The 113919-nt window shown below is 64.3% G+C and carries 106 protein-coding genes, 2 tRNA genes and 3 pseudogenes (1 of these 111 running past the window's edge); 37 read left to right on the forward strand and 74 right to left on the reverse strand.

What is annotated here, in order from left to right; translation table 11 throughout:
- The 3 genes in view from P6U27_RS34465 to P6U27_RS34475 are tightly spaced (at most 25 nt apart) and all read right to left on the reverse strand, a layout consistent with a single transcriptional unit that may run on beyond the window.
- Positions 1–111: the beginning of a Rieske (2Fe-2S) protein gene (locus P6U27_RS34465; RefSeq protein WP_122405848.1), read on the reverse strand. Its footprint begins 303 nt before the window's first position; 111 of the gene's 414 nt are visible here — the first part of the coding sequence; its start codon is at positions 109–111; its stop codon lies beyond the left edge, outside the window.
- Positions 111–1220: an amidohydrolase family protein gene (locus P6U27_RS34470; RefSeq protein ID WP_122405849.1), complete on the reverse strand. Its 1110-nt coding sequence runs from the start codon at positions 1218–1220 to the stop codon at positions 111–113. Before P6U27_RS34470 ends, P6U27_RS34465 begins: the two co-directional genes overlap by 1 nt.
- Before the next feature lie 25 nt (positions 1221–1245).
- Complete coding sequence (locus P6U27_RS34475) at positions 1246–2304, reverse strand: amidohydrolase family protein (RefSeq protein WP_122405850.1); 1059 nt, start codon at positions 2302–2304, stop codon at positions 1246–1248.
- A 144-nt stretch (positions 2305–2448) separates the two neighbouring features.
- Between P6U27_RS34475 and P6U27_RS34480 the strand changes: the two genes are divergently transcribed.
- Positions 2449–2931, forward strand: a complete 483-nt coding sequence (locus tag P6U27_RS34480; RefSeq protein ID WP_209295518.1) for a CinA family protein — start codon at positions 2449–2451, stop codon at positions 2929–2931.
- 275 nt (positions 2932–3206) lie between these two features.
- On the opposite strand, the gene P6U27_RS34485 is transcribed toward P6U27_RS34480, so the two are convergent.
- The 12 genes from P6U27_RS34485 to P6U27_RS34540 all read right to left on the reverse strand — a co-directional run bounded on the left by P6U27_RS34485 (position 3207) and on the right by P6U27_RS34540 (position 16609).
- Positions 3207–3482: a DUF1488 family protein gene (locus P6U27_RS34485; RefSeq protein ID WP_209295517.1), complete on the reverse strand. Its 276-nt coding sequence runs from the start codon at positions 3480–3482 to the stop codon at positions 3207–3209.
- A gap of 80 nt (positions 3483–3562) precedes the next feature.
- Positions 3563–5032 (reverse strand): AMP nucleosidase, encoded by a 1470-nt coding sequence (locus P6U27_RS34490; RefSeq protein ID WP_164936780.1) that lies wholly within the window; start codon positions 5030–5032, stop codon positions 3563–3565.
- 164 nt (positions 5033–5196) lie between these two features.
- Positions 5197–6531 carry an HlyD family type I secretion periplasmic adaptor subunit gene (locus P6U27_RS34495; RefSeq protein ID WP_209295516.1) on the reverse strand — a complete coding sequence of 445 codons (1335 nt, stop codon included), beginning with the start codon at positions 6529–6531 and terminating at the stop codon, positions 5197–5199.
- 10 nt (positions 6532–6541) lie between these two features.
- Positions 6542–8290 carry a type I secretion system permease/ATPase gene (locus P6U27_RS34500; RefSeq protein WP_122405853.1) on the reverse strand — a complete coding sequence of 583 codons (1749 nt, stop codon included), beginning with the start codon at positions 8288–8290 and terminating at the stop codon, positions 6542–6544.
- A 361-nt stretch (positions 8291–8651) separates the two neighbouring features.
- Positions 8652–8921: a GlsB/YeaQ/YmgE family stress response membrane protein gene (locus P6U27_RS34505; RefSeq protein ID WP_122405854.1), complete on the reverse strand. Its 270-nt coding sequence runs from the start codon at positions 8919–8921 to the stop codon at positions 8652–8654.
- A 93-nt stretch (positions 8922–9014) separates the two neighbouring features.
- Positions 9015–9989 carry an ABC transporter ATP-binding protein gene (locus tag P6U27_RS34510; RefSeq protein WP_407193422.1) on the reverse strand — a complete coding sequence of 325 codons (975 nt, stop codon included), beginning with the start codon at positions 9987–9989 and terminating at the stop codon, positions 9015–9017.
- The gene (locus tag P6U27_RS34515) at positions 9986–11401 is read right to left on the reverse strand and encodes an amidase (RefSeq protein WP_407193423.1); all 1416 of its coding nucleotides are present in this window, start codon (positions 11399–11401) and stop codon (positions 9986–9988) included. Before P6U27_RS34515 ends, P6U27_RS34510 begins: the two co-directional genes overlap by 4 nt.
- Positions 11398–11595 (reverse strand): hypothetical protein, encoded by a 198-nt coding sequence (locus tag P6U27_RS34520; RefSeq protein ID WP_407193424.1) that lies wholly within the window; start codon positions 11593–11595, stop codon positions 11398–11400. Before P6U27_RS34520 ends, P6U27_RS34515 begins: the two co-directional genes overlap by 4 nt.
- On the reverse strand, positions 11592–12653 hold the full coding sequence (locus tag P6U27_RS34525; RefSeq protein WP_162500470.1) for an ABC transporter ATP-binding protein: 1062 nt from the start codon (positions 12651–12653) through the stop codon (positions 11592–11594). The genes P6U27_RS34520 and P6U27_RS34525 overlap by 4 nt, the downstream gene beginning before the upstream one ends.
- A gap of 188 nt (positions 12654–12841) precedes the next feature.
- Positions 12842–13744 (reverse strand): ABC transporter permease, encoded by a 903-nt coding sequence (locus P6U27_RS34530; RefSeq protein ID WP_407193425.1) that lies wholly within the window; start codon positions 13742–13744, stop codon positions 12842–12844.
- 4 nt (positions 13745–13748) lie between these two features.
- The gene (locus P6U27_RS34535; RefSeq protein WP_407193426.1) at positions 13749–14702 is read right to left on the reverse strand and encodes an ABC transporter permease; all 954 of its coding nucleotides are present in this window, start codon (positions 14700–14702) and stop codon (positions 13749–13751) included.
- 248 nt (positions 14703–14950) lie between these two features.
- Positions 14951–16609: an ABC transporter substrate-binding protein gene (locus tag P6U27_RS34540; RefSeq protein ID WP_407193427.1), complete on the reverse strand. Its 1659-nt coding sequence runs from the start codon at positions 16607–16609 to the stop codon at positions 14951–14953.
- Between the two features lie 199 nt (positions 16610–16808).
- Between P6U27_RS34540 and P6U27_RS34545 the strand changes: the two genes are divergently transcribed.
- Positions 16809–18404: an ABC transporter substrate-binding protein gene (locus P6U27_RS34545; RefSeq protein ID WP_122405861.1), complete on the forward strand. Its 1596-nt coding sequence runs from the start codon at positions 16809–16811 to the stop codon at positions 18402–18404.
- 209 nt (positions 18405–18613) lie between these two features.
- Here the strand turns inward: P6U27_RS34545 and P6U27_RS34550 are convergent, their stop codons facing one another.
- Together P6U27_RS34550 and P6U27_RS34555 are read right to left on the reverse strand one after the other, a co-directional pair.
- Positions 18614–20845, reverse strand: coding sequence for a CHASE2 domain-containing protein (locus P6U27_RS34550; RefSeq protein ID WP_129142755.1), 2232 nt, complete (start codon positions 20843–20845; stop codon positions 18614–18616).
- Positions 20846–20918: 73 nt separating this feature from the next.
- Positions 20919–26777 (reverse strand): VCBS domain-containing protein, encoded by a 5859-nt coding sequence (locus tag P6U27_RS34555; RefSeq protein WP_407193428.1) that lies wholly within the window; start codon positions 26775–26777, stop codon positions 20919–20921.
- Between the two features lie 618 nt (positions 26778–27395).
- Between P6U27_RS34555 and P6U27_RS34560 the strand changes: the two genes are divergently transcribed.
- Both P6U27_RS34560 and P6U27_RS34565 read left to right on the forward strand, forming a co-directional pair.
- A complete protein-coding gene (locus P6U27_RS34560; protein WP_407193429.1) occupies positions 27396–28127 on the forward strand; it encodes a transglutaminase-like cysteine peptidase in 732 nt (243 codons plus the stop codon).
- 87 nt (positions 28128–28214) lie between these two features.
- Positions 28215–29330 carry a lysozyme inhibitor LprI family protein gene (locus P6U27_RS34565; protein ID WP_407193430.1) on the forward strand — a complete coding sequence of 372 codons (1116 nt, stop codon included), beginning with the start codon at positions 28215–28217 and terminating at the stop codon, positions 29328–29330.
- A gap of 237 nt (positions 29331–29567) precedes the next feature.
- On the opposite strand, the gene P6U27_RS34570 is transcribed toward P6U27_RS34565, so the two are convergent.
- The 6 genes from P6U27_RS34570 to P6U27_RS34595 form a co-directional block, all read right to left on the reverse strand.
- Positions 29568–30767 (reverse strand): ABC transporter substrate-binding protein, encoded by a 1200-nt coding sequence (locus P6U27_RS34570; protein WP_122405866.1) that lies wholly within the window; start codon positions 30765–30767, stop codon positions 29568–29570.
- A gap of 80 nt (positions 30768–30847) precedes the next feature.
- Positions 30848–32686 (reverse strand): long-chain fatty acid--CoA ligase, encoded by a 1839-nt coding sequence (locus tag P6U27_RS34575; RefSeq protein ID WP_209295515.1) that lies wholly within the window; start codon positions 32684–32686, stop codon positions 30848–30850.
- A gap of 91 nt (positions 32687–32777) precedes the next feature.
- Positions 32778–33566, reverse strand: coding sequence for an ABC transporter ATP-binding protein (locus tag P6U27_RS34580; protein ID WP_129142760.1), 789 nt, complete (start codon positions 33564–33566; stop codon positions 32778–32780).
- A 3-nt stretch (positions 33567–33569) separates the two neighbouring features.
- Positions 33570–34328 carry an ABC transporter ATP-binding protein gene (locus P6U27_RS34585; protein ID WP_129142761.1) on the reverse strand — a complete coding sequence of 253 codons (759 nt, stop codon included), beginning with the start codon at positions 34326–34328 and terminating at the stop codon, positions 33570–33572.
- Positions 34325–35476 carry a branched-chain amino acid ABC transporter permease gene (locus tag P6U27_RS34590; protein ID WP_122405870.1) on the reverse strand — a complete coding sequence of 384 codons (1152 nt, stop codon included), beginning with the start codon at positions 35474–35476 and terminating at the stop codon, positions 34325–34327. Before P6U27_RS34590 ends, P6U27_RS34585 begins: the two co-directional genes overlap by 4 nt.
- A 5-nt stretch (positions 35477–35481) precedes the next feature.
- The gene (locus P6U27_RS34595; protein ID WP_122405871.1) at positions 35482–36357 is read right to left on the reverse strand and encodes a branched-chain amino acid ABC transporter permease; all 876 of its coding nucleotides are present in this window, start codon (positions 36355–36357) and stop codon (positions 35482–35484) included.
- A gap of 262 nt (positions 36358–36619) precedes the next feature.
- On the opposite strand from P6U27_RS34595, the gene P6U27_RS34600 reads away from it, so the two are divergent.
- The 4 genes from P6U27_RS34600 (at position 36620) to P6U27_RS34615 (ending at position 39617) form a co-directional block, all read left to right on the forward strand.
- On the forward strand, positions 36620–37369 hold the full coding sequence (locus P6U27_RS34600) for an ABC transporter ATP-binding protein (RefSeq protein ID WP_162500655.1): 750 nt from the start codon (positions 36620–36622) through the stop codon (positions 37367–37369).
- Positions 37366–38892 carry a permease gene (locus P6U27_RS34605; RefSeq protein WP_122405873.1) on the forward strand — a complete coding sequence of 509 codons (1527 nt, stop codon included), beginning with the start codon at positions 37366–37368 and terminating at the stop codon, positions 38890–38892. The genes P6U27_RS34600 and P6U27_RS34605 overlap by 4 nt, the downstream gene beginning before the upstream one ends.
- Before the next feature lie 78 nt (positions 38893–38970).
- Entirely contained in the window at positions 38971–39225 is a 255-nt protein-coding gene (locus P6U27_RS34610) for an AbrB/MazE/SpoVT family DNA-binding domain-containing protein (RefSeq protein WP_122405874.1), read from the forward strand.
- Positions 39222–39617, forward strand: coding sequence for a type II toxin-antitoxin system VapC family toxin (locus P6U27_RS34615; RefSeq protein ID WP_122405875.1), 396 nt, complete (start codon positions 39222–39224; stop codon positions 39615–39617). Before P6U27_RS34610 ends, P6U27_RS34615 begins: the two co-directional genes overlap by 4 nt.
- A gap of 17 nt (positions 39618–39634) precedes the next feature.
- On the opposite strand, the gene P6U27_RS34620 is transcribed toward P6U27_RS34615, so the two are convergent.
- Entirely contained in the window at positions 39635–40801 is a 1167-nt protein-coding gene (locus tag P6U27_RS34620; protein ID WP_122405876.1) for an acyltransferase, read from the reverse strand.
- Between the two features lie 223 nt (positions 40802–41024).
- On the opposite strand from P6U27_RS34620, the gene P6U27_RS34625 reads away from it, so the two are divergent.
- From P6U27_RS34625 to P6U27_RS34645, 5 genes are all read left to right on the forward strand, one after another.
- The gene (locus P6U27_RS34625) at positions 41025–41429 is read left to right on the forward strand and encodes a glycosyl hydrolase family 28-related protein (RefSeq protein ID WP_129142764.1); all 405 of its coding nucleotides are present in this window, start codon (positions 41025–41027) and stop codon (positions 41427–41429) included.
- A gap of 5 nt (positions 41430–41434) precedes the next feature.
- Positions 41435–42013, forward strand: coding sequence for a hypothetical protein (locus P6U27_RS34630; RefSeq protein WP_407193431.1), 579 nt, complete (start codon positions 41435–41437; stop codon positions 42011–42013).
- Positions 42013–42825: an MBL fold metallo-hydrolase gene (locus P6U27_RS34635; protein WP_122405879.1), complete on the forward strand. Its 813-nt coding sequence runs from the start codon at positions 42013–42015 to the stop codon at positions 42823–42825. Before P6U27_RS34630 ends, P6U27_RS34635 begins: the two co-directional genes overlap by 1 nt.
- Before the next feature lie 70 nt (positions 42826–42895).
- Positions 42896–43165, forward strand: a complete 270-nt coding sequence (locus P6U27_RS34640) for an EamA family transporter (protein ID WP_244607827.1) — start codon at positions 42896–42898, stop codon at positions 43163–43165.
- Between the two features lie 67 nt (positions 43166–43232).
- The gene (locus tag P6U27_RS34645; protein WP_162500471.1) at positions 43233–43772 is read left to right on the forward strand and encodes a hypothetical protein; all 540 of its coding nucleotides are present in this window, start codon (positions 43233–43235) and stop codon (positions 43770–43772) included.
- 86 nt (positions 43773–43858) lie between these two features.
- Here P6U27_RS34645 and P6U27_RS34650 read toward each other — a convergent pair whose 3' ends face one another.
- Entirely contained in the window at positions 43859–44314 is a 456-nt protein-coding gene (locus tag P6U27_RS34650) for a cupin domain-containing protein (RefSeq protein ID WP_164936783.1), read from the reverse strand.
- Between the two features lie 235 nt (positions 44315–44549).
- Here P6U27_RS34650 and P6U27_RS34655 point away from each other — a divergent pair, with 235 nt between their 5' ends.
- Positions 44550–44687 carry a hypothetical protein gene (locus P6U27_RS34655; RefSeq protein ID WP_244607828.1) on the forward strand — a complete coding sequence of 46 codons (138 nt, stop codon included), beginning with the start codon at positions 44550–44552 and terminating at the stop codon, positions 44685–44687.
- A 347-nt stretch (positions 44688–45034) separates the two neighbouring features.
- Here P6U27_RS34655 and P6U27_RS34660 read toward each other — a convergent pair whose 3' ends face one another.
- Together P6U27_RS34660 and pcaB are read right to left on the reverse strand one after the other, a co-directional pair.
- Complete coding sequence (locus P6U27_RS34660; RefSeq protein ID WP_122405882.1) at positions 45035–46291, reverse strand: aminopeptidase; 1257 nt, start codon at positions 46289–46291, stop codon at positions 45035–45037.
- A 113-nt stretch (positions 46292–46404) separates the two neighbouring features.
- Positions 46405–47766, reverse strand: a complete 1362-nt coding sequence (gene pcaB, locus P6U27_RS34665; RefSeq protein WP_122405883.1) for a 3-carboxy-cis,cis-muconate cycloisomerase — start codon at positions 47764–47766, stop codon at positions 46405–46407.
- Positions 47767–48135: 369 nt separating this feature from the next.
- Between pcaB and P6U27_RS34670 the strand changes: the two genes are divergently transcribed.
- On the forward strand, positions 48136–49692 hold the full coding sequence (locus P6U27_RS34670; RefSeq protein ID WP_122405884.1) for a winged helix-turn-helix domain-containing protein: 1557 nt from the start codon (positions 48136–48138) through the stop codon (positions 49690–49692).
- 99 nt (positions 49693–49791) lie between these two features.
- Positions 49792–50637 carry a GMC oxidoreductase gene (locus tag P6U27_RS34675; protein ID WP_407193432.1) on the forward strand — a complete coding sequence of 282 codons (846 nt, stop codon included), beginning with the start codon at positions 49792–49794 and terminating at the stop codon, positions 50635–50637.
- A gap of 7 nt (positions 50638–50644) precedes the next feature.
- Here P6U27_RS34675 and P6U27_RS34680 read toward each other — a convergent pair whose 3' ends face one another.
- The 4 genes from P6U27_RS34680 to P6U27_RS34695 form a co-directional block, all read right to left on the reverse strand.
- Positions 50645–51328: a hypothetical protein gene (locus P6U27_RS34680; protein WP_122405885.1), complete on the reverse strand. Its 684-nt coding sequence runs from the start codon at positions 51326–51328 to the stop codon at positions 50645–50647.
- Positions 51329–51416: 88 nt separating this feature from the next.
- Positions 51417–52130, reverse strand: a complete 714-nt coding sequence (locus tag P6U27_RS34685) for a hypothetical protein (RefSeq protein ID WP_162500473.1) — start codon at positions 52128–52130, stop codon at positions 51417–51419.
- 182 nt (positions 52131–52312) lie between these two features.
- Positions 52313–52561: a hypothetical protein gene (locus tag P6U27_RS34690; RefSeq protein WP_122405886.1), complete on the reverse strand. Its 249-nt coding sequence runs from the start codon at positions 52559–52561 to the stop codon at positions 52313–52315.
- 241 nt (positions 52562–52802) lie between these two features.
- Positions 52803–53768 carry a nitronate monooxygenase family protein gene (locus P6U27_RS34695; protein WP_162500474.1) on the reverse strand — a complete coding sequence of 322 codons (966 nt, stop codon included), beginning with the start codon at positions 53766–53768 and terminating at the stop codon, positions 52803–52805.
- Between the two features lie 108 nt (positions 53769–53876).
- Between P6U27_RS34695 and P6U27_RS34700 the strand changes: the two are divergent.
- Positions 53877–55438 (forward strand): annotated as a pseudogene (locus tag P6U27_RS34700) (AMP-binding protein).
- Between the two features lie 477 nt (positions 55439–55915).
- Here the strand turns inward: P6U27_RS34700 and P6U27_RS34705 are convergent.
- From P6U27_RS34705 to P6U27_RS34735, 7 genes are all read right to left on the reverse strand, one after another.
- Positions 55916–56689 carry a thioesterase family protein gene (locus tag P6U27_RS34705; protein WP_122405889.1) on the reverse strand — a complete coding sequence of 258 codons (774 nt, stop codon included), beginning with the start codon at positions 56687–56689 and terminating at the stop codon, positions 55916–55918.
- A 144-nt stretch (positions 56690–56833) separates the two neighbouring features.
- Complete coding sequence (locus P6U27_RS34710) at positions 56834–57802, reverse strand: nitronate monooxygenase family protein (RefSeq protein ID WP_122405890.1); 969 nt, start codon at positions 57800–57802, stop codon at positions 56834–56836.
- A gap of 264 nt (positions 57803–58066) precedes the next feature.
- Positions 58067–59467: an aspartate ammonia-lyase gene (locus P6U27_RS34715; RefSeq protein ID WP_122405891.1), complete on the reverse strand. Its 1401-nt coding sequence runs from the start codon at positions 59465–59467 to the stop codon at positions 58067–58069.
- 36 nt (positions 59468–59503) lie between these two features.
- On the reverse strand, positions 59504–60022 hold the full coding sequence (locus P6U27_RS34720) for a hypothetical protein (RefSeq protein ID WP_209295512.1): 519 nt from the start codon (positions 60020–60022) through the stop codon (positions 59504–59506).
- A 46-nt stretch (positions 60023–60068) separates the two neighbouring features.
- A complete protein-coding gene (locus P6U27_RS34725; protein ID WP_208738470.1) occupies positions 60069–60671 on the reverse strand; it encodes a YqaA family protein in 603 nt (200 codons plus the stop codon).
- Positions 60672–60716: 45 nt separating this feature from the next.
- Complete coding sequence (hisE, locus tag P6U27_RS34730) at positions 60717–61121, reverse strand: phosphoribosyl-ATP diphosphatase (RefSeq protein WP_129142772.1); 405 nt, start codon at positions 61119–61121, stop codon at positions 60717–60719.
- Positions 61122–61230: 109 nt separating this feature from the next.
- Entirely contained in the window at positions 61231–61596 is a 366-nt protein-coding gene (locus tag P6U27_RS34735) for a hypothetical protein (RefSeq protein WP_122405894.1), read from the reverse strand.
- 229 nt (positions 61597–61825) lie between these two features.
- On the opposite strand from P6U27_RS34735, the gene P6U27_RS34740 reads away from it, so the two are divergent.
- The 6 genes from P6U27_RS34740 to P6U27_RS34765 all read left to right on the forward strand — a co-directional run bounded on the left by P6U27_RS34740 (position 61826) and on the right by P6U27_RS34765 (position 69561).
- Positions 61826–62875, forward strand: a complete 1050-nt coding sequence (locus P6U27_RS34740) for an ABC transporter substrate-binding protein (RefSeq protein WP_407193433.1) — start codon at positions 61826–61828, stop codon at positions 62873–62875.
- A gap of 85 nt (positions 62876–62960) precedes the next feature.
- Complete coding sequence (locus tag P6U27_RS34745) at positions 62961–64757, forward strand: glucan ABC transporter ATP-binding protein/ permease (RefSeq protein ID WP_209295511.1); 1797 nt, start codon at positions 62961–62963, stop codon at positions 64755–64757.
- Between the two features lie 289 nt (positions 64758–65046).
- Complete coding sequence (locus P6U27_RS34750; protein ID WP_209295510.1) at positions 65047–66519, forward strand: D-alanyl-D-alanine carboxypeptidase family protein; 1473 nt, start codon at positions 65047–65049, stop codon at positions 66517–66519.
- A 193-nt stretch (positions 66520–66712) separates the two neighbouring features.
- Positions 66713–68395, forward strand: a complete 1683-nt coding sequence (locus P6U27_RS34755) for a long-chain fatty acid--CoA ligase (protein ID WP_209295509.1) — start codon at positions 66713–66715, stop codon at positions 68393–68395.
- Between the two features lie 17 nt (positions 68396–68412).
- Positions 68413–68967 carry a DUF924 family protein gene (locus P6U27_RS34760; RefSeq protein WP_129142777.1) on the forward strand — a complete coding sequence of 185 codons (555 nt, stop codon included), beginning with the start codon at positions 68413–68415 and terminating at the stop codon, positions 68965–68967.
- A gap of 108 nt (positions 68968–69075) precedes the next feature.
- Positions 69076–69561: a peroxiredoxin gene (locus tag P6U27_RS34765; RefSeq protein ID WP_407193434.1), complete on the forward strand. Its 486-nt coding sequence runs from the start codon at positions 69076–69078 to the stop codon at positions 69559–69561.
- A 172-nt stretch (positions 69562–69733) separates the two neighbouring features.
- On the opposite strand, the gene rnhA is transcribed toward P6U27_RS34765, so the two are convergent.
- From rnhA to ispH, 3 genes are read right to left on the reverse strand one after another with little or no spacing between them, the layout of a single operon-like run.
- On the reverse strand, positions 69734–70198 hold the full coding sequence (rnhA, locus tag P6U27_RS34770; protein ID WP_122405901.1) for a ribonuclease HI: 465 nt from the start codon (positions 70196–70198) through the stop codon (positions 69734–69736).
- A complete protein-coding gene (locus P6U27_RS34775) occupies positions 70195–71178 on the reverse strand; it encodes a homoserine kinase (RefSeq protein ID WP_129142778.1) in 984 nt (327 codons plus the stop codon). Before P6U27_RS34775 ends, rnhA begins: the two co-directional genes overlap by 4 nt.
- A gap of 6 nt (positions 71179–71184) precedes the next feature.
- Positions 71185–72153 carry a 4-hydroxy-3-methylbut-2-enyl diphosphate reductase gene (gene ispH / locus P6U27_RS34780; protein WP_122405903.1) on the reverse strand — a complete coding sequence of 323 codons (969 nt, stop codon included), beginning with the start codon at positions 72151–72153 and terminating at the stop codon, positions 71185–71187.
- 265 nt (positions 72154–72418) lie between these two features.
- On the opposite strand from ispH, the gene P6U27_RS34785 reads away from it, so the two are divergent.
- Complete coding sequence (locus tag P6U27_RS34785) at positions 72419–73111, forward strand: DUF1013 domain-containing protein (protein WP_164936786.1); 693 nt, start codon at positions 72419–72421, stop codon at positions 73109–73111.
- Positions 73112–73247: 136 nt separating this feature from the next.
- On the opposite strand, the gene P6U27_RS34790 is transcribed toward P6U27_RS34785, so the two are convergent.
- The 5 genes from P6U27_RS34790 to P6U27_RS34810 form a co-directional block, all read right to left on the reverse strand.
- Entirely contained in the window at positions 73248–73454 is a 207-nt protein-coding gene (locus P6U27_RS34790; RefSeq protein WP_027575415.1) for a DUF6494 family protein, read from the reverse strand.
- A gap of 24 nt (positions 73455–73478) precedes the next feature.
- Positions 73479–73748, reverse strand: a complete 270-nt coding sequence (locus P6U27_RS34795) for a hypothetical protein (RefSeq protein ID WP_122405905.1) — start codon at positions 73746–73748, stop codon at positions 73479–73481.
- A 226-nt stretch (positions 73749–73974) separates the two neighbouring features.
- Entirely contained in the window at positions 73975–75885 is a 1911-nt protein-coding gene (locus tag P6U27_RS34800; protein WP_407120678.1) for a propionyl-CoA synthetase, read from the reverse strand.
- A gap of 413 nt (positions 75886–76298) precedes the next feature.
- Positions 76299–77681 carry a tetratricopeptide repeat protein gene (locus tag P6U27_RS34805; RefSeq protein ID WP_209295505.1) on the reverse strand — a complete coding sequence of 461 codons (1383 nt, stop codon included), beginning with the start codon at positions 77679–77681 and terminating at the stop codon, positions 76299–76301.
- A 109-nt stretch (positions 77682–77790) separates the two neighbouring features.
- Positions 77791–78555, reverse strand: a complete 765-nt coding sequence (locus P6U27_RS34810; protein WP_164936787.1) for a tetratricopeptide repeat protein — start codon at positions 78553–78555, stop codon at positions 77791–77793.
- 81 nt (positions 78556–78636) lie between these two features.
- Here P6U27_RS34810 and P6U27_RS34815 point away from each other — a divergent pair, with 81 nt between their 5' ends.
- Positions 78637–80214: a sodium:proton antiporter gene (locus tag P6U27_RS34815; protein WP_129142784.1), complete on the forward strand. Its 1578-nt coding sequence runs from the start codon at positions 78637–78639 to the stop codon at positions 80212–80214.
- Between the two features lie 223 nt (positions 80215–80437).
- Entirely contained in the window at positions 80438–81208 is a 771-nt protein-coding gene (locus tag P6U27_RS34820; protein ID WP_407193435.1) for a hypothetical protein, read from the forward strand.
- Positions 81209–81378: 170 nt separating this feature from the next.
- On the opposite strand, the gene P6U27_RS34825 is transcribed toward P6U27_RS34820, so the two are convergent.
- The 5 genes from P6U27_RS34825 to P6U27_RS34845 all read right to left on the reverse strand — a co-directional run bounded on the left by P6U27_RS34825 (position 81379) and on the right by P6U27_RS34845 (position 86529).
- The gene (locus P6U27_RS34825; protein WP_122405911.1) at positions 81379–82185 is read right to left on the reverse strand and encodes an SDR family NAD(P)-dependent oxidoreductase; all 807 of its coding nucleotides are present in this window, start codon (positions 82183–82185) and stop codon (positions 81379–81381) included.
- A 61-nt stretch (positions 82186–82246) separates the two neighbouring features.
- The gene (locus tag P6U27_RS34830; protein WP_122405912.1) at positions 82247–82660 is read right to left on the reverse strand and encodes a DUF1850 domain-containing protein; all 414 of its coding nucleotides are present in this window, start codon (positions 82658–82660) and stop codon (positions 82247–82249) included.
- Positions 82621–84732, reverse strand: a complete 2112-nt coding sequence (locus P6U27_RS34835) for a TRAP transporter permease (protein ID WP_407193436.1) — start codon at positions 84730–84732, stop codon at positions 82621–82623. The genes P6U27_RS34830 and P6U27_RS34835 overlap by 40 nt, the downstream gene beginning before the upstream one ends.
- 189 nt (positions 84733–84921) lie before the next feature.
- On the reverse strand, positions 84922–85869 hold the full coding sequence (locus P6U27_RS34840; RefSeq protein ID WP_407193437.1) for a TAXI family TRAP transporter solute-binding subunit: 948 nt from the start codon (positions 85867–85869) through the stop codon (positions 84922–84924).
- Positions 85870–86049: 180 nt separating this feature from the next.
- Positions 86050–86529 carry a hypothetical protein gene (locus P6U27_RS34845; RefSeq protein ID WP_162500481.1) on the reverse strand — a complete coding sequence of 160 codons (480 nt, stop codon included), beginning with the start codon at positions 86527–86529 and terminating at the stop codon, positions 86050–86052.
- Positions 86530–86721: 192 nt separating this feature from the next.
- On the opposite strand from P6U27_RS34845, the gene P6U27_RS34850 reads away from it, so the two are divergent.
- On the forward strand, positions 86722–87027 hold the full coding sequence (locus P6U27_RS34850) for a hypothetical protein (RefSeq protein WP_129142788.1): 306 nt from the start codon (positions 86722–86724) through the stop codon (positions 87025–87027).
- A 167-nt stretch (positions 87028–87194) separates the two neighbouring features.
- Here P6U27_RS34850 and P6U27_RS34855 read toward each other — a convergent pair whose 3' ends face one another.
- Complete coding sequence (locus tag P6U27_RS34855) at positions 87195–88412, reverse strand: hypothetical protein (RefSeq protein ID WP_407193438.1); 1218 nt, start codon at positions 88410–88412, stop codon at positions 87195–87197.
- A 56-nt stretch (positions 88413–88468) separates the two neighbouring features.
- A pseudogene (locus tag P6U27_RS34860) lies at positions 88469–89087 on the reverse strand (NUDIX hydrolase).
- A 67-nt stretch (positions 89088–89154) separates the two neighbouring features.
- On the opposite strand from P6U27_RS34860, the gene P6U27_RS34865 reads away from it, so the two are divergent.
- The 4 genes and pseudogenes from P6U27_RS34865 to P6U27_RS34880 all read left to right on the forward strand — a co-directional run bounded on the left by P6U27_RS34865 (position 89155) and on the right by P6U27_RS34880 (position 92887).
- On the forward strand, positions 89155–89580 hold the full coding sequence (locus P6U27_RS34865) for a PaaI family thioesterase (protein ID WP_122406958.1): 426 nt from the start codon (positions 89155–89157) through the stop codon (positions 89578–89580).
- 182 nt (positions 89581–89762) lie between these two features.
- The gene (locus P6U27_RS34870; protein ID WP_129142791.1) at positions 89763–90785 is read left to right on the forward strand and encodes an aldo/keto reductase; all 1023 of its coding nucleotides are present in this window, start codon (positions 89763–89765) and stop codon (positions 90783–90785) included.
- Positions 90786–90800: 15 nt separating this feature from the next.
- Positions 90801–92106, forward strand: a pseudogene (locus P6U27_RS34875) (tetratricopeptide repeat protein).
- Between the two features lie 202 nt (positions 92107–92308).
- Complete coding sequence (locus tag P6U27_RS34880; RefSeq protein WP_407193439.1) at positions 92309–92887, forward strand: hypothetical protein; 579 nt, start codon at positions 92309–92311, stop codon at positions 92885–92887.
- A gap of 1 nt (position 92888) precedes the next feature.
- On the opposite strand, the gene P6U27_RS34885 is transcribed toward P6U27_RS34880, so the two are convergent.
- Positions 92889–93155: an oleate hydratase gene (locus P6U27_RS34885; RefSeq protein ID WP_407193440.1), complete on the reverse strand. Its 267-nt coding sequence runs from the start codon at positions 93153–93155 to the stop codon at positions 92889–92891.
- A complete protein-coding gene (locus P6U27_RS34890) occupies positions 93121–93219 on the reverse strand; it encodes an oleate hydratase (protein ID WP_407193441.1) in 99 nt (32 codons plus the stop codon). Before P6U27_RS34890 ends, P6U27_RS34885 begins: the two co-directional genes overlap by 35 nt.
- A gap of 197 nt (positions 93220–93416) precedes the next feature.
- On the opposite strand from P6U27_RS34890, the gene P6U27_RS34895 reads away from it, so the two are divergent.
- Both P6U27_RS34895 and P6U27_RS34900 read left to right on the forward strand, forming a co-directional pair.
- Complete coding sequence (locus P6U27_RS34895) at positions 93417–93758, forward strand: DUF3088 domain-containing protein (RefSeq protein WP_407193442.1); 342 nt, start codon at positions 93417–93419, stop codon at positions 93756–93758.
- Between the two features lie 337 nt (positions 93759–94095).
- Positions 94096–94407: a hypothetical protein gene (locus tag P6U27_RS34900; protein WP_164936791.1), complete on the forward strand. Its 312-nt coding sequence runs from the start codon at positions 94096–94098 to the stop codon at positions 94405–94407.
- A 36-nt stretch (positions 94408–94443) separates the two neighbouring features.
- Here the strand turns inward: P6U27_RS34900 and P6U27_RS34905 are convergent, their stop codons facing one another.
- The 7 genes from P6U27_RS34905 to P6U27_RS34935 form a co-directional block, all read right to left on the reverse strand.
- Positions 94444–95715 carry a flavin monoamine oxidase family protein gene (locus P6U27_RS34905; RefSeq protein ID WP_407193443.1) on the reverse strand — a complete coding sequence of 424 codons (1272 nt, stop codon included), beginning with the start codon at positions 95713–95715 and terminating at the stop codon, positions 94444–94446.
- Positions 95716–95724: 9 nt separating this feature from the next.
- Positions 95725–96432, reverse strand: a complete 708-nt coding sequence (locus P6U27_RS34910; RefSeq protein ID WP_209295498.1) for a RibD family protein — start codon at positions 96430–96432, stop codon at positions 95725–95727.
- A 19-nt stretch (positions 96433–96451) separates the two neighbouring features.
- Entirely contained in the window at positions 96452–97126 is a 675-nt protein-coding gene (locus P6U27_RS34915; protein WP_122405921.1) for an FABP family protein, read from the reverse strand.
- Between the two features lie 184 nt (positions 97127–97310).
- The gene (locus tag P6U27_RS34920) at positions 97311–97559 is read right to left on the reverse strand and encodes a hypothetical protein (protein ID WP_122405922.1); all 249 of its coding nucleotides are present in this window, start codon (positions 97557–97559) and stop codon (positions 97311–97313) included.
- A gap of 292 nt (positions 97560–97851) precedes the next feature.
- Positions 97852–100545, reverse strand: a complete 2694-nt coding sequence (locus P6U27_RS34925) for an EAL domain-containing protein (RefSeq protein ID WP_129142795.1) — start codon at positions 100543–100545, stop codon at positions 97852–97854.
- A 227-nt stretch (positions 100546–100772) separates the two neighbouring features.
- Positions 100773–101537, reverse strand: a complete 765-nt coding sequence (locus P6U27_RS34930; protein ID WP_407193444.1) for a DUF2182 domain-containing protein — start codon at positions 101535–101537, stop codon at positions 100773–100775.
- A gap of 78 nt (positions 101538–101615) precedes the next feature.
- On the reverse strand, positions 101616–102248 hold the full coding sequence (locus P6U27_RS34935; RefSeq protein ID WP_407193445.1) for a DUF1326 domain-containing protein: 633 nt from the start codon (positions 102246–102248) through the stop codon (positions 101616–101618).
- A gap of 495 nt (positions 102249–102743) precedes the next feature.
- Between P6U27_RS34935 and P6U27_RS34940 the strand changes: the two genes are divergently transcribed.
- Both P6U27_RS34940 and P6U27_RS34945 read left to right on the forward strand, forming a co-directional pair.
- Positions 102744–103214, forward strand: a complete 471-nt coding sequence (locus P6U27_RS34940) for an aminoacyl-tRNA deacylase (protein WP_174221614.1) — start codon at positions 102744–102746, stop codon at positions 103212–103214.
- Between the two features lie 115 nt (positions 103215–103329).
- Entirely contained in the window at positions 103330–103749 is a 420-nt protein-coding gene (locus P6U27_RS34945) for a CBS domain-containing protein (protein ID WP_122405926.1), read from the forward strand.
- A 276-nt stretch (positions 103750–104025) separates the two neighbouring features.
- Here P6U27_RS34945 and P6U27_RS34950 read toward each other — a convergent pair.
- From P6U27_RS34950 to P6U27_RS35005, 12 genes are all read right to left on the reverse strand, one after another.
- Positions 104026–104101, reverse strand: a tRNA-Phe gene (locus P6U27_RS34950).
- A 186-nt stretch (positions 104102–104287) separates the two neighbouring features.
- On the reverse strand, positions 104288–104470 hold the full coding sequence (yacG, locus tag P6U27_RS34955) for a DNA gyrase inhibitor YacG (RefSeq protein WP_122405927.1): 183 nt from the start codon (positions 104468–104470) through the stop codon (positions 104288–104290).
- 121 nt (positions 104471–104591) lie between these two features.
- Entirely contained in the window at positions 104592–105221 is a 630-nt protein-coding gene (locus tag P6U27_RS34960; protein WP_122405928.1) for a Maf-like protein, read from the reverse strand.
- Positions 105222–105378: 157 nt separating this feature from the next.
- The gene (locus P6U27_RS34965) at positions 105379–105846 is read right to left on the reverse strand and encodes an arsenate reductase ArsC (protein WP_122405929.1); all 468 of its coding nucleotides are present in this window, start codon (positions 105844–105846) and stop codon (positions 105379–105381) included.
- Positions 105847–105918: 72 nt separating this feature from the next.
- The gene (locus P6U27_RS34970) at positions 105919–106416 is read right to left on the reverse strand and encodes a UPF0262 family protein (protein ID WP_122405930.1); all 498 of its coding nucleotides are present in this window, start codon (positions 106414–106416) and stop codon (positions 105919–105921) included.
- A complete protein-coding gene (gene hisD, locus P6U27_RS34975) occupies positions 106413–107708 on the reverse strand; it encodes a histidinol dehydrogenase (RefSeq protein WP_209295495.1) in 1296 nt (431 codons plus the stop codon). The genes P6U27_RS34970 and hisD overlap by 4 nt, the downstream gene beginning before the upstream one ends.
- Positions 107709–107850: 142 nt before the next feature.
- Positions 107851–108294, reverse strand: a complete 444-nt coding sequence (locus P6U27_RS34980) for a DUF2948 family protein (protein WP_162500484.1) — start codon at positions 108292–108294, stop codon at positions 107851–107853.
- A gap of 525 nt (positions 108295–108819) precedes the next feature.
- Positions 108820–109641, reverse strand: a complete 822-nt coding sequence (locus tag P6U27_RS34985) for an alpha/beta fold hydrolase (protein ID WP_209295494.1) — start codon at positions 109639–109641, stop codon at positions 108820–108822.
- A gap of 123 nt (positions 109642–109764) precedes the next feature.
- Positions 109765–110274 (reverse strand): hypothetical protein, encoded by a 510-nt coding sequence (locus tag P6U27_RS34990; protein WP_122405933.1) that lies wholly within the window; start codon positions 110272–110274, stop codon positions 109765–109767.
- A gap of 299 nt (positions 110275–110573) precedes the next feature.
- Complete coding sequence (locus P6U27_RS34995) at positions 110574–110882, reverse strand: EthD family reductase (protein WP_122405934.1); 309 nt, start codon at positions 110880–110882, stop codon at positions 110574–110576.
- A gap of 209 nt (positions 110883–111091) precedes the next feature.
- The gene (locus P6U27_RS35000; protein ID WP_129142830.1) at positions 111092–112798 is read right to left on the reverse strand and encodes an FAD-dependent oxidoreductase; all 1707 of its coding nucleotides are present in this window, start codon (positions 112796–112798) and stop codon (positions 111092–111094) included.
- A 24-nt stretch (positions 112799–112822) separates the two neighbouring features.
- The gene (locus tag P6U27_RS35005) at positions 112823–113014 is read right to left on the reverse strand and encodes a hypothetical protein (protein ID WP_122405936.1); all 192 of its coding nucleotides are present in this window, start codon (positions 113012–113014) and stop codon (positions 112823–112825) included.
- Between the two features lie 314 nt (positions 113015–113328).
- Between P6U27_RS35005 and P6U27_RS35010 the strand changes: the two genes are divergently transcribed.
- Both P6U27_RS35010 and P6U27_RS35015 read left to right on the forward strand, forming a co-directional pair.
- Positions 113329–113403: transfer RNA gene (locus P6U27_RS35010), tRNA-Thr, on the forward strand.
- A 60-nt stretch (positions 113404–113463) separates the two neighbouring features.
- A complete protein-coding gene (locus tag P6U27_RS35015; protein ID WP_209295493.1) occupies positions 113464–113814 on the forward strand; it encodes a RidA family protein in 351 nt (116 codons plus the stop codon).
- Positions 113815–113919 lie beyond the last annotated feature (105 nt).

The following is a 113919-nucleotide window of genomic DNA, read 5'->3' on the forward strand; positions in this document are numbered from 1 at the left end:
GAAATATTCGCCCTTGATGTTGAAGACCGCGATCGGCCGTCCGTCGATCTCCAGGAATTTTCGCGTGCCGGGCGGAAGCTCGTCCACCGGCGCAATGACGTGTCTTGCCATCAGGAAATGCCGTAGAGCTTCTTCGCATTGCCGAGATAGAACGCCTCTCGATTGGCCTCGCTGACGCCGGCCGGCAAGACGCGCGACGGCTCGTCGTAGTCCCAATGCGGATAGTCGGTTGCGAACAGCAACTTGTCCCAGCCGATCCATTTGATGAGGTCGAACAGATCCTCGCGCCGCTCCGGATCCTCCATCGGCTGCGTCGTCCACCACACCTGCTCGCGGATATATTCCGACGGCGGCCGCTTCACATGCGGCACCTCGCTGCGCAGGCGCTGCCAAGCCTTATCGAGGCGCCAGCAAAGCGACGGCGCCCAGCCGAAGCCGGCCTCGATCATCACCATCTTCAGTTTCGGGAAGCGCTCGAACACGCCTTCGAGCACGATACTCGCCAGCGCCGATTGCTGGCATTGCGAGTGGCCGACCATCTCCTCGATATAATACGACGGCCAGCCCGACGGCGTGATGGGATTGCCGCCAAAGCCGAAGGCGTGCACGCCGACGGGAAGGCCCGCCTCTTCCGCGGCCTGATAGATCGGCCAGTAACGGCGCTGGCCGAGCGGCTCGACGTTGCGGCTGAGCAGCAGCACCTGCACGAAGTTCTTGTCGCCGGCGCGCTCGCGGATTTCGGCGGCGGCCGACAGCCCATCCTCATTACCGACGACGATGGATGCCTTCAGCCGCTTGTCCTTGCTGGTCCATTTATCGATCTGCCAGTCATTGATCGCCGAGCACAACGCTGCCGAGAGCTCGTGATTGCGGATGCCCTGTCCGGTGTTGAGCGGATTGAGCACCCCAAGCTGCACATTGTTGGGATCGAGCAATTGCTTCTGCATGAAGGACAGCGAGGAGCCCTGCGGACCGCCTTCCGGCGGATAGGCATCGCGGCGCGAGGCGTTGGGCTGGGCCTTGGGATAGGGCGGGCCTTCCATCATGCCCTGATAGGCGTGGACGCCGTAGACTTCGAGGTGATGCTGCCAGCGTTTGGCGAGGTAGGGATAGAGCTCGGTGCGGGTGGCGCGTGCCGGATGGATGTCGCAGTCCGCGATCGCGGTTCTTACGGTCAGTGGGGAAGCGGCTTCTTGGCTCTCGCGGAACTGGATATTCATCGCCTTGCCTCCTTTGGCAGCGGGCTCACGTCAGGCGGGGGTAGGTTGCATGGGGATTGTCGATCATGATCTTGCGCACGAGATCGGGGGACAGACCTTCGGGCAGCGCGTCCTGGCCGTCGAACTGCCAGTGCGGATAGTCCGTGGAGAATAGGACCAATTCGTCGGACTGCATATGCTCAAACAGGCGAATTAATGTCTCAGGTTCCGGCGGCGCATCAAATGGCTGTAACGAGAAGCGGATGTTGCTGCGCACAATCTCCAGCGGCGCACGATCGACCCACGGTGTCTCCATCCGCACCCCGCGCCAGAACTTGTGCAGGCGCCAGAGATAGGGCGCGATCCAGGAGACGCCGGACTCCAGCATCACCATTTTCAGCCGCGCATATTTGGCGAACACGCCCTCGACGATCAGGCTGGTGAGCTGGGTCTGAAACGCCTGGGCCTGCCCGACATAATCCTCGATGTGATAGGAGCCCCAGCCCACGGCGGTCGGCGGATTGTGATAGGCGGAACCGGCGTGGATGCCGACGGCAAGTTCCAGTCGTTCCGCAGCCTCATAGATCGGCCACAGCGCTCGCTTGCCCAGCGGCGTGTCGCCCATCACCAGCATGAGCACTTGCACGAAGCGTTTGTCCTGGGCGCAGCGCTCGATCTCGGCGACCGCCTTCTCGACGCTTTGCGTGGGAATCACGATGGAGCCGCGCAGCCGCGCGTCGCGATCGAGCCATTCCTTCGCCAGCCAATCGTTCAGCGCGCGGCAGAAGGCGGCCTGCATGTCCTCGGAGAACACCATCTGCACGCCGTACAGTGGATTGCAGATGGCGTAGCTGAGCTGGAAGGGATCGAGCACATGGCGCTGCATGGTCTCCAGACTCTCGCCGGGTTTGCCGGTCTCCGGCCGCCAGTCCGGCCGCGCCGTGATCGGCGAGTTCTGCGGATAGGATTGCGAGACGAGGTCGACCATGCCGCGCGTCGTCACCTGATCGCGCCAATAATCGTTCAGGTATGGCAGCAGGCTGGTCAGATGCGGCACGGCCGGATGCACGTCGCAATCGATGCCGCCGGCAATCAGGGACGCCATCACGTCTCCCTTCTCACGTTTCCTTGCATGTCGCTTCTTGCACCCGCCATTCAAGCAGGCCTGCCCGTCGCCCGCAACTCGGCCAATCATCCTGTCATATGCTAGGAAGGCTGAGCTCGGTTGCGAAGGAATGGGGTACCAGAGATGAAAGAACTCGTCGGCATCGCGGAACAGGTCGCGGCCCAACTGATGGCGCGCAAACAGACCATTGCGGTTGCGGAATCGTCAGCCGGCGGCCTGATCTCGGCCAGCCTGCTCGCGGTGCCCGGCGCCTCCGCCTATTACCTCGGCGGCGCCGTGGTCTACACGCGCGATGCCAGGCGCGTGCTGATGGATATTTCGGACGAAGGAATGAAGGGCTTTCGCTCCTCATCGGAGCCCTACGCCAAACTCCTCGCCGAACAGATGCGGAGCCGCTTTGGCTGCGACTGGGGCCTGTCTGAGACAGGCGCCGCCGGGCCCACCGGCAACCGCTACGGCGATGCCGCCGGCCATAGCTGCATGGCGGTTGCGGGCCCTGCGTCAGAGGTGATGACGCTGGAAACTGATAGCAATGACCGGTTCGCGAACATGCAGGTGTTTGCGGCGACGGCGCTGAAGCTGTTGCTGCGGAAGCTCGAGGGGTGAGTTGCTGTGCGGATGAAATGAGCCGGGATAGCCTCGCCACCAACACTACGGTCATCGCCCGGCTTGTTGTTCAGCCCGGGCGGTCCAGTACTCCGAGGCGGTTGTGATTGAATTGGTGGGCCGCGGCGTACTGGATGCCCCGGTCCCGGCTCCGCCAAGGCTACGTCGGGGCCACAAGAGTGCTCGGCCGCCGAAGCTTTAGCTAAGGCGGCAAGCCGGGGCATGACACCGAGAGTGAGGAGCGATGACAGCCGACCATGGAGCGATAGCAGCAGCTACCGCCCCAAATGCCGCGTGAAGATCCGCACCACGTGCCCCCTCACCCGCGGCGCCTCGTCGTAGAGATCCGACGCGAGCCGCTCGATGGTCTCGCGCAGCGACAGGAATTGCGCCTGCCGCGCACTGCTTTCGGTGCCCTGCATGCACGCGAGCTCGTCCATCGCGGCGTCGCTGATCTGGCACTGCACCACATCGCCGTCATTGAGCATGGTGAAGCGAAAGGCCAGCCGTTCAAGGTCATGGCCGATGATCTTGTCGCGCGTCAGCGGCATCAAGTCTTCCCGGTCGAGCCCCACCACCGGACAATGCGGAAAATCGCTCCGATTGTCAGCAGCAAAGTGCAGCTTCGCTCCTACTGGAACGCGACTTCGGCAAAACTGCGAAGCTTGCGCGAATGCAGTCGCTCGGATTCCTGCTGCTTCAGTCGCTCCAGCGCCTTCAGGCCGATCTCGAGGTGCTGACCGACACGGCGGCGGTAGAACTCGCTGGCCATGCCGGCGAGCTTGATCTCGCCGTGCAGCGGCTTGTCGGAGACGCATAGCAGCGTGCCGTAGGGAACACGGAAGCGGTAACCGTTGGCGGCGATGGCAGCCGATTCCATGTCGAGCGCGACCGCGCGCGATTGCGACAGGCGGCGGATCACGTCGGGCCCGGATATCTCCCAGTTGCGGTTGTCGACGCTCGCCACCGTGCCGGTGCGCATCAGGCGCTTGAGCTCGAAGCCTTCGAGCCCCGTGACATCCTCGACCGCCTCCTCGAGCGCGACCTGCATTTCGGCCAGCGCTGGGATCGGCACCCAAAGCGGCAACTCGCGATCGAGCACGTGATCCTCGCGCACATAGCCGTGCGCGAGCACGTAGTCGCCGAGGCGCTGCGTGTTGCGCAGGCCCGCGCAATGGCCGAGCATCAACCAGGCGTGCGGCCTCAGCACCGCGACGTGGTCAGTGACGTTGCGCGCATTGGATGGACCGGTGCCGATATTGATCAAGGTAATGCCGCGATAGCCGGGCGCGATCAGATGGAAAGCCGGCATCTGCGGCGCGCGCTCCGGCGCCGTCCCACTGGTGACGCCGCCACTGCATGTGATCACATTGCCGGGCGCGACGAAGCCATCGAGACCAGCCTCGCCGGACTGAAGCCGCTGCTGGCAGAGTTGTACGAAGGCCTCGACATAGAACTGGTAGTTGGTGAAGATCACGAAGTTCTGGAAATACTCAGGGTCCGTGCCGGTGTAGTGATAGAGCCGGCGCAGCGAGTAATCGACCCGGGCGGCGCGGAACAGGGACAGCGGCTCGGGCGCGCCCGGCTGGAGCTCGAAAGTGCCGTCGGCGATCGAATCGTCCATCGTCGCGAGATCGGGCACATCGAACGCATCGCGCAGCGAGCGCGTGACGGCGGAGCTCTCGCCGGTGGTGATGGCGGCCTCGATGTTGATGTCGCGGCGATAGGCGAAGTGGATCGGGATCGGCTCGGCGGACTCGCCGATCTCGACCGGCACCGCGTGGTTCTGGAGCAGCAATCCGATCTGCTCGGTGAGGTAGGCGCGGAACAGATCCGGCCGCGTGACGCTGGTCTCGTGCACGCCGGGACCATGGACGAAGCCATAAGCGAGACGCGAATCCAGCCGCGCATGCGTCGCCGTGGTGAGACGGACGAAGGGATAATAGGCCCGGACCCGCGACGTGATCGCCTCGCCATTGACGTAAGCTTCGAAACGATCGCGTAGGAACCTGGTATTGCGCTCGTAGATCTCTTCGAGCCGCGCGACGGCCGCGGACGCATCGGAGAAGGATTCGGTGGCGATGGAGGGTGGGGATTGCATTGTTCGACCGCCGGGTTTGCTGTTTGCAATCGCAGTATAGCAAACTGACAGCCAAGTCATCATTGCGAGCGCATCGAAGCAAATCCAGAAATCTGTCCGCGGAGACAGGCTGGATTGCTTCGCTGCGCTCGCAATGGCGAGGGAAGATGACGCGCTGTCGCGCGTCACTTCTCGCGGAAGGCGCGCATCAGCTGATCGTGCAGCGGCTTCATCAGATAGGACAACATGGTGCGGTCGCCGGTCTGGACGAAGGCTTCCACGGGCATGCCGGGAATCAGCTTGACGTCACCGAGCCGGGCGACCTCCTCGGGCGGCATCGAGACGCGGATGGTGTAGTAGCCTTGACCGGTGCGCTGGTCGGTGGTGACGTCGGGCGAGACGCGGCTGACGACGCCGTTGAGCTCGGGCGTGGTGCGCTGGTTGAACGCGGAGAGGCGCAGCAGTGTCTTCTGACCGATCTGGAGCTTGTCGATGTCGACCGGATTGACCTTGGCCTCGACCTGAAGATCATCGGCCTGCGGCACGATCAGCATCAGGGTATCGCCCGCGGTGACGACGCCGCCGACCGTGTGCACGGTCGATTGCAGCACCATGCCATCCTGCGGGGCGCGGATATCGACGCGGCGGAGCTGGTCTTCGGCAGCGACCTTGCGCTCGATCAGCTCGCCGATCTTGTCGTTGGTCTCGCGCAGGTCCTTGGAGACCTCGCTGACCACGTCCTTGTCGATCTGGATGATCTGGAGCTCGGTCTCGGTAATCTTGCCCTTGGCCTGGGCGCGTGAGGCGATGTACTGCGCGCGCTCGCCATTGAGCCGGGCCGAATCGCGCTCGAGCTGGGTTAGGCGCGAAATCTGCACCAGACGCTTGTCGTAGAGCTCGCGCACGCCGGTGAGCTCGTTCTGCACCAGCGCGATCTCCTGATCCTTGGCCTTCTCCTGGGCGCTGAGACCGGCGATTTCCTCGTTGAGCTGCGTGATGCGCTCGCGCAGCTGGGCTTTCTGCCCGGTGCGGCCGTTGACGCGGACGTCGAACAGCTTGGTTTCGGCGGCGAGCAGCGCCTTGACGTCGGGATCGTCGGCGCGCTCGAGGAGGCTTTGCGGGAATTCGATCTTGTCGAGACCGCGCTGCTCGGCCTGCAATCGGGCCGCACGCGCCTGCGCGGCGTCGAGATTCTTGGTGACGATGGCAAGATTGGCCTTGGTGACGGTGTCGTCGAGCCGCACCACGATGTCGCCGGCCTTGACCAGGTCGCCGTCGCGGGCGCGCACCTCGCCGACCACACCGCCGGTCGGATGCTGCACCTTCTTGACGTTGGATTCGACCACGATCTGACCCGGCGCGATCAGCGCGCCCGAGATCAGCACCGTCGAGGCCCAGCCGCCGAGGCCGACGACGAGGACCAGCACGATCCCAAGACCGAGCGTCAGGTGGAACTTGATCGACTCGCGCACGGTCTTCTTCGCGGCAGGCTTCGAGCCGCCGATGGCCATCGTGCTCATGACTTTGTGCTCATGGTTTGGCCACTCCGCCTTCGCTGACGATCTTGATCGGTGCCGGCGGCGTCACGCGCGGCTGCAGCACCTGGGCGAGGACCTGTTCCTTCGGTCCGAAGGCCTGCATGCGGCCGTCACGCAGCACCAGGATCTGGTCGACCGCCTCGACGCCGATGGGACGGTGCGCCACCACGACGACGATCGCGCCGCGCTCGCGCGCTGAGCGGATGGCGCGGGTCAGCGCCTCATCGCCCTCGGTGTCGAGATTGGAGTTGGGCTCGTCGAGCACGATCAGGAAGGGGTTGCCGTAGAGCGCGCGCGCCAGCGCCACGCGCTGCGCCTGGCCTGCCGATAGCGCGGCGCCCTGCTCGCCGACTTGCGTGTTGTAGCCCTCGCGCATCTTGATGATCATCTCATGCACGCCGGCTTCTTTCGCAGCCGCGATGATGCCTTCAGAGGTCGCCGCCGGATCGAACCGGCTGATGTTCTGCGCGATGGTGCCGCCGAACAATTCGACGTCCTGCGGCAGATAGCCGATATGGCGGCCGAGCACGTCGCTTGACCACTGATCGAGCGCCGCGCCGTCGAGCCGCACCTTGCCGCGCACCGGCTGCCAGACCCCGACCAGCGCGCGGATCAATGACGACTTGCCGGAGCCGCTCGGGCCGATCACGCCGAGGCCGTTGCCCGCGGCGAGCGCGAAGGTGATGTCCTGCACCACGAGACGCTGGTCGCCCGGCGGCACCATGGCGATGCCTTCGACCGAGAGCCGGCTGGTCGGCGCTTGCAGCTGGGTGGGCATCGTCTGCGCCGGCATCTGCTCCAGCAGACGCGTGAGGCGCTGCCAGCTCTGACGCGCGGCGACGAAGGATTTCCAGTGCGCAATCGCAAGATCGACCGGCGCCAGCGCGCGGGCGGAGAGGATCGAGCCGGCGATGATGATGCCGGCGGTCGCCTCCTGGTGGATGACGAGATAGGCGCCGACCGCGAGCACGGCCGATTGCAGCATCATGCGCAACACTTTTGCGACCGCGCCGAGACCGCCGGCGACGTCGCTCGCACGCTGATTGCCCGTAAGATATTTTTCGTTGGCCTCGCTCCAGCGCTGATTCATCCGGCCGGCCATGCCCATCGCAACCATCACTTCGGCGTTGCGGCGGCTGGACTGGGCGAGATCGTTGCGCTGGGCGGCGAGACCCATCGCCTCTTTCGCCGGCTGGCGGGACATGAACTCGGTGACCAGTGTCAGCCCGACGAGGATGATGGCGCCGACCAAAGCGGTGACGCCGATCAGGACGTGGAAGGCGAAGCAGATGGCGAGATAGAGCGGCAGCCAGGGCAGGTCGAAGAACGCGCTCGGGCCCATGCCGCCGAGGAAGGAGCGGACATTGTCGAGATCGCGCAGCGGCTGCAGGCCTTCGTTGCGGCTGCCGACCAGGAGCGGCAGGCGCACGATGGTGTCGAACACGCGCTTGTTGAGGGCCTCGTCGAGCGAGGTACCGATCCGCCCCAGGATGCGGTTGCGAATCATGTCGAGCACGCCCTGCGCCATATAGAGGAAGCTGGCGAGGATGATGAGGCCGACCAGGGTCGGAATGCTGCGGCTCGGCAGCACCCGGTCGTAGACCTCCAGCATGAAGATCGACCCGGTCAGGTAGAGCAGGTTGATCATGCAGCTCATCAGGCCGACGCCGATGAATGCCGTACGACAAGCGCGCAAGGCATCACCGAGCTCCGAACGGCGGACGCCAGGGATGGCTGCCATCAGTCTGATCTCTTTCAGGTGGGGGCCACAGCCCCTGATTTCACGGGCATTCAGGGTACACGCCCCGGATTAACATCACGTTCGCTCTGCGTCCAACGCAGCCGAGTTCATCCAGAACCCTGACGGACCACATCTACCCCTGACGGCCCCACACGCAAGTCCGGTATTTCACAGGCTTTGCGGCTTTTTGGTGCAGAGGCAGCCGTCCTCCCCAACTCTGGCGAGGCGACAAGTTCCGACCGATCGAACCGAGCGGCGGGCTAAAGCGCGATGAGATTTGGATGAATCGTCATCGCGCTTTAGCTTGTTGTTTACGCATGATCTTTCCGGAAAACCGCTTCGCACTTTTCCGGATCATGCTTTAGAGCCGGCCGCCGCCACGCACCAGCCGCACCACCAGCAGCAGGATGACCGCGCCGATCGCGGAATAAACGATCTCGGAGACCAGGCCGGTGCCGAGCCGAATGCCGAGCTTCGGAAACAGCAAGCTCGCCACCAGCGCGCCGGCGACGCCGACCACGATGTCGCCGATGATGCCGAACCCGGCGCCCCGCACCACCTTGCCGGCAAGCCAGCCGGCGACCAGGCCAACGAACAGGATGACGAGCAGGCCTTCGTTCGAAATGTACATAAGTAAGGTCCCTCTCCGTGAACGGAGCCATGGAACGGGAACCGCGATGAATGGGGTGTGAATGCTGTTCGCGGCTCGCCGGTTGGGCGGTGGCTACGCTGCAACCACCGGCCCTGCCAGCGCACACCTTGCCGCTCGTCCTGCCCCCACCTCGACACTCGCAGGCAATTGCTCCAGGCAGCGCGGCTGGGCCACGGCGCAGCGGGGAGCGAAGGAGCAATTGTGCGGCTTCTCGGCGAGCGAGGGTGGCGTGCCGGGGATGGTCTCCAGGCGGGCGCCGCGCTTGGCGCCGTGGATGGTGGAGGCGAGCAGGCCCTTGGCGTAGGGATGCACGGGCGAACGCACGATGTCGCGAAGCGTCCCCTGCTCCACGATCTGGCCGGCATACATCACCGCGACGCGATCGCAGATCTCGATCGCAACACCGATGTCGTGGGTAACGAAGATGACGGACATGCCGAACTCGCGCTGCAGCTCGCGCAGCAGCAAAAGGATCTGGATCTGCACGGTGGCATCGAGCGCGGTGGTCGGCTCGTCGGCCAGCAGGATTTTTGGCCGGCAGGCGAGCGCCAAGGCAATCATCGCGCGCTGGCGCATGCCGCCGGACATTTCATGCGGATAGGCATCGAGCCGCCGCTTGGCGGAGGGAATGCGCACGACCTCGAGCATCTCCAGCGCACGTGCCCTGCCCTCTGCAAAACTCTTGCCTTCATGGCGGACCACGCTTTCGGCGATCTGCGCGCCGATGGTGTAGACCGGATCGAGCGCGAGCGCGGGCTCCTGGAAGATCATCGAGACGGTCTGGCCGCGGAAGGACGATAGCTGCTCGTCGTTCATCGCGAGCACGTCCTGTCCCATCACATTGACAGTGCCGGAGATCTGCGTGCGCTTCTTCGGCAATAGCCGCATCAGCGCACGTAGCGTCACACTCTTGCCCGAACCGGATTCGCCGAGCAGGCCCAGCACCTCGCTATTGCCGAGCGACAGGCTGAGGTCGTTCACGGCATAGACCGTGCGCTCGCCGGTGAAGCGGATGTTGAGGCCTGAGATCTCGACGAGTTTTGTCATGACGGCAGTTTCGGTATCCGGTCGTGATAGTCGGTGGCGCGCTGGAACGCGGCGCCGATGGTGAGCAGGGTTGCTTCATCGAAGGAGCGGCCGATCAGCTGCATGCCGACCGGCAAGCCGCTTCTGGTGAAGCCGGAGGGCACGGTGAGCGACGGCAGGCCGAGGAAATTCACCGGGCGGGTGAACAGCGTCAGCCGCTGCAACAGCGCCGGCGCGTTCGAGCCGCCGCCGACATCGCTCTCCTCGATCGTCGGCGCCGGCACCGGGGAGGCCGGGGCGATCACCGCATCGACGCCGGCGGTTGCGGCGTTGTGGGCGGCGAGCGCAGGCCCGCGCCAGCGCATGGCCTCGAGATAGGTGATGGCGGGAACGGCAAGACCGTTCTGGAGCCGCATCAGGACCTGCGCGCCGTAATCCTGCGGACGCTCGATCATCCAGCGCTTGTGGAAGGCGGCAGCTTCGGCGGCGAGCACGAGCTGGCTGGCCGACGACAATTGCCGCTGGTCCGGCAGCTCGACCTTGACGATGTCGGCACCTTCGCGCTTGAGCACCGCGATGGTCTCGTCGAGCACGCGCGCAACCTCGCTGTCGAGATCGTCGACGTAGAAAGACGCAGGGACGCCGATCTTGAGACCCTTCAGCGAGCCTTTCGTCGCCGCGACATAGTCCGACAGCGGCTCGTGGCTGCAGGTCGGATCGGCGGGATCGGGGCCGGCCATCAGCGCCAGCAACAGCGCGCAGTCCTCGGCGGTGCGGGCGAGCGGGCCGACGGTGTCGAGTGATTGCGACAGCGGCATTGCACCGGCGCGGCTGACGCGGCCCACGGTCGTCTTCAGACCGGTGACGCCGCAGAAATGCGCGGGCATGCGTATCGAGCCGCCGGTGTCGGAGCCGAGCGCGGCATAGGTCAGCCGCGCGGCGACCGCCGAGCCGGAGCCCGAAGACGAGCCGCCGGTAATATGCGCGACGTTCCAGGGATTGCGCACCGGGCCGTAATGGGCGTTGTGCCCGGTCGGACCATAGGCGAATTCGGCGAGGTGCAGCGTGCCGAGGCGAACCTGGCCGGCGTCCTTCAGCCGCTGCAGGGCGGTGGACGTGACGGTCGGCACGAAATCGCGGCGGATCAGGGAGCCGCAGGTCGAGACGTGGCCCGCGTCATAATACATATCCTTGTGCGCGAGCGGCACGCCGTGCAGCGGACCACGGACATTGCCCTTGGCCAGCTCGCCATCGGCGGCATCCGCCGCCTTCAGCGCCGCTTCCGCTTCGATCGACATGAAGGCGTTGAGATGCGGCTGCCATTGCGCGATGCGGTGCAGCAGCGCACGCGTGACCTCATGGGAGGACAGCTGCTTCATCGCGATTGCACGCGCGACCTCGGTAAGCGTCATGAAGGCAGGCTCGGTGCTCATTTCGACACCTTCTGCGTCTGCGCGAGCACATGGCCGGCGGGCTCGAGATCGAATGGCAGCGTGCCGGCGATGGCGGCGAAGCCTTCGAAGGCAGGTCCGATGGCATTGGAGATGCGGGTTGCGATCTCGTCGTCCACGGGCACGCCGGCAATTTGCGCGATCGGCTTGATCTCTTTCGGTGTCGGTCTCGTCATTCGGTCTTCTCCCTGGGCGCGCGGCTATGGCCTGAACCCGGTATAGCCATGTAGCACGCGGCCTCATGGCCCATATTATCCAGCGCCGTGAGCTTTGGTGTCGCATTTGCGCAGAGCGGCTCCGCAAACGGACAACGGGTGTGGAAGCGGCAGCCCGAGGGCGGATCGATCGGATTGGGCGGATCGCCCGTGATCGGCGGCGTCTCGGTGCGCCTATCGGGGTCCGATGACGGCATCGCCGCGAGAAGGGCGCGCGTGTAGGGATGCGCCGGCTGATCCCAGACCTGGTCGACCGGGCCGAGCTCGACGACTTCGCCGAGATACATCACCAACACGCGGTCAGAGATGTAACGGACGACGTTGAGGTCGTGGCTGATGAAGACGTAGGTCAGGCCGAACTCGCGCTTGAGGTCGGCCAGCAAATTGAGCACCTGCGCTTCGACGGATTTGTCGAGCGCCGAGACGGCTTCGTCCAGGATCACCAGCCGCGGCGACAGCGCCAGTGCGCGGGCGATGTTGACGCGCTGGCGCTGACCGCCGGAGATTTCGTGCGGATAGCGGTTGGCGAAGTTTTCGGGGCGCAAGCCGACCTTGCCGAGCAGCTCGCGCGCCAGCGCCCGGGCCGTGCCGTCCGCCATGCCGTGGACCTTGGGGCCGAACGCGATGGATTCCTCGATTGTCAGGCGCGGATTGAGCGAAGCGTAGGAATCCTGGAACACCATCTGCATGCCGCGGCGCAGCTCGCGTAAGCTCAACGACTGCCCGACGGTCATCCCGTCATAGATGATATCGCCGTGATCGCACGGCATCAGATGCATCAAGAGGCGCGCGGTGGTGGACTTGCCGCAGCCGGACTCGCCGACGATGCCGACCGTTTCGCCCTTGGCGACGGAGAACGAGACATTGTCGACCGCACGCACGGTGCGCTTGGCAGCGAACAGCCCGCCGCGCACGGGGAAATGCTTGGTCAGGCCGTTGACCTGGAGCAGCGGCTGCGCGACGCCGCCAACGTCCTCGACCTGCTCCAGCATGGCGACGGAGGTGTTGGTTTCGCTCATGGCCGTTGTCCCTCACCTCTCCACATCGGGGAGAGGTCGGCGCGCAGCGCCGGGTGAGGGGGCACGGCAAACTCGATCGAGCGTAACCCCTCACCCGGATTGCATCTTGCGATGCAATCCGACCCCTCCCTTCGGGAGAGGTGTAGCACCTCCAGCACCGCAACTGTGTGCGTCACTCTCATCATTCGCTAATTCCTGATGTCCATGGCGCTGCGCAGGCCATCCGAGAGCAGATTGAAGCAGATCGAGACCGCGAAGATCATCGCACCCGGCAGGGCTGCGACCCATGGATTGACATAGATCGCGGTGCGCAGCGTGTTCAGCATCAGGCCCCATTCCGGCTCCGGCGGTTTCGTGCCGAGGCCGAGGAAGGAGAGACCGGCCGCCAAAATCATCGAGACCGAGATCAGGCTCGTCGCATAGACGAAGATCGCGCCCAGCACGTTGCCGAGGATGTGCACGCGCATGATGGTGAAGGCGCCGGCGCCCGAGGCGCGCGCGGCCTCGACGAAGTCCATGTTGCGCACGCCTGTGGTGACGCTTTCGGCGACGCGCGTGATTTGCGGCACGAACACGATGGTCAGCGCCACGATGGAGTTGAGAATGCCGGCCCCGAGCGCAGCGGAGATCGCGATCGCCAGCAGCACGGACGGGAAGGCGTAGAACACGTCCACCGTGCGCATGATCGCGGTGTTGAGCTTGCCGCCGACATAGCCGGCGACGATACCGAGCGAGGTGCCGATGCAGAAGGCCAGAATCACCGGCAGGATGCCGATCACCAGCGACAACCGCCCGCCATAGATCAGCCGCGCCAGCATGTCGCGGCCGAGTTCATCGGTGCCGAGCGGATAGCCTGTCGTGCCGATGTGGCGCAAGCGGCGGATCATCGAGCCTTTGTAGGGGTCTTCGAGACCGAGCCACGGTGCAAGGATCGCGGAGAGGAAGATCAGCAGCAGCACCAGCGCGCAGGCCATGCTGACCCTATCGCGCATGATGCGCCGTCCGACCGTCGCCCAATAGCCGCGCGCCTTGGTGGCAGGCGCGGCCTGCAGCGCGGCGTCGGCGGTGGCTGACAAGGGAAGCTCGCTCATCCCGCTAGCCCCGCTTGATGCGCGGGTCGATCGCGGCTTGGGCGATGTCGACCAGCAGGTTGAGGAAGACGAAGAACAGCGCCAGGATCAGGATCGTGCCCTGCAGCAGCGGCAGGTCGCGCTGGAAGATCGCGGAGTTGAGCAGGAAGCCCGAGCCTGGCCAGGAGAATACGGTCTCGATCAGGATCGAGCCGCCGAGCATGTAGCCGAGTTGAAGCCCCATCACCGCGAGCGCGGTGGGCGCGGCGTTCTTGATGACGTGGCGGAACACGCCGGTTTCGCGCAGGCCCTTGGCTCGCAAGGCTTCGACGAAATCCTGCGAGAGGATGTCGCCGGTCAGCGCACGCACGGTGCGGGTGACGATGCCCATTGGGATCACCGAGGTCGTGATCGCCGGCAACACCAGATATTTCAGGTGCGCCCAGTCCCAGGCCCAGGAATTGGAGCCGCTGGGGCCGGCGCCGACCGCGGGCAGCCAGTTCAGCTGCACCGAGAAGATGATGACGAGCAGCATGCCGAGCCAGTAATGGGGCACCGATACGCCGGCGATGGCAAAGGAGGTCGCGACCTTGTCGATCCAGGTCTCGCGGAAATAGCCGGCGATCAGGCCGAGCAGGATGCCCATGGTGAAGCCGATGATGGCGGCGGCGATCGCGAGCGTGACGGTGTTGCCGACTGCGCGAATGACTTCGGCCAGCACCGGGCGCCCGGTCGCGATGGAATTGCCGAGGTCGCCATGAAGGGCACGGAGCAGCCACAGCCCGAACTGCACCGGCAGCGGGCGGTCGAAGCCGTAGGCGGCGCGCAGCTGCGCGGCGAGCTCCTGCGACGCGTCGGCCGGCAGCACGGCGACCAGCGGATCGCCCGGCGTGATGTGCACGAGCAGGAAGCAAACCAGCGCCACGCTGATGACGATGGGGACGACATAGACAATGCGTCTGGCGGTATAGGCGAGCACTGGTCTTCTTTCTTCCTTCTCCCCTTGGGAGAAGGTGGCATAGGCCGCCTCCGGCGGCCGTTTCTTAAGTCGACGCCGAAGCGAAGCTTCGGCTGCGGCGCCGGATGAGGGGTTCTATCCGCGGATACAGTCGTTACGAACGCGAAAGGGGTGTCCGCGGAAAGAGACCCCTCACCCGGCTTCGCTGTCGCGAAGCCACCCTCTCCCACAAGGGGAGAGGGTACACCGAGTACCTTGCTAGCGCCTCACTACTGCATCGACACCAGCGAGAAGTCGATGAACCAGCTCTTCGGCTGCACGACGCCTGTCACTTTCGGGCTCATCGCGCGCGGGCCGACGTCGTGGGCGACGTAGAGGAAGGCCGCATCGTCGACGGAGGCCGCGTGCAACTCGGCGAGCGCGGCGTCACGTGCGGCGGGATCAAAGGTCTGACGCGCCTTCTTCACCAGCTCGTCGAATTTGGGGTTGTTGATGAAGCCCCAATTGTTCGAGACCGGCGGCGCCATGCCCGATTGCAGGAAGCGCACCAGCGCGAAGAACGGGTCCATCGCTGCATAGGTCACGTTGGTCGCGTGTGAGCCGTTGGCGCTGGGATCCTTGGCGCCGCGGCGCCAATTGGTGAACAGCGTATTCCATTCGATGACGTCGAGCTGCACATCGAAATAGCATTCGGCCAGCGCCTGCTGGAGGTACTCGTTCATCGGCAAGGGCTGCATCTGGCCCGAGCCGGACGCAGACGTCTGCGTCTTCACGGTCAGCTTCTTGTTGGGACCATAGCCGGCCTCCTGCATCAGCTTTTGCGCAGCCGCCTTGTCATACTTGATCTGGAAGGTGGGATTGCCGCGCCAGGGATGGCCGGGCTCGAAGGTGCCGGTTGCCGGCACCATCAGGCCGGCGAGCAGGCCGTCCCTGAGGCCTTCGCGATCGACGCAGAGGTTCGCCGCCTTGCGCACGCGGATGTCGTTCCAGGGCGAGCCCTCGACGCGCGAGAACTGCCAGGGCCAGACATGCGGCTGCTCGTTGGCGTAGAGCTTGAAGCCGCGCTGCTTGAGTTCGGGCAGCGCGTCCGGTGCCGGCGCCTCGACCCAATCGACCTGCCCGGAGAGCAGCGCGGCGGTGCGCGCATTCGCTTCCGGCATCGGCAAGAGCACCATCTTGTCGATCTTGGGCACGCGCGCCTTGTCCCAATAGTTCGCATTCTTGACGAGCTCGAGCCGTTCGCGCGGGGTGAAGCTTGCCATCTTCCACGGGCCGGTGCCCGAGGCGTCCTTGGCGAACGCGGTCCACGCGGCCTGCGACTTCGCCTTGGCATCGGCACCTTCCGCCTTGTCGTAGAAGGCCTGCCACTTCGCCGGGCTCGCCATGAACAAATTGGTGAGGTTGATCGGCAGGAAGCTGTCGGGCTCCTTGGTGGTGAGCTCGACCGTCATGTCGTCGATCTTCTTCGCGGAGGCCAACGTCGGCATGCGCGAGGCCGTGACGCCGACCTGGCTGGCGTCGAATTGCGGCGCGTCTTGCTTCAGCACTTTCTCGACGTTCCACACCACCGCATCCGCGTTGAACGGCGAGCCGTCATGGAAGCTGACGCCGGGGCGCAGCTTGAAGATCCATTTTGTCTTGTCGGCATCGTCGACCTTCCACTCGGTGGCAAGGCCGGGGATGACCACGCTCGCCTTGTCGGCGGAGGACAGATCCCAGCCGGTCAGCGCGTCATACATGGTGAGGCCGGTGAAGCGGTTGCCTTCAAAACCCTGATCGGGCTGGCCCAGGGTGCGCGGAATATCGGCAGCGGTCATGCCGATGCGCAGCACAGTTTCCGCAGCTACCGCGCGTGGCCATGCGGCCGCGCTGCCGAGCGCCAAGAGCGCAATCAGCGCCGCGCGGGTCTTGTTGTTCTTGATTAGCATCGCCTCAGTCCTCTTCCGGCTTTCGATGATTAATTTTGATGCAATCGTATGCAATGGCTATGCCAGGGAGAAACTTATTCTGCAAATTGCCCATGCGGCGACAAGTCCTTGTGATGACGCACCGGCGGAAACGGCGCGCTGCCTATTCTGGCATCAAGATTGCACGTTTGGCTTCGACGTCTCCTGGGAGCTTTGGGCCATGCGTATTCGTCTGTCGACCTGTCTCGCCGTGCTTGCGCTGGCGTTGTCCGCGATCTCAGCGGGCGCCGAAACGGTGGTGCGCTATGGCATCTCGATGGCGGACATTCCGCTGACGACGGGCCAGCCCGATCGCGGCGCCGGCGCCTATCAGTTCACCGCCTACACGATCTACGATCCGCTGGTGGCCTGGGAAATGGATGTCGCCGATCGACCCGGCAAGCTGGTGCCGGGCCTCGCCACCGAATGGAAGGTCGACGATGCCGACAAGACCAAATGGCGCTTTACCCTCCGCAAGGGCGTGAAGTTTCACGACGGCAGCGAGTTCAACGCCGACGCGGTGATCTGGAATCTGGACAAGGTGCTCAACGATAAAGCGCCGCAATTCGACAAGCGGCAGAGCGCGCAGGTGAAGACCCGCCTGCCCTCCGTCGCCAGCTACGCCAAGATCGACGACTTCACGGTGGAGATCACCACCAAGACGGTCGATTCCTTCTTCCCCTATCAGATGCTTTGGTTCCTGGTGTCGAGCCCGGCGCAGTACGAAAAGCTCGGTAAGGACTGGGACAAGTTCGCAAGCCAGCCCTCCGGCACCGGCCCGTTCAAGCTGACGAAGCTGGTGCCGCGCGAGCTCGCCGAGCTCAGCAAGAATCCGGACTACTGGAACAAGAAGCGGATTCCCAAGGCCGACAAGATCGTGCTGGTGCCGATGCCGGAAGCGCTGACGCGCACCAATGCGCTGCTCGCCGGACAAGTGGACCTGATCGAGACGCCGGCGCCGGATGCGGTGCCGCAGCTGAAGGCGGCCGGCATGAAGCTCGTCGACAACGTCACGCCGCATGTGTGGAATTATCATCTCAGCGTACTGCCGGGTTCGCCCTGGACCGACATCCGCTTGCGCAAGGCGCTGAACCTCGCGATCGACCGGGAGGCGGTTGTCGGCCTGATGAACGGTCTCGCCAAGCCCGCCAAGGGGCAGGTCGATCCGTCGAGTCCATGGTTCGGTAAACCCAGCTTCGAACTGAAATATGACCTGGCTGCAGCGAAGACGCTCGTCGAGGAGGCCGGCTACTCCAAGGCAAAACCGCTGAAGACCACCTTCATCATCGCGCAAGGAGGCACGGGGCAGATGCTGTCGCTGCCGATGAACGAATTCCTGCAGCAGAGCTTCAAGGAGATCGGCATCGAGATCGACTTCAAGGTCGTGGAGCTCGAGACGCTCTATACGCATTGGCGCAAGGGCGCGGCCGACGAGATGAACGCCGGCATCACCGCCAACAACATCGCCTATGTCACCTCGGACCCGCTCTACGCCATCGTCCGCTTCTTCCATTCGGGGCAGATCGCGCCTGTCGGCGTCAACTGGGGCGGCTACAAGAACCCGAAAGTCGACGCGCTGATCGACGAGGCCAAGCAGACCTTCGATAGCGCGAAGCAGGATGAATTGCTGGCGCGAGCGCATGCGCTGATCGTGGATGATGCCACGCTGGTCTGGGTCGTCCATGACACCAACCCGCATGCACTGTCGCCGAAGATCAAGCACTTCGTGCAGGCGCAGCACTGGTTCCAGGATCTGACGACGATCGGGGTGGAGTGAGGGGCGCCCGAGCACGCGCCTCAATGAACGTGGTCGTCGCGGCCTTCGTTGGGGCGACCGCCCGGGGTTATTGCGCACAATCGCCCCAGCAGACTCGTCATTGCGAGCGTAGCGAAGCAATCCAGGATCTTTCCGCAGCGGCAGTCTGGATTGCTTCGCTTCGCTCGCAATGACGGAGTGTGGGCGACTGCGAAGCCCACCCCACATCCCTACTTCGTCAGCAGCGCATATGCCCCGGTCCAGCCCTCCGCCGGCGGATTGACCTGGAAATCCCTGATCCTCGCCTCGTAAAGCCTGAACAGCTTCTCCAGCGTGTCGGCGTCCTCGCTCTTGCGGCCCCGTTCGATCGCATCCAGTGCGCCCTGCCAGTCGCGGCTGCGGTAGCAGCCGAGCATCTCGATGGTGATGTTGCGCAGGCGCTGGAACGCGCCCGAATGCATCACGTCCTCGCGGCCCGCGATGGCGTAGATCACTTCCGGCTCGGTCTTGCCCTTGACCATGATGAAGTCGAGCTCGAGGATCGCGAACTTCTCCTTGGCGGCGAGTGCGGTCCTGGAGCCGACAATGATGGGAAAGCCGTACTCCTTCGACTGGCCTTCCAAGCGCGAGGCCAGGTTCACGCTGTCGCCGAGCACCGAATAATTCTTCTTCAGGTCGGAGCCCATGTTGCCGACCACGCCGATGCCGGTGTTGAGACCGATTCCGACGTTGAGCGGGATGTAGACATGGCCGCCGTCGGCCGCTTCCTGCTCGCGCTCCCTGTTGACGGCATCGATCTTCTCGAGCATCTGGATCGCCGCCTCGCAGGCGTTGACCTCGTGCTCGGCATCGTCGAGCGGCGCGTTCCAGAACGCCATGATGGCGTCACCCATGTATTTGTCGATGTAACCCTTCCGCTCGATGATGACGTCGGTCAACGGCGTCAGGAAGCGGTTCATCAGCGCGATCAGCCCTTGCGGATCATGCTTGTAGCTCTCCGAGATCGTGGTGAAGCCGCGCACGTCGGAGAACATGATCGTCATCTCGCGCTCCTCGCCGCCGAGCACGAGCTTGTCCGGCGACTGCGCCAGCTGCTCGACCAGCACCGGCGACATGTATTGCGCGAACATGCCGCGGATCTGCACGCGCTGGCGCTGCTCGCGGACGAAGCTGGCAAAGATCAGCGTCAGATAGATCGCGGTGGTCGAGAGCAGCGGATAGGTGAAGTCGATGAGATAGCGGTACCGCGCGTAGAAGAACCAGGACACCCCGATGAGGATCGCCGCGAACATCGCGCCGGCAAGCACCAGACGGACGGGGCCGAGATTCGGGGTGAAGATGATGACCAGAATGCCGATGATCATCGCGGTGAGCAATTCGACGCCAAGCGCGTAATTCGGGCGAGAGATCGCTGCGCCGGTCAGCACGCTTTCGAGCACCTGGGCATGAATCTCGACGCCCGGCATGGCCCGCGACACCGGCGTGGTCTTGATGTCGTTCAGACCGACCGCGGAGGTGCCGACCAGCACCAGCTTGCCGGCAAGCTTGCTCGGCGGCACCATGTTGTCGAGGACATCGGCCGCCGAGACGTAGATCGATGGATCTTGCCGGGCATAGTGCACCCAGAGCTGACCGTTCTCGTCGGTCGGAATCTCGACGCCTTTGATGCGGATCGCGCGGATGCCGGTCTTGTCGGTGCGCACCAGCAGGGTTGGTGTTCCCGTGACGACCCGCAGGATTTCGAGGCTGAGCGAGGGCATGATGTTGCCCTGCGCGCGCATGATCATCGGCACGCGCCGGATCAAGCCGTCGCGCTCGATTGGAATACTGAACAGGCCGCGCCCCGCCGCGACCTTCTCGATGACAGGGACGTTGCGGAGCAGACCGGGGAACTCGAACAGGAAACGCTCGGCGTTCTCTTCTCCGACCGTGGCAACGCCGGTGAAGGGCAGCGTCTTGTCGATTTCCGACGTGACCTTCTGCTGCCCCGTCTCGCCCAGCACCACGCGCGAGTGCTTGATCGCGTCGGACAGGATCTGGTCGTTGGACGGCAGCTCGCGCAGCTTGCCGCGGGTGGCGTCATCGAGATAGCGCATCTGACCCGCGACCAAATCCGGATTGAGCCGGTCGGCTTCCGAGAACACCACGTCGAAACCGATCGCCACCGCGCCGTTGTTGGTGAGGTTCTGGATCATGTCGGCGATGCGCGTGCGCGGCCATGGCCACTGGCCAAGCTTGGCGAGGCTCTTGTCGTCGATGTCGACGATGGTGACCGGCCGCGCCGTCTTGTGGCGCGGATCGATCAACTGGAACATGTCGAAGACGCGCAGCCGCAATTCCTGGATCGGCGGCGGATCCCAGAGGCGGGCGCCGGCAAACAGAACCAGCAGCGCAAGGCACATCAGCCGCGCAAAGCCGAACTTCTGGGCAAACCACCGCCGCAGGATATTGAGACGCTTCATAGGGCCTGGATATCACGCTTTTGCGGCGAACGGCAGCGCGGATCGCGTGTGCAGACGCGCGGCGCGCCGGCAATCAGGCATTGAAGATAAAATCGCCGGCCTTGAGGTTCGCGGCAATGACGTTATGCAGCAGCAGGGACTCGTGCTCGATGACAGGCGCCCCCTCGCGCCGAGTGATCTGCTGTTGCCACGTCACCATCGCATCGCCGGACTGCTGGACGATGGTGAGATCGTTGATGGAGCTCACGTCCGAGAACTGGCGCAGGTCGATCTTGTCCACGCCAGTCGTGAAATCGATAATGGTGTGCGTGAAATCGGTGATCGGCTGAGGGCCATAGCCGATTGAGCCCGGCGAGAACACGAACTGGTCCTTGCCGGCGCCTCCAGTCAGCGTGTCCCCCGTCTCGGTCGCGAAAATGACATCCTTGCCGTCGGTGCCTTCCAGAGTGACGCCTTGGCCGGTGTCGCCCGCCTCGTTGAAGATGAAGTGGACGGTATCGAACAGGCCGGTGGTCTTGTCCGTAACCGTAAGCGTGATCTGATCGGTATTCGGCGGCGTCTCGCCCGGATAACAAGTGACGCCATCCGTGAGGACCGAGTTGATGTCATCGAGGGATCCCCACGCTGCGCCCGGATCGACATTGCTGTCCGGATCATGGGCGGTGACCGCCGTGATCTTGAAGTCATGCGTCGCGGCGTCGGGATCGGTATCGAGGACCGCTAGATGGGTAATGAGATCAGTGCCGCCCTCGTTGTCGTGCCAGACGTAGAAGTGCGTGGTATCGATGACGGGGCCGCTGTCGTCGTTGGCTCCAGTCAGGTCTACCGTGAGCGTTGCAGTGCCGGTCGCGCCATGCACGTCCGTGGTCTGCACCGTGAAAACATCCGAGTAGGAGCCTTCCGGCAGCGCGTTGATGGCGGCGGCGTTCGGAACGTAGCTGTAGCTGCCGTCCGGGTTGACCGTCAGCGAGCCGTACAGTCCCGTCGCCGTCCCATGACAATCCGCATTGAGGACCGCATAGGTCAGCGTCGCCGTCTCACCGCTGTCGGCGTCGGTCCCGGCGAGGTGGCCGGTGAGGCTAGGGAAGGTGTCGGTCGCAGCCGTGTCCGTGAGCGGGCCGATGTGGAGATCGGCAAGCTTCGGCGCATCGTTGGTGCCGGTGATATTGACGGTGACGACTGCGCCCGCGCCAGCACCATGGGCATCCGACGGAACGATCGTGTATTGCAGCGACAGCGTCTGGCCGGCGGCGAGGAAGTCGAAGGCCTGTCCCTGCGAGTTGAAGGACCAGCTGAACTGTGCGTGAGTGGCGGTGCCGTTCAGGATATCGCCGGACGGAACGGCGAGATAGTTCAACAGCGCCTCATGGGACAGCCCGCCGACATTGCCGGTTTGCGCTATGCCGTCGAGAGAGACCTGCAGCTGGCTGACCGATACCGTGACGTGATCGATCGCGTCGACGTCGGAGACCGCCAGCACACCGTGCGCAAGCTGGCCGGCATTGGTTTCCATGAGATCGGCGATGGTCCCACCCGGGCCGGAGGTGCCGCTCGTCCAGTCCGCATCACCCTCGATTGCGAGGCTCTTGGCAGGGTTGACGGCATTGGAAGCCGTGGTCCCACTGCCGTCGCTGAGCTGATAATACGCTGCAAGGTCCGTCTCACTGCCCGTGAGCGCGGTGAAATCGATCGACTGGATCTGCGCCTGCGTGAGCGCGGTGGTCCAAACGCTGACATCGGCGATCGCGCCGTAGAAGCCTTCCGCCCCGAAGCCCGCTGCGCCCGAGTCGCTCGCGGCACCAATCATCATGTAGGACGCAGACGGATTCGACGGACTGCCGTCGATCGGGTTGACCGTCCATGAGTGCGAATATTCGAGGTGCCCATCGAGATAGAGTTTGAAGGTGTCATTCTCGCGGGTCAGCGCAATGTTGTGCCACTGCGACGCCGTGAGTGCCACGCCGGTATCGGCGATCTGGCGGCCGCCCGCTAGAATCTGCAGCTCCATCGTGCCATCAGTGTTGACGGTGCCGAGGAGACCGAAACCGGTGGTCGAGGTGTTGCCGTTGTAGAACAGGATCTGGCCGTGACCGGCATCTGCTGCGCCGTTCCAGTTGACCCAGCCGTCCAGCGTCACGTCATCGGTGGCCGCAGTCGGCACCTCGCCGACGGCGATCGTCTGGCCGTCGAAATTCATGTAGTCCGACGTCACATAGGAAACCGCCGGCGCATCATTGGTGCCGGTGATCGTGACGGTCACGTCCTGGCTAACCTTGCCGCCATGGTGGTCGTCGAAGGTGACGGTGTAGACCTGAGTGATGGTCTGCCCTTCCGCCAGCGACTGCAGCACGGGATCGTCATTGTCCAAAGTGAAATGCCAGCCCAGCGTCGCGCCGTTGCTGGCTTCGGTCACCGACGAATCGATCGAGAACGTGCCGATATGCGAACCGGTCCCGAAGCCCGGCAGATCCGTGCTGACGGACGACGACTTGAACGACCACTCCGCCGTGTGGGTGTCGATCAGGTCGAGGTCCTGGATCGCCAGCGTGCCGCCGGTCGTCAGCGACGCGCCCTCGTCCTCGGTGACCGCGCCCCTCGCCGCGTCGGCATCACTCGTGATCGTCGGCGCGTCGTTGGCACCGTTGATCGTGACGGTGACGTCCTGCGAGACCTGCGCGCCGTGATCGTCGATGAAGGTGACGGTGTAGACCTGGGTGATGGTCTGGCCCTCGGCCAGCGATTGCAGCACCGTATTGCTGTTGTCGAGACTGAAGTGCCAGCCCAGGGTCGCACCATTGTCGGTGTCGGTGTTGAATTCGTGCACCGACGGATCAATCGTGAAAGTGCCGAGCGGCGTGTCATCGTCGAAGCCCGGCAGATGCGCACTTGACGTCGACGACTTGAACACGGCCTGCGCCGTGTGGGTGTCGATCAAATCGAGATCCTGGATTGCCAGCGTGCCGTCGATCGACAGAGTGGCGCAGGTATCCTCGGTGACGCTCCCCGAGGCCGCTGCTGCATCGCTGGTGATCGTGGGCGCGTCATTGGTACCGACGATCGTGACCGTGACGTCCTGGGATACCTGCGCACCGTTGTTGTCGGTGAAGGTGACGGTATAGACCTGCGTGATGGTCTGCCCCTCAGCCAGCGACTGCAGCACCGGATTGCCGTTGCCGAGCGTGAAGTGCCAGCCCAGCGTAGCACCGTTGCTGGTGTCGCTGTTGGATTCGGTCACCGACGGATCGATCGTGAAGGTCCCGAGCTGCGTGTTGCCGTCGAAACCCGGCAAATGCGCGCTCGACGTCGCCGACTTGAACACGGCCTGCGCGGTGTGCGTGTCGACTAGGTCGAGATCCTGGATCGCCAGCGTCCCGCCGGTCGACAGCGTCGCGCCGGCGTCCTCGGTGACGGTCCCCGTGGCCGCGCTTGCATCGCTCGTGATGGTCGGGGCGTCGTTGGTGCCGGTAATCGTGACCGTGACGTCCTTGGTCACCGTCCCGCCGTGATGGTCGTCGATCGTAACGGTATAAATCTGCGTGATGGTCTGGCCCTTGGCCAGCGACTGCAGCACCGGATCGTTGTCGTCGATCGTGAAGGTCCAGCCGACCGACCCGCGGGAGCTGACGCCTGGGCTCTCGCTCACCGGTTCAAGCGCGAACGTGCCGATATGCGAGGTGCCGTCGTTGAATCCGGGCAGATGCACGGTCGAATTCGTCGACTTCAGGACGAAGCTCGCGGTGTGCGTGTCCGTGAGATCAGGATCGCTGAAGGTGATGGTGCCGTTCGCGGTGAGCGTGGCCGCCGCATCCTCGGTCACCGCACCGGTCGAGGTGGTGGAGTCCTCGACGATCGTGGGCACGTCGTTGGTGCCCTCGACGTTGACGTCCGCACCGTTGATGGACACCGTGATCGGCGTGCTGACCACGCCGCCATGTCCGTCATCGACCTGCACCACATAGTTGAGGGTCAGCGTCTCGCCTTCGGCGAGGAAATCGAACAAGTGGTCGGGGACGCTGTAGGTCCAGGTCGCCGAGCCATTGTTGGCGTTCCCCGCGCCCTGCACCACCGTCAGCGGCACCTCGACGGCTGCGATCGCGGCGAGTTGCTGCGGCGTCAGCGTCGCGGTGACGTCGTGGCCTTGCGCATCGAGATATTTGAACGGCTGACTCGACGAGAGCGCCGCGCTGACGATCGGCCGGTCCGTCAGATCGACGTCGGCGAAGGTGACCGTGCCCGTGATGGTGTCGAGGGCCTCGTTGCCGCTCCCGACCTTCTCAATGACGGTTCCGCCCGACGTCGCGACGGTCGGCTTGTCGTTGGTCCCCGTGATCGTGATGGTGATCGGGATGAACGCGGACTCGGGGCTGACTACGAAATTGGTATCGACGCGGACCATGTAGGTCAGCGTCAGGGTTTCGCCGGCGGCCAGGAAGTCGAAGACCTTGTCCGGGATCGTGTAGGTCCAGACCGCCGAGCCGTTGTTGTTGTTGGCTGGGTCGGCAACGACACTGATGTGGATTTGCGTCGCCGCGATATCCTGCTTCTGCAGCGCGGTGAGCGAGCTGGTGACGTCCTGCTGGCCGGCGTTCTTGTAGACATAGTTCGGCGCCTCGGCGAGGCTCATGCTCACCGACGGCCGATCGCCGAGATTTTGATCGACGAATCTGATCAGACCGGAAACCGTGTCGGCATGCGTGTCGCCGGTGGTGTCCGCGCGTTCGGTCAGCGCGAACGCCGTCTTCACATTGCCGCCGAGATCGAAGCTTTGCGCAATCGGCTGGCCGGGAATGCGGACGACGGGCGGCGTGGACGTGCCAGGATTGTCATGTCCCTGCGGATTGAGGTTGACGAACGTCGCGATGACGACTGGGCCGGATCCCGACTTGAACACCAGGTCCTGGCCGAACGGTGTGATCGTGTCGGTGAAGTTCGTGGTCAGCTTGGTGTTGGTGTTGTTGTCGGTGAACTTCAGCGTGAACACGTCCGTGATCAGCTTCTGCACCTCCGGCGACATCAGCGCATTGGAGATCGAGACGTTGCCGCCGCTGATCTGGATCATCTGGCCGGCCTGGTTGACCGTCGCGATCGGCAGCAGTGTGATCTTGTCGAACAGGATGTAGGAGCCCGTCGTGCCATTCGGCTCGACCAGCACCTGGAAGCTCGCCTGCGGCTGCGGATCGCCGCCGCCGGCGGGAACGACGAAGTTGATCTGGGTCAGCACCGCGGTGCCGCGGATGCCCATGGTCGCGACCGGCGTGTCGACCTTCATGTCGCCGTGCTTGGCGGTCTCGCCGGCGACGAAGGTGATGGTGCCCGCAACCAGGCTGAGTAGCGAGGAGTTGCTCGACCCGTTGGGGTCATAGACCATCTCGTTCAGCACCATCCGCGCATTGGAGGACAGGCCGAACACGGTGCCGTCGATGAAGGTGATGCCGAGCGTCGAGTCGGCGCCGGTCGAGACCACGTCGCCCTTCTCGACATTGTCACCGTTGTTCAGGATGACCGAGACGCCGTTGCGGATCGCGGTCGCGCTGCCCACGAGCTTCGTGACATGACCGATGACCTGAGCCGCGGCGGCGCCGGGCGCAGCCTGGGCGATCTGGACGTGGCCGGTGAGGGCGTTGACGATGTCGCCGGTGAGGTGGGCGCCGTCGGGCGAGGCGATCGCGGCGCGCTTGTCGCCCCTGAAATAGTCGTGAACCACGAACTCATGCCCTTCATGGGACAGCACGAGATCGAGGCCGGCGCGCTTGAACTCGCCGTTGAAGATCAGGTTGGGGTCGGGAACAATGAACGCGCCATCAGGCACATGACCATGCGCCTTTGCGATGAAGGGCTTGGCCACAGAGGGATCGGCATGGACATAGGCGGACGCGCTGGAACCCTCGCCGTTCAAGGAGGTCGCGGCGTCAAATTTGCCAGCGTAATTCAACCGGGCACCGTAAAGAGGTTAAAATCTAAGTAAGTATCGACTGCTTAAGCTTGCTTAGCATTACCAAGTCCTTAGCGAAACCGTCTACTGCTTGTGTGATTTCGCGTCACTTGGCCATAACAGCCGCCCCAGGGCGGCGCTTTCCCAGAAAAGGCAAAGTAATATTTCAAGCATTCTGAAGTCGAAACAAGCTTAGATGCACGCATTTCCCGTCACCCCAAGTCATCTATCGTACAGTTGGTTGAACAGATACTTGCGTCATCTTTCCTTCGTGGTGCCCTGCAACATCCTGCGGCAAATACGGGGCCAAATCTGTGAGCTAACTAACAGAACCCGTGAAATAGCGGGCTCTTAGCCATAAGAGGCGGAATCGGCAGCCCCGCAACTTCTGCCTGCAACTGGCTCGATTTCGCGGCAATGAGGCCCTCCTTGCCCTCGAATCGTAAAATTTTACGCAATTCGGGCATGTCCGTTTCAGCCTGTCACCCGGTTTTAGGGCCCGTGCTGGGCGCGTTAAGCAGAACAAAACGGCCCGCCTCACACTATCTCCGCGAAAGCAACAAAGCCCGGCACGTCGAGATCGAGGATATCTCGCGAAGCCCGGGAAGGGGATGTCAGATGGAGACCGCTGCTCGCTCGCGCGCCTGGCGCGCAATCCTTGTCTTGTGCGGCTTGGTCCTGCTCGGATCGGCCGCCGAGCTACGCGCCGGCACGCTGCTGTCGCCGGGCGCCGGCGTCCTCGTGCGCAAATCCGCCGAACCGTTCGGCGTATTCGCCTTCGCCATCTCGTCCGGCAGCCTGCAGCAGAAATGGTCCGCACTGAGAGACAAGTTCGACGACGACATGGTGCAGCTCGCACTCTGCGACGGCGACCGCGACAATTGCGCGTCCCCGGCGGCCTTGAAACTGCTCGCCATCGTTGACCAGGCCCGCGCCCGCGACGGCCGCGCGCGCCTTGGCGAGACCAACCGCGCCATCAACCTCGCCATCCACGCCGCCAATGACGGCACCGACGACGTCTGGACCTCGCCGCTTGCGACCTTCGCGCGTGGCGCCGGCGATTGCGAGGATTATGCCATCGCCAAGCTGGCCGCGCTGCGACTGGCGGGCGTTGCCGCTGAAGACCTCCGCATCGTCGTGGTGCGCGACGTCAGGGCCGGCGAGGAGCACGCGATTGCCGCAGCGAAGCTCGACGGCCAGTGGCTGATGCTCGACAATCGCCGCATGACGATGGTCCGGGACGACGCGACGCGGAGCTATCAGCCGCTGTTCGTGCTCTACCGGTCGGCGGTGATGAAGTATGTCGACGAACCGGTGCAGGTCTCGATGGCGGCCGGCGAGGCGCGCTGATCACCTCGGCTGCACTCCCAACACAAACCCATTTCGCCGCGCGATCCCAGACGCTAGCATGGCGCCTTCCATGCGGGGGCGACTGGAATGCGATTCATCGTGCTGTCTGTGCTTGCGCTGCTGGCGTTCTCGGCGGCGCCCGCGTCCGCGCAATCCGACCGCTCGGTCACCGAGAGGCTGCCGCTGTTTGCCAAGAACAACTGCCAGCAGATTCGCGATCCCGGCAACCAATTATTCTGCGCTGACGCCGAGCTTGCCGCCGCCGCCGAGAATCTGAGCATCGCGATCGAGGCGCGGCTCGCCCGCCTGCCCGATCGCCTGCCCGCAATCGAGGAGAATGCGATCTGGATCCGCCAGCGCAACCTCAGCTGCGGCATCGTCGGCCAGACCGCGATCCGCGCCGACGAATTCGACCGGGTGAAGGGGTGCCTGCTCAAGGTCACCGAAGAGCGCGCCGCTATCGTGCGCGACCCTGATTTCGACTGCCTCGCGGCCAACACCGCGGCGGGCGCGCTGATCTGCGCCGAGCCGTCGCTGGCGCTTGCCGAAACCGAGCTCAACGGCCAGGTGCTCGGTCTGATCGGCAAGCTGGACCCGACCGCCGCGCGCTTTGCCTTCGCCGAATATGGAAGGTGGACGCGAGAGCGCGACCGCAAATGCAATCTGGTCGGCAAGGAGAACGTGCCGCTGCAAGAGCTGGAATCCGCGGAGGACTGCCTCGCCGACCATTTGAAGCGCAAGAGCGACGAAATCCGCGCGGCGAAGGGCGATCCCAAAAAGGTGTTCGGCCGGCAGGTCGCGGCCCGTTCGCCCGACACCGACGCCGTCGATTTCTGCGCCGCGCGAATCCATGCGGCCAATTCCTGCGGCAACTTCCTGCGCATCAACCGCGTCTATGCGCTCGACAGCCAGGTGACCGAGCAGGAGGCGCAGGTCACGGGCGAGATCGAGATGGCCGTGCTGGCGCCCTTCACCATGTGCAGCAAGGTCGCCTCCACCTGCACCGGGACCTGCTGGGACGCGAGGACGGGTCGTCCGCAGCCGGGAGCCGGCAACAAGGAGCGCTCCGCAGAAGCCTTCAACGTCACGCGCCGCCTGCGGATCCAGCGAACTTTCGCCTTCGTGAAAGCCGCCGACGGCTGGCGCTGCCGTGAGGACGAGCTGGCCCCGGTGAATTCGGGGACGGCAGGCGGGGGGTCGTAGCAGGGCTATCGCATTTGAGCGCTTTTCTCTGCGGCCATCCTTCGAGACGCCCGCTTAAGGCGGGCTGCTCAGGATGAGGACGGAGTGCGCGGCGCCAGATTCAACGGCACTGACGCCGATTGGCCTCATCCTGAGGAGGCGCGTAAGCGCCGTCTCGAAGGACGAGGTGTGCGCGCAGGCCGCCGCAACGAGTCATATGCGATAGGCCTGCCGCAGGCGGGGAGAGGCGAAGAAGCATCAAAACATCAGATTGTCCTTCACCAGCACCCAACGGCCGCCCTTGACCTGCTGCACCTGGGTGATGGTGTTGGCAAGATGGTCGGTCTTGGAGAACTTGGTCGGCGGCGAGTTGAAGATGTCGAGGAATTTCTCGCCCGACTCGAGCGCGTCCAGCATCTTCTGGCCAGTGAGATCCTTGCCGGCCTTGCTCGCGTAGAACGCAAACGTCATCATCGCATTGTAGCCGATGATGGCCTGCGTGTTTGCGTCCGTGCCGAACATCTTCTTGTAGTTGACGAGCCAATCCTTCACTTTGCCCTTGGCCGTGTCCTCATAGGGAATCTCGAAGCCGCTGGCGGCATAGAGACCCTCGACGGCGTCCTTGCCCAGCGCCGGAACCTCCATCACGTTGGTGGGGGTGGCGCCGAGGAAAGTGACGTCCCAGCCGAGCTTCTTGGCTTCGGTCATCGCCCCGATGGTCTCGCGCAGCACGGTGCCGAGCACGACGAGGTCGCAGCCATCGGATTTCATCTTGGCGACCTGGGCGCTGAAATCGGAGGCGCCGCGCTTGTAGCTCGTGATCGAGGCCGGCTGCACCTTCATGGCCGTGAGCTGCTGGTTGAAGCCGTCGAGCACGTTCTTACCGTACTCATCATCCTGATGCATGATGCAGGGCTTCCTGAAATTCTTCCACTCCATCATGTATTTCAGCGCGGCCCGCGTGCTCTCGACGTAGGGCAGCAGATTGTTGAACTTCAATCGCTCCTGCGGCTTGGCCGGATCGAATTTGAAGGTGAACTCGGCCGCCGTCAGCGGGAAGAGCTGCAGGACGCCGGCGTCGAAGAGGATGTCCTGCGCGGCGAGCACTGTCGGCGACCCCATCGGCCCCACCATCGCGAAGATCTTGTCGCGCTCGATCAGTTTCTGCGAAGCCAGCACGGCCTTTTTCGGATCATAGCCGCTGTCCTCGACGACCAGTCGAATCTTGCGGCCGTTGATTCCGCCGGATGCGTTGATCTCCTCGGTCGCCATCTTCATGCCGTTTGCGACCGGCACGCCCCACCCCTTGATCGGACCCGACAAATCCTGGTGAGTGCCGATGACGATCTCGGTCGCCGAGATGCCCTCGTTGGTGACCTTGGTTTGCGCTCCGGCCGGCAGACAGGTGAGCACCACGGCACTCACAGCAAGGCCGAATGCGCTGAACGATTTCGACATCGACGTCTCCTCTCCTAAAGGCCCGTGTTGGACGAAGGGCGAGGGCCACAGCCCCTTCGCTTCTCGACTAGGCAGACGCGTCACGCCACCTCACGCTCGCGATACATCGCTTCGATCTCGGCGGCGTAGCGCTTGTTCACGAAGCCGCGCTTCAGCTTCATGGTCGGCGTCAGCTCCTCGTCCTCCGGGGTGAGCTGGCGCTCGATCAGATAAAACTTCTTGATCGTCTCGACACGGGCGAAGTTGCCGTTGACCTGCTCGATCTCGCGCCCGATCAGGTCGTGAATCTCCCTCGCGCGGCACAGGCTCGCATAGTTGGTGAAGGGAATGTCGTGATCCTGGGCGAACTTTTCGACGTTCTCCTGGTCGATCATCACGAGGCAGGTGAGATAGGGCCGCTTGTCGCCGACCACGACCGCGTCCGAGATATAGGGTGAGAATTTGAGCTGGTTCTCGATCTCGGACGGCGTGACGTTCTTGCCACCGGAGGTGATGATGATGTCCTTCATCCGGTCTGTGACGCGGACGAAGCCCTCATTGTCGATGGTGCCGACGTCGCCGGTGTGCAGCCAGCCGCGCGAATCGATGGTTTCCGCGGTCTTCTCCGGCTGGTTCAAATAGCCCATGAACAGGAACTCGCCCTTGATCAGGATCTCGCCGTCGGGCGACAGTGCGACCTCGCCCCAGGGCACGGCGGTGCCGACCGAGCCGAGCTTGATTCTGTCCGCGGGCATCATGGTGGCGACCCCGCAATTCTCGGTCTGGCCGTAGACCTCGTGCATGTCGATGCCGAGCGCGAGATACCAGCGGATCAGCTCGGGCGCGATCGGCGCTGCGCCAGTGAACGCAATGCGACAGCGGTCGAGCCCGATCATGCGGCGAATGTTGCGGAAGGCGACCAGGTAAGCGATGCGGTTGGCGATGCGTAGCGATAGCGGCGGCGCTCGGCCCTCGAGCCTGTAGTCGACCATGCGATAGCCGATGCCGATGGCGCGGCGATAGACCCATTGCTGCAACGGCGTCGCATCCTTCAGCGCGATGGTGATGGCGGAGTAGAATTTTTCCCAGATCCGCGGCACCGCGAGGAAGGCGGTCGGCTGCACCTCGCGCAGATTGTCCGGCACGGTTTCCGGGCTCTCGGCGAAATTCATCACCGAGCCGAGCGCGACCGAGATGTAATAGCCACCGACGCGCTCGGCGACGTGGCAGAGCGGCAGGAAGACCAGCCGGTCCTCGTCCTCTCGCGCCGGGATGAAGTCGTTGGCGTGCCGCATCTGGTGGGTGACGCCGCGGTTGGCGTGCATCGCGCCCTTGGGCGGACCGGTCGTGCCGGACGTATAGACGAGGATCGCGAGATCGCCGGCGCTGCGGCTGTCGATCATCTCCTGCCACAGCGCTTCGCGGCCGACCATGTGGTTGCGGCCGAGCGCGCGAAACTCGTCGAGCGACATCACCATGTCGTCGGAGAAGCCGCTGAGCCCCTCCATGTCGAACACGATGATCTTCTGCAGGGACGGACACCGCGCGCGGCAGGTGAGGATCTTGTCGAGCTGCTCCTCGTCCTCGGCGAAGATCACCTTGGTGCGGGAATCGTTGACGAGATACTCGACCTGGGATGGGGAATCGGTCGGATAGATTCCTGAGGAGACACCGCCGGCGCACAATATCCCCATATCGGCGTAGACCCATTCGGGCACGGCATTGGCGATGATGGAGGCGACGTCGCCGGGCAGGAAGCCGATGGCGCGAAGCGCGTAGGCGACCTCCTTCGATATCGCGAGCCATTCGCGCCAGCTGGTCGGCTGCCAGATGCCGAACTTCTTCTCGCGGATCGCAGGCCGATCGCCCCGCGTCTCGGCGGCGCGCAGAAAGCTCTTTGCGATCGTATCAGCGACCGTCAGCACCGCCGGTCGGACCATGCGCCTCTCCTCCCTGTCGCCTGCCTCCGCTGCCTGCCTTGCCGGCGGTCTATGTTGCGGATGACGAGCTCATCTTACTGCCAGCTCTTCCTCACCGCCATGTCTTCTTCTTTTTCCAGCGCCGCTCGCCGCGTGCGCCCGCTTCCTTGGCGCCAAGGTAGAATTCCTGGATGTCCTGGGAATGCATCAAGCGGTCGCAGGTGTCGTTCATCACGATGCGGCCGATCTCCAGGACATAGCCGTAATGCGCCGTCTCCAGCGCGACTTTGGCGTTCTGCTCGACCAAAAGGATCGACATGCCCTGCTCCTCGTTGACCCGGCGGATGATGGTGAAGATCTCCCTCACCAGTAGCGGCGACAGACCGAGCGAGGGCTCGTCAAGCAGCAGCAGCGTCGGCCGGTTCATCAGCGCGCGTCCGATCGCCAGCATCTGCTGCTCGCCGCCGGAGAGCTGACCGGCCGGCTGGTCGATGCGCTCCTTCAGTCGCGGGAAATAGCCGTAGACGCGCTCCAGATCCTCCACGACGCCATCGCGGTCCTTGCGCGGATAGGCGCCCATCATCAGGTTCTCGCGCACGGAGAGGAACGGAAACACCTCGCGTCCTTCCGGCACATGGCTGAGGCCGAGCCGCACGATCCGGTCAGCCTCCATGCGCTGGATCGGCTTGCCCATGAACTCGATCGTCCCCTTCTGCGGATCGAGGATGCCCGAGATCGTCTTCAGCACCGTGGTCTTGCCGGCGCCGTTGGCGCCCAGCAGCGTGACGATGCGTCCGCGCGGCACCTCCAGCGAGATGCCGCGGATCGCCATGATCGGCCCGTAATAGCTCTCGATGTTGGAGAGCTTCAGGATGATGTCCGGGGTCACCGCGGCTTCCATGCGTCAGGCTCCCAGATACGCCGCGACGACGTCGGGGTGCTCTTGCACCTCGGCGGGCGAGCCCATGGCGAGCACCCTTCCATAGTTCAGCGCGATGACGCGATCGGAGACGCGGTTCACCAGCGACATGTCATGCTCGACCATCAACACGGTGACGCCGAGCTCGCTCTTCATGTCGCGGATCCAGAACGACATGTCGTCGGTCTCCTCGACGTTGAGGCCGGAGGACGGCTCGTCGAGCAGGATCAGCTTCGGCTCGGAGCACAGGGCGCGCGCCAGCTCGATCACCTTGCGCACGCCGTAAGGCAGGCCCGAGATCAGCTTGTCGCGATAGGGTTCCAGATCGAGGAATTCGATCACCTGCTCGACCCTGCGGCGATGCACCTTCTCGTTGGCACGTACGCTCGGCAGGAACAGCAGCTCCTGCCAGAGCTGCGTGGTGGAATGGCGGTGACGCCCGACCAGCAAATTCGACAGCACGGTCGCGTTCTCGAACAGCTCGATATTCTGGAAGGTGCGGGCGATGCCGAGCTTGGCGATGTCGTAGGGCGGCTGCTCGGTGATGTCCTGGTCCTCGAAGAAGATGCGGCCCGAGGTCGGCCGGTAGATCCGCGAGATCAGGTTGAAGATCGAGCTCTTGCCGGCGCCGTTCGGCCCGATGATCGAGAGGATCTCGCCCTTCTCCACCGCGAACGAGACCGCATCGACCGCCTTGAGGCCGCCGAAATGCAGCGACAGGTTCTCGGCGCGAAAATAGCTCATCGGTTGCGCTCCGACTTCACGTAGATCTTCTGCCGCTTGAAGGTGGCGCGCTTGTAGAGCGGAAACAGCTGGAAGAAGAGCTTGATCTTCAGCCAGCGGCCGTAGAGCCCGAGCGGCTCGAACAGTACGAACAGCACGATGATGATGCCGTAGATCGCTCCCTTCAAACCATTGAGCGAAGCGAAAGCCGCGGCGTTCGACTGGATATTTCCCGCAGTCGCCGGGCTCGCGCCGAAGGTTGCGGCGATGCCGGCGATGATGCCGGGCATGTCGTCCTTGAGATAGGTCAGGAACGGATCGATCATCACGATGAAGATCGCACCCAGCACCGCACCGTGCAGGCTGAAGGTGCCGCCGATCAGGATCACGATGATGAACTCGATCGAGAGCTGCAGCGTGAACATCTCCGGCGAGATGAAGGAGAGCTTGTGCGCGAACAGCACGCCGGCAAAGCCGGTGATCGTCGCCGAGATCGCGAACGACTTGACCTTGTAGAGCGCGACATTGACGCCCATGCTGCGCGCCGCCGTCTCGGAGTCGCGGATTGCGACGAAGGCGCGGCCCGTCGGCGAACGTAGGAGATTGAGCGTGCCGACGATGGTCAGCACCAGCACGGCTAGACAGAGGTAATAAAATGTCGGGCTGTCGCGCGGCACGGTGACGCCGAGCAGCGACAGCGTCTTGACCCGCATGCCTTCATTGCCGTTGGTGACGCTCTCCCATCGCGCCAGGATCTCCTCGACGATCAGGGCAAAGGAGATGGTGGCGATGACGAGATAGATGCCGGTCAGGCGCAGGGCGGGAAAACCGACCATCGCGCCGATGATGCCGGTCGAGGCTCCGGCGGCGAGGAAGTAGACCGGGAACGGCACGTTGTACTTCTGCAAATAGGCCGCGGTGTAGGCGCCGATCGCGAGGAACGCGGCGTGGCCGAGCGAGGCCTGGCCGGTGAAGCCGGTCAGGATCAGCAGCGCCACGCCGACGGTTGCATAGATGCAGACGAACACCAGCTGGCTCATCAAATAGCTGGAGAGCACATAGGGCGCGATCAGCAGCAGCGCGAGCAGGAGGCCGTAGGAGATGATGTAACCCGAATGCGGGAACAGCTTGATATCGTCCTCGTAGTCGGTCTTGAACAGGAAGCGCATGATGTTCAGACCTTCTTGCGGACGTGAAGGCCGAACAGGCCTTCGGGCTTCAGGAGCAGCACGGTCAGCAACACCACGTAGGGCGCGACGTCCTTCCAGCCCTCGGGCAGGTAGAAGCCGGCCATGCTCTCGATCACGCCGATCAGGACGCCGCCGACCACGGCGCCCGGGATCGAGCCGAAGCCGCCGAGCACCGCGGCGGGAAACGCCTTCAGGCCAAGCACGAGGCCGACATTGGAGTGAATGAAGGTGATCGGCGCCAGCAGCACGCCGGCGCAGGTCGCGACCGCCGCGCTGATCGCCCAGACGACCGACACCACGCGCTTGACCGGGATGCCCATATAGTAGGCCGCCAGCATGTTCTCGGAGCTGGCGCGCATCGCGGTGCCGAGCATGGTCTTGTTGAAGAACAGCCACAGCAGCGCGCACAGGATCATCGTCGCCGCGATCACCGAGAGCTTGTCGTAGGCGAGCACCAGCGAACCCATGCGGAGCACGCCCTGGCTGAACGGCGTCTCGATCTTCAAATCGTCGGTGCCCCAGATCATGCCGGCGACCGAGCGCAGGAAATAGCCGAGGCCGATCGTGGCCATGATGATCGAGAATTGCGGGTAGCCGAGGATCGGCCGCACCACCACGCGCTCGGCCAGCATGCCGAACAGCGCCATCGCGGCCACTGCACCGGCAAAGCCGATCCAGTAGTTCAGGCCCATCATCCCGATGAAGGTGAAGGCGAAGAAGCCGCCCAGCATCATCAGATCGCCCTGGGCGAAGTTGACGACCTCGGTGGCCTTGTAGACGAGCACGAAACCGAGTGCGATCAGGCCGTAAACGCAGCCGAGCGCAACACCGCTGACCAGCTGCTGAACGAAATCCAGCATCGCCGCGCATCCTCCCGATGCAACCGGCGGTTCTTCGTGACCACCTTGCCGCATCTTGTGTCCAGTCGCTACGCAGTCGTTTCGCTGCGTTAGCGCCATTTGTCCGGCATCAATTCAGCCTGAACGCCCGCGCGCTGTCAACAAACGGTGACTTGCCTTTAGTCCAACCCGGATGGCGGAATTTGTCGGCCGTAAATTCACGGTGCCGAAACATCTTCAAGTCAAGGTCGCGGGCGATGCAAAACCGGATGGTATGGCCGTCATGAAGCCGGGCAACTCGGCGCTGGAAGTTCGAGGGTTAACGAAGCGTTTTGACCGCCTGGCGGTCGACAGCCTCGATCTCACCATTCACGCCGGCGAATTCTACGCCCTGGTCGGCCCCAACGGCGCCGGCAAGACCACCAGCTTGCGCATGGTTGCGGGCCTGCTGCGGCCCGATGCCGGCGCGGTCTCGATCTTCGGCACCGATGCGCTGGAGAATCCCACCGCCGCCAAGCAGGTGATGGCCTGGGTCTCCGACGAGCCCATGATCTACGACAAGCTGACCCCGCTCGAATATCTCGAATTCGTCGCGGGGCTCTGGGGCATCGCCCCGTCGGCCTCGGAACCGGTCGCGGAAGAGCTGCTCAGCTCGCTCGGGCTCGAGGCGCACCGGCACGAGCGCTGCGAGGGCTTTTCCAAGGGCATGCGCCAGAAGGTCGCTCTCGCGGGAGCACTGGTGCACGATCCCCGCCTCATCATCCTCGACGAGCCGCTGACGGGGCTCGATGCCGTCTCCGCCCGCCACGTGAAGGGCCTGCTCAGCGCGCGCGTGCGTGCCGGCTGCACCGTGATCATGACCACGCATATTCTCGAGGTCGCCGAGCGCATGGCCGACCGCATCGGTGTGATCGCGTCCGGGCGCCTGGTCGCCGAGGGCACGCTCAGCGAGCTGCGCCAGCGGAATGGCCATGCCGACACCAGCCTGGAGGATCTCTTCATCGCGCTGGTGACGCTTCAGGCTGCGGCATGAGCTCGGCAACCGCGCTGTCCTGGTTTGCCCGCCACGAGCTGCGGCTCGCCTGGCGCGAATGGGTCGCCATGATGACGGGCGGCCGGCGCAAACGTACGCGCGCTGCCGTGATCGGCCTCGTCTGCTTCGCCGCGCTGCTGCACCTGCCGGCCTGGGCAGTGATCGGCCGTTTCGCCGACCTGCAGCTGCCGCTCGACAAATCCTCGCTGATCGTGATTTCGGCGACGATCTTTCTCGCCTGGACCTTGATGCTGTCGCAGGCGATCGAATCGGTGACGCGGGTGTTCTACGCCCGCGCCGATCTCGACCTGATCATGTCCTCGCCGGCGACCTTGGCCAATCTGTTCTCGGTCCGCATCGCCGCGATCGCACTGACCGTCACCGTGCTCGCGCTGCTGTTCGGGACGCCCTTCATCGACGTTCTCGTGATCGGCGGCGGCGTGCGCTGGCTCGCCGCCTTCGGCGTCGTCGTTGCGATGGGCCTGTCGGCCGCGGCGATCGCCATCGCCGTCACCATTCTCCTATTCCGGCTGATCGGCCCGGCGCGAACGCGCCTGATTGCCCAGATCCTCGCCGCGATCATCGGCGCCGGTTTCGTGATCGCGCTTCAGATCGCCGCGATCATCTCCTACGGCACGTTGTCGCGCTTCACCATCCTGACCTCGGGGAGCCTTGCCGCCTACGCGCCTGATATCGGCAGCATCTGGTGGTGGCCGGCCCGGGCAACCATGGGCGACAGCGAGGCGCTGCTGCTGCTTCTCGCGCTCGCTCTGGTGCTGCTCGGAAGCGTCATGGCGATATTCTCGCATCGATTCGCCGACACCGCGATCGATGCGGCGGCGTACGGCACGTCCGGCCGCGTCCGCGCCACGGAGCGCCCGTTCCGCGGCGGATCGCGCCAGCAGGCGCTGCGGCGCAAGGAATTCATGCTGCTGTGGCGCGATCCCTGGTTGATCTCGCAGACATTGATGCAGCTGCTCTATCTGGTGCCGCCGGCGCTGCTGCTCTGGCGCAATTTTGCCGAAAGCTCCGCGGCTCTGACGCTGATCACGCCCGTGATCGTGATGGCGGCGGGACAGCTCGCCGGCGGGCTCGCCTGGCTGACGATCTCCGGCGAGGACGCCCCCGACCTGGTCGCAACAGCACCGTTGACGCCGTCCAGCGTCATCCGCGCCAAGATCGAGGTGGTGCTGATCGCAATCGCAGTCATCTTCTGCCCACTGGTCGGAGCGCTGGCCTTCGCCTCGCCGCTCCAGGCCGCGGTGAGTGCCGGCGCGATCATCGTCAGCGCGGCCTCGGCGGCCGCGATCCAGCTCTGGTTCCGGGTGCAGGCAAGGCGCAGCCAATTCCGCCGCCGCCAGACGTCTTCGCGGCTTGCAACCTTCGCCGAAGCCTTCTCCTCGATCGGTTGGGCCGCGACCGCCGCGCTGCTGCTCGCCCTGCCGCTGGCCGGCCTCATCAGCGGCCTGATCACCGCGAGCCTCGTCGCCCTTACCTGGAAGTTCAGCCCCAGGCGGGAGTAAGAGCGGGAGTGGGGGCCTACTCACTTGAAAGTAAGGCTAAATCGCCTTACTTATCGGCGAGCAAGGATTGAGGCTCCGATGAGTACGCTCACTGTCACGGCAAAGGGGCAGGTTACGCTCCGGAAGGATCTCCTGGAACACCTCGGTGTACATCCGGGCGACAAGATCTCGATAGAAAAACTTCCTGGGGGACGAGTTGAGGTGAAAGCCGCTCGACCAACCGGAAAGATTTCGGATGCCTTCGGCTTCCTGAAAGGGAAAACGAACAATCGATCACTGTCGATCGAGGAAATGAACGAGGTCATTGCTGACGCTTGGGCCGGTAAGCGATGAAGATAACACCCGATACCAATGTCCTGGTGCGGGTTCTGGTCGAAGATCACGCCGAACAGAGCAAGGTGGCCGAAGCCCTTCTCAAGAAGGCAGACCTCATAGCCATTTCGATCCCCGCATTATGCGAGCTGACCTGGGTTCTCTCTCGAGGCTACAAGACTTCGGCTGCCAATATCGCGGCTTCGATCCGGCACTTAATCAATGCCTCCAATACGGTTGTTGACCGGCCCGCAGCCGAGGCCGGATTGGCGTTCCTTGATGCCGGGGGTGATTTCGCCGATGGTGTCATCGCCCACGAGGGCAACTGGCTTGGAGCCGATACCTTCGTCTCTTTCGACAAGAGGGCCGTGAAACTGATCGAGGCAAGCGGCGGATTGGCGCGAATACCCTAGCGCGCGATCCTGCCACGTCAGGTCTCGAAGGCCGGCTGCGCGCTGCGCACTGCGGCAGCCTTGCGCCGATCCGTCAGGCGCCTGACCCAGTTCCGTCCGGGCTCTTCCACGAAGCGATAGGTTGCAACCGACAGCAGCACGGTCGACAGCAGCATTGCAATTTGCAGGAGATCCCCCAGCCAGAGCGATCCATTCAGGGAGACCACCTTCGTCGGTTCATGGCCCGAGCTCAGCGCATAGGAAACAAACAGCTCCATATGCCCGAGACGTTCGACGACCATGAGGATCGCCCGCACAACGGCTCTGACGAGCGGATGCAGCATGTAGATCGAATAAGTCAGTGTGCCGATCATGAGCATGGATGGCGCCGTCAGCCGACGGCTGACCGCACCGGCCTCACGCGCGAACACCAGAACGACCAGCGTGAACACCATGGGCGACGCCACCTGCAGTATGACGTTGCTTCCGGCGACCGAAACATAGAACACGACGAGCATGACGCTCGCCGCCTCGAGCCATGTTTCGCCTGATGGCCCCAGGCGTGCGCGCAACACCGGGAAGCGCTCTCGCAAATCGAAACAGACAACGCCGAGCGCAAAGCCATAGAGGCAACGCACGAGACCATAGTCGTAGGTCGCATTCATCCCATCGGGGCTGATGGTGGCGAGCACGGCCGGTCCGACCATGATCGGGAGCAGCCAGGGCAAGATCGCCGGCCCGATCCGGCTTACGACGACGGCGAAGATCGCATAGGCGGCGAACTCGGTGCTGATGCTCCAACTCGCGAAGTTCAGCCAGTTTTGCGGATTGATGCCGAGGCCCTGCAGCAGAAGGACGTTTGTGACGATGGCCTGGAGAAGGTTGGGACGGATGCCGTCCTTCGCAGCATCAATGGGAATGAACAGCAGCAACGTCACGAGATGCAGGGGATAGATGCGCCCCAGCCGCAGCACGAGAAAGCGGCCGGTGCCAAAGCCCTCGGCAAGGCGCGAGCGATAATTCGAGGCGATGACAAAGCCGCTCAATACGAAGAAGAAGTCGACGAACAAATAGGCGTGTCTGGTGAGTGGCAGGAAGGACAGATGGCTGATCACGTCGAAGTGAAACAGCGCAACCATGCAGGCGCAAATGCCGCGCCAACTGTCGAGCGCATGATATCGGGTGACGTTTTCAGCCGAGGCCATCGGAAACGGGTAGGCAGAAAACGCGACTGTCACAAGCAAGGGTTGAATACATGCTTAATGTGGCACGTGGTCGCGGAACCACGCAGCGCCCGCTTCGACTGATTGACCGTCGATGACTTGAAAAATCTAGAGTTGAAGTCCCACGAGCGGACACAGCCGACAAGTTTCGGACAGCATCGTCTCTTTTTCAGACACCCTCCCTCCAGCATCAGGACTCGATCTCTTGACAGGTGCCCCACAGACCATCGCCATCCTTCAAACCTATATGGCGAACCTGATCGCCACCCTGCAGGCCAGAACGGGAAATCTGAAGATCAACCTGGTCACCGATCCCGAGTTCGGCGCCGATCCAACCAACACGGTCGACAGTACCGCAGCTTTCGCCGCCGCTCTCGCAGGTCCCGCGGTGGCGGTCATCCCGCCGGGCACCTACAAGATCAACAATCTCGTTATTCCCAGCGGCGCCTGCCTGATCGGCTATTCCGCCTTTGGGTATGGCAACTCCGACGGCGTCAGTAACAAGATGATCCTCGTCGCGCTGAGCAGCTCGACGGTCCGCGTGTTGAACGTCGATGGCGCCTCGAACGTCATGCTGGCAGGTTTCCAGATCGACTGCTACTCGCCCTGAACAACGTGCAGAACGCGACCTGCGGCAATGACTCGCCGGCGGTCTGGGCGCGCGAAAGCGGCACCAGCGGCAACATCAGCTTCGTCGACAACGACCTCTCCGGCACGACCGTACCCATGCCGATGGCGCTCGCCAACACGTGGTCCGGCAATCTTCCGACAAGTTACACGTTCTCGAACAATCTCGGCCTGCTCATGGACGAGCGGACGAGCGGACGACCCGTGGTCAAGAGCGGCTTTCCCTATCAGGACCTGCAGAACATCAACCTGTCGGCAAGCTCGACCGGCAGTACGGGAGGGTGGTGCACCGACAATCACGCCGTCGCCGGCGTTCGGAACCATAGGCACCAGCGGCTATATCGGATTCGGGTCCGGTACGCTGCAGCTCGGTTGGACCGGCATCGCCGCGGATGTCTCGACCTATGCGCTGAGCGTCCAGAACACCAGCGGTGCGACCCACTATGTCACCGCCCAGCTCTTCTGAGCTGCGTCACTTTTCCGAATCATGCCCTCGGCGGCATGACGCCGGAACAATTCGAAGATACAGTGACCGGATCGTCGACTGAATGGCGGACGGATCAGTGATGTCACGACTATGGCTGGCGGCTTTGGCGTTCCTCGGCTGGCTGCTGACCCCTGCCTTCGCCCAGCAGCCACAGCGCAGCGAATGCCTGGCGATGGCCAATGCGGCGCCGCGGGTCATGCCGGTCGTCTTCAGGCAGGCGACAGCTGCGGCCGAGGTCGAGATCACCTATGCCGGCCACTCCACCTATTTCATCGACACGCCCGCCGGCTTGCGCATCGCGACCGACTATAGCGGCGCATACCAGGTCGGGCGGCTGCCCGATGTCGTCACCATGAACCGGGCGCACAGCACGCACTACTCTTTGTACCCGGACAAGCGCATTCCCCACGTGCTGCATGGCTGGAGCGACGACGGCAAGCCGGCGATCGTGTCGGAGCGTATCAGCGACACCTTCATCCGCAACGTCACGACCGACATCCGCCGCTATTACGGCGACGATGCCGGCAGCGACATGATCCGCGACGGCAATTCCATCTTCATCTTCGAGGCGGCCGGCCTCTGCATCGGCCATCTCGGCCACCTTCACCACAAGCTGGACGACAGCCATTTTGCCCAGATCGGACGGCTAGACATCGTGATGGTGCCGATCGACGGCACTTACACCATGTCACTGGACGGCATCTCCGAGATCACCAAGCGGCTGCGCGCCTCGGTGGTGCTGCCGATGCACCGCTTCGCCACCCCGCTAGACGACTTCATGCGCCGGATCGGCCAGGAGTTCGAAATCGACCGGCGCATCGAGCGCTCGTTCCGGATGTCGCGGGATACGCTGCCGACGAGCCCGACCGTGATCATCCTCGACGGGGTCTGAGCGCCAGAACCGGAACGCATCAGCCGTCGACGATTCGGTTGCTCCGAGAGCCACGTCAGTCGGAGCAATCATGAACAAGCGGTTCCTCGTCATCGGCTCTTTTGCGGCAGCGCTTTGGTTGATCATTTCCGGCAGCGTGATCGGATTCGTCGCCTACAATTGGCTGCTCGAGAGCGTATCGACCTCCTTGGTGTCGACCTATACCTTCGTCAACCCGGTGATCGCGATGCTACTCGGCACCCCTGTGCTCGGAGAGCCGTTCTCTCGCATGATCCTGGTGGGTCTCGTCGTTGTCACCGTTATCGTCATCTCGCGCGCTGAACGCAGCCGCAAGACCTGACGACGGCAATTTTCTCCAAGTCGCCCGCGGCTCGTTCGTGCTGAAATCTCCGCAACAGGAGAGCAACATGAGCGACTTTGCGAGACTTCTGCACGCGAGCGGGCCGCATCCCGAACACGAGGCGGCGCTTCGGCTTTACGGCCGCTTCGTTGGCGACTGGAACAGCGAGATCACGGTACATGCGCCTGATGGCGCCAGGCACACGGCAATTGGCGAAATCCACTTCGGCTGGGTGCTGGAAGGCCGTGCGATTCAGGACGTCTGGATCATTCCCCGGCCTGCGGGCAGCCCAGCCTTTCCGATCGCCGGCAATTGGTACGGCACGACGCTGCGCGTCTACGATCCGGCCATCGATGCGTGGCGGATTTCCTGGTTCGATCCGGGCCGCCGCGTGTTCCGGCAGCAGATCGGCCGTCCGCGTGGCAACGACATCGTGCAGGAGGGCACGACCGAATCCGGCGAGCTGACGCGCTGGAGCTTTACCGAGATCACGGACGATTCCTTCCGTTGGCTCGGCGAAGCCAAGTCCGCAGCGGCACAGGATTTTCGGCTGATGGTGGAGGTCAAAGCACGACGGCGCAAGGCTATGACACCAGCGGACCCATGAAACGAGAAGAGGGGCCGGAATGCTGGTCCCGACCCCTCTTCGTCGTGGCCGCTGGGAAGCGTCCTTGAAAAACCTTGTTGTCCGCTTTAGCCGGCACCCATCAGCGAGGCGGGACGGCGTTCGCCGGTCAACGCGAACATCTTCTTCAGCTTGTTGACGGCGCGGATCAGGAAGCCGATCATCACGGGGTTGGTCTTGCGGCAGAAGGCGATCTTCTTGACGTGGCCTTCGACATGCCATTTGGCATGCGCCCCGTCGCGGAAGAAAATGACGTCGCCGGGGCCGTAGCGCTTCGGCGGCATGCCATCACTTTCGAGCACGATCGATCCTTCCATGATCATGATCGTCTCATCGATGTCATAGTACCAGTTGAAGCGGCCCTCGGTGCAGTGCCAGATGATCGTCTGGGCAGTGCCGTCCGCGCTGGTCGACAGGACGCGCGAGCGGGATACCGGATTGCCCTCGATGATCCAGGACGGCTCGATCGGCCGCAGCTCGAGGTCCACGTTGCAACTACCGATTTCAATCAATGCGCGCGACATCTGCGTCCCCAGGAGATATAAATATGAATGGGCGGGTCTCGGCCCGGATTGCTTCGAAAGAAGCTGGGACGCTAGTAGCCGGTTTTTAATTCTTTCTTACGCAGAGCTCGACAATCAGCCCCTAGTTGCAAGTGCGAAACGGTTAACGTCGCGATTTCCCTGCAAATCCCTACACATGAACCGATCTTTTCCGGGGTGCGACAAAGTGCGCGAAGTATCGGAAGGAGCCGCACCGATGCCCCTCACGCCCGAGGTTCTGACCGCCAACGGCGAGGTGGTCGCCCGGCTCCGCAGCCTCGACATCTCCTTCGCGCCGGACGAGGAGCCGCAGGCGGCGACCTCGCCGAAATGCGCCGCGCGCGGATGCGCTTGAGGCGACACTCGACCACGAGCATGAGGTCAATGAGGCTCGCGAAGAAATCCGCGACGCGCTCGAGCTGCCGGAGAAGGATGATCCCGTCGGCGCGCTTTACGAGGCCGTGGCGGCTTCCGATGCCATCGTGCGCGCCACCGATGGCAGCCCGTTCACGACACTGTTCAACCGCTTCAGCATCGACAACAACCCGATGCTGCGCAACGCGGCCGCGTGAGGGTTGACGCTTGCGAGCTTGAACCTTCAAGGATCGTCATGCCCGGGCTTGTCCCGGCCATCCACGCCCTGCTACGGAAAAAGAAGAACGTGGATGCCCGGGACAAGCCCGGGCATGACGAGCAGCAGCGCTACTTCGCCCATTCGCCCTTGCGGAACACGGGCACCTTGCTGCCGTCGGCCAAAATGCCGTCGATGTCGGTCTCGGCCGAACCGATCATCCAGTCGATATGGATCAGGCTCTGGTTGCCGCCTTGCGCCGCGATCTGCTGCGGCGTGAGCTGGGCGCCGTTGACGAAGCATTTCGAATAGCACTGGCCGAGCGCGATATGCGAGGCGGCGTTCTCGTCGAACAGCGTGTTGTAGAACAACAGTCCGCTCTGCGAGATCGGCGAGGAATGCGGCACCAGCGCCACTTCGCCGAGGCGCCGCGCGCCCTCGTCGGTGTCGAGCACCTTGTTCAGCACTTCAGCGCCGCGCGAGGCCTTGGCGTCGACGATCTTGCCGTCCTCGAAGCGCACCGCGATGTTGTCGATCAGCGTGCCCTGATAGGACAGCGGCTTCGAGCTCACGACATGACCATAGACGCGGCGGCAATGCGGGGTGGTGAAGACCTCTTCGGTGGGAATATTGGCGTTGCAGCTGATGCCGTTCTTGGAGAGTGACGCGCCGCCTTCCCATTCGTGACCGTCGGCAAGCCCGATGGTGAGGTCGGTGCCGGGACCCGAATATTGCAAGGCGCGGAAGCGCTGGCCGTTGAGCCAATTGGTGCGTTCGCGCAGCACCGCATTGTGGCTCGCCCAATTGCCGATCGCATCCTCGCGATCGACACGGGACGCGGCGAAAATCGCATCAGCGAGCTTGCCGACCGCGATGTCCTCGGGATCATCAGGGAACACCAGCTTCGCCCAGGACGGGCTCGGATAGGCGATGATGTTCCAGTTGGTGTCGAAATTGACGATCTTCTCCAGCGCGGGCTGATAGGCCATCGAATTGGCTTTGCTCGCACGCGCCACTTTGGAAGGATCCTCGCCGGACAGCAACATGGGATTGTCGCCGACGATGGCGAGCCGTGCGGTGTTGTCCGAAAACGCCTTGGCCATGCCCTCGTAGAGCCAGCCGGCGGCACGATCGAAGCTGTTGTCGTGACCGTGGCGGTAGCGCGCCAGCGTCATCTCCTCGTCCGACAGGATCGGCGTCACGAGGCCGGCGCCGGCCTTGTAGGCATGCACGGCGATCCGCCGCACCAGCGGCAGCGCGATCGCGGGCGCGGTCAGCAGCAGGTCCTGTCCCGGCCGCAAGCCCAGGCCCACTTTCACCGCCACCTCGGCCAGCCGGTCGAGCTTCGCGGGATCGATGGGAGTGGAAGTATTGCGTTGATCAGTCATGCCGGGCCCTCTGCCGAAAGTCTCTCACTCAATCTAAGTCTAGCATCGCAAGACACAAGTGTGCGAGCGTCTTGCAAGGCGTGAAAGATACGCGGTTTCACGCATTTTGGTTTTCAACGCGTTGCCGATTTCAGCACCCGGTCGACCATCGCGGGCGCGAGCCCGAGGTAATTTTTCGGTGAGGTGAGCGCCTCGATTGTGGCGCGGTCGATGCGGCTCGATATCCGTGAATCGGCGGACAGCGCATCGGCAAGGCTCATTCCCTTCTCGGTGGCCCGACGGCAGGCGTCATAGACGACGTCATGCGCCTCCTGCCGGCCGATCTGCGGCGCGAGCCCCATCATGACCGCTTCGGCCACAATCAGGCCGCGGCTGATCGCGAGATTGTCGTTCATCTTCGCCTCGTCCACAATGAGGCCTGCGAGCGCAAACTTGGCTTGGTGCAGCGCGCCGGCGGTCAGTACGAAGCTTTCGGGGATCGCCATCCATTCGGCGTGCCAGGGACCGGTAGCTCGCTCGAAATCCTGCACCATCGCGTCCAGCATCAGGCCGGCGTGCTGGCGCACCGCCTTGGATGCCGCAAGCATCAGTTCCGATGAAATCGGGTTGCGCTTCTGCGGCATGGTCGAGGAGGCGCCGCGTCCCTTGACGAAGGGCTCGTAGACCTCGGCGAACTCGGTCGAGGCCATGATCATGATGTCGAGCGCGATCTTGCCGAGCGAGCCGGTGACGAGGGCGAGGAAGTTCACCGCCTCGGCAAAGCCGTCGCGCGCGACGTGCCATGTCGAGGCGGGAACGCCGAGCTTCAGTTCGGTGCAGAGCGCCTCCTGCACCTCGAACCCCTTGTCGCCAAGCGAGGCCAGCGTGCCGGCAGCGCCGGCGAACTGGCCGACCAGCACGCGCGGCTTCAGCTGCGCCAGCCGCTCGGCGTGGCGGTCGAACATCGCGAGCCAGATCGCGGTCTTGTAGCCGAAGGTGACCGGCAGCGCCTGCTGCAGGTGAGTTCGACCCGCCATCGCCGTGTCGCGATGGCGCTTCGACAGATCAGCCAGGATCTTGCGCAGCTCGGCGATGTCGCGTTCGACGATCTCGAGCGCGGCCTGCAGTTGCAGCACCACGGCGGTGTCCATGATGTCCTGCGTGGTCGCGCCCCAATGCACGTAGCGGCCGGCCTCGCCGCATTGCTTCACCATCTGATGCACCAAAGGGAGGATCGGATAGCCGACGATGTCGGTCTCCTGTCGCAGCAGATCGAAATCGAGCGCGCCAACCTCGGTCCGCGCCGCGATCGCTGCGGCGGCGTCCTGCGGGATCACACCGCACTTCGCCTCCGCCTTCGCCAGCGCCACCTCGACCTCGGCGTAGCGCGCAACCGTCGCGACGTCGGAGAACACCTCGCGCATCTCGGGCGTGCCGAAGGCGTCGCGAAACAGCAAGGAGTCGAGCACGGTGGTGGAGGCGGGGAAAGCAGGCATGAGCGTTTCTTCGTGGTTGGTGTTTGGTGTGAAGGCAGCTTACGCAGGCCACGTTTTTCGGCAATGGACATTCACCTTTCGCCACATCTGCCGCGCTCCGGCTTTACAACGGCGCGTCGCGCACGATGTCAGCAGCGCACGAAGAGCCTCGGGATGACGGTGTTGGATGGGCGAATATGATCGCCTCGGCGATCGGCCCCAGACCGCAACATTCAAGCTGCGGTCGTATTCCCCTCCGGAAACGGCATGGCAGCCATCACGCAATCGCGATGAACCAAGCGCCACCTTCGCCAGACACACGATTTTCGACCCAAATTTCATTTTGTCGTTTTGCTTGCCCGATTTCGAAATGAGGCCTGAGTTCTCGACGTGCAGTTTCTGTTCCGGGACCACCTTCTCGATACCGACCGGCGCGAGCTGAGCCGCGAGCAGGTTCCCGTTGCCGTGGAGCCGCAGGTTTTCGATCTCGTCGTCCACCTCATGCAGAACCGCGACCGGGTGGTCAGCAAGGACGAGCTGATCGACAAGATCTGGCACGGGCGCAGTGTGTCCGAATCGACCCTGACCAGCCGGATCAACGCGGCGCGCAAGGCGATCGGCGACGATGGCGCGAGCCAGGCGCTGATCCGCACCATCACCCGCAAGGGTTTTCGCTTCGTCGGTGATGTCCAGACACAACACGGCGCGGTTCCGCCGGAACCGGTCCGCATCGCCCAACCTCAGGCAGCTTTCGCGCTACCCGAGCGGCCCGCGATCGCCGTGCTGCCCTTCACCAATATGAGCGGTGAGGCCGAGCAGGATTATTTCTCCGACGGCATCAGCGAGGACATCATCACCGCGCTGTCGAAGCTGCGATGGTTCTTCGTCGTCGCGCGCAACTCCTCCTTCGTCTACAAGGGCCGCGCCGTGCACATCCACGAGGTCGCGCGGGAACTCGGGGTGCGCTACGTCGTCGAAGGCAGCGTGCGGCGGAGCGGCGAGCGGGTGCGCATCTCGGCCCAGCTCAACGACGTTTCGACCGGCAGCCATCTCTGGGCCGAACGCTACGACCGCGAGCTCGCCGACATCTTCGCGGTGCAGGACGAGATCACCGAGGCGATCGTCGCCGCGATCGAGCCGCAGCTCTATGCCGCCGAAAGCTTCCGAGCCCAGCAGAAGCCGCCGGGCAGCCTGGATGCATGGGACCTCGTGATGCGCGCATTGTCGCATTACTGGCGCATCACCCGCGAGGACAATGCCGTCGCGCAAAAGCTGCTGGAGGAAGCCGTCGCGGTCGATCCCGCCTACGGCAAGGCGCTCGGCCTGCTCGCGACCAGCCATATGTTCGGCGCGCATATGGGCTGGGCCGACATGGCCGCGACCGCGCCGGTCGCTGAACGTGCGGCGCTCGCGGCGGTGGAGGCCGACCGCGAGGATGCCTGGGCCCATCACGGCCTCGCGTACACCTATCTGTTCCGCCGCCGCTTCGACGACGCGCTGGCTGAATTCGAATTGGCTTTGAGGCTCAATCCGAATTTTGCCATGGCGCATGCCTTCCACGGCGTGACGCTGTGCTATGCCGGACGATGGCAGGACGGCGATGCCGCCGCCCGCCGCGCACTGCGGCTGAGCCCGCGCGACCCGCTCGCGGCGATCTATTGCGGGGTTGCGGCCTATGCCCGGTTCGTCGGCCGCGACTATGAGGGGGCCGTGCGGATGGCACGGGAATCGATGCGCCAGCGCGGAGATTTCGTCGGCGCACACCGCGTGCTGACGGCCGCCGCCGGCATGCTGGGCAATCCGGTGCTCGCGGCTTCCGCCCTGGAGGGCCTGCGCCGCGCCCAGCCCGAGGTCTCGCTTGCCTGGATCACGCGCGAGCTGCCGATGCTGCGGGAGGAGGATCGTGCGCATTACCTCCAGGGCTTGCGGCGCGCCGGACTGAAATAGCCGTGGCGCGATGATGGCGGCGGACCTCCCCGTTGTCCATGGGGAGTGGAATTAAGCTGCGCCAATCGGCAAAGCACGAATCTTGCAAGCGCCCGCGGCATGAATGTCTTCGCGGAGTGCCCTTCAACGTACGACACGATCATCGTGGGCGCCGGCTCGGCCGGCTGCGTGCTGGCCAACCGCTTGTCGGCCGATCCAAGCCGCAAGGTGCTGGTGCTGGAGGCCGGTCACGCTGCCCCGCCCAACCTCCGACATTCCGTCGGACTGGCCGACGATGTTCAACACATCAGTCGATTGGGGCTTTCACACCGGGCCGCGAGCAGGCTGCCGCGGACGGCGCATCTACTGGCCGCACGGCAAGATGGTCGGCGGCTCCGGCGCGATGACAGCCGCCCCGATGTCGAGCCCGATCTCCAGCTCTATGGCGCGATCAGCCCGCACCGCGACTATGTGCGCTTCCTGTCGTCCAAGCCGGGCATCACCCTGCATGCGACCTTGCAGCGGCCGAGGAGCCGCGGCCGGATCACGCTGCGCTCGGGCGACCCGATCGAAGATCCCGCGATCGATCCCGGTTATTTCGCGTCGGACCCGAGTGGCAGCGACATCGTGACCATGATCGAAGGCGTGCGCATCAACCGTCGCATCGCAGCGCAATCACCGCTCAAGGAGATGATCGAAAGCGAGGTTACGCCGAGCGCGGAAGCGACCAGCGACACCGAGATCGCCGACTATGTCCGCGGCCATTGCACGACGCTCTATCATGCCGTCTCGACCTGCCGGATGGGCGCGGACGAGCTGGCCGTGGTCGATCCCAAACGATTGCAGGTGCGCGGCATCGACGGGCTGCACGTCGCCGATGCCTCGGTGGTCCCCGATCATGATCTCGGGCAACATCCAGACGCCGACGATCCTGATTGCCGAATGCGCAGCTGCGGCGATCACTGACTAGGCGCTAATCGTCGTCAGGCCCGAACAGCCTGATCTGCGGGAAGCCGCCGCGCGGCCGGCTCGCGGAATCGCGCGCATCGGAATCTTCGCGGATGTTGCGCGCAACGTCGTCCCAATCGGTGCGGTCGCGCATGCCGCGCGGCTCGCGGAATTCATAGTGCCGGCGCTCGGCCCAGCGCTCGCGACGCTCGGCTCGGCGCCGTTCGGACGCGGCGCGCTTCATGTCGGAATCCCTGGCCTTGGCATAGGCGTTGTTCGACGGGGATGACGGCTCGGTGGCGGCCTGCTGCTCGGCAGGTTTTGCTGCCTGTGGTGACGATGCCGGGGCCGGCTTGGACGGCTCGACTGCAGCGCCTTGCGAGGACTGCGGCGGCGGTGGTCCAGCATTCGCCGACGTGGTTTGCGTATCAGGCTTTGCGGCTTCAGGTTTTGCTTCGGCCTGCGCGGGTACTGCGATCATCGCGCCAAAGGCTTGGGAGCCGGTGAGATAATTGACGCGCTCGGACGGGGCATTCGCGCTCGCTGGCGTGGAAGCCTCCGTGCGCTGCGTCATCTTGCCGGTGTTCGGGCCCTGCTTGGGCGCGACCGGATTCATGATGTTGCCGGCAACGATACCGCCGCCGAGACCGATGGCGATGGCCGCGATGATGGTTCCGGCACCGACAAAATAGGCTGTCGCGGCGCGCATTCATCCACTCCTGTTTTGGAGCGGGCAACGCGTGGGGATTGCCAGATGTTCCTGATGGCCGCGGCTCCTCAAAGAGGAACCGCGCATGTCAGATCTGCTGCGCGACCTTCTCGAGCCCGATGAGGCGAGCGAGCTTGCGCACTTCTTCCTTCTGGTCGTCGCGGAGCTGGAACAGCAGCGGCATCGCGGCCGACTTCAACTGCTGCACCTCCTCGCAGTTCGGATCGATCTGCGCGCTGGGCGGCGCGTTTGGATTCGACAGCTTGTTCGCCTGGATCTTGCGGGCGACGTTGCGCAGCGCGGTCTCGACCGAGGGCCAGTAATATTCCTGCGACGACGACAGTTTCAGGCGATCCCTGATGCCGGCGATCTGCACGTCGGACAGCAGCGAATAGGACTTCTGCGGCTGCGGCTTGGCGACGACCTTCGGCTTGGCCGGAACTTCGACGGCTGGAACCTCGGTCGCGGCGGGCGCCTCGTGCGCGCTTGCTTTCGGCATCGGGAAATCAGAAGGCGTGGCCGCGGCGAAGGCCTGGCGCAGCGGCTCGGTCAGCATGGGAGCCTGGGCAGGCTTGTCGGCGGCGACCTGGACCGGCTCGATTGCAGCCGAGGCCAGAGCGAGCGTCGGGAGCAGACGGTCGGCCTTGGCGGCGCGGTTCGTTGCGAGCGGCTTGGGCGGGGGCGTCTGGGCGATCATCTCGGCGCTGATGCTGGGCACGCTGTCGCGGCCGAGAATTGCGGTGGTGGCGGCGCCGAGGACGAGGAAACAGGTCAGCGCGACGATGGTGATGGCTTTGGACAAACGTCCCTCCGCGTCCGACTTCAAGTCCAAGTCTGGAAGTCCAAGTCTGGCTTCAAGTTCAAGTCTGGCTTCAAGTTCAAGTGATCACTGCCCGGAAACTGGGCGATAATTAAGGCTTAACCGTGCCATCGCGGCGGCAATCGCGCGGACTACGACGACATCGCCCGGGGATCCCAAGCAGATCAGGCAGCTGCCGCGAGATCATAGGCGTCCTGGATGTCGGCCACGATCTCCGAGGCCTCCCAGACCGCGCGCGGCTCGACCGATTGCAGCGTCACCGTCCAATTGCCGCCACGGCGGGTGCGGGGAACGCTGACGATGTCGAAGCGCACATTGCGGCACAGCGGGTGGCGGGCCAGCGCATGGGCGACGCGAACGCGGATCTCGTCCAGCGTCGCAGCTCTCTTGCCGTTGAGATAATCGAAGTCCATCGCCTGTCCCTCTCGCTCCTGATTGGCGGCCGTGACGGGGATTCTTGGCGGGCGATGGTTAATCTGCCGTTAAATGAACGGAGCGGAAGCGTGCGGGATCAACCGTGATGGAGGGCTCTCTCCGAAACCAAGGTGGCAGTTGGACTCGCGGAGGCTCCCCCTCACCCGCCGCGCTCGGACGATGCTTCGCATCGATCGGCGCGCATCGGCCGCTCCCGTAGGCGGGAGAGAGGCGAACAGCCTACCGCGCACACGCCTGACGATATTCGGCGACTGTTCGCGCGACGAGATCATCGACCGCGAGCACGTCGGTCACCCCCGAAGCCGAGTGGCCGGCGCTCCAGACGTCGCGCCAGCGCTTTGGCCGGTTCTCGCGCGCGGCGACGTCGATATCCTCAGCGATGTCGATCGCGCCGCGTGCCGGCAGATCGTCTGGATCAAGCCCGGCGGCGACGATCGACGGCCTCAACATGCTGGTCTGCAGTCCCGTGAACGCGGTGGTGAGCAGGATGTCGTCCGCGTTGCTTTCGACCAGCATCCGCTTGTACCGGTCATCCGCCATGCTCTCCCGCGTTGCAATGAACTTCGTGCCCATGTAGGCGAGATCGCAGCCGAGCACGTCGGCGGCGTGCAGCGCGCGGCCGTCGCTGATGCCGCCCGCGAGCACGACGATGCCGTCGTAGAATGCGCGTACCGCGCGGACGAAGGCGAACGGGTTGAGCCAGCCCGTCTGCCCGCCCGCACCAGCCGTGAGCAGCACCAGCCCGTCCGCGCCTGCTTCCACCGCGCGCTTGGCGTGGCGGATCGAGGCGACATCCGCCAGCACCAGTGTGCCGGCGTCATGCAGCGGCTTCAGCACCGGTGCTGGCGAGCCGACCGACGTAATGACGATCTCCGGCCCGTGCCGGAGCAGCACGGCGAGGTCCTGCTCAAGCCGCGCGTTGGAGCGGTGGACGATCAGGTTCGGACAGAGCGGCGCTGCCTTGTGGCCGGTTTCGTCCTCGTGCCGCCGCAGCCGCGTCTCGATCTCGGTGAGCCATTCATCGAGTTGTTCCGCGCCACGGCAATTCGCGGTGGGAAAGCTGCCGATCACGCCATTGCGGCAGGCTGCAGCCATGAGCTCGACGCCTGACACCAGAAACATCGGCGCCGCGATCAGCGGCAGCGCGAGACGATCACCGAAGCGTTGCAGTCGGTCCGATGGCATGCATGCCTCCCTCTCGCGGGCTTTGTCGTTTCCTCCCGCGGTCTCTGTGCTAGCGTCGTCAGCAACATTGGCACGCCAGAAGCCGATGACAAAGCAACGAGGAAACACATGTCTGATCCGCTCCACGCATCATCCCCGGCTTGCGCACAGACGCTACGGGCGCTGTCGCGCTATCCCGATCGCAACGCTTTCGCCTGGCCTGAGGGATCGCTGAGCTATCAGGGCACCATCGACCTGATCGGACGCATCCAGGGCGTTTTCATGCGGCTTGCATTAGAGCCCGGCGCGCGCGTCGCCTTCCTCACCGCGAACCGCGCCGATACCTGGTGCGCCGGCGTCGCCGCGCAACTGGCGCGGCTCTGCATCACCTGGCTGCATCCACTGGGATCGCTGGAGGACCAGCTGTTCCAGCTCGAGGATTCCGAGGCCGAGATGCTGGTGGTCGATGCGGTCGCCTTCCGTGACCGCGGCGGCGAGCTCGCTACGAGGGCGACCCGGCTGAAGGCGGTCTTCACCATGGGACCGGCCGACTATGGCACCGACCTGTTGCAGGCGATCGAGACCGGAGGCCATTTTAGCGCGCGATGCCTCGCCGGCTCTGACGACCTCTCCACGCTGAACTACACCGGTGGCACGACCGGCAAATCCAAGGGCGCGCTGCGCTACCACCGCGAAAATGCCGGAGCCGCTGCCGCGATCCTCGCCGACTTCGAAATCCCGGAGGGTGCGCGCTATCTGACGGTCGCCCCGATCAGCCATGTCGCCGGCACAAAGGTGCTGCCGACCCTGATGCGCGGCGGCAGAGTGCACATGCTGAAAAGCTTCGATCCCGAAGCCGTGCTGGCCACGATCGCACGCGAGCGCATCAATTTCACGCTGCTCGTGCCGACCATGATCTATGTGCTGCTCGATCAGCCCGCGCTCGGCAAGACCGATTTGTCCTCGCTCGAGCTCGTGCTCTATGGCGCCTCCGCGATGTCGCCGACCCGGCTAGTCGAAGGCATCGAACGCATCGGCCCGGTGTTCTCGCAGCTCTACGGCCAGACCGAATGCTATCCGATCTCGGTGCTGCGCAAATCTGATCATGACCCCAAGAACCCGGAGCTGTTCCTGTCCTGCGGCTTCCCGATCGCGGCGTGCGAGGTCAAGATCCTCGACGACAACGACCGGGAAGCGAAGACCGGCGAGGCCGGCGAGATCTGCGTGCGCGCCCCGCATGCGATGGCGAAATACTGGAGCGGCCGGACATCACCGCCGAGACGCTGAAGAACGGCTGGGTCCACACCGGCGACATCGCGCGGAGGGACGAACGCGGCTACATTTGCATCCTCGACCGCAAGAAGGACATGATCGTCTCCGGTGGCTTCAACATCTTCCCGCGCGAGGTCGAGGACGTGCTGTCGCAGCACGCCGACGTCGCGATGGTCGCGGTTGTCGGCATTCCCGACGAGAAATGGGGCGAAGCCGTTACCGCCATCATCGTACCGCGTGACGGCGCAAGGCCCGATCCGGACGAGCTGATTAATCTCGTGAAGACGCGAAAGGGCTCGGCGCATGCGCCGAAACAGATCCAGTTCGTCAAGCAACTGCCGATGACCGGCGTCGGCAAGGTCGACAAGAAGGTGCTGCGCGCGGGCTTCTGGAGCGGGCGGGACCGGATGGTGGGGTAAAAACCCCGGGATCTTACGGTGTCGTTGTGGCCCCGGCACCACAGCGGGCAACGGAGTGCGCGTCGGCGATGCCCACCCGATTGCCGGCGAATCAGGGAATCACCTAGACCGCTGATGGGGCTGGGAAGCGGAGTAAGACATGAGAGTCGCTTCCCTGGAAAGTGCAGTCGCCGCGGTTACGTTGATCACGGCTATCATCGTGGTGCTGTGGGAGATCAAGATCTTCTACGGTCTGTGAACTGGCAGGATGGCAAGCATCCCTTCCGCGGCGGCGGAAGCCTGCCGTTCAATTGGTCCACGCGGCCGCAAGCCTCCGCATATTCGACACAGCGACCACACAATAGATGTCATCGCCCGCTTGACCGGGCGATCCAGTACGCCGAGACGCCTGTGATTCAACAGGTAGGCCGCGGCGTACTTCATGCCCCGGCCAAGCCGGTGCATGACAGCGAAAGTGATACGCTGGCGTCGCGCTCCTTACCGTTTCTCGATCACCAGGCTCTGCACGGCGCGGCCGAAATAGCCCTGCCTGTCCGCCAGCCGCGACATCGCAAGACCCGCGCCGTCAGGGCCGATCCAGGAATCGCCATCGAGCAAAATCCACTCGCCGATCGGCTGGCGCGCAAAGCTCACGGTGAGATCGGCGTTGATGTAGGTCCAGGCGCGGAAGTCGAGCGAGGAGGCGGTGCCGTTGGAGAAGTCGGCGGCGACCACCGCGCGCATCGCCTGCGAGACCGCTTCACCGGCGATCAGGGGGTGGTCGACGCGAAACCAGATCGCGCCGGCACCGGCCTGGCCGAAGCGGCCGCGCGCGGCACGCATCGACACCGATCGCACGAACGGGCTGGTGGCGGCGTGACCGTCCTCGACCAGCGAGTCCTCTGGAGACGGCAGCGTGATCGGCAGCTCCTTGACCTCGTCCGGCAGCGCCTGGGCCTGTCGCCTGATCTTGAGCACGGTGGCGCCGACCACCTGCACGCCGTCGGCGAGCAGCTTGATTTCGCAGAGCTGGATCTTGCGGCCCTCGCGCAGGACCTCAGTCGCAATCGTGAGCGGCGCGACCGGCACCGGGCGCATCAGATCGATGGTGACGCGCGCGATGTCCATCGCGACTGGCGTCGGGATCCGTTCGGCCGCCCACGTCACCAGCGAGGCCGGTGCCGAGCCGTGCTGCATGCGCCGGTCCCAGGGACCGGCGGCATCCGGACTGGTGACGACGCTGTTGCCTTCGACGCGGTAGATGGGAGACATTTGGTACTCACTCTCACGGCGCGTTCCCCGGACGCCGCGCAGCGCGTAAGCGGTGCGCTGCTGAGCCGGGGTCCAGTCGTTGCGCGATGGGTCCCGGCTCGGCGGCGCGGCACTTCGCGCCGCACCACGTCCGGGACACGGCAATCACAACGGCGGATCGATCGCTTCGTCGTATTCCTTCTTGAAGCGCGCGATCAACTCGGCGGCCGGCACGACCTTGTCGATGCTGCCGATGCCCTGGCCCGAGCCCCAGATTTCCTTCCAGGCCTTCGGCTTGGCGCGCTCGCCGGAGGCGTCGGTGCCGAAATTCATCTTGGAGGGATCGGACGTCGGAAGATTCTCCGGATCCATGCCGGCGGCGAGGATGGAGGGCTTCAGATAGTTGCCGTGCACGCCGGTGAAGAGGTTGGAGTAGACGATGTCGTCGGCGCTCGAGCCCGCGATCATTTCCTTGTACTTCTCGACGGCATTGGCCTCCTTGGTCGCGATGAAGGCCGAGCCGATATAGGCGAAGTCGGCGCCGAGGATGCGTGCGGCGCGAATCGCCTTGCCATTGCCGATCGCCCCGGACAGCGCAATCGGGCCATCGAACCATTTTCGCGTTTCTGCGACGAAAGCCAGCGGCGAGATGGTGCCGGCATGGCCGCCGGCACCGGCTGCGACCAGGATCAGGCCGTCGGCGCCCTTCTCAATCGCCTTGTGCGCGAATTTCTGGTTGATCACGTCGTGGAAGACGATGCCGCCCCAGCCGTGCACGGCCTGGTTCAGCTCTTCGCGCGCGCCGAGCGAAGAGATGATCATCGGCACCTTGTACTTGGCGCAGAGCTGCATGTCGTGATCGAGCCGGTTGTTCGACTTGTGCACGATCTGGTTGACGGCGAACGGCGCCGACGGCTTGTCGGGATGCGCGCGGTCATAGGCCGCAAGCTCTTCGGTGATCCGCGCCAGCCATTCGTCGAGCAATTCCGGCGGCCGCGCATTCAGCGCTGGAAACGAGCCGACCACACCCGCCTTGCACTGCGCGATCACGAGATCGGGCACCGAGACGATGAAGAGCGGCGAGCCGATCACGGGGATCGACAGGCGCCCTTTGAACAAGGCAGGCATGGACATTGCGGAACGATCCTCTTCTGGCGGTCAAACTGGAGTTGGGAGCCATACCAACAAGGCAATCTTTCCACTGTCAAGTATTGCGTTTTGGCGCCGCAGCGGATGCAGTTACCGCAATTCCAAGCAGCGGAATTCTTACTCATCCGCCTCCTCCGTCATTGCGAGCGCAGGGAAGCAATCCAGACTGTCTCCGCGGAGGGACGCTGGATTGCTTCGTCGCAAGAGCTCCTCGCAATTGTGCGAGGCGAGAGCTGCGGATGACAGCCCCTACCCAATCAAATCCGGGTTGATCAGCCGCTCGAACGAGAACATCTCGTCCCATTTCTCCTGCGTCAGCAGCTTGCGCTCGACCACGACGATCTGGTGCAGCGACTTGCCGCTCTTGTAGCCCTCGCGGGCGATCTCGGCGCATTGCTTGTAGCCGAGCAGCGGCTTCAGCACGGTGACGATGCCGAGCGAGTTCAGCACCATATTGCGGGTGTGCTCCTCGTTGGCGGTGATGCCGACGACGCAATTCTCGCGCAGGCTGTTGACCGCGCGCTCCATGGTGCGGATCGAGAAGAACAGCGCGAACGAGATCACCGGCTCCATCACGTTGAGCTGGAGCTGGCCCGCCGAGGCCGCCAGCGTCACCGTGGTGTCGAGGCCGATGACCAGGAAGCTGGTCTGGTTGACCACCTCCGGGATCACCGGATTGACCTTGCCGGGCATGATCGAGGAGCCCGGCTGCAGCTGCGGCAGGTTGATCTCGTTGAGGCCGGCGCGCGGGCCCGACGCGAGCAGGCGGATGTCGTTGCAGATCTTTGTCAGCTTGCTCGCCGTGCGCTTCAGGACGCCTGAGAGCTGCACATAGGCGCCGGTGTCGGAGGTCGCTTCGACGAGATCGCCGGCGAGCACGAAGTCGACGCCGGTGAGCGCGCCGAGGTGGCGAACGGCGAGCTTGGGATAGCCGACCGCGGCCGTGACCGAAGTGCCGATCGCGGTGGCACCGAGATTGATCTCGCGCAGCAGCGCGCGTGCCTCCGAGATGCGATCGACCTCCTCGCCGATCGTGGTGCCCCAACCGCGGAACTCGGCTCCCAGCGACATCGGTACCGCGTCCTGCAGATGGGTGCGACCCATCTTCAGCACGCGGTCGAACTCGCGCCCCTTGGCGAAGAAGGCCTCCTGGAGCTGGCGCAGCGCCGTCATGTAGCTCTCGAGCCGCAGGATCAGCGCCAGCCGGAAGGCGGTCGGATAGGTGTCGTTGGTCGACTGGCCGTAATTGACGTGATCGTTGGGGCTGACGTGCTGGTAGTCGCCCTTGGTGAAGCCCAGCGATTCCAGCGCGAGGTTGGCGATCACCTCGTTGGCGTTCATGTTGGTCGAGGTGCCGGCACCGCCCTGGATGAAGTCGGTGACGAACTGATCCATCATGTCGCCGGCGATGACGCGGTCGCAGCCGACGATGATGGCATCCGCGACCTTGGCGTCGATCGCGCCGAGATCACGATTGGCCATGGCGGCAGCCTTCTTGACGTAGCCAAGCGCCTTCACGAAGTAGGGCTCCTGGCTCATCGGAATACCGGTGATGTGGAAGTTCTCCTTACCCCGGATGGTCTGGACGCCGTAATAGATGTCGTCGGCGATCTCACGCTGTCCGAGGAAGTCGTGCTCCGTCCGGCTCATGGGCGCTCCTTGTTGCTTGTGCGCTGGGCCATCACGTCAATTCTGGCACAGCGCACTGGTCACGAAAGTATCGGTGCGGCAATCATCCGGCTTACGTTGCCTGCCCGGGATGAGAACCTTGGCCGAGCATTTCTCTGCGGAGTCGGCGTTGAGGCTCTTGCCTTCCTTGTAACCCTTGCCCTGGCAGAGCTGGTCGGCGGCCTGCTTGCAGTCGGGCGCGCCGTTGGACGAGACCGGGCAGACCACGCGCCCCGACACCATGGTCGAGGGCTTGGCCAGCCGCGACAGGTCGTTCATGGTCTCGCTCGGGCTTTTGATCGGCGGCAGAATCGAGGGCAGCTTGTCGAACAGCTTGCCCATTTCATTGATCAGCCCGGGATTCTCCTCGTGCGCCGGCGGCGCCGATGGAGCGGGTGTCGATCCCTGCTCCTGGAGGCCGAGCGCCGGCGGGGCGGATTGTGTCCACCCTGTCCCGCCGCCACCGAGCAGAAGCAGCATCGCTGCTGACGTCAGCGTCCCGAACCGCATGGCCGGATTGCCGGATCGAACCATCATGACGGCAACCGTAACCGAAGCCGGCGCGGCGGCAAAGCCGCTGGCGCTAGATCAGCTTGATGGCCACCACGAAGCCGAGCACCAGCACCGCGGCGCCGATCGCAACCCACAGGCCGAGATGCTTCTCGATCCGGACCCGGATCCAGTCGCCATAGCGGTTGAGCAGGATCGCCACGACGAAGAAGCGTCCGCCGCGCGCGACGATCGAGCACAGGACGAACAGGACGATGTTGTAACCGGCAAAGCCCGAGGTGATCGTGACGAGCTTGTAGGGGATCGGCGTCAGCCCCTTGAGCAGGATGATGATCGCACCCCATTCCGCATAGGAGGCGCGGAAGGCGTCGACCTTGTCGCCGAGGCCGTAGACCTGGATCAGCCATTGGCCGACCGAGTCGAACAGCAGCGCGCCGATGGCGTAGCCGACGATGCCGCCGACCACCGATGTGATGGTACAGACCATTGCATAGATCCAGGCGCGCTTTGGGCGCGCCAGCGACATCGGGATCAGCATCACGTCCGGCGGGACCGGAAAGAAGGAGCTTTCTGCAAAAGCCACGGCGCCCATGATCCAGAGCGCGTAGGGCTTGTGGGCGGCGTCGATGCACCAGTCGTAGATACGTTTCAGCATGGCGCCGCGATGAAGCACCATGAGACGGATTTGTCCATGCCGAGATTGAGGCGATTTTTGACGTTTCTAGTGGCGCTTGCGCCCGGCGCGGCCTTCGAGCGCGACAATTGGCCGCCGAGAGGCCATGCGCGGTGACGCGACTTTGGGCAGCTTCATCGGCGACTTCGGCAGCTTCTCGGCAATACCGAGCAAGTCTTCTCGCCGCGTCATTTCCCGCCAGACGTCCTCCGGACGTACTCCGGCCGAAGCCCACAGCACGGTGAGGTTGTAGAGCAGGTCGGCGCTTTCACGGATCACGGCCTCACTATCGCCATTGACCGCATCGATGACGACTTCAATGGCCTCTTCGGCCAGCTTCTTCGCCATTTTGGAGGGCCCACGCTGAAACAGCCGGGCCGTCCGCGATGTTGCCGGATCGAGATCCCTGGCCGCGAGCACAGCCAGATATAGCCGCTCAAGCGAATCACTCATGGTACTCAAAACTACTCTAAACAAATGGCGGGCGTGTTAACGCGCGGCAATAAAAGCAGAAAACAGGCCGGCGCGGCAAGCGCGACGGCCTGTCATGGTCACCCTTCGGCTAGTAGCAGTTCTGATAGTAGCCCTGGCCGCAGAACTCGGACGGTGCCGTACCGCCATAGCGCTGATACGGGAAGTTCGGGCCTGGACCATAATACGGCCCATAGGCAGGGGCGCTGTAATAGACGGGACCGCCGTAATAGCCATAGCCCGGACCGTAGTCATAGGCGTAGGCGTCACGGCTTGCGGCGATGGCAAGACCGGTGCCGATGGCGGCGAAAGCCGCGGCAGCAGCCGCGCCACCGCCACCATGCCAGTGGCGGCCGCCCGCATATGACGCAGTCGGGGCGATTGTGGTCAGCGCCAGCACCGCGGCCGTGGCAAGAACGGCCTTTCGGCCCGCAAACTTGGAGAATCGCTCGAACATGTCTTGGGCCCTCCTTTGGGACCTGGAATCGACGCCTGCGGACAGGCTCATGCCTCTCAAACCCGCAGTACCTAAGTTGGGTTCCCCAACCCCAACACGAGCTGAACGGGGTTGCGTAATCGTGACGCAACCGCCGCTCATCCGCCGTTCATGTTGGCGCGCGCACGCTTGCCGCGGGCCGGCGCTGCAAGCGTCACGAAACCATAACAATGCGGGACCGGCGCAATCGATGTCAGGATTCAAGACGATCGCCCTTCACGGCCTGCTGGCCCTTGCAATCTCGTTCGCAGCATTGATTGCGTGCGAGGCCACGGGGGCCGAGAGCGGCGTCCCCTCCACAGCGATCCACTTCACCTTCGACCGTCCCATCGATGCGAGCATGGCGCCGTTCTTCCTTGCGGCGAAGGACGGCGGCTTCGGCGCCGAGCGTCTCAACGTGTCCTTCAACAGTGCGAGCGGATCGCCGGAGGCGCTCGCACGCGTCGCCAAGGGAGACAGCGAGCTTGCGCTCGTCGACATCAACGAGCTGATCCGCTTCCGTGACAAGGACGACGTGGCGCCGGTCAAGGCGGTGTTCGTGCTGTTCAACCGCGCTCCCTATGCGATCGTCGCGCGCAGGAGCCGCGGCATCCACCTCCTGCCCGATCTCGACGGCAAGACCGTCGGCGTTGCCGACAACGATCTGTCGATGCGGCTATGGCAGGCCCTGGCGCAGCAGAACGGCATCAAGGCATCACGCGTCAAATTCCACAAGATCGGCGCGGCGGTACGCGAGCCGATCCTGTCCGCGGGCCAAGTTGATGCGGTCGCCGGCTTCAGCTTTCTCTCGGCGGTGAATCTGCGCGACCGCGGCGTGCCCGGAGCCGATCTCGTCGTGCTGCGCTATGCGGATTATGGCTGCGAAGCCTATGGCTTTGCCGTGGTGGTCAATCCGGCCTTCGCCACAGCAAAGCCGGACGCCGTGAAGGGCTTCGTTCGCGCGTTGATCGCGGGCATCAATGCCACCGTCAGGGAGCCGGGGCGTGCGGCGGAGGAGGCGGCGAGCCGCATCGAAGACGGTGACCGCAACCTCGAGCTGGAGCGCCTGCGCACCGTCCTCGCCGACAACATCCTGACCGATGAGGTCAAGCGCAACGGCCTCGGCGGCGTCGAGCCCGCGCGCCTGGAGCGCTCGATCGACCAGATCGCGCAGGACTTCAAATTCCGCAAGCGGCCGATGGCGCGCGACGTCTTCGACGACCAGTTCCTGCCGGCGGTGGCGGAGCGGCTGATCAATTGAGAAAAACTGACGGCTTCCGCTATATCTCACGCGCGATCCCTGGTTAGAATACGGGCTCCGTTATCCGCTCGAGTTCGTCGTCCGCATGTCCGTGCTCCGTCTCTACACCCGCGTTCTCGAGCTGCTCGGCAAGGAGGCGCGGCTGGGCTGGCTGCTCGCGGTCGCCAATCTCCTGCTCGCGGGCTCGCAATTCGCCGAGCCTGTGCTGTTCGGCCGTATCGTCGACGTGCTCTCGGGCAAGACGGTGGCCGGATCGAACTCGGCCTGGCCATTCCTGGCCGCCTGGGTCGCGTTCGGGCTCTTCACCATCGCGTGCAGCGCGCTCGTGGCCTTGCAGGCCGACCGGCTCTCGCACCGCCAGCGCCAGGCGGTGCTGACCGACTATTTCGAGCACATTCTGCAACTGCCGTTGACCTTCCACTCCGGTACCCATTCGGGCCGGCTGATGAAGGTGATGCTCAACGGCACGGATGCGCTGTGGCGGCTATGGCTCGGCTTCTTCCGCGAGCACTTTGCCGCGATCCTTTCGGTCGTGGTGCTGCTGCCACTGTCGCTGTACCTGAACTGGCGGCTCGCGATCCTGCTGTTCGTGCTCTGCATCGTCTTCACCGCACTGACGACCTTCGTGGTGCGCAAGACCTTCGGCATGCAGATGGAGGTCGAGGAGCATTACAGCGAGCTCTCCGCGCGCGCCTCCGACGCGCTCGGCAACGTCGCGCTGGTGCAGAGCTTCGTCCGCGTCGAATCCGAGGTCAAAGGGCTGCGCTCCGTCGCCGACGAGTTGCTGGCCGCGCAGATGCCGGTGCTGTCCTGGTGGGCGCTCGTCACCGTCATCACGCGCGCCTCCACCACCATCACCGTGCTCGCGATCTTCACCCTCGGCATCGCGCTGCACGACCAGGGGCTCACCTCGGTCGGCGAGATCGTGATGTTCGTGAGCTTTGCGACACTTTTGATCCAAAAGCTCGAGCAGGTCGTGAGCTTCATCAACAACGTGTTCATGGAAGCCCCGCGCCTGCGCGAGTTCTTCAATGTGCTCGACGCCGTGCCCGCGGTCCACGACAGGCCCGACGCGATCGATGCCGGCAGGTTGTCCGGCCTCGTCGAGTTCCACGACGTCACCTTCTCCTATGACGGCAAGCGCCCTGCGGTCGAGGACCTCTCCTTCACCGCACTGCCCGGTCAGACCATCGCACTGGTCGGCCCGACCGGTGCCGGCAAGTCGACGGCAATTGCGCTCTTGCATCGCGCTTTCGATCCACAATCCGGGGTCATCAAGATCGACGGCATGGACGTGCGCGGCGTCACGCTGACCTCGCTGCGGCGGAATATCGGCGTGGTGTTCCAGGAAGCGCTGCTGTTCAACCGCTCGATTGCGGAGAACTTGCAGGTCGGCAAGCCCGACGCGACCGAGGCCGAGATGCGCGAAGCTGCCGAGCGCGCGCAGGCGCTCGAATTCATCGAGCGCAGCGGTGGCTTCGAGATCAATGCCGGCGAGCGCGGCCGCATGCTGTCCGGTGGCGAGCGCCAGCGCCTGTCCATCGCCCGCGCGCTGCTGAAAGATCCGCCGATCCTGATCCTGGACGAAGCGACCAGCGCGCTCGACGCCGTCACCGAGGCCAAGGTGAATGCCGCTCTCGACGAAGTGATGAAGGGCCGCACCACTTTCGTGATCGCCCATCGCCTCTCCACCATCCGCAACGCCACGCGGATCCTGGTGTTCGAGAACGGCCGGGTGATCGAAAGCGGAACTTTCGATGAACTCGTGGCGAAAGGCGGCCATTTCGCCGAGCTCGCCAGGGCCCAGTTCATGGTCCAGGAGAACGCACGGGCCAGCGTGACGGCGGCCGAGGCTGCCGCGACGGCCGCCAAATCCCCCTAGCGCGATGCGATCAGGATCAATCGTCATCGCGCTTTAGGTTATTGTTTGAGCATGATCTTTTCGGAAAACCGCTGCACGCTTTTTCCGGATCATGCTCCAGCAAGTCCCCACAGCATCGTCGAAATTCGGCCCATTTCATTGCGGAATACCGTGCCCATCCCCCTATTATCGACGCACCAGCCGGTATAGGTTTGCCACGCCGCAAGCGGCGGCGCCGGATTTCAGAATCGACAATCAGATCACGAGAGCCGTCCGTATCAGGCGGATCTCCAAGGACCGGAATCGGATAGTGCACGCCCTTCGCCCGCTGCTTCGCAAACTTCTGTTCAAACTGTTCGCTGCGACGCTCGCATGTGCCGCAGTGCTCGCGCCGCGCGCGGCGAGCGCAGAAGCGCTGCTGCTGATCGAGGCCGACAGCGGCAAGGTCCTACAGGCCGATAACGCGACCGTCCCGTGGTACCCGGCCTCCGTCACCAAGATCATGACCGCCTATGTCACCCTGAAGGCGGTCAAGGACGGCAGGCTGACGCTCGACACGCTGCTCACGGTCTCGCCGACCGCGGCCTCGCAATCGCCCTCGAAGATGGGATTTCGCCCGGGAACGCAGGTCACCGTCGACAACGCGCTGAAGATGATGATGGTCAAGTCGGCGAACGACATGGCCGTGGTGCTCGCCGAAGGCGTCGGCGGCTCGATCGACGGCTTCTCCGCGATGATGAACGACACCGCAAAAAAGCTCGGCATGACGCAGACGAGCTACGTCAATCCGAACGGCCTGCCCGCCGACGGCCAGATCACGTCGGCGCGTGACCTCGGCATTTTGGCGCGCTCGTTCCTGCGCGACCTCCCGGAATACGAATATTTCGTGCACATCCCGGCGATCCGGTTCGGCAAGCGCGTCACCGGCAATTTCAACAAGCTGATCGGCCGCTATCCCGGCGCCGACGGTTTCAAGACCGGCTTCATCTGTGCCTCCGGCTACAACCTCGTCGCCTCGGCCACGCGCAACGGCCGCAGGCTAATTGCGGTGGTGCTGGGCGCCAATTCCGGCACGGCGCGCGCGGTGAAGGCCGCGCAGCTGCTCGAGCGCGGCTTCGCTCAAGACAACCTCACCTGGCTGCGCCCTTCGCTCGGCACCGTCGAAAATCTCGTGCCGGTCGACGCCACTCCGCCGAATCTGCGCGACGAGATGTGCGGCGGCCATCGCAAGCGGCCGGCCACCGACGACGACGATGCGCTGATTGCGGCCGGTGGCGGGACGACCGGATCGGCCTCCGCCACCGGCGGCGAGGCCCAGGTCACCTTCTTCACGGCGGGCCTGCAGCCGCCGCTGATGAAGGCTTCCGAGCTGATGGCCTCGGCCCCCGCGGCGGTCGAACCCGTGCTGGTCTATACCGGCCCGACCCGCACCGGCACCGCGCTGATCGCGGCGGTCGCGGCCGACGCCGACCAGCAGACCGCGTCCAAGCCACGTGGCAAGAAGTCGCGCGTCGCCAAGAAGCCCGACGCGGCCGACAAGCCGACGGACAAGCCCAAGGACACCAAGACGGCGGCGGCGAAACCGAACGCCAAGCAGGCCGACGGCAAGAGCGACGGTAGGACCGCGGCCAAGCCGGCGCCCACCAAGCCGGCCGGAGCCAAGCATGCTGCGGCCAAACCTGCCGAGAAGCCTGCGGCAAGCGGCGATCAGGCGGCGAAGCCTGCCAAGCCCAAGGCTACAACGAAGCCCGCCGCTGCCGCCAAGCCGGCGAACAACAGTTAACGTCCCCTGGGCATTCGCATGGTAGCCCGCGCTTCGCACCTGCGGCAGCGCGGTTTGCGACGATTCCAGTAGCTGCGACCCGACCTTTGCCCTAAGCCACGACGGCTTGCCACCCGTTCCGGCAAGCTGGATACTGGCGGCAATGCGGCAAGCCCGAGACACAACGGGCTCTGATCAATGAGGGGAGTCTTCCATGGAGCGCATCTGGCTCAAGCAATATCCGCCCGGCGTGCCCGCCGATATCGAGCCGACGCAATACACATCGCTGGTCGACCTGCTGGAGGAGAGCTTCACCAAGTTCGCCGACCGCAAGGCGTTCATCTGCATGGATAAGTCGATCAGCTATCGCGACCTCGACCAGATGTCGATCGCGCTCGCCGCCTACCTGCAGGGCCGCGGACTGCAACGCGGCGCCCGTGTTGCCATCATGATGCCGAACGTGCTGCAATATCCGGTCGCGACCGCCGCCGTGCTGCGCGCCGGTTTCGCCGTGGTGAACGTCAATCCGCTCTATACCCCGCGCGAGCTCGAGCATCAGCTCGAGGATTCCGGCGCCGAAGCGATCATCGTGCTGGAGAACTTCGCTCACACGGTCGAGCAAGTGATCGCCAAGACGCAGGTCAAGCACGTCATCGTCGCCAGCATGGGCGACTTGCTGGGCTTCAAGGGCGTGATCGTCAATCTCGTCGTCCGCCGGGTCAAGAAGATGGTACCAGCCTGGTCGCTACCGGGGGCGGTGGCCTTCAACGACGCGCTGTCGGCCGGACGCGGCATGACCTTCAACAAGCCCAAGCTGTCGCCCGGCGACGTCGCCTTCCTGCAATATACCGGCGGCACCACCGGCGTCTCCAAGGGCGCCACGCTGCTCCATCGCAACATCGTCGCCAACGTCCTGCAGAACGACGCCTGGCTCCAGCCGGCGCTCGCCGCGCCGCCGCATGTCGACCAGCTCATGATCGTCTGCGCGCTGCCACTCTATCACATCTTCGCGCTGACGGCCTGCTACCTGTTGGCGGTGCGCGCCGGCGGCTGCAATCTCCTGATCCCGAACCCGCGCGACATTCCCGGCTTCATCAAGGAATTGGCGAAATACCAGGTCAACAGCTTCCCGGCCGTGAACACGCTCTACAACGGGTTGATGCACCATCCCGATTTCAAGAAGCTCGACTTCTCCAAGCTGAAGATCTCCAACGGCGGCGGCATGGCGGTGCAGCGCCCCGTCGCCGATCAGTGGAAGGCGCTCACCGGCTGCTTCATTGCCGAAGGTTACGGCCTGTCGGAGACCTCGCCGACGCTGACCTGCAATCCGGCGACGGCAACGGAGTTCACGGGTACGATCGGCATTCCCGTGCCTTCGACCTGGATCTCGATCCGCGACGACGACGGCAACGAAGTCCCGCTCGGCCAACCCGGCGAGATCTGCGCCAAGGGCCCGCAGGTCATGTCCGGCTACTGGAACAGGCCGGAAGAAACCGCCAAGGTGATGACCGCCGACGGATATTTCCGCACCGGCGATATCGGCGTGATGGACGAGAAGGGCTACACCAAAATCGTCGACCGCAAGAAGGACATGATCCTGGTCTCCGGCTTCAACGTCTATCCCAACGAGATCGAGGAAGTGATCGCGAGCCATCCGGGCGTACTGGAATGCGCCGTGATCGGCATCCCCGATTCCAAGTCGGGCGAAGCGGTGAAGGCCTTCGTGGTGAAGAAGGATCCGAACCTCACCGCGGAAGCCGTGATCAAGTTCTGTCACGAGCAGCTCACCGGCTACAAGGTGCCCAAGCACATCGAATTCCGCAACGACCTGCCGAAGACCAATGTCGGCAAGATCCTGCGCCGACAGCTTCGCGACGAGAAGGCGGAAGCGGCGTAAGGCGACGCCTCTGGCCGATGACTGAGGTTGGCGACATCGAGCCATCAAGCATTCTCGCCTTCTGGCGCGAGGGCGGCCGCGAGCGCTGGTATAAGCGCGACGATGCTTTCGATGCCGAGATCAGGCGCCGCTTTCTCGCCCTGTGGCAGAAGGCGGTCGCCGGTGAACTCGGAGCATGGGAGACAACGGACGAGGGCGCGCTGGCGCTCGTCATCGTGCTCGACCAGTTTCCCCGCAACATGTTCCGCGGCACGCCACAAACCTTTGCCAGTGACGCGCAGGCACGCGACGTCGCCCGCCGCGCCATCGGTCGAGGCGTCGACCGCAGGCTCGATCCCATGCTGCTCGAATTCCTCTATTTGCCCTTCATGCATTCCGAGCACCTGGCTGACCAGCTGCACTGCGTCGCGCTGTTTCAAAACACCGACAATGCCGAGAACCTGAAATACGCTCGCGAGCACGCCGACATCATCCGGCGGTTCGGCCGCTTTCCCCACCGCAACCGCCTCCTCGGTCGCGACACGACGGAGGAAGAGCAGGCCTTCCTCGATCATGGTGGATTTTCCGGCTGATGACATCATGGTGAACGGCCGCCGCCTTCGCCGCTTCCGCCGCCGGCAATATTGTGCAGGTCCGCCGCCCGGTCTAAAAAGCGGGACCGATTTTCAGGGAGACTGACGATGGCGATCCAGATTGGCGACAAGCTGCCCGAGGCGAAATTCCGCGTGATGACGGCGGAAGGCCCGCAGGTGAAGAGCACCGACGATATCTTTAAGGGCAAGAAGGTGGCGCTGTTCGCGGTGCCCGGCGCCTACACCGGCACCTGCCACAAGATGCATCTGCCGAGCATCTTCCTCAAGGCCTATGCCATGAAGGACAAAGGGGTCGACACCATCGCCATCGTCTCGGTCAACGATGCCTTCGTGATGAACGCCTGGAAGCGCGACACCGACCAGCGCGATGAGGCCGTCTTCCTGGCCGATGGCAATGCCGACTTCACCAAGGCGATCGGCATGGAGCTGGATGCCTCCGCCAACGGTCTGGGCATTCGCTCCAAGCGCTATTCGATGCTGGTCGAGGATGGCGTGGTGAAGAAGCTGAACCTCGAAGCGATGCCCGGCAAGGTCGAGGTCTCCGGCGGGGATACGCTGCTCGGGCAGCTCTGAGCCATACGCGCAGTTCTTAGCCGCAAATGACACTGTCATGCCCCGGTCAAGCCAGGCTTGACCGGGGCATCCAGTACCGTGAGACCTCTCGGCTGAATCACAACTGCCTCTGGGATACTGGATCGCCCGCCTCGCGGGCGATGACAGTTGAGAATGAGGCAACGACGGTGCGCTACTCCCTCACTCTCTGCTGCAAGCGCGCCATCGCGACGCCGTCGCGCGCCAGCTGATCGGCGCGTTCGTTCTCGGGGTGACCGGCGTGGCCCCTGACCCAGTGCCAGCGGACCTCGTGCTGCTTCAGCGCGGCATCGAGACGCTGCCATAGCTCGACATTCTTCACCGGCTTCTTGTCGGCGGTGCGCCAGCCGTTGCGCTTCCAGCCGAAGATCCAGCCGGTGATGCCCTGCCGGACATACTGGCTGTCGGTGTAGAGATCGACCTTGCACGGCTTCTTCAGCGCCTCGAGCGCGGAGATCGCCGCCATCAGCTCCATCTGGTTGTTGGTGGTGTGTGGCTGGCCGCCGTTCAGCTCCTTTTCCTTGTCGCCGAACTTCAGGATCGCGCCCCAGCCGCCCGGCCCTGGATTTCCCGAGCAGGCACCATCGGTATAGATCGTGACATTGGGAAGCTCGCTCACGCCACCAGCCCCGACGGCGTCAGCCCATAGTCGCGCGCGCTCGTCACGCTTTGGTGGAAGCGCAGCTTGCGAACATATTCCAATGGATCCTTCGGCTTGACCAGCGCGCCCGGCGGCACGTTGAGCCAGTCGACCAGCCGCGTCAGCAGGAAGCGGATCGCAGCACCGCGCGCCAGCAGCGGCAGCGCCGCCTCTTCCGCCTCTGTGAGCTTTCGCACGCGGCCATAGGCGTTGAGGAAGGCGCGCGCCTTGGTGACGTTGAAGGAGTGATCCGGCTCGAAGCACCAGGCGTTGAGGCAGATCGCGACGTCATAGGCCAGCATGTCGTTGCAGGCGAAGGTGAAGTCGATGATCCCCGAGAGCTTGTCGCCGAGAAAGAAGACGTTGTCGTTGAAGAGGTCGGCGTGGATCACGCCCTCGGGCAGGTTGGTCGGCCAGATGCCGCTGGAGAGATGATCGAGCTCGGCGGCGAGGAATGCGCGCAGGCCCGGCTGCACCTCGTCGGCCCGGCCCGATGCCGCGTCGAACAGCGGCCGCCAGCCCGAGACCGACAGCGCATTGGCACGCCGGACCGCGAAATTGGCGCCGGCAAGATGCATCCGGGCCAACCCCTCGCCGACGCCGGCGCAATGGGTCGCGTTCGGCTTGCGCGGCCAGACGCCCTCGAGAAAGGTGATGATCGCGGCGGGGCGGCCCGACAGCTCGCGCAGCGCCTCGCCGTCGCGTCCCTTCACCGGCAACGGGCAATTGACGCCGTGCTCGGCGAGATGCGTCATCAGCGCAAGGAAGAACGGCAAATCGTTCTTCGCCACGCGCTTCTCGTAGAGCGTGAGGATGAACGACCCCTGGCTGGTGTGCAGCAGGAAGTTGGAGTTTTCGACGCCCTCGGCGATGCCCTTGTAGGAGAGCAATTCGCCGAGATCGTATTGCTTCAGGAAATCCGCAAGCTCGTCGGCGGCGACGTCGGTATAGACCGCCATAAAAGTCTACTCGGCGGCAGCTTCAGGGCGCACCTGACGCGGCAGCGGGAAGAACTCGTTCTCTTCCGCGGCCGAGACCGTCTCCACATGCAGCGTGTAGCGCTCGGCGAAGGCGTCCATGATCTCCTCGACGATCACTTCCGGCGCGGAGGCGCCCGCGGTGATGCCGAGGCTGGCGATGTTGCCGAACTTGCCCCAATCGATGTCGGTGGCACGCTGCGCCAGCACCGCGATCTTGCAGCCCTCGCGCTCGGCGACCTCGCGCAGACGCTGCGAGTTCGACGAATTGGGGGCACCGACAACGATGAGCGCGTCCACCACCGGCGCCACCTTCTTGACCGCGAGCTGGCGGTTGGTGGTGGCGTAGCAGATGTCTTCCTTGTGCGGCCCGTTGATGTTCGGGAAGCGCTCCTTGAGCAGTGCCACGATCTCCGCGGTGTCGTCGATCGACAGCGTGGTCTGGGTCACGAAGGCGAGATTGTCGGGGTCCTGCGGCGTGATGGTCTTGGCGTCCTCGGCAGTCTCGATCAGGGTCACGGCGCCAGGCGGAAGCTGGCCGAGCGTGCCGACCACCTCGGGATGGTGGGAATGGCCGATCAGGAAGATCTCCCGGCCGCGCTTGAAGTGGATCGCAGCCTCGCGGTGCACCTTGGTCACCAACGGGCAGGTCGCATCCAGCGAGAACAGATTGCGGGACTGGGCATCGGCCGGAACCGACTTCGGCACGCCGTGGGCCGAGAACACCACCGGAGCGGTGGTATTTTCCGGGATCTCCGCGAGCTCCTCGACGAAGATGGCGCCCTTCTTCTTCAACCCATCGACGACGTACTTGTTGTGCACAATCTCATGGCGAACATAGACGGGGGCGCCGTACTTATCGAGTGCCCGTTCCACGGTGTCGATCGCCCGGACCACCCCGGCACAGAAACCACGGGGAGAACAAAGCACGATCTTGAGGTCTGGTTTGGCTGACATTGAGCGATCTCGGGACCGAATCACCCGTTTCGCCTTCTGGCGGGGGGCGGTCGATGGATGGAATAGGGCTTAAAGCTGTCGGCTTGAACCTTACAGCAGTTCAAAGGGAATTGGGCCCCCTTTCAGGCGGTGTCAAGGCACTATCTATAGCAGAACCATTGCATGGCTACCCCCTCCGGGCTTATATAGCGCGAATTCCCTGTCATCGCTGATGACCACCGGTTTCGCCTCCAGAGGGGTGGGCGAAGCACAAAGGAGATTTGCCATGAGCAACGCACCTCTGATGCCCAAGGCGACCGCCGTCTGGCTGCTCGACAACACCGCGCTGACCTTCGACCAGGTCGCCGATTTCACCAAAATGCACCCCCTCGAGGTGCGCGCCATCGCCGACGGCGACGCCGCCCAGGGCATCAAGGGCATGGATCCCCTCTCCAACGGCCAGCTGACCCGCGAGGAGATCGAGAAGGGCGAGAACAACCCGGATTACCGGCTCCGCCTCCAGGAGAGCAAGGTGGTGCTGCCGCCCCAGCCCAAGCGCAAGGGACCGCGTTACACCCCGGTCTCGCGTCGCCACGAGCGTCCAAGCGCGATCCTCTGGCTGCTGCGCAACCATCCGGAGCTCAAGGACGCCCAGATCATGCGCCTGGTCGGCACCACCAAGAGCACGATCGCCAGCGTACGCGATCGTACCCACTGGAACACCTCGTCCCTGACCCCGATCGACCCCGTCACCCTCGGCCTCTGCTCGCAGATCGAGCTCGATTTCGAGGTACAGCGAGCCGCCAAGGAAAAGCCGATCGACGCAACCTATGGCGGTGCGACCCTGCTGCCGGCCTCCGAGACCACCCGCAAGGACGAGTACGAGCCCGCGGAGAAATCCAGCGACGATCTCAACGTCGACGCCGTGTTCGCCAAGCTGAAGACGCTCGGCGGCAAGAAGCAGGAGGAAGAGGAGTAACTCTCCTCTGTCGGTTCGCTTTCGAATCCGGTTTGAACGCGGCGGGCCGACCCGCCGCGTTTTTATTTGGGCTTGCGATCTAGATCGCGCCGATTGTCGGCGCGGGAGTCGTATGTGCGGCTCGCCGAACGGCGGATCACCCCAGCTCGATTGTGTCGTTGATCTCGTGGACGAGTCCGACGTTGTCGATCGTCAGCACCATCTTCGCGTTGAGTTTCTCGTGGCCCTTGATCCGGCCCGCCGCGATCGCGTCGCGCACGGCCTTCTCGATCTCGCGCTGCGAGGTGACACCGACTTGCTTCAGGAATTTACGCAGGCTGGTGTTGAACTGGTCTTCGTTCATGACGGCCTCGTAGGCTGGGGCGGCTCACGGCCGCTCGGGATGGTTCAGCATGTATTCGCCGAGATCGCGCTGGCGGCGGTCGGCGCGGGCGATGGCGGCATTGCGCTGGACGTCGCGGTCCTTGCGGCAGGCCACGTATTCCGGCGAGCCCTGGGCATAGCCCCGGCCCTGACAGACCGCGTCGTCGTCGTCGCCGCCCATCGCCACCGGCGTCTGGTAGCGTGCCGAGCAGGCGGAGAGAGCGATGGCGAGCAGCATAGCTGCAAGCAGGCGCGGCACGGTGGCAAGTGGCATACGAGGTCCCCTGTTGGCCGGCCCTGTTTAGCGCGGAATGCGGAGAATGTAAGTCCTTGGCCGCCGTTGCTCACGCGCTGTCATTCCCCGGGAATCCAGTACGCCGCAGCGGTCATTGGCTCACACAACAGCCGCGGAGTACTGGATCACCCGCTTTCGCGGGTGATGACAGCTGAGGTTGGAGGGACGGCCTCGCGCCTCACGCGTATGATGACCGCGGACTTCCTCACACCCGTCCCTTCAACGCCTCCCCGATCTCGTCGAGTGCCTTGGGATCTTCGATCGTCGCCGGCATGGTCCAGGATTCGCCATCGGCGATCTTCTTGATGGTGCCACGCAGGATCTTTCCGGAGCGCGTCTTGGGCAGGCGGCCGACGGTGATGGCGAGCTTGAAGGCGGCGACCGGGCCGAGCTTGTCGCGCACCAGCGCGACGATCTCCTTCTCGATCTCGGCAGGCGGGCGCTTCACGCCGGCCTTGAGCACCAGGAAGCCACAGGGCACCTCGCCCTTGATCGCGTCCTTGACGCCGAGCACGGCGCATTCGGCGACGTCGGGATGCGAGGCCAAGATCTCCTCCATGCCGCCGGTGGAGAGCCGATGGCCGGCGACGTTGATGATGTCGTCGGTGCGGCCCATGACGAAGACATAGCCGTCCTCGTCCTTGTAGCCGGCATCAGAGGTCTTGTAGTAGCCGGGGAATTCGCTGAGGTATGCCTCCTTGAAGCGCTCGTCCTGATTCCACAGCGTCGGCAGGCAGCCCGGCGGCATCGGCAGCTTGATGACGATCGAGCCCATGGTGTTGGGCCCCACTGGCTTTGCCGCTTCATCGACGACATCGACCTGGTAGCCCGGCATCGGCACCGTCGGCGAGCCGTGCTTCACCGGCAGCATGCCGAGTCCGACCGGATTGCCGGCGATGCACCAGCCGGTCTCGGTCTGCCACCAATGGTCAATCACCGGCACGTTGAGCTGCTGCTCCGCCCATTCCACCGTCGGCGGATCGGCACGCTCGCCGGCGAGGAACAGCGTGCGGAATTTGGAGAGATCGTACCGCCGGATGAACGTTCCTTCGGGATCCTCTTTCCGGATCGCGCGGAACGCGGTCGGCGCGGTGAAGAAGGCCACCGCCTTGTGCTCGGAGATCACGCGCCAGAATGCGCCGGCATCGGGCGTGCCGACCGGCTTGCCCTCGTACATGATCGAGGTCGCGCCATGCAGCAGCGGCCCGTACACGATGTAGCTGTGGCCGACCACCCAGCCGATGTCGGAGCCGCACCACCAGACCTCACCCGGCTTGACGCCATAGAGGTTGAACATCGACCATTCCACCGCGACGAGATGACCGCCATTGTCGCGCACGACGCCCTTTGGCACGCCGGTCGTGCCGGAGGTATAGAGGATGTAGAGCGGATCGGTGGCCGCAACAGGCACGCAAGGTGCCTTCTTGCCGTCGTTCATCGCCTTGCGGCGCAGGCTTGCCCAGTCGTAGTCGCGGCTTGGCGTCATCTCACAGGTGAGCTGCGGACGCTGCAGCACGATGCAGGCTTTCGGCTGGCTGCCGGCAAGCCTGATCGCCTCGTCGAGCAGCGGCTTGTACTGCACGATGCGGCCGGGTTCGATGCCGCAGCTCGCGGAAAGGATGAGCTTCGGCTGCGCATCGTCGATCCGTGTGGCGAGTTCTTTCGCGGCAAAGCCGCCGAACACCACGGAGTGCACCGCGCCGAGCCGCGCGCAGGCGAGCATCGCGACCACCGCCTCCGGCACCATCGGCATGTAGAGAATGACGCGATCGCCCTTGCCGACACCGAATTCCTGCATGATGGCGGCGAGCGCCTGGACCTCGTTCAGCAGTTCGGCATAAGTGAGTTTGGTGACCGAATTGGTCAAGGGCGAATCATGGATCAGCGCGACCTGGTCGGCGCGGCCGCGTTCGACGTGGCGGTCGAGCGCGTTGTAGCAGGTGTTGACGATACCGCCGGCAAACCAGCGGCCATAGGGTCCTTGCGAGGGATCGAAGATCTTCTTCGGCGGCTCGATCCAGTCGATCTCCTTGGCCGCCTCGCCCCAAAAGCCTTCGGGATCGGCCAGCGAGCGCGCATGGACCTCATGATAACGGCTCTTTCCCTGGACGTTCATTTCGCGCTCCCGTTCCCTTTATGGCCTGGCCCCGACCCTTGTGGCAGGACTGGCGTCCCGCCATGACCAGGATCAATTGCTGGCCTTGTTTGATGGCTATTTTCCCGGGAACGGGCCGCGGTTCAAGCTGAAAAGGACGTGTCTTCCTCTCCCAGTTCTTACGGGAGGTTGTCGCAGATGCCTTCTTGGTGGCGGCCTGAACAAGCGCCTCGTCCTTCGAGACGACCGCTTCCAGCGGTCTCCTCAGGATGAGGCTAAGCAACGTTAGTGCCGGCTGAAATTGCTGCCGCGCACTCCGCCCTCATCCTGAGGGCTCGCCATCGGCGGGCGTCTCGAAGGATGGGCTGCGGGCGAGCCATCCGCCACGCTTCTTCATTGGCTATGCCATGATCTTACGAGAGGAAAGACCCCGCCTATCCCTCCATCGCATTCAGCCGCTGCAAGCGATCCTGCATGACCTTCTTCAGGTCATAGCCGGGGCGACGGAAGCTCGCATCGCGCGTGGCGAGGAAATCGCGCTGGGACTTGCGCAGGCCATCCGCCGAGCGCTTGCTCGCGGATTTCAGCACACGCTCGTAAGCCTCGGCGATCTGGCGGTCGAGCACCCCGAGCTGCGGATCGGCGCAGATCACCTTCTCGACCTCGCGCTTGGCGGAGGCGCAGTCGAACGACGGGTCGCTGGCGGCGGCGTTCAGCACACGGGGCGGCTCGCCGCCAAATTTTGCGATCTCGGCGATCATCGCGCGGCGGCCGCTCTGCGCGTTCTCATTGGCGGGATCGAGCCGCAACGCCGCCTCGTAATCGGCCAGCGCCTTCTTGCGCTCGCCCATCTTCTTGTAGAGCACGGCGCGGTTGTTGTAGGTCTTGGCAAAATTCGGATCGAGCTTCAGCGCGTCGTTGTAGTCCGACAGTGCAGCACCGAGTTCGCCCTTGAACTGGTAGGAGTCACCGCGGTTGGTCAGGAAGTTCACCCGCTGCTCGAGACGGATCGCCTGATCGTAATCGGCGATCGCCTTGTCATACTCCTTCATCGCGGCATAGGTGAGACCGCGGTTGTCGAAATACTCCGGCACCTTCGGATCGAGCCGGATCGCCTCGGTGTCGTCTGCGATCGCCTTGTCGAGCTCGCCGAGCTTCTTATAGGCGGCGCCGCGGTTGGTGTAGCTGCGCGCCCGGTTCGGATCGAGCCGCAGCGCCTCGCTGAGGTCGGCGACGGCCTTGTCATAGTCGCCGCGCAGATAGAAGGTCGCGCCGCGGTCGGACCAGGCCTGGGCGAAATCCGACCTCAGCTTGATGGCCTGGTCGTAATCTGAAATGGCGCGGTCGAAGCGATGCTGGTTGGTGTAGACCACGCCGCGCAGCTCGTAAGCTTCCGCATCCTGTGGATCGAGCTCGATCGCCTTGGTCAGATCTGCCGCGGCCCGGTTGAGGTCGCCGCCGGCTTCGCGCAGGAGGTTGCCGCGCACGCGCCAGGCCTTTGCGTTCTTGCCATCGAGCGCGATGGCGCGGTCCAGATCGCGTAGCGCCTGCGACTGGCCTCCGGAAGTTCGCGCATTGGCTTCGGCACGAGCGACGAGCGCCATGGCGCGTTCGGACACCGGATTGGCCGTCTGGTCGATGATGACGCTGCACGCAGAGATCAGCTCCGCGGGAGCAGCCTTGCTCCCCGGCACGCAATCTGTGCCGGCGGCAGCCGGACCGATGAGGGTCAGGCCCATAGCCGCGCCAAGGAAGAAGGCGCGAAGCGAGGTTTTGGCAAACGAGGACATTTGCGCGGAACGGGGCATGCCGCACATGGCTTTGGACTCCGTGACAGGGACTTTCCCCGTTGTCGCCGCCATCCAGCAACGGGTTCAAACGGCGCGCTCTCCCTCCCGCCGCGGTCCGGAAGGGCAGAGAGCGGCATCAATATCCGTCCACGCCGTTGATCTGTTGCAAGCGCTCCTGCATCGCCTTTTTCAGATCGTACCCCGGCCGCCCGAATTCGGCGTTGCGGCGGGCGACGAAGGCGTCCTGCTCGCGCTGGATCTTGCGTGCCTCCGTCGGGCTCCGGGCCTCGCGGAGGGCGCGCAGATGGGACCCATAGATTTCGCGGTCGAGATCGGCGAGCTCGCGATTGCCGCAGATCGTCTTCTCAACGGCGAGGGTCGCGCGGGCGCAGTTGAAGCTGGGCTTGCCGGCGACCGCCATCTGCGCGCCGATCCGCTCGAGCTCGCGCGCCATCGCCTTGTGATTGGCCCTGGCCTTCTCGTGGTTCGGATCGATCTTGAGCGCGGCACCGAAATCCTGCACCGCCTTCGGCTTGTCGCCCTTTTTCAGCCAGAGCTCGCCGCGGGCGTTGAAGATGTCCGCGAGCGTGGGATCGAGCAAAAGGGCGCGGGTGTCGTCGGCGATCGCGCGATCGATCTGGTCGTGCCGTGCCAGCAGCGCACCTCGCGCGATCAGCGCCTTGACCAGGTCCGCCTTCGTCGTCTTCTCGTTGTCGATCACGGCCGCGCAGGCGTAAGTCGCCTTGTCGACGTCGTCGGCCGCGCTGGCCGCGAGGCATGGCGCGATATCGACCTGCGTGATGGCCGCCGGCTCGCCGCCGGTCGCAGCATGAGCCGCGCCGGTCGGAAGCGCCGAGAGCACCGCGACAGCTGACCATGGGATGAGTTTTTGAAAACGCATGCTGTTGCAGTCGGAAGGTCTTGCTTCACTCTTGCGTTGGGGCCGCATTTTCCATCATACGGCCGGATCTGGTGTTAGCTTGTGGCGCCGCTCAAATCGATCTCGGGGACTGTCGTGTCGACATTCGAATGGATCATCGCGCTTCTGCTCGGCGCCGTTGGCTTATCGGCGCTGGCGCGGCGGATCAAGGTCCCCTATCCGACCTTCCTCGCCATCGGCGGCGCGCTGGTCGCCTTCGTGCCATCGAGCCCGTCCTGGGTGCTGGAGCCGGACCTCGCCTTGGCGCTTTTTGTCGCACCGGTCCTGCTCGATGCCGCCTTCGACACCTCGCTGCGCGATCTGCGCAACAACTGGGTTCCGGTCTCGACCCTGGTCGTCGCCGCGGTCGGCCTGACCACGGCCGGCGTGGCCTATGCCGCGCACCGGCTGATGCCTGACATGCCCTGGGCCGCCGCGGTCGCGCTCGGCGCCATCGTCGCGCCGCCGGACGCCGCGGCGGCGGTCGCGATCCTGAGCCAGGTGAAGCTGCCCCACCGCATGGTCAAGGTGCTGGAAGGCGAGAGCCTGCTCAACGACGCGACCGCGCTCCTGATCTATCGCATCGCGGTCGGCGCAGTTGCCACTCAGCACCTGACGTGGAGCCAGGTCGCTCCGACCATGGCGCTGGCGCTGGTCGGCAGCGTCATCGCCGGCCTGCTCGCGGGCCGAATCATTCCGCTGTTCATGGAACGGGTGACGGAGGCGCCGAGCGCCATCATCGTGCAGTTCGCCACCACCTTCCTGGTCTGGATCACCGCCGAGCATCTCGGCCTCTCCGGCATCCTCACCATCGTGGTCTATGCCATCACCGTCGCACGCACGGCGCCCGCGCGCATCCCGGCGCGGCTGCGGGTGCCCTCCTATGCGGTCTGGGAGACGATGGTATTCGTGCTCAACGTGCTCGCCTTCATGTTGATCGGCATGCAGATGCGGCCGATCTGGACGCGGCTCGACGCGGACGTGCGTTGGGAATATTGCGTGGCCGCCGCCTGGATCCTGCTCACGGTCATGCTGGTGCGCCTCGGCTGGGTGACGTTCTACCGCATGACCTTGCGTGTGCTGGTGGCGCAGGGGATCTATCATCCGAAGGACCCCGAGGCCGTCGCCTCGCCCAAGGGCGGCCTCATCATCTCCTGGTGCGGCATGCGCGGCCTCGTCACGCTCGCCACTGCCTTTGCCCTCCCTGAGAATTTTCCCTATCGCGACTTCGTCGTCTTCATTGCCTTTGCGGTGGTGCTTGGTTCGCTGGTGATCCAGGGCCTGACGCTGCGGCCGCTGATCCTCGCCTTCGACCTCAAGGACGATGATCCCGTCGGCATCGAGGTCGCCCGCGGGCGCGCCGTCGCCTATCGCGCCGCGCTCGATGCCATCGAGAGCGATCCGTCGGAGGAGGCGGAGATCCTGCGGCTCGAATATCGCGCCATCCTGATGCAGACCGAGACCGATCCGAACGGAGGCATTGCCAACGGCGAATTGCCCGCCGATCCCTTGCGCCGCCGCGCCATCGAAGCGGCGCGCAAGGCGATCTTCGATCTGCGCGCCACCGAGGTGATCGGCGACGATGCGTTTCATCGGCTCGAGGAGGAGCTCGATCGCGCAGAATTGAGCGCGGGGGGTTAAACCTCCGCTGTCGTCCCGGACAAGCGCGCCCAAAGCGCGCGCCGATTCGGGACCCATAGCCACGAAATTCTGTTTGGCGAAGACCCGGAGTTGCCAGCGAGCGATACAACTCCCTCTTGTGGCTATGGTCCCGGATCGGCGGCGCTTACGCTTGTCCGGGACGACACTGGAGGGTGGACGGGGAAGCGTTGAACCAAATCCCGCTTCCCCGGACTCACTCCTGATGACAACCCTGATCGACGACCGTCGTGTACGCGCGCGTGATGCGTCGCCTGCACGATATTTTTATCTCCACATGGCACTCGCCTGCGCGGCGACGGCTTTCCTCGGCTTCGCGCCGACCTATTGGGTGCCGCTGGCTCACCGGACATTCTCTGCAAGCCCGGTGATCCACTTTCACGGGCTCTTGTTCTTCACCTGGACGCTTTATTTCGTGCTCCAGACCTGGCTCGCGGCTTCCGGCCGCGTGGTCAACCACCGCTCGCTCGGCATTGCCGGCGTCTCGATCGCGACCGCGATGGTCATTTTTGGCTTCTTCGCATCCGTGAATTCGATGAAGAACGCCGCTGCCGTTGGCCAGGCCGATGCAGGCATTGCCTTCTCGATCGTGCCGCTCAGCGGCATCGCGCTCTTCGCGGTGGTGTTCGTGCTTGGGATCATGAATACGCGCAGGCCCGAGATCCACAAGCGCCTGATGCTGCTCGCCGCGGTCTCGATCCTCGACGCTGCGATTGCACGCTGGTTCCTGACCTTCCTCGCACCTCCCGGACCGCCCGGCCCGCCGCCGGTACCCGTGACGATTGCGCCGGCTGTGGTCGCCGCCCTTCTGCTCGTCGTCGCCATGGTGCGCGACTGGCGCACCGAGGGCCGCGTGCATCCGGTCTACATCTACGGCACGCTCGCGCTTTTGGCGGTGAAGGTGCTGAACTGGCCGGTCAGCGAGACGGCAGCGTGGCACGCATTTGCCGGCGGGATTCTGGCGCTGGCGCAGTAACTCTGTAGCGGCAACACCAATGTGATCCCGTCACCCCTGGGGTGGCCGCTTCTTCAGCGGCCCTCGAAGAGCGACGGCCCGGCTGCACCGGGGCCGCTCATCCTTCGAGGCTCCCCGCGCGATGCTCTGCATCGCGCGCCTCGCACCTCAGGATGACGGAGCTAGTTGGGTTACGCCCCCGCCTTGCACGTGATCCCGCCATCGACCACGAGCTCGATGCCCGTCACATATTTCGACTCGTCCGAGGCCAGGAACAGCGCGGCGTTGGCGACGTCGAAGGCATCGCCCATGTGGCCCATCGGCACTTGCGCATCGCGTGCGCGCCACATCGCTTCGACGTCGCCCTTGGCGTAACTATTGGCGAGGCCTGCGGAGTGCTCGACCATCGGCGTTTTCATCAGGCCGGGCAGGATCGCGTTGACGCGGACATGATGGCGCGCGAACTCGATCGCCGTGGTGCGCGTCATCTGGTTCATCGCCGCCTTCGAGGTGCCGTAGGTGACGTAGGAGATGCCCATGTGGCGGATCGAGGCGATCGAGGAGATGTTGATGATCGAGCCGCCGCCCTGCTTCACCATCACGGGGATGACGTGCTTCATGGCCAGATAGGCGCTCTTGAGATTGACGCTGAAGACGCGGTCCCAGCTCTCCTCGCTTACCTCGACCACGCTGCCCATTTCGGCGATGCCGACATTGTTGTCGAGCACGTCGATGCGGCCATAGGCCTTCAGGCACGCCGCCACCATCGCCTCGATCTCACTGGCGCGCGAGACGTCGGCCGTGAACGCCATCGCCTTGCCGCCTTCTCCGGTGATGATCTTCGCGGTCTCCTCGGCCGCTGCACCATTGCGATCGACGCAAAACACCTGCGCGCCCTCGCGCGCGAAGGTCACCGCGGTCGCCTTGCCGTTGCCCCAACCGGGCCCGATCGAGCCGGCGCCCACCACCATCGCAACCTTGCCCTTGAGCCGATCCATCCTGTGTCTCCCGTGTTGTTCTTGTAGCCCGGATATCGTTGCGCTCATCCGGGCTGCGGTTCTACGGATCCTTGCAAACTCTCATCGTCGTGACGTTAGCACCGATCGGATGCCCGACAATCTCCGACAGTGTCCGGCACTTCCCGTCATGGCACAGCCGCCACTCTCCCGCCGCGCCCGAATTGCCCAGCACGACCTCCGGCATCGGCGGTCGCTGCGGCCGCCATTGAAACCAGCCGTCGACCAGCCTCGCCTCAGGCGGCGGCTCCATGCCGGGGCCGGTGCCCTTGACGCGCGCCTGCACCAGCTCGAGGCCGGCGGGCGTGACGCGCCAGTCTTCCTGCCAGTCGACCTTCGCGATCGAATGCGTCCATACGAGCGTGAACGCGGACAGCACCAGCGCCTTCACACCGACCGCCGTTGCGAAGCAGAGGCTCACACCGCCTCGACCGCTGCCGGCGGACGCTGCCGCCATTGCCACAGCACGAGCGCCGCAGCGAGCACGAAGCCCGCGGTGTCGCTGAACGGGAATTCGCCGAGCAGGCAGAACGCGGCGCCGAGCGCGACGAGGCGTTCGACAATCGTCAGCCGCGTGAACAGGAAGCCGATCGCGACCATGCCGAACAGCCCGATCGCCACCAGCGCCTTGACGGTCGCGAGCGCCACCGCCCCGTAGAAGCCGAGCTTTGCCGCCATGGGATCGCCGGCCTGGAGCATCAGGGCCGGCGAATAGACGAAGATGAAAGGGATGACGTAGCCGGCGAGCGCGATGCGCATCGCCTCCCAGCCGATCTTGTCCGGATTCTCCTTCGCGATCGGCGCCGCTGCCAGCGCGGCGAGCGCGACCGGCGGCGAGAGGTCGGCCATGATGCCGTAATAGAACGCGAACATGTGGCTCGCGATCAAGGGCACGCCGAGCTTCGCCAGCGCGGGCGCCGCGAGCGCGGCGGTGATGATGTAAGTCGGGATGGTCGGGATGCCGGTGCCGAGCAGGATCGACAGCAGCATGGTCATGACCAGCGCCAGGAACAGGCTCTTCTCGCCGAGCCCGATCACCCAGCTGCCGAAGATGGTGCCGACGCCGGTCTGCGACATCATGCCGATGATGACGCCGACGATGGCGCATGCCATGCCGACGGTGATGGCCGACTTGGCGCTTTCGGCCAGCGCATCGCGGCACTCACGCAAGGCCTTGAAGCCGCCACGGATGAAGGCGGTGATCACGATTAGGCCAACGACGACGCTCGCCACCGGCACGATCTGGAGGCCGTCACGCGACAGCGCGGCAACGACCAGCGCAAGGCCGATCCAGAAAATATATCGGATCACCATCGACGAGGCGCCCGTCGTGATGGCGGTGCCGAGGATCAACGTCACGGTCAACGCGAGGCCCATGCTGCCGGCATAGAGCGGCGTAAAGCCTTCGAACAGCATGTAGACCAGCGCTGCGAGCGGCAGCACGAGATACCAGCGCGTCACCAGCGCCTTCCAGGCGCTCGGGATCTCCGAGCGCTTCATGCCGACGAGCCCGTGCTTGCCGGCTTCGAGATGCACCATCCAGAACGCAGAGGCGAAATAGAGGATCGCAGGGATAGCGGCCGCTTTCACGATCTCCGAATATTGCACGCCGAGCGTCTCAGCCATGATGAAGGCGACCGCGCCCATCACTGGCGGCATGATCTGCCCGCCCATCGAGGCCGTCGCCTCGACGCCGGCCGCGAAGGCGCGGCGGTAGCCGAACTTGATCATCAGGGGGATGGTGAACTGGCCGACGGTGACGACATTGGCGACGCCCGAGCCGGAGATGGTGCCCATCATGCCCGAGGCAAACACCGCGACCTTGGCGGGTCCGCCGCGGGTGCGGCCGAACAGGCCGAGCGAGACGTCGGTGAACAGCTGGATCATACCGGCGCGCTCCAGGAACGAGCCGAACAGGATGAACAGGAAGATGTAGGTCGCCGAAACGTAGATCGGCACGCCGTAAAAACCTTCGGTGCCGAACGACAGATGCGTGACGATCTGGTCGAAATCATAGCCGCGATGGTTGAGCGGCGACGGCAGATACTGGCCGAAGAACCAATACAGCAGACAGGCGCCGCACATCAGCGGCAGCGCCGCGCCCATCAGCCGCCGCGTACCCTCGAAGATCAGCACGGCAAGCAGCGTGCCGACCACGAGATCGAGCCGGGTCGGATCGCCGTCGCGGGCGATCAGGTCGGCGTAGAAGATCCACTGATAGAGCCCGCTGAGGAAGCCGGCGCCCCCGATCACCCAGCCGAGCGCGCGGCCAAAATGACTCTTCGCGGTGAAGTTGGCGATCAGGCCGAAGGTGAGCAGGATCAGGAAGCCGACATGGACGCCGCGCACCACCTGGCTCGGCAGATAGTTGAAGGCGGCGACATAGAGCTGGAAGCTCGCGAATGCGATGCCGATCCAGTAGGCGAGCTGGCCCCACCAGCCCGGGCCAAAGCCTTCGGGGAAGCCATGCTCGAAATTGTCGAACTCGACCTTGATGGGGGCCTCGTTGGCCTCTGCCTTTTCCAGCATTTCAAATCGTCCTCAGCCTGTCCGTGCCTGATAGCATTGGCACGGGCTCCAAAAACGTCATGCCCGGGCTTGTCCCGGGCATTCGCGATTTTCCTCTCCGTCATTCCCGGGCGGCTCATCATAAGGCGAACCCGGAAATCTCGAGATTCGGGGCGATGCTGCGCATCGCCCCGGAATGACTGACGAGAGTTACTTGATCAGCCCTTTTTCCTTGTAATAGCGGATCGCGCCGGGGTGCAGCGGAACCGGGCTACCGGTGGCGGCGGTCTCGAGCTTGATCTCCTTGCCGGCGGCGTGCGCGTTGGCGAGCTCCGGCAGCGACTCATAGACCAGCTTGGTCATCTGATAGGCGAGATCGTCCGATACGGTGGAGCTCGTAACGAGATAATTGATTACGGCCGCGGTCGGGACGTCCTTGTCCTGGCCGGTATAGGTGTTGGCCGGAATGATCGCCGAGACGAAGGGCGGGCCGATCTTGTCGACGGTCTCCTTCGGCACCGAGACCACCGTGATCGGGCTCGAGGTCGACAGGTCCTTCAGCGAGGCGACGCCGAGCCCGGCCGATTGCAGTGTGGCGTTGAGCTGCCGGTTCTTCATGAGGTCGACGGATTCGGCGAACGGCAGATATTCGACCTTGCCGAGATCCTTGTAGCTCATGCCGGCGGCAGCGAGGATCGCGCGCGAGTTCAGCTCGGTGCCCGACTTCGGCGCGCCGACCGACAGGCTCTTACCCTTGAGGTCGGCGAGCGTCTTGATGCCGCTGTCGGCAGTCGCGACGATCTGGATGTAGTTCGGATAGATCGCGCCGATCACGCGCAGCTTGTCGAGCTTGGTCTTGAAGCCCGCCTCTTCCTCGCCGTCCCAGGCCGCTTTCAGCGAGTCGCCGAGCGTGAACGCCAGCTCGCCGCGGCCCTGCTGCAGCAGGATCAGGTTCTCGACCGACGCCTTGGTGGCCTGCACCTGCGTCTTCACGTTCGGAATCTTGTCGCCGTAGATCTTTCCGATCGCGACCCCCAGCGGATAGTAGACGCCCGAAGTGCCGCCGGTCAGCACGTTGATGAAGGATTGCGCCTGCGCGCAAGGTGCCGATGCCGCCAGAGCAAGAGCCGCGGCCATGCCGAAAATCGTTCGTTTCATGGTTGTTGTACTCCCCAAACCGGCGGCGAAATTGGCCGGATGAGGGGTGCGGGTCAACCCATCCAAAAGACAAAACAGGACTGCGGCAAGTGGCCGCTTTGGTTCGATTTTCGGGAACCAGCGGGTGCGGCGAGGTGGCGCAGTCAGGCGGTGGAGCGCGCCTCGCCCAGCTGGCAAGTGCTACTGGAACGTCATATCCAGGCACTTGGAGATGTCGGAGCCGAGACCGGAGGAGATGATGATGCAGCCGCGCACCTTCTGTGCGGTGACGTCGACGGCCCAGACCGAATAGCCGCCGGGGCCGAAGAACGAGTTGGTGTTCGGCGGCTCGGTCTCGGTGGCATCGAAGTCGTAGTGGCCGTCGGTCTCGAAGATGCGCGGCTTCTTGGTGCAGCCGCCGTCGGCCTGGACGTTGATGACCTCCTTGTTGTCGCGGGTCAGCGCCAGGGAGACCTGGCAGCGGAAATATTCCGAGGTCTTGGTGTTGAAGAGATAGGTGTAGGACTTGCAGGTCGCCGTGTTCAGCTTGCCCGGCGCAAGGCCGCGGCTGCACGAAATTCGCTGGTTGTGGCTGAGCTGGTAATCATCGGCCCGGGCTGCCGGCGCCAGCGCCGTCAGGGACACTAAAGCAGCCCAGCAAAGCTTGATCACATGGCGCATCCGAATCATCCCCACCAACAATTTTGTCGAGTTGCGTTCTAGACGGAAAGCGGAACATAGTCGCGAGGGGACGAAGGGAAAATCACAAGCTGCTGGGCAAGACGTGATGCGCTGTGGCGCTTTCGCAAATTGACCCGGACACATCGTTCGTGGTTTGTTCAAGCCTGGAATGTCCCGACCGTGGAGGATGGGATGACGGCATTTTCAATCAAGACATTTGCAATCGTAGCCGCGCTCGGCGCATTCGCAGGGCCCGCATTGGCGCAAACGGGAGCGACGCCTTGGGAGCTCAAGCCCGATATAGGCTACGCCTACGACAAGGACGGCAAGACCTATTCCTACAAGATGGGCACCAGCAACGCCGGCGAGCTGCTGAAGGGCGCCAAGAAAGTGCCCAAGGGCACGCTGTTCTTCATCGGCCACAACGGCCAGCTCTACATGCGCACCGGACCGTATCTGGAGGGTGACGGCAAGTTCAAGTTCGGGCCGGATCAGTAGGGCTTGAGGCGGCGGGGCGACACAGCCGCCACACTCTCGGCGTCATCACCCGCGAAAGCGGGTGATCCGGTATTCCAGAGGCCGTTGTGCTTGAAGCGAGAGGCCGCGGCGTACTGGATGACCCGGTCAAGCCGGAGCATGACGGCGAGATGGGGTAGGACGGAGAGCTAAAACGCGCCCGCCAGCTCCCTTGCGCCGGCTTTGCTACTGTTCGAGTCCATCCGCTCATCCGTCACCGCGAGCAGCTTCGCCACCGTGTTGTGGCGGATCGCGACGGGGTTGCGCTCATAGCCGCCGCGCTGGAAGAAGTTCGAGGTCGGCACCTGCTCGCGCATCGCCTGCGGCATCGTCACCATGTCGAGGCCGGTGCCGTCGCCGGTGAGGTTCATCATCTCGAGCTCGGCCGCGGTGAGCGGACGGCTGTAGCCCTTGGCGCGGGCGAACAGCACCGAGGTCAGCAGCTTGTGGGTCTGCAGCATCGGTCCGATGTCGATGTCGAGCACCATCGCATGCATGGCCCAGCCCTGCGCAGTGTTGCCGATCTTCTCGTGCTCCGACCAGGTGTCGGGCACCGACTTCGCATGCGCCACCATCTTCTTGAGCACGGCGAGCTTGTGCTCGAGCGCCTGGCGCGCAGGTCCTGACGTTCGCGCCACCTTCTCCGAGAGCGCACGAATGAATTCATGCCCCTGCTCAGCAAGCAGCTCGACGCTGTTGGTGGTCAGCAGCTGGTTGTAGCCCATTGCCGTCGAGATCGCGCGCTTGCCGCCATGCTCGATGCCCGCCTGCACGTCGTAACCGCCGGTGCCGCCGGTCTCGAACGAATAGACCCGCACCGCCTGCTCGCGCGTCAGCCCCGAGGCGAGCGCGTAGCGCGCATAGGCGCGCTTGAACTCGAGCTCGCTGGACGGGCGTTGCGGCGTGAACTGGTAGAGCTCCTGCGCCGCGCGCAGCAAATCGGCGACCACCGGAATGGGCTTCCGGGGCGGGCGTTCAGGCGCCTCCTCCGGCTCCGGGTTCACCGGACGCTTCGGCCCGGTATAGATCGGCGGATGCTCCAGCACGTAATCGTCGAGCGTGATCTGCTGTCCGCTGCGCCGCTTGGCATTGCGGGTCTTCCGCTTCTCCGAGATCTGGCTCCAATAGGCGCCGGCCTCGGCATCGAAGGCGGCGCGCGCGGCCTGATATTCGGCGAGCTTGCGGCGATATTCGAGCACCGCCGGCGAGGCCCCACCTTGCGCGAAAAACTGCGACAGCAGCTGGGCGTTGGCATTGCGAACGGCCGGCGGCAGCGTGTCGGCCTCGCCACCGCGCGCGGCCGGTGCGAGCAGCACGAACGCGAATGGAACCAGCGTCAGGACGCGTCGAATCGATATGTGATGCATGCTGCCCTCTTAGCAGGCATCCGGTAACCGTCACGTTAACGCGCCGTTTACCATCGTCACTTCCAGGCAAATATCGGCTGTTCCAGGTCGATGACGCGGGTGTGCCGGCCCGCCAGCACCTCGCGGAACTGGTAGATCAGCGCTGCCGTCGGGGCATGGATCAGGCTCATCTGGTGATGGAAGCGGATCACGCGGCGGCTGCTTTCGGGAATCGCGACGAAATCGAAAGCGTCCTCGCGTTCGATCGTGGCGAGCGCGATGCGATGAACCGACGCGACCTCGTCTGGGTTCGGTCTGATCGCGGCGCTATCGGCCGCCCAGACCACGACCGGCGTGATCAGATAGCCGGAACGCGTCGGGTAATCGTCCAGCGCACCGAGCACGTCCGCATCCGTGAGCCGAAGACCAAGCTCCTCGTCGAGTTCGCGCAACGCCGCTTCGACCGGGGTCTCGCCTGGATCGCAGCGGCCGCCGGGCAGCGCCCATTGACCGCGATGGGCGCGCAGATGCGATGCCCGCAGCGTGAGCAGCAGCGCAGTGTCGTCGCCCTCGCCCGCGGTCAGCGCAACCGCCACCGCGGCGCGCTTCAGCGTCGCCGGCGCGTCCCCGCAGGCGCGTGAAGGCTGCGCAGGCATCCGCGATATTCCGTCGTGTGGCATCGTCGAACGATCTCATGATGCTTGACTACACCACGTCCGCCCCCGATGAAATGAGCTCGCAAGGCCAAGGAACGGACGACGACATGACCAACAAGGCCGCCGCAAGGCTGAAATCCGACGGCTGGAGCATCCTGGAGACCACGGGCTTCCTGCACCTGATCGGCCCGTTGTGGGAGCGCAGGGTCGACGGTCATTACGAGTTCGCACTCGCCACCGAAGACAAGCACCACAACCGCCGCGGCATGGTCCAGGGTGGCGTGATGATGACCTTCGCCGACCGCACCTGCGGCATGACCGCCCGCTATGTCTCCGGCAAGGAGTACATGGCGACGGTGCAGCTCGACACGCACTTCGTGGAAGCCGGCCAGATCGGCGACATCCTGATCTCTCGCCCGCGCGTGGTCCGCTCGACCCGCAGCCTGATCTTCATGAGCACCGAAGTGACGGTGGATAACCGCTGCATCGTGATGGCGAATGGCGTGTTCAAGATCTTGAAGGGGCCGGGGTAGCTGTTCGGTCAGGTTGCCACCGCCGCAACCACACACTCGTCGTCGTCCCCAACCTCGTCATTGCGAGCGCGGCGAGGCAATCCAGAATCCCTCCGCGGACACATTTCTGGATTGCCTCGCTGCGCTCGCAATGGCGACTGTAGCTGGCTATGCTGCCCTCCACCAATATCAAGGACCCGCCCATGCAATACCGCCAGCTCGGCCGCAGCGGCCTGAAAGTTTCGCCGATTTGTCTCGGCACCATGATGTTCGGCGGACCGACCGATGAAGCCACGTCACAACGCATCATCGACAAGGCGCACGCCGCCGGGATCAATTTCATCGACACCGCCGACGCCTATTCGAAAGGTGCATCCGAGGAAGTCGTCGGCCATGCCATCGCGAGCAAACGCCATGCCTGGATACTCGCGACGAAGCTCGCCAATCCCATGAACAACGAATTGGGCGATGATCCCAATCGCGGCGGGCTGTCGCGGCGCTGGGTGCTGCAGGCGGCTGACGAGAGCTTGAAGCGGCTCGGCACCGATCACATCGACATCTACTATCTGCACAAGGAAGATCATGCGACGCCGCTGGAGGAGACGGTCCGCGCGATGGGCGACCTGATCCGCGCCGGCAAGGTGCGCTATTTCGGCGTCTCGAACTACCGTGCCTGGCGCGTTGCCGAGATCTGCAACATCTGCGATCGGCTCGGCATCGACCGGCCTGCGGTGAGCCAGCCTTACTATAACGCCATGAACCGCATGCCCGAGGTCGAGCACTTCCCGGCCTGTTCCTATTACGGCCTCGGTATCGTGCCCTATAGTCCCTTGGCGCGCGGCGTGCTCACCGGCAAGTACAGGCCCGATGCAGCTCCCGACAAGGAGACGCGCGCGGGCCGCAACGACACCCGCATGATGCAAACGGAATGGCGGCCGGAATCGCTTCACCTCGCGCAGGAGATCAAGACGCACGCGGAGACGAAGGGCATCACCGCCGGCCAGTTCGCAGTCGCCTGGGTGCTCAACTCCGCCTTCGTCTCGTCGGTGATCGCAGGTCCCCGCACCGAGGAGCAATGGGACGGCTACATCAGCGCACTCGATTATCGTTTCACCGCGGAGGATGAGGCGCTGATCGACCGGCTGGTGACGCCAGGCCATCCGTCGACGCCCGGCTATAACGACCCGGCCTATCCGATCGAGGGCCGCCGCGCGCGGACGGCGTGAGAACGGGAGACCACGATGGCGCTTGAAGACCGCTACGGCTTTCCGCTCTCCACCACCTCGCATGAGGCAGCAAGCGCCTATCGCGAGGGCGTCGATCTCATGCTTTCGGGGTGGACCGGCACGGCGGAGACGCTGGAGTGCGCGATCACGGCGGACCCGGACTTCGCGCTGGCCCATATCGCCCGCGGCCGCGTGCATGCTTTCTACCAGCAGGGCGATCTCGCGCGGCAGAAGGCGGCGCTCGCGCGCGAGCTCGTCGCCAAGCGCGGCGCCGAGCGCGAGCGCTCGCATGTCGAGACGCTGGCGCTCGCGATCGAGGGCCGGCTGCCGGAGGCGATCGCATCGACGCTGAAGCACGTCGACGCATGGCGCCGTGGTGCTGTCGCTGCCGCTCGGCGCGTTCGGCCTGTTCGCCTTCTCCGGCATGGCCGACCACGATCGGGCCCGGCACGAGCTCTGCGAGCGCGTCGCGCAGCATTACGGCGAGGACTGGTGGTTCCTCACCATGTCCGGTTGGGCGATGACGGAGAATGGCGACGTCGCGCGCGGCCGCGCCGTCACCGAGCGCGGCTTCAATCTGCGCCGGGCCAACGCCCACGCTGCACATGCGGTCCTGCACGCGATGTTCGAGGATGGATCGATCGACGCGGCCGATCGTCTCGTCGACGACTGGATTCCGACTTACGACCGCGCCGGAATCCTGCACGGCCATATCCGCTGGCATCAGGCGCTCGGCGCGCTCGAACATGGCGACGCCGCACGGGCGCTTGCGATCTATGCCGACGTGCTTCAGCCCGCCGCGACGCGGGCGCCGCCACTCAACGTCATCACCGACAGCGCCTCCCTGCTCTGGCGCCTGTCGGCTTACGGTCATACCGTGCCGCAGGCGCTGTGGCGCGAGGCCGACGCCGCGGCGCAAAAGCTGTTTCCGAAGTCGAGCCTGTCCTTTGCCGACGTCCACATGGCGCTGTTCGCGGCCGCCACGCAGAACCGCGAGGCGCTGGCCGCGCGCCTTGCGGTGATCGAGCAGCGGCTCGCTGACGGTAAGCTGCCGGCCGGCCCCGTGGTGCCGGCGATCTTCCGGGCGCTCGCGGCTTTCGTCGATGAGGATTACGGGACTTGCGTGCAGATGCTCGCGCCGCTCCTCGGCGAGGTCGTGCGCATCGGCGGCAGCCATGCCCAACGCGAGCTGATCGAGGATACCTTTATCGTCGCGCTCATGCGCAGCGGTGAGCTGCCCCGCGCCCGTGCCGTGCTGGACGCCCGTCTGCACCGCCGGCCGTCCCTGCGCGATAAGCGCTGGCAGGCGGCGATAGGCTAGCTCCGCCACGAAAAAAACACCGCTCTGATGGCAGGTGCCTCTTGGGACGGATTGGGCGATTTGGACGAATCGCTGTCGGGGTGACACGGTGGTATTCCAGACGGGACTTGCAGAACAAACGAGATCGCAACCAATTTGCGATACGATCGTTATGGTGCGGAACCTTTCCGCCGCCACGGCCCTCTGGCACACGAGCCCGACGATGCGCCTCTGCCGACCGGTCCTCGCCGCTTTGACCGTGGCTCTGGCAAGTCCTTGTTTTGCCGAGACTTCCAAACCCATTCCGCTCGACAATCCGCAGTTGCAGCCGAACGCCTTCATCGATCTGCTGGCGCTGATGTCCGGCCACTGCAAGACGTTGAGGGTCGCAGGCCGCACCTTCCCGTGCAAGACAGTGGCCTATGCCCACGGCGACAAGGGCCGGGTCAATTTCGCGGTCGCGGTCGACGATCCCAGCGACGACAGCCACGTCGTGTCGTTCTCGGGCGAGAACGGCAAGCGCGCCGACGACAATTCTTACGAACTGCCGATCGACCGCATGCTGCTCAACTCCAAGGACCGCCCGAGGGTCGACGGCCTGCCGGTGCCGGCCGAGCAGACCTCCACCGGCATCTGCCGCCAGACCGGCAATTTCGCCGCCAGGAAGGTGCACGACGTCACCTGCTCGGCGACCGACAGCGATGGCCGGACCTACGAGCTCCTATTCGTCTCCGACGGCACGCCGGTCAGCGTGCGCCGCATTCGCCAGTCGGCACCGTCGATCCAGGACCCGTTCAAGTAGCTCAGATCACGGCGAGCGACCAGACGTGCCCTGGAGTGCGCAGGGTTCTCCACGTTGAACGCGACCATCTCCTCGCGCTGAGGCCGGGATGTTCGAGCGAGGGAATGCTCGAGAGCAGATCCCAGGTGCATTCGTAATGGTCGGTGGTGAGCATGCGCCCGCCGCGGAGCGAGTAGGCGCCGTTCGCGAGCTGCGTGCCATTCGAAGCTGCCGCCGACCAGCGGCTGCGCCTCCTAGATCGCGATGTCGTGCCCCGACAGCTGCGCATCGCGAACGAGGAACGCCGCGCCCGCGAGCGATCCAATGCCACCGCCGATGAAATACGCCTTCATGACCTGCCTCGACGTCCCGTTCGAATGTCGCGGCGACATTGCATCGCGCGGCGCGCGGTCAAAGTTGCGCTTGATCAAGGGCAGGCTGCCTGTAGATCACTTGAGTTGAGCCGATTGACTGATTGGCCTCGCCATGGCGTCCTTTCACGACGTCAGTGATTCCCCGGTGACATCGCGGCCAAGCTTCGGAACGACCCATGACGCGCGACCGCCTGTTTCTGCTGCAGCCCGGTTTCGAGGATCCGGCTTTTCCCGGCCAAAGCTTCTATTGCTGGCACTGCGCGCTGATCGAGAGCGTGCTGGCCTCGTTTCCACAGCTCGCCGAAAAGCTCGATGTCGAACGAATCCCCTGGCCACGGCCTCGGCAAGCCGTGATTGCGCTGGTCGGCGAGGAGAACCAATCGCTGCCCCTGCTCGTGCTCGCGACTGGGGCGACGTCGCCGCACCAGACCGGCAGCCACCAGGGCCGCGCCTTCATCGCCGACAAGGACGTCGCCGCGCTCTCCGAGCGCCACGGCTTTCCCGATCCGCATCCGTGAGAGTGTGCGCGAAAATTTGCGTGCTCACTCCCGTGTCGCGGACGCGCTGCAGCGTTCCTTGCGCTGCTGCGCAGAGCCGGGACCCACGCAGCCGACACACCAGGAACATGGGCCCCGGCTCAGCATCGCATCATCTAGGAGACGCTGCGCTGCGTTCGGGGCACAAGTCCGCAGCCGACGCATCGTCATGCGAAGATAGAACGCGCGGCATTCGAACATTCACAGACGTTAACGCGTGTTGATCGGACCTCACATCTGCGTCGTTTCGACGCCCGCACTGGCGGGAACACGCTGGATGCTCATCTGTTGTCACACGACATTCAACTGGAGTGATGACATGAAATATCTCATTGTCGCGATGGCCGTCGGCGCTGCGGCGCTTACTGGCGGATCGGCGGCGAACGCAGCCGGTGGCACGAGCGCCAGGCAGACCGCGCAGGAAAGCCAGTCCACCGACATCAGCGCACAGCGCAGGCACCATCGCTGGCATGGTCACCACCATCATTGGCGTCCTCATCACGGCTATTACCGGCCCTATTACAGAAGCTACGGCTATTACCCGCGCCACGGCTATTACGGCGGCGGCCCCTATGGGTACTACGGCGGCGGTCCCGGCGTGACGTTCAGCTTCGGCGGCGGACGCTGGTAAGACGCAAGCGGCCCGCAGAGATGCGGGCCTCTTTTGCTATCCCTGCAAGATCATCCCCGCCGTCTCCAGGCCACTCGCGAGCGCCGCCTCGACCGTGCCCATGTCGCGGCCGCGATAGAGTGCTTCGCCGGAAAACAGCACCCGCCCGCCTGCACGCGAGAGGATCGCTTGTGCCTCGCGCGTCCGCGGCGTCGCCCACGAATAGGCGCCGCGCGCGAAGCGATCATGCGCCCAGTTGGCCGCAGCTCCGGCCACCAGCTGGCGCGCGATGTCATCGCGCGGCAGGCTGAAGACGGCGGCGAGCGAGCCAAGCCCGGCCTCGATCAGGCCTTGCGGATCGAGGCTTTCCAGCTCCATCGTGCGCGGACCGCCGAACCAGCCCGTAAGCACGGCATGCTGGCTCGGATATTGCGTCCACCACACCGGGATCGCCTGGTCCGACAGCAGGAAGGTCATGTCCGCAAGGTCTTCCTTGCGCTCGCGCCACCATGGCCGTGCGAAGCGCAGTACGATCTTGATGACATTGCCAAAGCCGATGTCGTCGGCAGCAGCAAGCTTCGCGCGCGCCCCCGCCGTCAGCGCGATCTCGCGCAGCAGCGGCAGCGGCACGGTGAGGATCACGCGATCGCAGGCATGCACATCGCCGCCGGCGCATCGAACGGCTACCGCGCCGCCCTCCTCCGCAATGGCCGATACGACGCAACCGAGACGGATAGTCACGCCGTGCCTGCGGCAGTCGGCGGCCAGCACGTCGATCATCGCGCCGTATCCACCATCGATGCGCGCCTGGGGAGCGTGTCCGCCATCCATCCATTCCGCGCGCAGCGCTAGCGTTGACGCGCGCTCAGGATCGGCCGCGTCATACCCCTCGACCATCCGTTCGATCGAATGGCGCATCGACGCGTACTCGTCCCCGGAAAAATGCCGGCGCAGGAAGTCGGCGACCGTGAGGTCGTCCTTCAAGTCCCCTAGCACGGCCTGAAGCTCCGCTTCGTGAGGATCGAGGCGATCCTCGCGCGAAAGCTTCGTCCCGTCAAAGCTCCACTGTTCGCCTTCGATCTCCTGAAGCGACAGCGCGGCCTCGCGCAGGAGTGCGCGCGTGACCGGCGCCTCGCCATGAACGAACTCGGCGCCGCCATCGGCGGGATAGCCGAACTCGGAGACCGGTAGCGGATGAATGCGACCGCCACAGCGCTGGCGCGCTTCCAGGATCGTCACCTTGCGGCCGGCACGCGCCAGCTCGCGCGCCGCCATCAGGCCGGCCGCGCCCGCGCCGACGATCACGATGTGCTCGGATGTATCGGACATGGCCGCGCCTTACCGGCTCGCGGCTTGAGGATCGTTCTCGATCAGATATCGCAGCAGCAGGACGCCGCCGCCGAGCTCGCGCGTGCTCTCCAGCGTCATCGCCGTGATCGGCGCGCGCCGCTCGCTGTCCGCCTCGGTCGAATCGAACACGAAGGGGGCGCCTTTCGCGCCGTCGATCGCGGGGCTGAGGACCAGATTGAATTCGTCGATGAGGCCGGCGCGCAGGAACGCGCCGTTGGCGACGCCGCCGCCCTCGACCAGCAGACGCTTCACGCCGAGTTCATGGCTGAGAATGTCCAGCGTCAGGGCCAGGTCGATCTCGGATTTACCGGCAAAGATGTAGGACACGCCCTCGCCGCGGAGGCCAGCGAGATGCGAATCCGGAACGTTCTCGGTCAGCACGACGACGATCGGATCGCCGCCGATGTCCGCACGCCCCCAGCCGATCTTGCCTTGGGCATCGAGCACGACCCCATAGATTTTCGCATCGCGCTGCGCAAACCAGTTCTCGCGTGGAAATTTCGCGTTCGTCGCGGGATAAGGCTTGCCCTTGGCGAACTCCGACCCGGTGACGCGGCCGATCACCCAGGCATCGCCGCCGAGCTCGTCGTGGATTTTTTCGAACCAATCCGTGCCTGCGCCCTTCGGACGCCAGCGGCTGGGATGTGTGCGGCCGTCGAGGCTCGAGTGCATCAGACAGATGACATACGGCTTCATGCAATCCTCCGAGTAGCGCTCAGGCCGCCGATCCATCGCCGCCTGCATTCTCCTTGGCGCGCGCGTTCACGATCAACGCCAGCGGATTGAGCTTTGGCGGCGCGACGAGCTGGAGCGTGTTGGTGTCGCGATGATTGAACGGCGCGCCGCGCACGAACAACTCGGTCTGGATCAGATAGGTCCAGCTGCCATCGTCGTTGAAGGTGATGTCGCAGCGGTAAGCATCGGTGCGGAAGGCCTGTTCCAGAAAATCGGTCGAGCAGATCCCGTAAGCGGTGTCGCCGCGCTTGGCCGTGACCGAGATTGTCCTGTCATCGGGCCCGGCCTTGCCCGAGGCCAGCAGCACCTGTCCGCGCGGGATCGCCAGCGTCTGCATGACCAGACCGGTCGCCGGCTCCCACAGCCAGTAGCCGACCTGGTCGTGGAACGTGATGTCTTCCTCGGGTGTGTTGATGTGGATGTGATAGCGCAGCCCGTACAACAGCTGCGGCCCGTTGGCCTGCGGATCGATCGGATCCATTCGGATGCGCTCGATGAACGTCCGCCGCTCGGGCCCTTCCGCCTTCGGATTGATGTCGATGCCCTTGTCGGCCTGCCAGGTGCCGGCAAGACGGCGGAGCGGGCCGAGATTGGCAAGTCCGTCGGGCGAGACGTCCTCGGGCTCGGTGAAGATATCGGCGGGAATGGGGAGCATAGAGGCCTCGCGGGGTTGTCGGGGCCACCAATATCACAGGCAGGCGCGGCGTGAATTCAACTCATGCCGCCGACAGGCATTCGAGCCATGCGATGATGCTCGTTGCATTCGGCCCCGTCCTCGAAGCGACAGCCTGCAGGCTGCCGCCGTTGCTGACGTTGCCGGTGTAAGCCGCAAGCCACTCTCAAGCCGCCTCCGACGTTGATCTCGCACGCTGCTCGAGCATGCCGATCGTCGCGACCAGATTATCGCGTCGGGCGCGAAGGTTGAGCGCAAGAAGCGGGTAAGTCGGCTGGTGCACGTCGAACACCCCGGCGCGAGCTTCTTCCTCGAGAATATCGGTGTTGATCAGTCGAACGCGCCACCACAAATCCGCGATCAACGCGTCGAGCCGGAGTTCATCAGCAGCACCAGAACGGGACACTTCCTGCATCGCTTGCCTCAACCTGAAACGGCCTCTTCGCCGAGGCCTGGCTTGGGCCCTGCTTGAGCAAGCACAGTGCCAGGAAATGTCGGGCCGCGATCTGGCTTGGGAATTAGCTCCGCGCGGCGCTGCTTCGGCTCTCGTCGGGGGCCGAACGTGTCAGTGGGCCGACCAAGCCTTATCGTCTAAGGCATTCATAATCCGAGGCAATTTATACGAAGGAAGATCACCTGCTCAGCTTCTGCTCTTGGATGCAAGGGCTGCAGTGGCGCCATGATGACAAACGCCGAAGGCATTCGGCTCACGCCGCCCGACCTTTGCGGCGCCCCGTGCGGTCTTGCCAGGAGAGGCCGGCGAGCGGCACGGGCTTGCTGAAGTGAAATCCCTGGCCGAGCGGGATGCCGAGTGATTGGAGCCTTCTGACCTGTTCAGAGGACTCGACCCCCTCGGCGACGATCGACAGCTTCAACGTCTTCGCGAGCTGCACGATGGACTTCAGCACGGCGACGGTCTCGCTTCGATCGATCCGGTCGATGAATGACTTGTCGATCTTGACCTTGTCGAACGGAAACGCCGTCAGGTAGGACAATGACGAGTAACCGACACCGAAATCATCGAGGGCAATGGAGACGCCAAGCGCCTTGAGGCGCTGAAGCGTCTTGAGGTTCTCCTCTGTGTCGGCGAGAAATACGCTCTCGGTGATCTCGAGCTCGAGCCGGGTTTGCGGAAGGCCACTCTCCACCAACGCAAACGTCACGGCGTCGACGAGATTGGTGCCGGCAAATTGCAGGGCAGAGAGGTTGACGGCGACCTTGACGTCGGCCGGCATGCTGGTCGCATCGCGACAGGCTCTGGCGAGCACCTGATTGCCGAGCTCGACGATCAGTCCCCCCGCCTCCGCAACGGCGATGAACTCTGCCGGAGGAATGTAGCCCCTGCTGCGGTGATGCCAGCGCGCCAGGGCCTCGACCGATTTTACCCGACCGGTGCCCAGCTCGATCACGGGCTGATAAAACACCTCGATCTCCTCACGCCAGATCGCTTCGCGCAGCTCGATCTCGAGCACGTTGCGCTGCTCCGCTTCGGCCTTGAGCTCCGCTGAATAGACGTGGAAGCAGCTTCGGCCGGCATTCTTCGACCTGTAGAGCGCAAGATCGGCGTTGCGAAGGATCTCGTCGACCCGCGTGCCGTGCTCGGGCACGAGTGCAAGGCCAATGCTACAGCCGATCACGACCGGATGGCCATCGATATGATAGGGCTCGGCAATGGCCTGGACCAGCCGCGCCGCCAGACTTGCAGCGCCGCCGCGCATCGCGGCCCGGCCCGGCGCCACGATCACGGCAAACTCGTCGCCGCCGATCCGGGCCGCCATGTCGATGTCACGGATCTGCGCCTTGATCCGGACGGCGACCTGCTTCAGGAGCGCGTCGCCGCATTGATGGCCGAGCGCATCATTGACGGACTTGAACTTGTCGAGATCCAGCAGGAGTACTGCAAACGTAGGCTCCAGCGGGCGCGAGCCGGCCAGCGCCTCGTCAATACGCTCCTTGAACAGATTGCGATTGGCAAGGCCGGTCAGGCTGTCGTAGTGCGCGAGCTTCTCGATCCGGTCCTCGGACGCCTTGCGCTCGGTGATGTCCTCGTGGGTGGCGACCCAGCCACCGCTCTCGCGCCGGCCGTAGGAGATGTAGACGACCCGTCCATCCGGAAACTGGACGGTGTTGGACGTGTGCTCCGATTGAGCGAGCCGATTCTTCAGATCGACGAGATAAGCCCCGACGTCGAGCACGGCGGTCTGTTTCGCGAATACATCCCGGAAATCCATGCCGATCCGGATCTCCTCAGGCACCAGCCCATAGAGTTCGAGCCATTGCCGGTTGAACGCGATCAGGCGGTCACGGCCGTCGAACATGCTCAAGCCCTGCGGAAGGTTTCGGAGCGCATCCTCGAACTTGCCGGCAAAATCGCGCAGCTCACGGTGGGCACGATCCAGCGCCTGTTGCCGCCGCCAATGGAATGCCGCGGCGGCCACGATGATGAACGTGAGCAGCAACGTGCCGCCGAGATAGACCTTCTGTCTGAAGGCGGCGCGGGAATAGATCTCCTGCTCCGAAATGCCGACCGTGAGGATGAGCGGAAACGCGAGCGACCTGCGCGCGGTGATCAGCCGGTCACTGCGGTTCGGCCGGTTCTCGTTCCAATATTGTGCATAGAAGCCGTCTCCCAGCTCACCCTCGACGCGGTTCGGCGCGCGTTGTCCCAGCACGGAGCCCTGGTCCACGCCGCGCGCGGCGAGCACGACATGGTTCGCATTCCTGAGCACCAGCGTTCCTCCGGCTCCCAGCTTTGCCGTTTCGTAGAACTTGCCGATGAGGTCCACGCTGATCGAGCCGACGACTACGCCGGCCGGATTCCGGGCAAGGTCGAACACCTTTCTCGCGAGCTGGATGGTCCACTGGCGCGACACCCGCCCCACCACCGGCTTCGCCACGTAGAGGCTATCATCGGCTTGCGCCATGGCCTCGATGAAGTGCTCGCGATCGCCGAGATAGAGCGGCGGGCCGGAATAGCCCGCCGTGGTATCGAGCAAGTAGCCGTCCGGTCCGATCAGCGAGAACTGAACCACGTCGCCACTCGCAATGCGGGTCTTGTCGGACCAGAACTTCAGGCTGAAGGTCAGCGGGTCCTGGGCGTAAAGTGCGCGCACCACCAGCAACGACTGATCGACCTGTTCGAAAATACGTTCGGTGTTTTCCTCGAACAATTCGGCGACGCTATCGCCGTGCGACCGCGCCTGCTCGACCGCGTCCGCCCGCTCCGATGACGTGATCGCGAAGTAGCCGATCCAGACCAGGGGCAGGAAGAACAATGCGATCTGCAGTGGCGCATTGCGCAGAACCGTCAGCGCCGCCCTGCGGAGTGATCTCGGGCGCATGATCATGCCCGCTCGCGCCAGCCACAGCGGCCGAACAGTGCTGATCGCCGAAAACAGCATCGCCTCTCTCCGCCTCGATTGCACAGAGACGGCCACGGCCGAAAGCGGGACGCGGGCCTGTCCATGGCCCGAATCTAGTCAGGACAGCCTTAAGTTTCGGTTGGAACAAAGCTTAGCTTTTGGCTTGCGAGGTCCGTATGACCACGGGGGCATGGCGGCTTTGAGCAGCATGGCGGTGTCCAGGTATTGACAGTGATGGTGTCCTACCACACCCGCGCGGGGGCTTCTCACATCGCGCGTGCAAGCATGATCGCACCGGACAGGATGAGGGCCCCGCCTGCCGCATGGCTCAGTCTTCGGCCAAACGGCAGCAGCTTCTCACCGGCGACATAGAGCGCGATGGCGATGATCCAGACAGGATTCATCACGCCACCGACGAACAACAGGACCATCAATGACCAGCAGCAGCCGACGCAGTAGCTGCCATGGCGAAGTCCCATGCGGAATGCCCCGCGCGTTCCAGGTTGCCAGTGTCGGCTGAGAAATAGCAGTGGGCTGTCGCAGTAGCGCAAGCAGGCATGCTTGAGCGGCGTGAACTGGTAGAGCCCAGCGGCAACCACAATGAGGCCGCCGAGGATGGCGCTGGTGCTTGCCATCGCCATCGACAGCAACCCGAAGCGCTCGAGCGCCCATTGCGTCAGCACCGCGAAGACGCTGAATCCCGCCCATGTCGCGAGATAGCCCGCGAGAAAGATCCAGGCATCGATTGCGGCGCGGGATGCAGTCTCCTGCTTGCGCTTGACGCTCGCATACAAGAGCACGGTGGGCGCCGCGCTCGGCGCCATCATCGCGACCATCATCACCCACCACATCACGAACAGCAGCACTGCATAGTCCGGCGCCCATGGCATCGGCGCCATGTCCGGCATGTCGGCCATCATCTCGGTGTCCATGCCGGCGCCTGCAGCGAGGTAGGCCCAGGCGAGCGCCACCACTGCGGCGGTCCCGATCGCGACGATCAGCCGGTCGCGGTGGAGCAGCTGTTCCAACATCGGGCGCCCCTGCATCGAGTTGTCCAGGATGGCGATGAGGAGCTGACACCGGGATGTCGTCTCGGTGTCAGCGCCGCATCACGCCGCAACGCCCTCGGGCGTCTGCACGACATTGGCGAGCGAGCTGTGCGTACCCCGGGTCTCGAACGAGATCGCGCCGGTCGAGCGGATATTGGCGGACGCGACCTCGGCAGCCCGGTGCTCGAAGCCCTCGGGCATGACCACCTGAACGCGATGGGGAGCGCCGGTCACGGGATTCTTGATCGGCTCCACCTCGGTCTCGAGCACATCGCCGGCGACGAGTTTTGCGATACGGCCATTCTTGTCGAAGGAAAATTCGAACGGCGCGAAAACCGGGTCGCGAATGGTCGTCACGATCAGGCTGAAGATGTGGAACAGCGTGCCCTCGGCCGAATGCTTGCCCGACAGAATGTTGAACAGGGCCTGTCGCTGCTCCGGCGTGGCACGCTGGTCGACGATGGGCTGCATCGTGCCGTTGCCTTGATGCAGTGCGCCGGGGAAATCCACCACGACGGCAAAACAAATGCCGTCGAGCTTGACGCCCTCAAAATGCCCCCTCGTGATCCGCATGCCGACCATGCCTTTGCAATAGCCGTGGGTCGGTAGAGTGTTGAAATCGCAAGGGCAGCCAAACGCGCAATTGCAATTCTTCATCCATTCGCCTTCGAGACGCCAGTCCGATGCAGCCATGGCACATCTCCCAATGTGAGCGGGGACACAGCAGCCCTTGACGAATTTGTTCAGCGTTCTTGTCGAGGCAACGCAAAAAGGGCGCGAGCGGGATCGAGTCCGATCAGAAAGCCGGCATCGCAGAAAAGTATGGTGGCGAGCTGCCGTTTACCGTCCCGGCATCATATCAGCGGCAGCCGGGCGCGTATAGCGAACGGCGTTAGTGGCTCAGGCGCAGCCGGAGATGTTCGACGTCAGGGACGTGGCGCCCCTTCGGCGCTCGCCCGCCCGATACGCACAGCGCCACTCCCTTCAAACCAAAGCTGCGAACTCCTATCCATTTGAGACATAAATACAATTCATCCAGGAAACGGGCCATTTTGCCGGGAAAACGCTCTGATTGCGGCATTCGGGGGCAAGGCCTATGCTGAAGCCCGGCAATCACGCGGCCGCCCATCGTGCGGCGGGGGCAGCCTCACGGTGGATGGCTCGCACACCCATCCGAAAGGCTACGCCATGACCATTGCCCACACATTGCACCGATATCTGGCTGCCGAGAACATCGAGTATGCCGAGATCCCTCACGCCTTCACCATGTCATCCGCGCGCACGGCGCAGGCTTGCCACATCTCGGGCGATCACCTCGCCAAGGCCGTCGTGCTGCGGCATGACGGGGGCTATATGCTCGCGGTCTTGCCAGCATCGCACCATCTCAACCTGCCGGACTTGAAGGAGAGGCTCGGCGAAGATCTTGTGATGGCCAACGAGACCGAGATCAACCGGCTGTTCGCGGACTGCGCGCACGGAGCCGTTCCGGCGGTCGGCCGGTGCTACGGGCTCGATCTCGTCGTCGACGACAGCATCCGCGACCAGCCTCAGGTCTATATCGAGGCCGGCGATCACGAGACGCTGCTTCAGCTCACCCATGCGCAGTTCGCGCGCCTGACGGCCAACGCACCGCATGGACGCTTCAGTATGCACGACTGACGCGGCATGACAGTGGGGATGATTCCCGGCACGCCCGTCGCGGCGACGCGTGCGGTCGCGCCCGGTTCGTTGTATAGTCAAGTCGCGGGGGCTGCGTTCGCAACGGAGGTCCTCCATGAAAGTCAAAGAGGCAATGCACAAGGGCGTCGATTGGGTCAGCCCCGACACCCCGATCACCGAGATCGCGAAGTTGATGCAAGGCCACGACATCGGCTGCATTCCGATCGGCGAAGACGACCATTTGATCGGGATGGTGACCGACCGCGACATCGTCTGCAAAGGGCTTGCGCGCAGGGACTTCAACGCCGCGCGCATGACAGCACGGGACGTGATGACTGAAGGCATCCATTGCTGCCGGGAGGACGACGATCTGGCGAAAGCCGTGCATCACATGCAGACACTGAAGATCCGCAGGTTGCCTGTGATCAACAAGAGCAAGCGGATGGTCGGCATGATCAGCCTGGGTGATGTCGGGCAATCCGCCACGGCAGATTTGTTGACCCAGTGCGTCAAGGGCGTATCGGCGCACCATTGAGGCAACATCGGCTCGATCCGGACCTTCATCGGATCGGTCGCAGCCCCCCCGCGGCCGCGGAGTTCTCTCGAGCGGTGCATTGACTGCACTATAGCTCGGTTCGCCGCACTCTGCGGCCATTTCCGCTCGGGGCAAGCGGCAGTAACCGGCTGGAGCGTTTCCCAACGAAGTGGACACCGGCTTCGCGTAAAACGCGTCAAAACAAGAATCTGGAGCCCCGTTCCGATGCAATCGGAGCGGAAGCGGCCCTCGTCAAACCCGAACGCTGAGGCGGGATGGTGCCCAGGGGCGGAATCGAACCACCGACACTGCGATTTTCAGTCGCATGCTCTACCAACTGAGCTACCTGGGCGTGCTCCAAGAGAGGGGCCAAAGCCCATCGAGCGGGCGGTTTATAGTGGGCTCGGGGCGGCCTGTCCACCCGGCTTCGCCAAGAGGCTTCCCCGGGCACGGCCCGGCTGTGCACAAGGAAGGACGGGCTTGCCGCGATTGGCCGGCGGCGGACCGGACATTCACGCAAAGAATTGATATCGTTTATTTATTCGACGTCATCCGGATCGTCGTCGCGGCCAGGGATGACATAGGAACCCTTCAGCCAGCGGTTCAGATCGACGTCGCGGCAGCGCGAGGAGCAGAACGGGCGGGTGGCCTGTGACTGCGGCTTGCCGCAGATCGGGCAGGTCTTGAGCGGGCTTGCGGGTTTTTTGACTTCGTCGTCCATGACGTCGGCAGTTTACCTGAGGTGAAGGGGTTTAAGCGCCGGCCGGCAAACGGGTTCCTTCGACGGCAACCCCCGCATTCCGCAGGGGCCCGAAGCGGGCTGCGCCGGCTTGGCCGCCGACTCACACTGCGGTGGCGTTGAGCCAGCCGAAACGGATCGGAAAACCTTCGCCACCGAGCAGCGTCGCGGTCTCGTAGAGCGGCAGGCCGACGACGTTGGTGTAGGACCCCACCATCTTGACCACGAAGGAGCCGGCGATGCCTTGCACGGCATAGCCGCCGGCTTTGCCGCGCCATTCGCCGGAGCCGATATAGGCCTGGATGTCATCCTCCGAGAGTCGCTTGAAGCGCACGCGGGTCTCGACCAGGCGCTGCCGGAAGGCTTCGCGCGGCGTGACGAGGCAGATCGCGGTGTAGACGCGATGGTTGCGGCCCGACAGCAAGCGCAGGCATTGCGCGGCCTCGTCGACCAGATTGGCCTTGGGCAGGATGCGGCGGCCGACCGCCACCACGGTGTCGGCGGCGAGGATGAAGGCGCCACGCAGCTCGTCGTCGAGCTGCACCGATTTGAGTGCTGCATCGGCCTTTGCCCTCGCGAGCCGATTGGCGCAGGCGCGCGGCAGCTCACCCCGCCTCGGCGTCTCGTCGACATCGGCTGGCCGGAGCGCGTCCGGCTCGATGCCCGCCTGGTTGAGCAGCGACAGCCGACGCGGCGAACCGGAGGCAAGTACGAATTTGGGGCGGCCTAGCATCAGGTGATTTGGGGGGATGAAGCGGGGTGAATTGCGCGCGGAACCTATCGGAAGGGGGCCGGTTTCACAACCCGGGAACCAGTGGTTTGGTGATTCGAGGCTGGCCCAGCACGCATGTGCCTACGCTCTGTGACGCGGGTGTTACGGACGCCGCTTGCTACCCGCTCGCCGCGCCCGCCTTGGCAAAGCGCCGTCGGATGCGCATCAGGAGCTGGTCGCAGAGCTCGCGATAGGCCGCGAGCTTCTGGTCGCGGCTGCCTTCGATGGTGGTGGGATCCTGCGTCGGCCAGTACTCGACCTCGGCCGCGAGTGTCCGCGTCAGATCCAGCGCCTTGTGATGCGCCTCGGGCGAGAGTGTGATGATGAGGTCGAAATTCAGCCCTTCCCAATCCTCCAGCTCCTCGAAGGTCTGCGGCTTGTGAGCCGAAATGTCCTGGCCAAGCTCGGCCATCACGGCCACTGCGAATGGATCGAGCTCGCCCTTCCTGGCGCCAGCCGACTTCACGTAGAGGCCTTGCGGAAACATGTGCTGCAGCAGGCTCTCGGCCATCGGCGAGCGCACGCTGTTCATCGCACAGGCGAACAGCACCGATTGCGGATCGCGTGCGCGTGGCGGACCCGCCATCGCTTACGCTCTTTCGTTTTGGCGCATGATCCGATCCGAAAACCGGTTCCCACTTTTCGGGATCATGCGCGCTCACCCCTTCCAATGCAGGACGGTGATGAGCGTGAATAGCCGGCGCGAAGTCTCGAAATCGACCCGCACCTTGCCCTTCAGCCGCTCCTGCAGCGTGCGCGATCCCTCGTCATGGATGCCGCGGCGGCCCATGTCGATGGCCTCGATCTTGTCCGGGGTCGCGGTGCGGATCGCCTGGTAGTAGCTGTCGCAGATCATGAAATAGTCCTTCACGATGCGCCGGAACGGCGTCAGCGACAGCAGATGCGCGACCACGGGCGTGCCGTCCTCGCGGCGGATATCGAACATCAGCCGGTTGCCGGTGATGCCGATATGCAGCGTGAACGGACCCTTCCCTTCGGCGCCATCGGGCGCGAACAGGTTCTGCTCGATCAGATCATAGATCGCGATCGCCCGCTCATGCTCGATGTCCGGCCCGGAACGGCCGATCGAGTCCTCGTCGAGCGTGACGGCGACGATGCGATTGGTCGAGTCGTCCTGTTCGGGCGGCTTTGTCATGACAGATTGAGGCGCAATCCAATCGAGCGCGAATGGGCATCCAGCCCCTCCGCCTTGCCGAGCGTCATCGCGGCTGGACCCAGCGCACGCAATTGATCGGGTCCGCATTTCAGAATCGAGGTGCGCTTCATGAAGTCATGCACCGAGAGCCCCGAGGAAAATCTCGCCGATCGCGCCGTCGGCAGCACGTGGTTCGAGCCGCCGACATAGTCGCCGACCGCTTCAGGCGTATGCGGCCCGAGGAACACCGCGCCGGCGTTGCGGATCTCTGAGGCGAGCGCGTCCGGATCCGCCGTCATGATCTCGAGATGTTCGGCAGCGATGGCATCCGCGAGCGGGATCGCATCCTCGAGGTTCTTCACCATGATGACGGCGCCGAAATCGGCCCAGGAACTGCTTGCGATCGCGGCGCGCGGCAGCGTCTTCAGCTGCGCCTCGACCGCCTTTTCGACATCGGCGGCAAGGCGCGCCGAATCCGTGATCAGGATCGATTGCGCGCTCGCGTCGTGCTCGGCCTGCGCCAGCAAGTCGGCGGCGATCCAGTCGGCGTTGCCGGTGTCATCGGCGATGACGAGCACCTCCGAAGGGCCGGCGATCATGTCGATGCCGACTTTGCCGAACACCAGCCGCTTTGCGGCGGCGACATAGGCGTTGCCGGGCCCGACGATCTTTGCGACCGGTGCGATCGTCGCGGTGCCGTGCGCGAGCGCGGCGACGGCCTGTGCACCGCCGACACGGTAGATCTCGGTGACGCCACCGAGATGCGCGGCCGCCAGCACCAGCGGATTGAGCTTGCCGTCCGGCGAGGGCACCACCATCACGAGACGTGCAACGCCGGCGACCTTCGCCGGCACGGCGTTCATCAGCACCGAGGACGGATAGGCCGCGGTGCCGCCGGGCACGTAGAGGCCGGCCGATTCGATCGCGGTGTAGCGCCAGCCGAGCTCGACGCCGAGCGGGTCGGTGAAGCGCTCGTCCTTCGGGAGCTGACGGCGGTGATAGGTCTCGATGCGGTCCCGCGCGAGTTTCAGCGCGTCCAGCGTCGCGGCGTCGCAGGCCTTCACGGCGGCCTCGATCTCAGCGGCGGAGACGCGCAAGGAGGATGCATCGAGCCTCAAGCGGTCGAATTTTGCCGTGGCCTCGAGCAGGGCGGCGTCGCCGCGCCTGGCCACATCATCGACAATCGCGCGCGCGGCGGCCTCGACGTCGGCCGAAGCCTCGCGCTTGGCGGCGAGGAAGGCGGCGAATCGCTGGTCAAAATCGGCGCTGCTGCGGTCGAGGCGAACGGGCATGTTTCGCTTGGCTTCTGGCTGGTCTTGAGGGGCGGATCGGCGCAGGTCCCCTGCTCAATGGCGCGGCGGGGAAGCTGCGTCAACCCTCGGGAGATGCCGTTCCGGCGAGGGCTGAGCCCGTTTGGCTGGTATACCGGCCACGTCACCCCTCCCCCTCAATTCCCACTCCCAACTCGTCCGCCCCGAGGTCGGTCAGCTCGCATTCCAGGCACTCGACGTCCAGGCGGATGGCGCCGCCCTGGGCGAACAAAAGCAGGGCACTGCCGCCAGGCTCCTCGTGCCGCCCATCCTGGGGATGAAATTCAATGCCGATCAGGTCCAGCACCTTTTCCGGCACAGCGAGGTCGATGTTGCGCGACTTGCAGGCGAGCACACGGTCGAAACGGAGCGCGGCGACCAGCCGGCGCGGCTCGGCCTCGCCCTCCAATGTCTGCTCCCAATCCAGCCGGCTCATGCCGACTACAAGCCGCTTCTCGCTCTGCCGCCAGATGATGTCGGACGTCTGGACTCGGGCGTCCTGGACATGGGTGGAGATCACCGCGAGATCGTCGGCGTCGAGCGCGATCAGTTTGAGCTGGGGCGACATCGCCGACACTTCTCCTTTGGAGCGGACGGGACTCAACGCGCGCGGGCCGCGAAATTTCCGTACAAACTAGCAGGTCAGAGGCTATTGATATCCGTCATCTCCAGCATCCCGCGCGGATACCCTCCGGGCAACGCGGATCATGGCGCGGCCGAATCTGCTCGGTCGAGGTCACGAGCCGCGGGGGAAATCCGGCGTAGCACCGACCTTTCGCCGTCGGCTGTCAACGGCTGCGACAATCGGCCGACCCAATGGATTTATTGACGCCAGGGCCGTTCGCAATGAGGTCCGTCCGCCGGGATAGCCGGCAAGGTTCACCGGGCCCAGCCGGCGGCGAGGCTGCGGCAACAGCCGCACCACCAAGCCTTCATGGTTGACGAAGGGATCTTGTCGTCTCACCTGGAGCGCTGCGGAATATGAGACGGGGTGGGGTGACGGTCTCTCCGCATTGAGCAGTGCCCGATTGGAGAGATCGCTTCACCCCGCTCGCGCTTCGCGCGATCGACCCTGCCCTCCAGGGCAAGAGCCTCAGTCCTTGAAAAACGCAAGGAGATCCGCGTTGATCGTTTCGGCGTGCGTTGTCGGCATGCCGTGAGGGAATCCCTTGTACGTTTTCAGAATGCCCTTCTTGAGCAGCTTGGCCGAGAGCGGCGCCGAGTCGGCATAGGGCACGATCTGATCGTCGTCGCCGTGCATCACCAGCACAGGCACGTTGATCTTCTTCAGGTCCTCGGTGAAATCGGTTTGCGAGAACGCAACGATGCCGTCGTAGTGCGCTTTCGCACCGCCCATCATGCCCTGGCGCCACCAGTTCTGGATCACCGCTTCCGACGGTTTTGCGCCGGGGCGGTTGTAGCCGTAGAACGGGCCGGCGGGGAGGTCGCGATAGAATTGCGTGCGACTGGCGGCGAGCTGCTTCTGGAGATCGTCGAACACGCTCTTCGGGAGCCCGCCGGGATTGGCCGCCGTCTGCACCATCAGCGGCGGTACCGCCGAGAGGATCGCCGCTTTCGCCACCCGGCTTTCCCCATGACGCGCGATGTAGTGCACGACTTCGCCGCCGCCGGTGGAATGCCCGACATGAATGGCATTCTTGAGGTCGAGATGCGCGGTCAGCGCGGCGAGATCGTCGGCATAATGATCCATGTCGTGGCCGTCGGCGACCTGCGCCGAGCGGCCGTGGCCGCGGCGATCATGGGCGATGACGCGATAGCCGCGCGTGACGAAGTACAGCATCTGCGCGTCCCAGTCGTCCGAAGAGAGCGGCCAGCCATGGCTGAACACGATCGGCTGGCCCGCGCCCCAGTCCTTGTAGAAGATCTCGACGCCGTCTTTGGTGATGGTGGGCATGGATTACTCTCTTTCGGTGAAATTGGTGCGCGCGAACAGGCACGCGCCGACGATCTGCAGATGGTTATGCGACGTTCCGAATGCGATGCCCCGCATCAACTGGGAACGTCGAGAATCGTGTGATCAGGCAAACGCCATCGGCCTGAAGCGGCGCCAGGCGCCGATCGTCAGCACCACGAAAAACACCAGCACGATACCCTGCACGACGGCGAATACCGGCCCCGATGGCGGCGCCGGCGGTACGGCGGGCGCGAGCGCGGCAAGCGCCGGCACCTTCAGGAACGACTGGATCACCAGCACGAAGACGTTGAAATACAGCGAGATCATCGCGGTCACGATGTAGACCGGACGCCAGACGCCGGCGAGCCTCATGCCGTAGAGCGCGACGCAGGCGATCGCGAGCAGCACCAGCGAGATGATGCCGATGATGTGCGAGGGCAGCAGCTCCCTGGACGGGAATAGGAATCCGGTGGCGCTGGTGAGGATGGTGAACAGCAGGAAGATCGCGGTGAGGCCTCGCATCGGCTTCGAGCCGAGCAGACCGAACATCACGACCAGGCCGGCGGCGATCGCGATCAGGCTGATGATGACATGGACCAGCGTGACGGCAGGCAGGCTCAACCCAAGGACCATGACATCTCTCCTACTCTCCGCATTGAGATGATGAGAGTAGTATTACGGCCCTCATGGAATTGCCACCTGCGTTGTCGCCACATACAGAGGTGCAGCCACGCGTCATCGTGCGAATCGACAAACGCATGGCTGAATTTCTTGCAGCGCCGTCGCGCATGACGGCAGTTGTTAGTTTGTAGCCCGATGGAGCGAAGCGGAATCCGGGAAACGTGCCACATGCAATAGCTGCCCCGGATTACGCTGCGCTCCATCCGGGATCTACGGGCATTCAGGCTTTCGACGAAGGTTGGATCGATCCCTCACACGTCCTTGGTGTCGAAGATCAGCATGTCGGCACCGCCGCTGGCGAATTTCGGCACGTCGGCGCCGGTCGCCTTGCCTTCCGGACTGGCGAATGCCGCCTGGATGTCGGCCACGCTGTCGAAGGTGAGGATGGCGACGAGATGGATTCCGGAAGGACCTGCGGGAGATGCAACCGGCCCCTTGCTGACGGCGTATTTCTTCAGGCCGGGAAGTTTCTTCGCGAGCGGGATGTGCGTTTCGGCATAATACTTGTCGAAGGCGTCAGTATCCTTTGGTGTTTTGTATAGCACGACGATTTCAGCCATTTAGTTCTCCCGTTGAAACTTGTTATCGTAATTCCTCATGGTGACGAGCGCGCGAAGCAGGCGTCTCGAACCATGCAGGCCCAGATGCATCCGGGCCTTCATCCCTCGAGACGCGCGCAAGCGCGCTCCTCAGGATGAGGGATAGTCACGCATCGCGCGGCTCGATGGCAAGCCGGATTCGGCTTGCCATGCGCTTGCCTTCTGCTTGACTAAAGCGCCGGTTTTGCGGCGTCGCCGAGATAGCCGTGCAGGGAGGCTACGACCTGCGCCCCTTCGCCGATGGCGCCGCCGACGCGCTTGACCGAGCCGGAGCGGACGTCGCCGACGGCGTAGACGCCGGGCACGGAGGTTTCCAGCGGCGCCACCAGCTTGCCCTGGTTCTGCTCGGACTGCGCGCCTGTCACGACGAAGCCGCCGCGATCGAGCGTGACGCCGCAGCCGTCAAGCCACGAGGTGGCCGGATCAGCGCCGACGAACAGGAAGAGATTGCGGATGTCGGCGGAATCTTCGTCGTCGGACAGCCGGCTCTTCCAGCGGATGCGCCGCAGCAGCGAGGCCTCGTCGCCTTCGAGCGCCGTGATCTCGGTGTTGAACATCAATTCGATGTTCGGCGTCGCTTCGATGCGCTCGATGAGATAGCGCGACATGCTGGCCCCGAGGCCTCCGCCGCGGATGATCATCAGCACTTTTTTCGCGTGGCCCGACAGGAACACCGCGGCCTGTCCGGCCGAATTGCCGGCACCGACGAGCGCCACCTCCTCGCCGGCGCAGAGCCGCGCCTCGACCGGCGAGGCCCAGTACCAGACGCCGCGCCCTTCGAACTTATCGAGATTCGCGATGTCGGGCCGGCGATAGCGCGCGCCGCTCGCGACCACCACCGCGCGCGAACGCAAGGGATCGGCGCCCTCGAGCGCCACCGAAAATACGCCATCCTTGCGCGTGCAGTCGAGCGACTTCACCGTGACCGGAATCATGATGTCGGCGCCGAACTTTTGCGCCTGGGTGAAGGCGCGCGCGGTCAGCGCCTGGCCGGAAATGCCGGTCGGAAAGCCCAGGTAGTTCTCGATGCGCGCGCTGGCACCGGCCTGGCCGCCGAAGGCGCGGGTGTCGAGCACGGCGACGGACAGTCCTTCGGACGCCGCATACACGGCGGTGGCGAGCCCGGCGGGTCCGCAGCCCACGACCGCAACGTCGTAGATGCGGTCGCCTTTCGCGCCGCCGATCATGCCGATGGCACGTGCAAGCTCGGTCTCATTGGGATTGCGCAGCACCGCACCGTCAACGGTGACGACCAGCGGCCAGTCTTCGGCCTTGGGCGAATAGCGCGCGATCAATTCGGCGGCGTCGCGATCGCGATCGGGATCGAGCAGATGATGCGGCTGGCCGTTGCGGGTGAGAAAGCCCTGCAGGCGCACCACGCCGGCGGAGTTCGACGGTCCGATCAGCACCGGGCCGCCGACGCCGCCCTGGATCAGATTGACCCGGCGCAGGATCAGCGCCCGCATGATACGCTCGCCGAGCTCGGCCTCGGCGACCAGCAGCGCGCGCAGCCGGTCCGGCGGCAGCAGCAACGTCTCGACGTCGCCCTCGGCCCGGCCGTCGACCAGCGCCGGCCGGCCGGAGAGCTGGCTGAGCTCGGCCAGGAATTGCCCCGGCCCCTGGTCGATCACCGGGGTGACGTGACCGAGCCCGTCGCGCTGCGTGATGGCGACATGGCCCTTCAGGACGACGAACATGCCGCGCCCGGGCTTGCCGGTCTCGAACAGCAACTCGCCATCCGCGTAGGTGCGGATTTCGCCGAAGTGCCTGATCCGCGCGATCTCGGCGGGTGTCAGCGCCGGAAAGGTCTGCTCGGGGCGCGTGAACCGCAACATCTGCGCGTCACGGTCGGTTCGTTGCGGTTGGTCGTGCCCCATCGCCACTGCATGCACTCCAAAATTCTAGCGGCCGGCCTTGTTGCCGGCGGCCCCCTCATCTAGGGAACGATCGTCGTTCTGCGAGGGGTCGGTGATTGCGGCGCGTTCGCGCGCCTGCGCCTTCCGCCGCTTCAGGTTCTCGCGCAGCGCGGATTTCAGGCGGTCATCGCGGGACGCTCTCGCCTGGCTCGCGCTCTTGTCGTTCTGGTCGGTCATCAAAGGTCCATTCACGGGATCAGCGGCAGGATGCCACCGAAGTATGGCAGCTCAAGAGGCCGACGCGATCCGATCGTGCGAAACGCGAAATGGATCAAATCCGGGCCTTGCGCCAACTGGCCAGTTGGCGGGGGCATTGTCCCCGAATTGGCGGAAAGTCGCGCGTTTCGAGCGAAAACGGGCATTTTGACCCCGATATCGACCCGATTTTCTCGTTTTGACGGGGCTTGCAAGCTTGCACAGGAGGGGGGCTTGTGGCAGATATCGGCCCGCTTGGTAGGGCCCCGTGGCGGCCGATTCTGATCCCAGCACATGCTGCCGTAGCTCAGTGGTAGAGCACTCCATTGGTAATGGAGAGGTCGACAGTTCAATCCTGTCTGGCAGCACCAGTTCTCCCAAGCGAGCCCTCCGCCTGGCCAGCGTGCCCGCAACAGACCGAAGACGCGATCGTGATCAAACGTTCCCTGCCCTACGAAGGACTGCTCCACGAGATCGTCGAGCATAATGGCGTGCTCTATCTCGGCGGCATCGTTCCCGAGGATGCGGGGCTCGACATGGCAGGCCAGGCCGACGACGTGCTGCGCCAGTTGAAGACCCTGCTCGAGGGGGCCGGCTCCGATCTCTCCTGCGTTCTGCAGGTGACGATCTTTTTGACTGATCTCGCCGACAAGGCGGCGCTCAACGAGGTGTGGAAGCGCTATTTCGCCGCGGACCATCTGCCGGCGCGTGCCGCCATTGGCGTTGCGGACCTCGGTCCAGGCGTCAGGCTGGAGCTGACGGCGATCGCCGCCCGCCGCTAATAGACAAGCAACCCGCAAGGCCAGAAAGCTCGGTCGTTTCGTCAGCACCAGTGTTCCACACACGCCGCAGCATTCTCGCGGCCCGAAACGCCCGAGTTTTGCTCG

The sequence above is a fragment of the Bradyrhizobium sp. STM 3566 genome (assembly GCF_045571445.1).
Taxonomy (GTDB): Bacteria; Pseudomonadota; Alphaproteobacteria; order Rhizobiales; family Xanthobacteraceae; genus Bradyrhizobium; species Bradyrhizobium vignae.

Coding starts and splice junctions, on each gene's coding strand:
- P6U27_RS34495 (WP_209295516.1), bottom strand. CDS start 6,531: ATGAGCACGATGGCCATCGGCGGCTCGAAGCCTGCCGCGAAGAAGACC.
- yacG (WP_122405927.1), bottom strand. CDS start 104,470: ATGGACGACGAAGTCAAAAAACCCGCAAGCCCGCTCAAGACCTGCCCG.
- P6U27_RS34575 (WP_209295515.1), bottom strand. CDS start 32,686: ATGGTCCGACCGGCGGTGCTGACGGTCGCTGATACGATCGCAAAGAGC.
- P6U27_RS34600 (WP_162500655.1), top strand. CDS start 36,620: ATGAAGCCGGGCAACTCGGCGCTGGAAGTTCGAGGGTTAACGAAGCGT.
- P6U27_RS35005 (WP_122405936.1), bottom strand. CDS start 113,014: ATGACCGACCAGAACGACAAGAGCGCGAGCCAGGCGAGAGCGTCCCGC.
- P6U27_RS34550 (WP_129142755.1), bottom strand. CDS start 20,845: ATGAAGCGTCTCAATATCCTGCGGCGGTGGTTTGCCCAGAAGTTCGGC.
- P6U27_RS34660 (WP_122405882.1), bottom strand. CDS start 46,291: ATGACTGATCAACGCAATACTTCCACTCCCATCGATCCCGCGAAGCTC.
- P6U27_RS34485 (WP_209295517.1), bottom strand. CDS start 3,482: ATGCCGCTGACGCGCGACAAGATCATCGGCCATGACCTTGAACGGCTG.
- P6U27_RS34810 (WP_164936787.1), bottom strand. CDS start 78,555: ATGCGTTTTCAAAAACTCATCCCATGGTCAGCTGTCGCGGTGCTCTCG.
- P6U27_RS34595 (WP_122405871.1), bottom strand. CDS start 36,357: ATGCTGGATTTCGTTCAGCAGCTGGTCAGCGGTGTTGCGCTCGGCTGC.
- P6U27_RS34910 (WP_209295498.1), bottom strand. CDS start 96,432: ATGAAGCCGTATGTCATCTGTCTGATGCACTCGAGCCTCGACGGCCGC.
- P6U27_RS34795 (WP_122405905.1), bottom strand. CDS start 73,748: ATGCCACTTGCCACCGTGCCGCGCCTGCTTGCAGCTATGCTGCTCGCC.
- P6U27_RS34715 (WP_122405891.1), bottom strand. CDS start 59,467: ATGAGCCGGACGGAGCACGACTTCCTCGGACAGCGTGAGATCGCCGAC.
- P6U27_RS34820 (WP_407193435.1), top strand. CDS start 80,438: ATGACAACCCTGATCGACGACCGTCGTGTACGCGCGCGTGATGCGTCG.
- P6U27_RS34480 (WP_209295518.1), top strand. CDS start 2,449: ATGAAAGAACTCGTCGGCATCGCGGAACAGGTCGCGGCCCAACTGATG.
- P6U27_RS34570 (WP_122405866.1), bottom strand. CDS start 30,767: ATGTCGAAATCGTTCAGCGCATTCGGCCTTGCTGTGAGTGCCGTGGTG.
- P6U27_RS34615 (WP_122405875.1), top strand. CDS start 39,222: ATGAAGATAACACCCGATACCAATGTCCTGGTGCGGGTTCTGGTCGAA.
- P6U27_RS34505 (WP_122405854.1), bottom strand. CDS start 8,921: ATGTACATTTCGAACGAAGGCCTGCTCGTCATCCTGTTCGTTGGCCTG.
- P6U27_RS34620 (WP_122405876.1), bottom strand. CDS start 40,801: ATGGCCTCGGCTGAAAACGTCACCCGATATCATGCGCTCGACAGTTGG.
- P6U27_RS34840 (WP_407193437.1), bottom strand. CDS start 85,869: ATGAAACGAACGATTTTCGGCATGGCCGCGGCTCTTGCTCTGGCGGCA.
- P6U27_RS34835 (WP_407193436.1), bottom strand. CDS start 84,732: ATGCTGGAAAAGGCAGAGGCCAACGAGGCCCCCATCAAGGTCGAGTTC.
- P6U27_RS34635 (WP_122405879.1), top strand. CDS start 42,013: ATGTCACGACTATGGCTGGCGGCTTTGGCGTTCCTCGGCTGGCTGCTG.
- P6U27_RS34930 (WP_407193444.1), bottom strand. CDS start 101,537: ATGTTGGAACAGCTGCTCCACCGCGACCGGCTGATCGTCGCGATCGGG.
- P6U27_RS34995 (WP_122405934.1), bottom strand. CDS start 110,882: ATGGCTGAAATCGTCGTGCTATACAAAACACCAAAGGATACTGACGCC.
- P6U27_RS34655 (WP_244607828.1), top strand. CDS start 44,550: ATGCCCCTCACGCCCGAGGTTCTGACCGCCAACGGCGAGGTGGTCGCC.
- P6U27_RS34710 (WP_122405890.1), bottom strand. CDS start 57,802: ATGTCCATGCCTGCCTTGTTCAAAGGGCGCCTGTCGATCCCCGTGATC.
- P6U27_RS34560 (WP_407193429.1), top strand. CDS start 27,396: ATGGAGACCGCTGCTCGCTCGCGCGCCTGGCGCGCAATCCTTGTCTTG.
- P6U27_RS34580 (WP_129142760.1), bottom strand. CDS start 33,566: ATGGAAGCCGCGGTGACCCCGGACATCATCCTGAAGCTCTCCAACATC.
- P6U27_RS34850 (WP_129142788.1), top strand. CDS start 86,722: ATGACGGCATTTTCAATCAAGACATTTGCAATCGTAGCCGCGCTCGGC.
- P6U27_RS34865 (WP_122406958.1), top strand. CDS start 89,155: ATGACCAACAAGGCCGCCGCAAGGCTGAAATCCGACGGCTGGAGCATC.
- P6U27_RS34470 (WP_122405849.1), bottom strand. CDS start 1,220: ATGAATATCCAGTTCCGCGAGAGCCAAGAAGCCGCTTCCCCACTGACC.
- P6U27_RS34765 (WP_407193434.1), top strand. CDS start 69,076: ATGGCGATCCAGATTGGCGACAAGCTGCCCGAGGCGAAATTCCGCGTG.
- P6U27_RS34740 (WP_407193433.1), top strand. CDS start 61,826: ATGTCAGGATTCAAGACGATCGCCCTTCACGGCCTGCTGGCCCTTGCA.
- P6U27_RS34920 (WP_122405922.1), bottom strand. CDS start 97,559: ATGCAGGAAGTGTCCCGTTCTGGTGCTGCTGATGAACTCCGGCTCGAC.
- P6U27_RS34890 (WP_407193441.1), bottom strand. CDS start 93,219: ATGAAGGCGTATTTCATCGGCGGTGGCATTGGATCGCTCGCGGGCGCG.
- P6U27_RS34605 (WP_122405873.1), top strand. CDS start 37,366: ATGAGCTCGGCAACCGCGCTGTCCTGGTTTGCCCGCCACGAGCTGCGG.
- P6U27_RS34675 (WP_407193432.1), top strand. CDS start 49,792: ATGAATGTCTTCGCGGAGTGCCCTTCAACGTACGACACGATCATCGTG.
- P6U27_RS34475 (WP_122405850.1), bottom strand. CDS start 2,304: ATGGCGTCCCTGATTGCCGGCGGCATCGATTGCGACGTGCATCCGGCC.
- P6U27_RS34900 (WP_164936791.1), top strand. CDS start 94,096: ATGAAATATCTCATTGTCGCGATGGCCGTCGGCGCTGCGGCGCTTACT.
- P6U27_RS34565 (WP_407193430.1), top strand. CDS start 28,215: ATGCGATTCATCGTGCTGTCTGTGCTTGCGCTGCTGGCGTTCTCGGCG.
- P6U27_RS34525 (WP_162500470.1), bottom strand. CDS start 12,653: ATGAGCGAAACCAACACCTCCGTCGCCATGCTGGAGCAGGTCGAGGAC.
- P6U27_RS34735 (WP_122405894.1), bottom strand. CDS start 61,596: ATGTTCGAGCGATTCTCCAAGTTTGCGGGCCGAAAGGCCGTTCTTGCC.
- P6U27_RS34500 (WP_122405853.1), bottom strand. CDS start 8,290: ATGGCAGCCATCCCTGGCGTCCGCCGTTCGGAGCTCGGTGATGCCTTG.
- P6U27_RS34650 (WP_164936783.1), bottom strand. CDS start 44,314: ATGTCGCGCGCATTGATTGAAATCGGTAGTTGCAACGTGGACCTCGAG.
- P6U27_RS34515 (WP_407193423.1), bottom strand. CDS start 11,401: ATGAGCACCGAGCCTGCCTTCATGACGCTTACCGAGGTCGCGCGTGCA.
- P6U27_RS34940 (WP_174221614.1), top strand. CDS start 102,744: ATGACCATTGCCCACACATTGCACCGATATCTGGCTGCCGAGAACATC.
- P6U27_RS34915 (WP_122405921.1), bottom strand. CDS start 97,126: ATGCTCCCCATTCCCGCCGATATCTTCACCGAGCCCGAGGACGTCTCG.
- P6U27_RS34645 (WP_162500471.1), top strand. CDS start 43,233: ATGAGCGACTTTGCGAGACTTCTGCACGCGAGCGGGCCGCATCCCGAA.
- P6U27_RS34985 (WP_209295494.1), bottom strand. CDS start 109,641: ATGCCCACCATCACCAAAGACGGCGTCGAGATCTTCTACAAGGACTGG.
- P6U27_RS34760 (WP_129142777.1), top strand. CDS start 68,413: ATGACTGAGGTTGGCGACATCGAGCCATCAAGCATTCTCGCCTTCTGG.
- P6U27_RS34990 (WP_122405933.1), bottom strand. CDS start 110,274: ATGGTCCTTGGGTTGAGCCTGCCTGCCGTCACGCTGGTCCATGTCATC.
- P6U27_RS34640 (WP_244607827.1), top strand. CDS start 42,896: ATGAACAAGCGGTTCCTCGTCATCGGCTCTTTTGCGGCAGCGCTTTGG.
- P6U27_RS34880 (WP_407193439.1), top strand. CDS start 92,309: ATGCGCCTCTGCCGACCGGTCCTCGCCGCTTTGACCGTGGCTCTGGCA.
- P6U27_RS34870 (WP_129142791.1), top strand. CDS start 89,763: ATGCAATACCGCCAGCTCGGCCGCAGCGGCCTGAAAGTTTCGCCGATT.
- P6U27_RS34935 (WP_407193445.1), bottom strand. CDS start 102,248: ATGGCTGCATCGGACTGGCGTCTCGAAGGCGAATGGATGAAGAATTGC.
- P6U27_RS34490 (WP_164936780.1), bottom strand. CDS start 5,032: ATGCAATCCCCACCCTCCATCGCCACCGAATCCTTCTCCGATGCGTCC.
- P6U27_RS34980 (WP_162500484.1), bottom strand. CDS start 108,294: ATGTCGCCCCAGCTCAAACTGATCGCGCTCGACGCCGACGATCTCGCG.
- P6U27_RS34585 (WP_129142761.1), bottom strand. CDS start 34,328: ATGAGCTATTTTCGCGCCGAGAACCTGTCGCTGCATTTCGGCGGCCTC.
- P6U27_RS34530 (WP_407193425.1), bottom strand. CDS start 13,744: ATGAGCGAGCTTCCCTTGTCAGCCACCGCCGACGCCGCGCTGCAGGCC.
- P6U27_RS34610 (WP_122405874.1), top strand. CDS start 38,971: ATGAGTACGCTCACTGTCACGGCAAAGGGGCAGGTTACGCTCCGGAAG.
- P6U27_RS34785 (WP_164936786.1), top strand. CDS start 72,419: ATGAGCAACGCACCTCTGATGCCCAAGGCGACCGCCGTCTGGCTGCTC.
- P6U27_RS34745 (WP_209295511.1), top strand. CDS start 62,961: ATGTCCGTGCTCCGTCTCTACACCCGCGTTCTCGAGCTGCTCGGCAAG.
- P6U27_RS34905 (WP_407193443.1), bottom strand. CDS start 95,715: ATGTCCGATACATCCGAGCACATCGTGATCGTCGGCGCGGGCGCGGCC.
- P6U27_RS34755 (WP_209295509.1), top strand. CDS start 66,713: ATGGAGCGCATCTGGCTCAAGCAATATCCGCCCGGCGTGCCCGCCGAT.
- P6U27_RS34725 (WP_208738470.1), bottom strand. CDS start 60,671: ATGGTGCTTCATCGCGGCGCCATGCTGAAACGTATCTACGACTGGTGC.
- P6U27_RS34845 (WP_162500481.1), bottom strand. CDS start 86,529: ATGCGCCATGTGATCAAGCTTTGCTGGGCTGCTTTAGTGTCCCTGACG.
- P6U27_RS34885 (WP_407193440.1), bottom strand. CDS start 93,155: ATGCGCAGCTGTCGGGGCACGACATCGCGATCTAGGAGGCGCAGCCGC.
- hisD (WP_209295495.1), bottom strand. CDS start 107,708: ATGCCCGTTCGCCTCGACCGCAGCAGCGCCGATTTTGACCAGCGATTC.
- P6U27_RS34790 (WP_027575415.1), bottom strand. CDS start 73,454: ATGAACGAAGACCAGTTCAACACCAGCCTGCGTAAATTCCTGAAGCAA.
- P6U27_RS34720 (WP_209295512.1), bottom strand. CDS start 60,022: ATGATGGTTCGATCCGGCAATCCGGCCATGCGGTTCGGGACGCTGACG.
- P6U27_RS34690 (WP_122405886.1), bottom strand. CDS start 52,561: ATGGACTTCGATTATCTCAACGGCAAGAGAGCTGCGACGCTGGACGAG.
- P6U27_RS34705 (WP_122405889.1), bottom strand. CDS start 56,689: ATGTCTCCCATCTACCGCGTCGAAGGCAACAGCGTCGTCACCAGTCCG.
- P6U27_RS34830 (WP_122405912.1), bottom strand. CDS start 82,660: ATGGCGGCAGCGTCCGCCGGCAGCGGTCGAGGCGGTGTGAGCCTCTGC.
- P6U27_RS34680 (WP_122405885.1), bottom strand. CDS start 51,328: ATGCGCGCCGCGACAGCCTATTTTGTCGGTGCCGGAACCATCATCGCG.
- pcaB (WP_122405883.1), bottom strand. CDS start 47,766: ATGCCTGCTTTCCCCGCCTCCACCACCGTGCTCGACTCCTTGCTGTTT.
- P6U27_RS34510 (WP_407193422.1), bottom strand. CDS start 9,989: ATGACAAAACTCGTCGAGATCTCAGGCCTCAACATCCGCTTCACCGGC.
- ispH (WP_122405903.1), bottom strand. CDS start 72,153: ATGTCAGCCAAACCAGACCTCAAGATCGTGCTTTGTTCTCCCCGTGGT.
- P6U27_RS34895 (WP_407193442.1), top strand. CDS start 93,417: ATGACGCGCGACCGCCTGTTTCTGCTGCAGCCCGGTTTCGAGGATCCG.
- P6U27_RS34925 (WP_129142795.1), bottom strand. CDS start 100,545: ATGCTGTTTTCGGCGATCAGCACTGTTCGGCCGCTGTGGCTGGCGCGA.
- P6U27_RS34945 (WP_122405926.1), top strand. CDS start 103,330: ATGAAAGTCAAAGAGGCAATGCACAAGGGCGTCGATTGGGTCAGCCCC.
- P6U27_RS34960 (WP_122405928.1), bottom strand. CDS start 105,221: ATGCTAGGCCGCCCCAAATTCGTACTTGCCTCCGGTTCGCCGCGTCGG.
- P6U27_RS34545 (WP_122405861.1), top strand. CDS start 16,809: ATGCGTATTCGTCTGTCGACCTGTCTCGCCGTGCTTGCGCTGGCGTTG.
- P6U27_RS34825 (WP_122405911.1), bottom strand. CDS start 82,185: ATGGATCGGCTCAAGGGCAAGGTTGCGATGGTGGTGGGCGCCGGCTCG.
- P6U27_RS34695 (WP_162500474.1), bottom strand. CDS start 53,768: ATGCCATCGGACCGACTGCAACGCTTCGGTGATCGTCTCGCGCTGCCG.
- hisE (WP_129142772.1), bottom strand. CDS start 61,121: ATGAGTGATTCGCTTGAGCGGCTATATCTGGCTGTGCTCGCGGCCAGG.
- P6U27_RS34520 (WP_407193424.1), bottom strand. CDS start 11,595: ATGACGAGACCGACACCGAAAGAGATCAAGCCGATCGCGCAAATTGCC.
- P6U27_RS34540 (WP_407193427.1), bottom strand. CDS start 16,609: ATGCTAATCAAGAACAACAAGACCCGCGCGGCGCTGATTGCGCTCTTG.
- P6U27_RS34775 (WP_129142778.1), bottom strand. CDS start 71,178: ATGGCGGTCTATACCGACGTCGCCGCCGACGAGCTTGCGGATTTCCTG.
- P6U27_RS34590 (WP_122405870.1), bottom strand. CDS start 35,476: ATGCGCTTCCTGTTCAAGACCGACTACGAGGACGATATCAAGCTGTTC.
- P6U27_RS34805 (WP_209295505.1), bottom strand. CDS start 77,681: ATGTGCGGCATGCCCCGTTCCGCGCAAATGTCCTCGTTTGCCAAAACC.
- P6U27_RS34855 (WP_407193438.1), bottom strand. CDS start 88,412: ATGCATCACATATCGATTCGACGCGTCCTGACGCTGGTTCCATTCGCG.
- P6U27_RS34965 (WP_122405929.1), bottom strand. CDS start 105,846: ATGGCGGGTCCGCCACGCGCACGCGATCCGCAATCGGTGCTGTTCGCC.
- P6U27_RS35000 (WP_129142830.1), bottom strand. CDS start 112,798: ATGGGGCACGACCAACCGCAACGAACCGACCGTGACGCGCAGATGTTG.
- P6U27_RS34970 (WP_122405930.1), bottom strand. CDS start 106,416: ATGACAAAGCCGCCCGAACAGGACGACTCGACCAATCGCATCGTCGCC.
- P6U27_RS34800 (WP_407120678.1), bottom strand. CDS start 75,885: ATGAACGTCCAGGGAAAGAGCCGTTATCATGAGGTCCATGCGCGCTCG.